Below are 87,591 nucleotides of genomic sequence, written 5' to 3'. Positions count from 1 at the left end.
AGCAATTGCTGCTGAATGGGCATAAAAAATCCGATGCCAGAGGTCTGACATCGGATTCTCTATAAAGCCCGGCCTGGACTCAAATGCTTAAGTGAACAGCATTACGCTCATGAGCGGGCTTTATTTTACGTCCTGAAAATGAACTCAACGAGGCACGTTCTATGGTTCCAACGCTGTAAACGCCCAGTGGACGCTCAGGCCAACGATTGGCTGCGTGCGCCTTTTGCTCTGTCCACTACAACCGCGCCCAGGAGGGTGATCACTGAGGGCACCAGCCATGCCAGGCCCTGATCACTCAATGGCAAGTTGCTCAGCGCATGCGGCAAATAGTCGGTGAGCCCTGCCCCTTTGATCGCATCGATGAGACCGAACACCAGTGACACCAGCATGACCGGCGCAACCACCCGCCCCTGACTCCGCCAGAACCCTTTCAGAAAGCTCAATGCAACCAGCACAATGCAAGGCGGGTAGATCGCTGTCAGTACAGGAATGGAGAACAGGATCAGCTTGGTCAGGCCCAGGTTTGACACGAGTAACGAGAACACCGCGAGCATCACCACCAGCACCCTGTAAGAAAGCGGCAATACCTTGGCGAAATATTCAGCGCAAGCGCAGGTCAGGCCCACTGAGGTCACCAGGCAGGCCAGCGAGATCAGTACAGCGAGAAAACCGCTGCCCAGCGAACCGAACGTATGCTGCACATAGGCGTGCAGAACGGCCGCGCCATTACTGGCCCCTGCCGCAACCGCGTGGCTGCCTGAACCCAGGCGAAACAGGCTGACATACACCAGCGCCAGCCCCACACCGGCGATAAGCCCGGCAATGATTGCGTAGCGGGTAATCAACCTGGGGGATTCAACGCCACGTGAGCGAATGGCATTGACAATAACGATGCCAAACACCAGAGCGCCCAGAGTGTCCATGGTCAGATAACCACTGATGAAACCTTGAGAAAAAGGCGCGACAGCGTAAGCAGGCTCTGCGGTTCCAACCTCACCCGCCGGCAATGCAAAGGCAGCAATCCCCAGCACGGCCAGCGCAAGAATCTTCAGTGGCGCGAGAAAGCGCCCAACGGTGTCCAGCAGACGTCCGGGGTAAAGCGATACCCAGAACACCACCAGAAAATACACAAAACTGTAGAGCAGCAATGCGAGTGGGCTATCGCCTGTCAGCGGCGCCAGACCGACCTCGAACGAGACAGTGGCAGTGCGCGGAGTCGCGAACAGCGGACCGACCGCCAGATAGCAGACCGCTGCGAGAAGACCACCAGCAATTTTGCCGATCGGACTGCTGAGCGCGTCCATTGCCCCGCCGACCTTGGCCAGGGCAATAACCGTAATGACCGGCAAGCCAACGGCGGTAACGAGAAAGCCCAGCGCCGCAATCCACACATGCGGCCCGGCCTGCAAACCTACAATCGGGGGAAAGATGATGTTGCCAGCCCCGACGAACAGGGCAAACGTCATAAAACCAAGCGCCAGGATGTCCTGACCTTTCAACACTTTCATTGCGAGGGACCACACAAATTCGAGATAAGGGAAAGGGCGTTACCTGTGAATGGGGTGAACGCAGCCCGTCGTCGTAGGACGTGGCAGTACCTTGCAGGCGACCCCTTGTGAGGGCACCGCAAAAACGGCGAACAGGGTAGCTAACTCAGATCAGAAATGCACTATCACGGGGCGACTATCCGATGCATGCCCTCTATAAGCGCAGCGGCCGTTGTCAAGCTGGAAAGTGCGGGATCGTCTTGTAAGGCGCTCAATTCCCGCTGAACACACCTCTCTCTTGGGGTTGAGCCGGGACATGCGGTCTTGCTCGCGAAGACTTGGCCCCAGGCAACGCATCTCTTTCGGCAAGCACCACTTGTCATGGAAGGTCATACCCCTGAACGCACAAAGGCCACCCGAAGGTGGCCTTTGTCGATTGCTCGAAAAAGTAAGCGAAGCTTACTTGGTCGGCCAACCAGTCAGCTCGGCCAAAGCCTTGCCGATGTCTGCCAGGGAGCGCACGGTTTTGACACCTGCGTCCTGCAGTGCAGCGAACTTCTCGTCTGCAGTGCCCTTGCCGCCAGAGATGATTGCGCCAGCATGGCCCATGCGCTTGCCCGGAGGAGCAGTCACACCAGCGATGTAGGAAACAACCGGCTTGGTCACGTGTGCCTTGATGTAGGCAGCCGCTTCTTCTTCAGCCGAACCGCCGATCTCGCCGATCATGACGATCGCTTCGGTCTTCGGGTCTTCCTGGAACAGCTTCAGGATGTCGATGAAGTTGGAACCCGGGATCGGGTCACCACCGATACCGACGCAGGTGGACTGACCGAAACCAGCGTCAGTAGTCTGCTTCACAGCTTCGTAAGTCAGGGTGCCGGAACGCGACACGATGCCTACTTTGCCTGGCAAGTGAATGTGACCTGGCATGATGCCGATCTTGCATTCGCCTGGAGTGATAACGCCTGGGCAGTTAGGGCCGATCAGGACCACACCCAGCTCGTCACACTTGACCTTGGCTTCCAGCATGTCGATGGTCGGAATGCCTTCGGTGATGCAGACGATCAACTTGATGCCAGCGAACGCGGCTTCCAGGATCGAATCCTTACAGAAAGGAGCCGGAACGTAGATGACCGAAGCGTCAGCGCCAGTGGTCGCAACCGCTTCAGCAACGGTGTTGAACACAGGCAGGTTCAGGTGCGTGGTGCCGCCTTTGCCTGGAGTCACGCCGCCAACCATCTTGGTGCCGTAGGCAATGGCTTGTTCGGAGTGGAAAGTACCTTGCGAACCAGTGAAACCCTGGCAGATGACTTTGGTGTCTTTATTGATCAGGACGCTCATTACTTGCCCTCCGCAGCTTTGACAACTTGTTGAGCAGCGTCGGTCAGGCTGGTAGCCGCGATGATATTCAAACCGCTTTCTGCCAGTACTTTAGCGCCCAGTTCAGCGTTGTTACCTTCAAGGCGAACAACAACCGGGATTTTAACGCCGACTTCTTTCACTGCACCGATGATGCCTTCGGCAATCATGTCGCAACGAACGATGCCGCCGAAGATGTTGACCAGAACTGCAGCGACGTTGGTGTCGGACAGGATGATCTTGAACGCTTCGGTAACGCGCTCCTTGGTGGCACCGCCGCCAACGTCAAGGAAGTTTGCAGGCTTGCCGCCATGCAGATTGACGATGTCCATGGTACCCATGGCCAGGCCAGCACCGTTGACCATGCAGCCGATGTTGCCTTCCAGCGCTACGTAGTTCAGTTCGAACTTGGCAGCGTGAGCTTCGCGCGGGTCATCTTGCGAAGGATCATGGAATTCCTTCAGCTTTGGCTGACGGTACATGGCGTTGGCGTCGATGTTGATCTTCGCGTCCAGGCAATGCAGATCGCCGTCGGCCTTGATCACCAGCGGGTTCACTTCCAGCAGAGCCAGATCGTGGTCCTGGAACAGCTTGGCCAGACCGGTGAAGATCTTGGCGAACTGAGCAACCTGCTTGCCTTCCAGACCCAGCTGGAAAGCCAGATCGCGACCCTGGAATGGCTGAGCGCCAACCAGTGGATCGATGGTTGCTTTGAGAATCTTCTCAGGCGTGTCGTGAGCAATCTTCTCGATGTCCACGCCACCTTCGGTGGAAGCCATGAACACGATACGACGGCTCGAACGATCAACTACAGCGCCCAGATACAGCTCTTTGGCGATGTCGGTGCAGGACTCAACCAGGATCTTGGTCACTGGCTGGCCGTTGGCGTCGGTCTGGTAAGTTACCAGACGCTTGCCCAGCCACTGCTGAGCGAACGCTGCTGCGTCTTCTTTGCTGCGAACCAGCTTGACGCCGCCCGCTTTACCGCGACCACCTGCGTGAACCTGGGCTTTGACGACCCACTCGGTTCCGCCGATCTTGTCGCAAGCTTCTGCGGCTGCTTCCGGGGTGTCTACTGCGTAGCCTTTGGATACTGGCAGGCCGTATTCAGCGAACAGCTGCTTACCCTGATACTCGTGAAGATTCATGCTTATTACCGTCTTCGTTTAGGTACTGCGCATTCGGTGCTGCACGTCAGCGTGCCGCACCACCTGTGACCGCTACTCCTGGTTGACGCCAGCAATGCCTGAGCAATGCCGGGGCCGCCTGAGAGGTCGAGTCCGACGCAGATTCCGCGGTAAGCCTGTTTGCCGGGCCTACGACGGGCACTGCGTCGTGGTTTCTCTTGTTGTCTTAGCGTTTCTTGCGGTTCTGGATGTGGATGGCGCCGCCATTCACAGCCAAGGCCGCTTCGTGCAGCGCTTCGGACAGAGTCGGGTGTGAGAAGACCATCATGCCGATGTCTTCTGCGCTGCTGCCGAACTCCATTGCGATTGCACCCTGCTGCACCAGTTCGGCTGCGCTTGGGCCAATCACGTGGACGCCCAGTACGCGGTCGGTCTTGGCGTCAGCGATGATCTTGACGAAACCGCCGGTGTCGTTTGCTGCCATGGCACGGCCACTGGCGGCGAACGGGAAGGTGCCGACGTTGACTTCAACGCCTTCATTCTTCAGGGTCTGCTCGGTCTTGCCTACCCACGCGATTTCCGGGTGAGTGTAGATTACCGACGGGATCAGATTGTAGTTCATCTGAGCCTTGTGGCCCTTGATGCGTTCAACAACCATGATGCCCTCTTCCGAGGCCTTGTGCGCCAGCATCAGACCGCGAACCACGTCGCCGATGGCATAGACGCCAGGAACGCTGGTGGTGCAGTAGTCATCGACGTAGATGAAGCCGCGCTCATCCAGATCAACACCGCTGTCGGCAGCCAGCAGGTCGGTGGTGACCGGACGGCGGCCAACCGCAACAATCAGGCGATCAAATGTGATCGACTGCTCGCCAGCAGCGTCGGTGTAGCTGACAACCACTTCTTCGCCGTTGACCTTGGAGCCAGTCACGCGAGCGCCGAGCTTGATGTCCAGGCCCTGCTTGGTGAAGGTTTTCAGGGCTTCCTTGGAAACCGCTTCGTCAGCTGCCGGGATGAACTTGTCCAGCGCTTCCAGCACAGTGACCTGCGCGCCCAGACGAGCCCATACAGAACCCAGCTCCAGACCGATTACGCCTGCGCCGATAACGCCCAGACGCTGAGGAACCTGTTGGAATTCCAGTGCACCGGTAGAATCGACGATGACTTTCTGGTCAACCGGAGCAGGCGGGATGTCGATCGGGCGCGAACCCGAAGCGAGGATCACGTGGTCCGCTTCGATGATTTCGACAGTACCGTCAGCGCCGGTCAGTTCGACCTTCTTGCCAGCCAGCAGCTTGCCGTGGCCTTGCAGAGTGGTCACACCGTTGGCTTTGAACAGGCTGGCAACGCCGCCGGTCAGGCCTTTTACGATGGTGGATTTACGGCCAACCATGGCAGGTACGTCGATGGTGACTTCAGAAGTTGAAATACCGTGGACGCCAAAGCCATTCTTGGCTTCGTAGAATTTCCAGGAGCTGTCCAGCAGCGCTTTGGAAGGAATGCAACCGACGTTCAGGCAAGTACCGCCCAGTGCCAGTTTGCCTTCCTTGTCCTGATATTTCTCGATGCAGGCAGTCTTGAGACCAAGTTGCGCAGCCTTGATGGCGGCAACATAGCCGCCAGGGCCTGCGCCAATCACTACCACGTCGAATTTCTGGGACATAAAAAAGAATTCCTCTTTAGCTGCGAGCTTTAAGCCGCAGGCTGCTGACAGGCCTGTGATGTATTACAGACCTGCCCGCAACCTGTTCATTAGATGTCATTTGCAAGACCCGAACTGCGCACCGCGCTGCCTTTGTCTGGCAGCCTCCGGTTTGCAGCAGGGTCTGCTTCATCAGATATCCAGCAGCAGACGAGCCGGATCTTCCAGCAGGTTCTTGATGGTAACGAGGAAGGTTACCGCTTCTTTACCGTCGATCAAACGGTGATCGTACGACAGAGCCAGATACATCATCGGACGGATCACGACCTGACCGTTGATCGCCATAGGACGCTGCAGAATGTTGTGCATACCCAGAATCGCGGCCTGCGGCGGGTTGACGATAGGCGTCGACATCATCGAACCGAAAGTACCACCGTTGGTGATCGTGAACGTACCGCCAGTCATCTCGTCGATGGACAGTTTGCCATCACGGGCTTTCTTGCCGAAAGTGGCGATGCCGCCTTCGATTTCAGCCAGGCTCATGTGTTCGGCGTTACGCAGAACCGGTACGACCAGACCACGGTCGCTGGACACTGCAACACCAACGTCTGCATAGCCGTGGTACACGATGTCGGAACCGTCGATCGACGCGTTGACAGCCGGGAAGCGTTTCAGCGCTTCGGTGGCAGCCTTGACGAAGAACGACATGAAGCCCAGACGTACGCCGTTGTGCGACTTCTCGAACAGGTCCTTGTACTTGGAACGCAGTGCCATGACTTCGGTCATGTCGACTTCGTTAAACGTGGTCAGCATCGCCATGTTCGACTGTGCTTCAACCAGACGCTTGGCGACGGTTGCACGCACACGGGTCATTGGCACGCGCTTCTCGGTACGGTCGCCCGCAGCGAAAACAGGGGCCGACGCAGCTGCGGCAGGCTTTGCGGCCGGAGCAGCGGCTGGAGCGGATTTCTTCGCTTCAACAGCGGCAACAACGTCTTCCTTGGTCACACGACCATCTTTACCAGTACCTTTCAGGCTGGCAAGGTTGATGCCGTTTTCTTCAGCCAGCTTGCGAGCAGCAGGAGCTGCAATTGCGTCTTCGTCCTCAGCAGCCGGTGCAGCAGCAGGTGCCGAACCCGCAGCCGGTGCGGCCGCGGCAGCTGGAGCAGCCGACGCGGTAGCGCCCGCGTCCAGAGTTGCAATCAGCTCGTTGGACAGGACGGTTTCGCCCTCGCCTTTCACGATCGATGCCAGTACGCCGTCAGCTTCGGCCAGGACTTCAAGGACGACCTTGTCAGTCTCGATGTCGACCAGCAGCTCGTCACGTTTTACCGCCTCGCCCGGCTGTTTGTGCCACTTGGAAATGGTGCCATCGGCAACGGATTCCGGGAAAGAGGGGGCTTTGATCTCGATAGCCATTATCTGTAATTCCTTAATTCGGTTTCTAATGCTCGAAGGCGTTAAACAGTGAAGGCATCTTGCAGGAGTTTTTCCTGCTGCTCGGCGTGCATCGAAGCATAGCCACATGCTGGAGCGGCAGAAGCATCACGACCGGCGTACTCGAGAACGAGTTCGCGTTTGTGGTTGCCAATGCTGCGACGCAAGTGATGCTGACTGCTGTACCAGGCGCCCTGGTTCATCGGTTCTTCCTGACACCAGACCGCGTGCTGCAGATTGGTGTAAGGCGCAATCGTTTCCATCAGGTCATCTTCAGGGAACGGATACAGCTGCTCGATACGAACGATGGCGATGTCTTCACGACCTTCGGCACGGCGTTTTTCCAGCAGGTCGTAGTAGACCTTGCCGCTGCACAGCACCAGACGTGTGACCTTGGCCGGATCGAGCGTGTCGATTTCCGGGATCACGGTCTGGAACGAACCTTCGGCCAGTTCTTCGAGGGTCGAGACCGCCAGCTTGTGACGCAACAGCGACTTCGGCGTCAGCACAACCAGAGGCTTGCGCAACGGACGAATCACCTGGCGGCGCAGCAAGTGGTAGATCTGAGCTGGAGTGGTTGGCACGCACACTTGAATGTTGTGCTCGGCACACAGCTGCAGATAACGCTCGAGACGTGCAGACGAGTGCTCCGGGCCCTGACCTTCATAACCGTGAGGCAACAGCATGGTCAGACCGCACAGACGGCCCCACTTGTGTTCGCCGCTGGTGATGAACTGGTCGACAACCACCTGGGCACCGTTGGCAAAGTCGCCGAACTGGGCTTCCCAGATAACCAGCGCGTTAGGCTCGGTGGTCGAGTAACCGTATTCGAATGCAAGCACGGCCTCTTCCGACAGGAACGAGTCATACAGGTCAAAACGCGGCTGACCGGCGTACAGGTTCTGCAACGGAATGTAGGTGCCGGCATCTTTCTGGTTGTGCAACACAGCGTGACGGTGCGAGAACGTACCGCGACCAATATCCTGACCCGTCATGCGGATCGGGTGGCCTTCGAACGCCAGCGTGGCATACGCCATGGTCTCGGCGTAACCCCAGTTGATCGGCAAGCCACCGGCCTGCATCTTCTGGCGGTCTTCGTAGATCTTCTGGACCTGACGCTGCACGACGAAGCCTTCAGGCAGCTCCATCAGTTTGGCGGACAGCTCCTGCAGAGTCTTGAGATCGAAGCGGGTGTCATGACGCGCAGTCCAGGCATGGCCCAGATAAGGACGCCAATCGACGAACAGCTCCTTGTTAGGCTCTTTGACCAGACTTTTCACAACATGCAGACCGTTGTCCAGCGCGTTGCGGTAGTCGTCGACCTTGGCCTGGACGCGGGCTTCGTCGAGGATGCCGGTCTTGATCAAATGCTCGGCGTACAGCTCGCGAGTGGTGCGCTGCTTGCTGATCTGCTGGTACATCAAAGGCTGCGTGCCGCTAGGCTCGTCAGCTTCGTTGTGACCACGACGACGGTAGCAGACCAGGTCGATGACGATGTCACGCTTGAACTGCATGCGGTAGTCGATCGCCAGCTGGGTCACGAACATCACGGCTTCCGGATCATCACCATTCACATGGAGGATCGGCGCCTGGATCATCTTGGCAACGTCGGTCGCGTACTCGGTAGAGCGCGAGTCCAGCGCGTTGCTGATGGTGAAACCTACCTGGTTGTTGATGACGATGTGGATCGTGCCACCGGTCTTGAAGCCGCGAGTCTGCGACATCTGGAACGTTTCCATGACCACGCCCTGACCTGCAAAGGCCGCGTCGCCGTGGAGGGAGATTGGCAGAACCTTGTCGCCAGTCGGATCGTTACGACGATCCTGACGCGCACGTACCGAACCTTCGACCACCGGAGACACGATCTCCAGGTGAGACGGGTTGAAGGCCATGGCGAGGTGAACTTCGCCGCCTGCGGTCATGACGTTGGAAGAGAAGCCCTGGTGATACTTGACGTCACCGGAACCCAGCTCGACCTTTTTCTTGCCTTCGAACTCGTCGAACAGGTCACGCGGGTTTTTACCAAAGGTATTGACCAGCACGTTCAGACGACCACGGTGGGCCATGCCGATAACGACTTCCTTGGTGCCGTAGGAACCGGAACGCTGGATCAGCTCGTCCAGCATCGGGATCAGGCTTTCGCCACCTTCCAGACCGAAACGCTTGGTGCCTGGGTATTTGGTGCCCAGGTACTTTTCCAGACCCTCTGCGGCAGTGACACGCTCAAGCAGATGGCTCTGGATATCAGCTGAAAAGGCAGGACGGCCGCGGACGCTTTCAAGACGCTGCATGAACCAGTTGCGCTGCTCGGAATCCACGATGTGAGTGAACTCGGAGCCGATGGTGCGACAATATGTCTGCTGCAACGCTTCGTGAATTTCGCGTAGGCTCGCTTCCTCTTTGCCGATGAACAAGTCGCCGGCACGGAAAGTCGTGTCCAGATCGGCATTGGTCAAGCCGTAATGATTGATCGACAGATCAGCTGGCGCAGGACGCTGCCACAGACCCAGCGGATCGAGCTGGGCAGCCTGATGGCCACGCATACGATAAGCCTGGATAAGCCGCAGCACTTCAACCTGCTTCTTCTCGTGCTCGCTGCTCACGCTCCCGGCAGATACCGGTTGAGCGCGGCGCTGGTTTTTGGCCAGCAACACGAAATGATCGCGAATCGTTGAGTGCGATACATCGGTGGCAGAGCTGCCGTCTGCTGGCAACTTCTGAAAGTAGGTGCGCCATTCTTCTGGCACAGCGTTAGGGTCGTGCAGGTAGAGCTCATAGAGCTCTTCCACATAGGCAGCGTTACCACCGGATAGGTGGGCACTGTTCCACATGCGCTGCATCACGCTTTCTTGCATGCTTGGTCACCCTCGGTAAGGGGACACCACCGGCGAAGACGCCAAAGCAATCCTGAGATAGTCGTGTGCAGCGACTGTATCAAGTCACCATGGATCACGCAGATAGTCCGGGTACCAGCCCGGATGCCCCTGCTGGTCTCATTTCTTCAAAATAAGAGCGGCAGCTTTGCGAGCTACTGCTCAGGTTAAAACCACGGCGCCGGTTGAAGCCTGCGCCGCGGTCATTTCATTGCAACGATGTAACAGGTAAAGCGATGAATCAGACGCCGTTTTGCAGAAGCATGTTGCGTACGTGACCGATAGCCTTGGTAGGGTTAAGGCCTTTCGGGCAAACGTTTACGCAGTTCATGATCCCGCGGCAGCGGAACACGCTGAACGGATCATCCAGTGAAGCCAGACGCTCGGTGGTCCGGGTGTCACGGCTGTCAGCCAGGAAACGGTAGGCTTGCAGCAGTGCAGCAGGGCCCAGGAACTTGTCAGGGTTCCACCAGAAGGACGGGCAGGAAGTCGAGCAGCAAGCGCACAGGATGCACTCGTACAGACCGTCCAGCTTCTCGCGCTCTTCAGGGGTCTGCAGACGCTCGATGGCCGGGGCCGGAGTATCGTTCTGCAGGAACGGCTTCACCTTCTCGTATTGCTTGTAGAAGATGCTCATATCGACGACCAGGTCTCGGATGACTGGCAAACCAGGCAGCGGACGTACGATCAGCTTGCCCTTCTTCACCACGTCAGACAGCGGCGTAATGCATGCCAGGCCGTTCTTGCCGTTGATGTTCATGCCGTCAGAACCGCACACACCTTCGCGGCATGAGCGACGGTATGAGAAACCTTCGTCCTGTTCTTTGACCAGAGCCAGCACGTCCAGCACCATCAAGTCTTTACCACCGGTATCGACCTGGAAGTCCTGCATGAACGGCGCTGCGTCCTGATCAGGGTTGTAACGATAAACACTGACTTGCAACATATCGGTCACCCCTTAATAAGTCCGAATCTTAGGTTCAAAAGTCGGAACAGTTTTCGGCGAGAAGTTCACGGCACGCTTGGTTACACGCTTGTCACCCGGGAAGTACAGGGTGTGGCACAGCCAGTTTTCGTCGTCGCGATCTTCGAAGTCCTCACGGGCGTGAGCGCCGCGAGATTCTTTACGATGCTCTGCTGCAATCGCGGTTGCTTCGGCCACTTCCAGCAGGTTCTGCAATTCGAGTGCTTCGATACGGGCAGTGTTGAACGCCTGGCTCTTGTCGTTGATCTTGACGTTGGCGATGCGGGTGCGCAGATCTGCCAACTGGGCAATACCCTTCTGCATGTATTCACCAGTACGGAATACACCGAAGTAGTTCTGCATGCAGCTTTGCAGTTCTTTACGCAGCGTAGCCACGTCTTCGCCAGTCGTGCGCTCGTTCAGGCCGGCAAGACGCGCCAGAGCGGCGTCGATGTCGGACTGCGAGGCGCGGGCGTAATCGACGCCTTCACGCAGAGCCTGCTCCAGGTGGATACCCGCAGCACGACCGAAGACCACCAGGTCGAGCAGCGAGTTGCCACCCAGACGGTTGGCGCCGTGAACCGATACGCAGGCTACTTCACCTACAGCGAACAGACCTGGAATGATCTGGTCGGTGCCAGCAGCGTCCTGAGTGATCGCCTGACCGTGAATGTTGGTGGCAACGCCGCCCATCATGTAGTGGCAGGTCGGTACGACAGGAATCGGTGCAGACGCAGGGTCGACGTGTGCAAACGTCTTGGACAGCTCCATGATGCCAGGCAGACGGCTGTGCAAGACTTCTTCGCCCAGGTGATCGAGCTTGAGCATCACGTGGTCGCCGTCCGGACCGCAACCGTTGCCGGCAATGATCTCTTTGACCATCGAGCGAGCAACCACGTCACGACCAGCAAGGTCTTTGGCGTTGGGCGCATAGCGCTCCATGAAACGCTCGCCGTGCTTGTTGATGAGGTAACCACCTTCACCGCGGCAACCTTCAGTGACCAGTACACCTGCGCCAGCAATGCCGGTCGGGTGGAACTGCCACATTTCGATGTCCTGAACCGGAACACCGGCACGCAGTGCCATGCCAATGCCGTCACCGGTATTGATCAGGGCATTGGTGGTAGACGAGTAGATACGACCTGCGCCACCGGTAGCCAGTACCGTTGCATTGGCACGGATGTACGAGGTTTCGCCTGTTTCGATGCAGATAGCGATGATGCCGACGAACGCGCCGTCCTGGTTTTTTACCAGATCCACTGCATAGTATTCGTTCAGGAATACAGTGCCAGCCTTGAGGTTGGCCTGATACAGCGTGTGCAGCAGTGCGTGACCGGTACGGTCGGCTGCAGCGCAGGTACGAGCAGCCTGACCGCCCTTGCCGAAGTCCTTGGACTGACCACCGAACGGACGCTGATAGATGCGGCCCTGCTCGGTACGGGAGAACGGCAGGCCCATGTGCTCGAGCTCGAATACCGCCTCAGGACCCACGGAACACATGTACTCGATAGCGTCCTGATCACCGATGTAGTCGGAACCCTTGACGGTATCGTACATGTGCCAACGCCAGTCATCGTTCGGGTCGGCCGAAGCGATGGCACAGGTGATGCCACCCTGAGCGGAAACGGTGTGCGAGCGAGTCGGGAACACCTTGGTGACCACGGCAGTCTTGTGACCGCCCTGAGCCAGTTGCAGTGCAGCACGCATGCCTGCACCGCCGCCACCGATAATGATGGCATCGAACGAAAGCGTATTTGTGTTAGCCATGGATCAGATACCCCAAAGAATCTGCACGCCCCAGACGAAGTAGGCGAACATCAGAACGCCGCATACCGCCTGGAACAGAAAACGTACTGCAGTGGCCGACTTGCCCAGCGCCATCGGCGTCAGGTAGTCGGTCGCGATGGTCCACATGCCTACCCAGGCATGAGCGCCCAGGGCAACGAGGGCCAGCAGACTGAAGATACGCATCCAGTTGTTTGCGAACAGATCGTGCCATTGGGCATAGCTCAGACCCGGGTGTACGACGATGTATCCGATCAGGAAGATGAAATAAGCCGCCAGCACGACTGCCGATACACGCTGCGCCATCCAGTCATAGAGGCCCGAACGTGAAAGGTTGGTGACGTTGGTTACCATATCCATACTCCCGCCAGAAGAATCAGAACCACGGAAACCGCGATAACGATTTTGGAACCCAGCTTGCCGCCTTCCAGCGTCTCGCCAACCCCCGTGTCCATGATCAGGTGGCGAACGCCGGCCACCAGGTGATACAGCAGGGCTGACAGCAGCCCCCAGATAACAAGCTTGGCCAGCGGGCTGGTCAGACACGCCTTGACTTCACCAAAGCCTTCTTCGGACGCCAGCGACTTGTCCATTGCATACAGCATGATTGCAATACCGACAAAGAGGATGACACCGGAGATGCGGTGAAGGATGGACGTGTAAGCGGTGACTGGGAGCTTGATGGTCCTTAGGTCTAGATTTACAGGTCGTTGGCTATTCACGGCTTTTTTCACACTTGAAGAGCCCCTAACAATCAGGGCAAGTTGTTGGGAAGTGCACTGGTCAGGTACCCACCACCCAGGAAGTGACGACCCCCTTGGAACGGGCCAAAAGCCCTTGGCGGTCGGACGCCGAGTATAGACAGTTAGGCTACTAATGACAACGCACAGACTTACCGCCAATAGCGGATTGCTTTGCTGGGATAAAAGGCGTAAACGGCGGGAAACGGTCTGTAAAAAGCCACCCAAAGGCCTTACGGAACACGACTTTAGGCAAATTGACTTTAGAATTTATCTCACTATAGTGATGCGGGCCCTGCGTGGGGGGCCTGTCTGATGATTTGAAGCATAAATAGGAGGCCACATGGCTGACAAAAAAGCGCAGTTGATCATCGAGGGTGCTGCCCCCGTCGAGCTGCCAATTCTGACCGGTACAGTGGGTCCGGACGTGATCGACGTACGCGGTCTGACCGCCACCGGCCGCTTCACATTCGACCCGGGCTTCATGTCGACCGCCTCTTGCGAGTCGAAGATCACCTACATCGATGGTGACAACGGAATTCTGCTTCACCGCGGCTACCCTATCGAACAACTGGCCCAGCAGTCCGATTACCTGGAAACCTGCTACCTGCTGCTCAACGGCGAACTGCCGACCGCCGAGCAGAAAGCCCAGTTCGTAGCCGTGGTCAAGAACCACACGATGGTCCACGAACAGCTCAAGACCTTCTTCAACGGCTTCCGCCGTGATGCGCACCCGATGGCGGTCATGTGCGGCGTAGTCGGCGCCCTGTCGGCGTTTTACCACGACTCGCTGGACATCAATAACCCGCAGCATCGTGAAATCTCGGCCGTGCGCCTGGTTGCCAAGATGCCGACGCTGGCAGCCATGGTTTACAAGTACTCCATGGGCCAGCCCATGATGTACCCGCGCAACGACCTGAGCTACGCTGAAAACTTCCTGCACATGATGTTCAACACACCGTGCGAGATCAAACCCATCAGCCCGGTGCTTGCCAAGGCCATGGACAAGATTTTTATCCTCCACGCCGACCACGAGCAAAATGCTTCGACGTCGACCGTACGGATGGCAGGCTCTTCGGGTGCAAACCCGTTTGCCTGTATCGCAGCTGGCATCGCAGCACTCTGGGGCCCGGCCCACGGTGGTGCCAACGAAGCCGTACTGACCATGCTCGACGAAATTGGCGATGTCTCGAACATCGACACCTTCATCGCCAAGGCCAAGGACAAGAACGATCCGTTCAAGCTTATGGGCTTCGGTCACCGGGTCTACAAGAACCGTGACCCGCGCGCGACTGTGATGAAACAGACTTGCGACGAAGTACTGAAAGAACTGGGCATCAAGAACGATCCTCAGCTTGAGCTGGCCATGCGCCTCGAAGAGATCGCCCTGACCGATCCGTACTTCATCGAGCGCTCGCTGTACCCGAACGTTGACTTCTACTCGGGCATCATCCTGAAGGCTATCGGCATTCCAACCAGCATGTTCACCGTGATCTTCGCTCTGGCGCGGACTGTCGGCTGGATCTCGCACTGGAAAGAAATGCTCTCCAGCCCTTACAAGATCGGTCGCCCGCGCCAGCTCTACACCGGCAATGTGCAACGCGACATCGTGGAACTCAAGGACCGCAAATAAGCGGGACAACGAGTACAAAAAAGGGCTGCCATTGGCAGCCCTTTTTCATGATCGCTGAGTATTAAATTTACTTGGCAGCCCTCTCCCTCAGTGCCTTGAGGGTATTGAACGGCGCATCGACTACAAACTTGTTGGCGATCATCGAAGGCACACTTCCGCCTGGCTCGGTATGCACCTGGTAGGTCACTTCGGTCTGATTCGGCCCCTTGGGTACCAGCTTCCAGAACCCCTTTACCTCTGTAACGCGCACATAACCCTTTTCTTCCGGTATGTAGTTAGGCTGCTCTTCGAGATTGCGCGTGATACTGCCATCCGCCCCTTCAACGGTGGTGATCAACAGCACTGAATCCCGGGGCGTCACAGGCCATGGTGTATTGAAACGCGTATAGGTCCAGGCCTTGTCACCCTCGAATTTGAGCACTTTCTGCAATTGACACTCATGGATCCATGCACAAGCGCCTGCGACGTCCTCCTGAAGAGCCCGAAGCTTGCTGACACTGGCATTAATCACCGTGATGCCTTGGTAGGCCTTGTATTTGGAACCCGGTACATCACTGAGTGATACCTTGATGCCATCCTCATTTTTAGCCACCTGCCAATCGTCGGCCTGCGCCACGCCGACCAGCATTACAGCCAAACCACAAGCAGCAGCCATGCGATACAGCGAACCCATTGTTTTATTCCTTATTGTTGAAATGTCGATAAAACAATTGCACTCAAATATGAATTTCAGGCGACTGTAGTTGCCTTTTCCCACCAGCCTATCAGTCGAATCGCATCATCCCGGTCACTACCGCACACGTCTTCGGCCGCCTTGAACTGGCTGCATACCGCAGGCCGCTCAGGCTTGCCAAACAGATCACACAAAAACCTCACTGACAGGTGCAGGCAGCGCTCACCTGCAGGCTTGCCTTCCGGCATGCCGGGTATAGGGGATGTAATGGAGGGAGCGATGCAGCATGCACCGCACCCGGAGCGGCAGTCCATGACTCGACACCTAGGCTGACTGATTGGGGAAAGCAGAGAGTACCCGGTAAAACGACCGTATGAAAATGACGTACTGGACCAAGGACAGGGCCTTACTGCTTGAATTTGAAGTCCAGCGCAGCACCCTCTACATCTCGACGGCTTTCGTTGCGCATCTGAAGCTGCATCTCATTGGAGAGGAGACGCCCGTTCAGTTCAAATGCACTAGGGTCCGAAGCAGCATCCTTGGTACTGAACATGGGCGGCAGCAACGGCTTGCGCTTGGCAGTGATCACGTTGGAAGGCGGTTCGAGCTCCTTGACCAGTTCGGGCGGCAGGCTCAGATCGAGTTTGGGACGACGCAAATCCTTGGAATTGGTCGCTTTGGCAGACTTTCCATTGTTTTTCGCCAACTCGCGCTTGCCTGCGGGAGCCTTGGCTGCACCCTCTTTTGACGCACCACCCTTCGCCGCCGCCTTGGATGAGGACACATCGCCAGCGCCGGATGCAGATTTGGCCTGCGCCATGACGGGTGCAGTCTTCTCCTTGCCCACCACGACGGGCACCACAGGCACACCGGGCATCAGCTCATGCACATTCGCGGGCGTTTTGACCTGCGAGGTATCCAGAACCGTATCCGGCGGTGGCGTTACCGCCGCATCACGCGCTTCTACAGAAGCGGGCGCAGCAGCAGGTGCCGGAGTCGGTGCGGGGAACGAAGCTTCAGTCTTTGGCTTGGGCACCGGGGTTTCCTGAGCATCACAGGCGCCCAGCAAAACAATGATCGATAATCCCAGACAGCGAAAAACATTCATAGGCAGAAATCAGACAGGACAGTGGCAATGCCAGAAAGGCTTATATGCTGTCCTTTTGAGGCCAGCAAGACAAGCCGAGAGTTCCATGCATTTGACGAAAAGCAGCCGCCTGTCAGTAGGCCAGGGCTGTTTCTTGGCATAACTGTTTCGCGAGCATCCCCAAGGTCATCAGCGCCCGCTCCGCCTCCTTGTTCCAGGGCATACCGCAATTAAGGCGGATGCAGTGGTTGAACTGCTCGGTATTACTGAAAATCAGGCCCGGCGCGATGCTGATCCCCTGCTCCAGCGCTCGCACATGCAGCTCTTGCGTGTTGACGCGCCCAGGCAGGCTGACCCACAAAATGAAGCCGCCCGCAGGCCGACTCATCTGCGTGCCCTCGGGAAAGAATTGCTGCACAGCCAACTGATACGCACTGAGATTCTTGCGGTATTCAAGACGGATATACCGTAAGTGCCGATCATAGCCGCCATTTTCCAGATAAGCCGCCACCCCCATTTGCGTCACGCTGCAAGCAGAATGGGTACTGAATGTCTGCAAACGCTGGATCTCGGCCTGATACTTGCCAGCAATCATCCAGCCAATTCGCACACCGGGTGACAGCGTCTTGGAAAAGCTTGAGCAATAAAGCACCCTACCCAACCGGTCGAACGCCTTTAGCGCCTTGGTACGACCGACTTCAAACATCAGCTCGCCGTACACGTCATCCTCGACCACCTGGATATCAAAATCAGAGGCAAGGCGCAGCAGGTTCTTCTGCCGCTCTTCAGGCATTGTGCCACCCAAGGGGTTGCTCAAGCGCGAGGTCAGTACCAGCGCTTTGATCGACCACTGATTGGCAGCCAGTTGCAGCGCTTCCAGGCTGATTCCGGTAGCTGGGTCGCTGGGAATCTCGATGACCTTCAAGCCCAACAGATCAGCCAGCTGCAACAATCCGTAATAGGCCGGGGACTCCGCGGCGATGAGGTCGCCCGGACGGGTCAGTACTCGCAACGCCATCTGCAGGGCATCCACACACCCGTGCGTGATTACCACCTCGGACGGATCGACCACCACACCGGCGTCACGCATCCGGATAGCCACCTGCCTGCGCAAAGGCTCGAAACCGGGGCTGAACATATAGCTGAATGCACGGGGGCTGTGAAAGCGCGTTACTTTGGCCAACTGCTGGTGCAGTGCACGCACGGGCAGGTAGTCCACGTGTGGCACCGCCGCTCCCAGGGCGAAGACACCCTCGCGACGCGATTCTTCCAATACTTGCTGGATGATGCTGCTGCGCGTGACCAGCCCAGGACGCTCGACCCGAGCGATGTCCGGCGTTGAAGCCGTCAGCGCTGGCGTCTGGTGAACATAGTAACCGGACTGCGGCCGGGCACGGATCAACCCCTGATCTTCAAGATTCGCATACGCCTGCAGCACGGTCGCATGACTGACATTGAGCTGTGAGCTCATTTTGCGAACCGACGGCACACGCTCACCCGGCTGATATACACCGCGCCGGATGTCTTCGGCCAGTTGCTGGGCTATACGTTGATAAAGCAGAAGATTGGTCATGACACAGCCTCAGCGGACAGGCGATTTATTGTTGTACACCTTGATGCCTGATTACCGGCACAGTTATGAAGTGTACGGGAACAGTTTGAGCCCAAGCCAGCAATTGCTGTGTCTGAAAAAAAATAATCAAGGGCGTATCTGCCAAGCGCCCTTTTGTTTCAGCCAAAAAAAACCCGACACCTGGAGGCATCGGTTTTTTTCCAAGCAAGTTTTCTATCGAGGAGCCCCCAGCTGACCTTTCTCATCAGAAAAAACAATTTCGACACGACGATTTTGCGCTCTTCCACGGCCTGACGCGTTGGCATCGACGGGAAACTGCTGACCATAGCCTTCGACCTGGATCCGTTTTTCGTCGATACCCAGATCCATCAGAACATCCGCCACCGCTTGCGCGCGGTCTTTGGACAGGGTCAGATTTTCCTGGCGGTCACCGGTGCTGTCGGTATAGCCCTCGATCCGCACGATGCGGCGCGGATTGATCTGCAGGAATTGCACGACCTTGAGAATGGTTCGACTGGCGGAGTTTTTAAGCTCGGCATGCCCGGCATCGAACAGAACATCCCCCAGAGTCATGACCAGTCCACGATCAGTCTGCGTGGTGGCGAGGCTTAGAATCTGGTCTTCGAGCCAACGCCCCTGCTGCTGAGCGCTGGCCAGCTTGGCCTCCCGCAAGCCCAACTGCAGACGCTGGCGCTCCATGTCCATTTTCGCAAGGCGCTCCTTGTTCAGCATCAGGTTGCTGTGCTCGCGGGCAATCTCACTGTATCGGCTGCTCAAGTAGGCGTAATGACTGACGTCGGCACCACTGCCCAGATAGCTAGAAAGACGCTCCGCGCGCGCGAGCGACTCACCGGCGCGAATCACATCCTTGGGAGCGCTGCGCAATACATCGGTATCTTCCTTGACCTTCTGGAAGTCGGTACTGGCCTGCTGCAAGGCCTGGCCGCTGTCCTGATGGTTCGCACAGCCATACAGACCTGCTGCAGCCAACAACAGGCCAACGCTCAATGCGCGAGGGATACGGTTCATTGGACCTCTCCCAGCTGCTTGCGCAAACGATTGAGCCGGGTGTTGAGTTGATTGATCTGCTCCTGGCTTTTCAGGGTCAAGACGCGTGCCTCTGCAAGCCGGGCATCCAGCTCGGCCTGTTCGGCTTTCATGCGGGCGTCCTTGTAAGACTTGTCAGCCATATCAGCACGGGCATCGGCGAACTTGGCTTCGGCTGTTTCCAGCTCGGGCTGCTCATCAGCACCGACAGCCTTGGCCTGCTCCAGCGCCTGCTCCGTCAGTTTGATTTGTTCGGTCGGTACAGGATCGCTGGCACAGCCGACCAGCGTGGCGATGGCCATAACAGCCATTGAAAAGCGAATACTCACAAAAACATTCCTACTTGTTTGGGGCGCTGGCACTGGCAGGTTGCAACAATTGGGTTTTCCACAATTCCAGGTTGTGCGTGATGACATCACCTGCGAGGCCGGAGGCGGCCGATTCTGTCATCTTTTTCGCCAACTGTCCGCGCAACCATGGATCGTTGCAGGCAGAGTTGAAGGACAGCGCAAGGTAAAAACCCGGCACATCAACCCGCTCGGGCTGAGCGACAAGGTCCGATGACAACCCCAGGGTCTGCACCATGACCATGCCCGCATAGCGCCCTGCCAGCACATAATCCACTTCAGCCAATGCAAGCTTCTGGAAAGCAGACGTCAGGCTGGGAGCGCGCACCAGTGTCAGGTGCTGCCTGGCAGTTTCTTCAAACGCCTGGGTCAGCCGGGTCTTCTCTGACACTGCGCCCTTCTGCCCACCAAGCTCACTGACAGTGGTGAAAGGCACAGCGTGATCGCGACGAGTCCAGACCATGATGTCGTTCTGCACAACCGGTGGATGGATATAATCGAGCGAGTCCAGTTGCGCAGCATTGAGCGGCGCATCGGCCAGCAGATCCATTCGTCCGGTGCGGACTTCCTCCAGCGCCTGGCTGCGCTTGCCTGCGTAGAGAAATTCGACCTTCAAGCCCAGTTGGTCAGCGGCGTTGCGCAGCAAGTCGGCATTGGCCCCCATCAGATGCCGAGGGTCCTGCGGGTCGCGCCACAGATAAGGTGGTGCGTCCGGGCTGCCAGTTACGATCAACCGCTCGCATTTGCCCGCCGCCAATGACAGCGAAGGCAGCAGTACCAGCCCTAGAAGAAGCGAAGACAACAGCTTGGGCTGGTCCATGAATAGTCCCTTCACGAGTCAATAAAAAACCCGTTCGTCTGGCCCCGCGCACCTCAAGCAAGCTTGACGGTTCGCACGGCCCGAATCGAACGGGCTCTCTTTATAGTGGAAGAGCGTGGCTTAGACCAGCTTCTCCAGCTCCGGGATGGCTTCGAACAGATCAGCCACCAGACCGTAGTCTGCCACCTGGAAGATCGGAGCGTCCTCGTCCTTGTTGATCGCAACGATCACCTTGGAATCTTTCATGCCTGCCAGATGCTGGATCGCGCCGGAGATACCGACCGCTATATACAGCTGGGGCGCGACGATCTTGCCGGTCTGACCGACCTGCATGTCGTTGGGTACAAAGCCTGCGTCGACCGCAGCCCGCGAAGCACCAACCGCAGCGCCCAGCTTGTCTGCCAACGCATACAGATGCTTGAAGTTGTCGCCGTTCTGCATACCGCGACCGCCAGAAACGACGATTTTCGCCGCTGTCAGCTCAGGACGGTCGGACTTGGCCAGCTCTTCGCCGACGAAGCTGGACTTGCCCGCATCGTGAGCAGCCGAAACCGCTTCGATCGAAGCCGAACCACCCTCTGCAGCCACCGGGTCGAAACCGGTGGCACGAACGGTGATGACCTTGACCGACGCCTTGGACTGTACGGTAGCAATGGCGTTACCGGCGTAGATCGGACGAGTGAACGTATCAGCGGATTCCACCGAGACGATCTCAGAGATCTGATCCACGTCCAGTTGCGCCGCAACGCGAGGCAGGATGTTTTTGCCGTTGGAAGTGGCGGCAGCCAGGATATGGCTATGGCCTGCACTCAATTCGACGACCAGTGGCGCAACGTTCTCAGGCAACTGGTGGGCGTAAGCAGCGTTGTCGGCCACCAGGACTTTTGCCACGCCAGCAATCTTCGCAGCGGCTTCGGCCACAGCGCTCACGCCAGAACCGGCGACCAGCAGGTGGATATCACCGCCGATCTTCTGAGCTGCAGCAAGGGTATTGAGCGTAGCCGGAGCTACGGTTGCATTGTCATGCTCAGCGATAACCAGGATCGTCATTTAGATTACCTTCGCTTCGGTTTTCAGTTTTTCGACCAGTTCGGCCACCGACTTGACCTTGATGCCGGCGCTGCGTGCAGCCGGCGCTTCAACCTTGAGCGTCTTGTTGGTAGATGCCGTGGAAACACCCAGTGCGTCAGGCGTCAGCACTTCGAGCGGCTTCTTCTTGGCCTTCATGATGTTGGGTAGCGAGGCGTAACGTGGCTCGTTCAGACGCAGGTCTGTGGTCACGATAGCCGGCAGGCTCAGGGAAACGGTTTGCAGACCGCCGTCGATCTCGCGGGTAACGGCAACCTTGTCGCCTGCCACTTCAACCCTGGAGGCGAACGTGCCCTGCGGATAGCCACTCAGCGCAGCCAGCATCTGACCGGTCTGGTTGTTGTCGCTGTCGATGGCCTGTTTGCCCAGGATCACCAACTGTGGCTGCTCCTTGTCGACCACGGCCTTGAGCAGTTTGGCGACCGCAAGGGAGGTCAGTTCTTCAGCGGATTCGACCAGCACGGCACGATCGGCGCCCAGCGCCAGTGCAGTACGCAACTGCTCCTGAGCGGTGGTCGGGCCGATGGTCACGACGACGATCTCGGTCGCGATACCTTTTTCCTTCAGGCGAACGGCCTCTTCCACAGCGATTTCGCAGAAGGGGTTCATGGACATTTTGACGTTGGCAAGATCGACGCCGGAGTTGTCCGCCTTGACGCGAACCTTGACGTTGTAGTCGACCACTCGTTTGACAGCTACAAGAACCTTCATGGATTCCTCACTCTCCGGTGAAAAGAAGTCGCCTGGCAACACCAGGCGATCGATATGTGTCCTCAACAAGCAATCGTATTCGTGCAGGCGGGCGACCGGGTAAAAACAATCGCCAAAACCCTGGATTAAAGCCAGGTGTCACCCGTCAATCACCGGCAGGGTGTGTAAAATGCGCCGGGCGACATTGATCTGACTGCCTGCACCGCATTCGCCTGATGCCTTTTGAGAGATCCTGCCGGACCTCGTTTCAGCCTACGGCAAACGCAAAACCGACCGTATCTTGACCGCAACGCCTTTTCTGGTCAATACGCCAAATCGGCCAGTGGTGGGTCTCTGGTCTTTGATTTATCTGGCCTGCGGCCGATTCAAACAAACGTTTGTATTGGACCCGCGCAGTGGTGTAGATATAATGCACGCCATTAAAAGACGGGCGGTGTCCGACACATCCATTACGTCGGTCCATAGCGCCCCTGAAAAATACCGTGAGCCTTGAGAGTAGGAGATAGCCTGTGGAACGCGAATACATGGAATTCGACGTCGTCATCGTCGGAGCCGGCCCTTCCGGGCTGTCTGCTGCCTGCCGCCTGAAACAGAAGGCTGCCGAGGCCGGACAGGAAATCAGCGTCTGCGTGGTGGAAAAAGGCTCCGAAGTCGGCGCGCACATTCTGTCGGGTGCGGTGTTCGAACCGCGCGCACTCAATGAACTGTTCCCGAACTGGCAGGAACTGGGCGCTCCGCTCAATACGCCGGTCAAACGTGACGATATTTATGTACTGAGCGATGCGGAAAAGTCGCGCAAGGTGCCTGACTTCTTCGTGCCCAAGACAATGCACAACCAGGGTAACTATATTATTTCCCTGGGCAACCTGTGCCGCTGGCTCGCGCAGCAGGCCGAAAACCTGGGCGTGGAAATCTACCCGGGCTTCGCCGCTCAAGAGGCGCTGTTCGATGAAAATGGCGTGATCAAGGGCATCGTGACCGGTGATCTGGGCGTTGATCGCGAAGGCAACCCCAAGGAAGGTCTGTACACCCCTGGCATGGAGCTGCGCGCCAAGTACACGCTCTTTGCCGAGGGCAGCCGTGGCCATATCGGCAAACAACTGCTCAAGCGCTTCAATCTAGACAATGACGTCGATGTGCAGCACTACGCCATCGGCCTGAAGGAAATCTGGGAAGTCGATCCAGCCAAACATGAGCAGGGTCTGGTCGTGCACACGGCTGGCTGGCCACTGGACGACGCCAATCCGGGCGGTTCTTTTCTTTATCACCTGGAAAACAACCAGGTGGTGGTCGGCCTGATCGTCGACCTTTCGTACTCGAACCCGTACCTGTCACCGTTCGACGAGTTCCAGCGCTACAAGCATCACCCGGTCATCAAGCAGTATCTGGAAGGCGGCAAGCGCATCAGCTATGGTGCCCGCGCTATCACCAAAGGCGGCCTGAATTCGCTGCCCCGGATGGTCTTCCCCGGTGGCGCACTGATCGGTTGCGACCTGGGCACTCTCAATTTCGCCAAGATCAAGGGCAGCCACACTGCGATGAAGTCCGGGATGCTGGCGGCCGAATCGGTGGCCGATGCTTTGTTCGCAGGCAACGAAGGCGGCGACACGCTGAACACTTACGTCGATGCGTTCAAGGCCAGCTGGTTGCATGAAGAGCTGTTCACCAGCCGTAACTTCGGCGTAGCGATTCATAAATACGGCGCAATCAAAGGTGGCGCATTCAACTTCATCGACCAGAACATCTTCGGTGGCAAGCTGCCGTTCACGCTGCATGACACCAAGCCGGATTACGCCTGCCTCAAGCTGGCCGCTGACTCGACGAAAATCAGTTACCCGAAACCGGACGGCAAGCTCAGCTTCGACAAGCTCAGCTCGGTATTCCTCTCCAGTACCAACCATGAAGAGGAACAACCCTGCCACCTGAAGCTGACCGACCCAAGCATCCCGATCGGCAAGAACCTGCCTTTGTATGACGAACCGGCACAGCGTTATTGCCCGGCTGGCGTGTACGAAGTCATCACCAAGGAAGATGGCGAGAAGCGTTTCCAGATCAACGCGCAGAACTGTGTCCATTGCAAGACCTGCGACATCAAGGACCCTTCCCAGAACATCACCTGGGTAGCACCTGAAGGTGCTGGCGGACCGACTTACCCGAATATGTAGGTCGCGACAACGGGCAGCAAGACAAGCAAGACCGCAGAAGGCTCCTGATCAGGGGCCTTCTGCGTTTTACACCTGAAAGGACGTGCTCAGGCCGGGACGCCCAGGTAAGCCCCCTCCTCGCCCGGGCTGCGTTCAAAGTAGCGCTTGTACTCGCGACTGAACTGCGAGGCACTCTGATACCCGACCTTCAGTGCTACCTGCGCGACGCCCAGCCCGTCGGCAACCAGCAACTGCTGGGCCTTGAGCAGACGCAGGCGCTTGAGGTACTGCACAGGCGACAACAACGTGCTGCGCTTGAAATGCTCATGAAAGGTCGATGCGCTCATGTTTGCGCAACGTGCCAGCGTGTCGACATTCAACGCATCGGCGTAATGCTCGTGCAGGTAGGTGACCGCTGCAGCAATCCGCGCAAACTGCCCCTGCTGCTCGACCAACGCACGCAACACGCCTGCCTGCGGGCCACGCAGCGCGCTGTACACCACATCGCGAATACGCGACTCCCCCATCGCCTGACACTCCAGCGGATCGTGCAGGCAGCGCAGCAACCGCTCGACGCTGTCACGCATCCCGTCGCCAATCAGCACCGATGTCATGGACTCCGGGGTCTGCACTTCGCTGTCATGGCCAGCCAGCGGCCCCATGGTCTGCACCAGTTCGCCCAGCAATACCCGGTCAATGGCAACAGACACACCGTACAGCGGCTTGTCCGGTGTGGCGAAGGTTTCACATTTGAACGGCACAGAAAGCGCCTGAATCAGGTAGTGCCCGGTACCGTACTCAAAGGTCCGGGTGCCCAGACAGGCGACCTTGCTGCCTTGCACCACGATCATGAGGCTCGGCTCGTACATCTGCGGGCTGCTGGCCACATAACTGAACGCCGACAACACACGCACTTCAGGCAAAGCGGTGGCGACAAAACCGGGACGCACCGCGAGAGGCTGGATCAACGAGACCAGCGTGGCATTGCCATCAATAGAATCAGAGAGCGACATTAAAACCGACCGACAGAGGATTAGACAGCTGCATGATCGCAGATTTGCGCGCCAAAGCGATCTTCAGATGGCGTCGCCGGAGGAATAGGCATGAATGACGGAGGAATGTCCCTAGCCGCAAAGCATCGCCATCAGGAAAATGGTCCGCATCTTTTCAGTAACATCTTGCGAGGTTCACAATGTACACAGCCATCGGTTACGCCGCCCAATCAGCCACCGCGCCCCTCGCCCCCATGACCTTCGAGCGTCGCGCCCCGCGTGCTGACGACGTTGCCATCGAGATTCTGTACTGCGGCGTTTGTCACTCCGACATCCACCAGGCGCGCAACGAGTGGGGTATAGCTGTCTACCCGTTGATGCCAGGCCATGAAATTGTGGGTCGTGTCACAGCCACCGGCACCAATGCCACCCAGTACAAGGTTGGCGATCTGGTCGGTGTCGGTTGCATGGTCGACTCCTGCCGCGAATGCGCAGCGTGCCAGTCAGACCTTGAGCAGTATTGCCTCGAAGGCCCGACCATGACGTACGCCACGCCGGACCGCGTGGATGGCAGCAACACCATGGGCGGCTACTCCAACAGCATCGTGGTCAGCGAACACTTCGTGGTACGTATACCGGAGAAGCTGGACCTGGCCGCTGCCGCACCTATTCTGTGTGCCGGTATCACCACTTACTCGCCGCTCAAGCACTATGGCGTCAAGGCGGGCGACAAGGTCGGCATTCTGGGGATGGGCGGCCTGGGCCATATGGGTATCAAGTTCGCCAAGGCCATGGGCGCTGAAGTCACCTTGTTCACCCGCTCCGCGGCCAAGGCCCAGGAAGCGCGTCGTCAGGGCGCCGACCATGTGATCGTCTCCACCGACGCCGAACAGATGAAAGCCGCTGCGGGCCGTTTCGACTTCCTGCTCGACACCATTCCGGTGCAGCACGACCTGAACCCCTACCTGCAAACCCTGCGGTTTGACGGTGTACACATTCTGGTTGGCCTGATCGAACCGGTAGAGCCCCCTGTGCATGCTGCCAACCTTGTGATGGGCCGCCGCGTACTGGCAGGTTCGCTGATTGGTGGCATTGCCGAAACTCAGGAAGTGCTCGAGTTCTGCGCCGAAAACGACATCACCTGCGACATCGAAATGCTCGACATCCGCAACATCAACGAAGCCTACGAGCGCATGCTTGCCGGTGACGTGAAGTACCGCTTCGTGATCGACATGGCAACGCTGAAAGCCTGATCCGGCTCAGCAGGCTCCCAGATCGGCCGACAGTTGCGCTGCAATCTCCTTGATCAGCGGAACCAGCTCGGCCATCTTCTCGAGCGGCATGTAGGGCACCGTACTGGCGACACTGATGCCGGCAACAATCTGTTTGCTGGCATCACGCACCGGCGCCGCGACACAACGAATCGACGGTTCGTTGTCTTCCAGATCGAACGCATAACCACCCTGAACATACTCTTCCCTGCGTGCCTTCAACTGCACCCAGGTCTGTTGCTCGTGCGCAGGCCACAACGGGTTCTTGCCGTTGACCGGCACACTGATTTCATACAGCCGTTGCCATTCCGGCTCGGCACTGTCCAGCAACAATGCCTTGCCAATGCCCGTGCGCACCAACGGCATGCGATGACCAACCCGGGAACGCATTTCCGGGCCGTTGCGGCCGGGGTTCTTGTGCAGATACAGCACGTCATCACCTTCACGAACCGCCAGATGTACGGTGTCGCCGGTCAGTTCTGACAAGCGGTCCAGATAAGGTCGCGCCAGAATCGCCAGCGGCACTTCTTCACGTGCCTGAAAACCCAGCTCGATCAGTTTGGGACCCAGCAGGTAACCCACCTGCGGGACGATCCGAAGATAGCGCTCGTCGACCAGACAACTGGCCAGGCGATGAGTGGTGCTGCGCGTCGTGCCGATCAGCCGGGCGATTTCCTTCAGGTCGCGAGCACCACCGGCCACAGCCTGAACAACGCCCAGGCCACGCAACAAGGTTTGTGTGCCGGTAGGAACCGAGACTTTGTCCGTCGGGGTTTCGAGAGTGAGTGAGTCGTTGTGCATGACAAGCCTTGATCAGTTCGGAACGCTGGCGACATTATCGTCGCCAGCGTCAGGACGCGTCGACCTCAGAGTTCGATGCGCTCGACTTTACCCACCAGCAGGATGTACGACAGCGCACCCAGCAGCGCCAGCACCGAGATGTAGGTAATGGCTGGGGCGAACGAGTCGCCAGAGGCCAGAAAACCGATCACGATAGGTGTGGCGATGGCCGCCAGATTGCCGATGAAGTTGAACGTACCGCCAGTCAGTCCCAGCAGACGTGCCGGTGCCAGGGTCGACACCAGCGACCAGGTGATCGACGCCAGACCATTACCGAAGAACGCCAGTGCGAGGAAGGCAATGACCAGTGGCGTGGATTCGACGAAGTTCGCGCCAATGATCGAGGTCGAGATCAGCAGACCGGCAATGATCGGCAATTTACGGGCGAAGCCGACGGTATGACCGCGGCGGATCAGCCAGTCCGAGAAGAAGCCGGAACACAGCACGCCAACGAACGCAGCGAGAAACGGCAGCGACGCCAACAGGCCGGACTTGATGAAATCCATGCCCCGGTATTTCACCAGGTACGTCGGGAACCAGGTCAGGAAAAACCAAAGCGTGGAGTTCAGGCAGAACTGCCCCAGGTAGATCCCCCACAGCTTGCGCTTGCTCAGCACAATGCCCAGGTCCAGCCAACTGAAACCCTGCTTCTGTTTATCGGCATCCTTCTGAATGTCGACCAGACCACCGCCTTCGCGAATCAGGTCGATTTCCTGCTGATTGACACCCTTGAAGTCACGCGGCTCGCGGTACACCGCGTACCAGATGACCGCCCACACTACGCCCACGCCGCCGGTTGCCACGAACACCATGTGCCAGCCGTAATGCGCTTGCAGCCAGGCCAGTACCGGCGTCAGGAATGCCAGCCCGACAAACTGCCCGGAGGTATAAAAGCCGATGGCCGTGGCGCGTTCGCGTTCCGGAAACCAGGTGGTGACCACTCGGCTGTTGATCGGGTAGGCAGGCGCCTCCAGCGCACCGACTGCCATGCGCAGCACGAACAACGCAATGAAGCTGGCGGCAAAACCCAGCATGATGGTGGCGATCGACCAGAGCATCAGCGCCACGGTGTAGAGGATGCGCGGCGGAACACGGTCCACCAGCCAGCCGCCGGGCAGTTGCATGGCAGCATAAGTCCAGCCGAAAGCCGAAAAGATCAGACCGACGTGTACCGGATCAATACCCAGTTCAGACGTCAGCGCCGGTGCGGCGATCGACAGGTTGCTGCGGTCCAGGTAGTTGATCACCACCGTGATGAACAACAGCACCATGATGAAGAAACGTTTGCGGGACGGCGTCACCAGTGATGCCGCGCCCTCTATCGTACGAGTGCGCATGAAAATATTGCCTCTTTTTGGATTTATTGAGGACTGTCTGTGGCGTATTTCAGCGGCCAACAGGTATTGGCCTGATCAGATCACCACTCGGCAAAGCTGCCATCAGCATGACGCCAGATCGGGTTGCGCCAGCGGTGACCAATGGCGGCACGTTCCTTGACGTATTCCTCGTTGATCTCGATGCCCAGGCCGGGGCCGTTGGGGATCTTGACCATGCCTTTGTCGTAGTCGAAGACTTCCGGATGCTTGACGTAATCGAGCAGGTCGTTGCTTTCGTTGTAGTGGATGCCCAGGCTCTGCTCCTGGATGAAAGCGTTGTAACAAACCGCATCAAGCTGCAGGCAAGCAGCCAGCGCAATCGGCCCCAGCGGGCAATGCAGCGCCAACGCAACGTCGTAGGCCTCAGCCATGTTGGCGATCTTGCGTGTCTCGGTGATACCGCCTGCGTGGGATGCATCGGGCTGGATGATGTCGACGTAACCTTCACTCAACACACGCTTGAAATCCCAACGCGAGAACAGTCGCTCACCCAGCGCAATTGGCGTGCTGGTCAGGGGCGCCAGCTCCTTCAATGCTTCGTAGTTCTCGCTGAGCACCGGCTCTTCGATGAACATCAGCTTGTAAGGATCCAGCTCTTTCATCAGGACCTTGGCCATTGGCTTGTGCACCCGGCCATGGAAGTCCACGCCGATGCCGACGTTCGGCCCGACTGCGTCACGCACGGCAGCCACGTTGGCCAGTGCCAGATCGACCTTGTCGAAGGTATCGAGAAATTGCAGCTCTTCGGTGCCATTCATTTTGACTGCGGTGAAGCCGCGCTCGACCGCTTCTCTTGCAGCCCGCGCGGTGTCCGCAGGGCGATCGCCGCCGATCCACGAATAGACGCGAATCTTGTCACGAACCTGGCCACCCAGCAGGTCGCTGACCGAAACGCCCAGTGCCTTGCCTTTGATGTCCCACAATGCCTGGTCGATGCCGGCCAGTGCGCTCATGTGGATCGCGCCGCCGCGATAGAAACCGCCGCGGTACAGCACCGTCCAGATATCCTCGATGTTGCGCGGGTCTTTACCGATCAAGTAATCGGCAAGTTCTTCCACAGCCGCCGCCACGGTGTGAGCGCGACCTTCGACCACGGGCTCACCCCAGCCAACGACTCCTTCGTCGGTCTCGACTTTCAGAAAGCACCAACGTGGCGGAACGATGAACGTCGTGAGTTTTGTAATTTTCATGGGGACGGTATCTCTTGTTGAATTCTTGTATTGAGGTCTTGAGACTTTTACAGAACGACGGCTTTTGCCGTGCGTCAGTCTGAGCGCGACGCTGTCTGACGCTTCCAGGCCGCCACATAAGCCTGGGCGCGCTCCGCGACGTCGGCGGCGGTCATGCCTGGCTTGAACAGCCCCGAGCCCAGACCAAAACCTTTGACGCCTGCGTCGAGAAACACCTTCATGTTGTCCGGGGTAATGCCACCGACTGGCAGCAGGACAGTACCCGCCGGGAGCACCGCCAGCCAGGCCTTGACCACTGCTGGCGACATCTGCTCGGCCGGAAACAGCTTGAGCACGTCAGCACCTTCAGCGAGTGCGGCGAAGGCTTCGGTTGGCGTAGCGACGCCAGGCGACAGAAACATGTCGGCCGCCTTGGCCGCGCGCAACACCTTGGCGTCGCTGTGCGGCATGACAATCACCTGTCCACCGGCATCCTTCACCTGCGTCACCTGCTCTGGCGTCAGCACGGTCCCGGCGCCGATCAGGCAATCGGCAGGCAGAAGCTGGCGCAACAGACGAATACTGTCGAACGGCTGGGGAGAGTTCAGCGGTACTTCGATGACCCGAAAGCCGGCCTCGTAAAGTACGTCGCCAATGGCTGGCGCTTCCTCTGGGCGCAGGCCACGGAGAATCGCGACCAGACCGTTTTCCTTCAAAGCTTGTTTGAGCATGTCACACCTCTTGAGCGTAATGGGGAGCCGGGGACGCGAGCAGCCCCGCCTGGGCGGCGACCTGCCAGAGGCCGCGTTCGGTGGCCTGCTCGGCCAGGGTCACCCGAGGGAAGCCGCTGGCTGTCAGGCCACGTGCGTAGCGAGCGCACAGGGATTCGCTGCCAATCAGGATCACGGCAGGCAGTTGTTGATGTGCATCGCGCTGCAGCGCAGCAAGCGACGCCAGCTCGTGGCCGATCAACACACCTGACAGGTAGTCCGGTTGGGCGCTCGCCGCCAACTGGCCGGTAAGGCCCAGCGTGCGGCAGCTGAAGATGGTGGAAAGCGGACCGGCCTTGCCAGCGTCCGACCGGGCGACGGCCAGCCCCGAATCGAATGCCTCGGTATCGAATGTTTCGTTCGGCTGCATGGTGCGGCCCAGAATGGTGTGAGCGCACAGCGTGGCGTACACCTCACCAGTCATGAAGGTATCGAAATGGACGATTCGACCTTTAACCACCTGCACCCATTTCGAATGGCTGCCGGGCAGACCGATGAGCAGTGGCTCGCTGGCGAGTTGCGCATCGAGTGTGGCCAGAATGCCCAGCACCTGGGTTTCTTCGCCGCGCATGACATTGGGCAGTGCGGAGCGCTGCAGGACACCGGGAATGATATGCACCGTGACGCCGCGCAGGCTGCGCACGGTCTGTAGGGCAGCACTGAGCCCGCCGACGCTGGCCGGGGTTTCCCGGTACGCGGCCTCGCGCCAACCCTGGGCACTGCCGACCATGCCGCAGGCAATGACTGGAAGGTCAGGCTGCGCGTCGAGCCAATCGCCGCACGCCTGCTCGAAAGCCAGTTCAAACCCGTCGCTGCACAGCTCGCCCGCGATGAGGCGTGGTGTGGTGGGTAACTGCATGATGCCCGCGCTCAAGGCACGTTGTTCCAGAACCTGGCCGTTATTGCCAAGTCGATAGGCACGAAGTGAGGTGGTCCCCCAATCGAGCGCGATCAATTGCGCCTGCTGCATTGCTTCACCTGTTGTTTTTTTGAAAGTGAGTGCAGGCAGACTATAAACCCGAATTCTGATTTATCTCAATATGTAAATTTAAGTCCCATATATAGGGATTGAAATATGTGCCAAATCGCACACAAAAAAAGCCCGCTTCTCTTTCAAGAAGCGGGCTTGATGTACAGCGAAAAGCCTGCGGATCAACGCTCCAACAGGATTCTCAGCATGCGACGCAACGGTTCAGCCGCGCCCCACAGCAGCTGGTCACCTACGGTGAACGCGCCGAGGTACTGCGAACCCATGTTCAGCTTGCGCAGACGCCCGACTGGAACGCTCATGGTACCGGTCACCGCTGTCGGGCTCAGTTCCTGCGCGCTCGCTTCGCGGGTGTTAGGCACCAGCTTGACCCAAGGGTTGTGCTGGCTGATCAAGCCTTCTATGTCCGCAATCGGTACATCCTTGTTCAGCTTGATGGTCAACGCCTGGCTGTGGCAGCGCATGGCGCCGATCCGCACACAGATACCATCGACCGGGATCGGGCTTTTGAAGCGACCGAGAATCTTGTTGGTCTCGGCCTGCCCTTTCCACTCTTCGCGGCTCTGACCGTTAGGCAGCGCCTTGTCGATCCAGGGGATCAGGCTGCCAGCCAGTGGCACACCGAAGTTCTCGGTCGGAAACGCTTCGCCGCGCATGGCTTCTGCCACTTTGCGGTCGATGTCCAGAATGGCACTGGACGGGTTGGCCAGCTCATCGGCAACCGACGCATGGACCGCGCCCATCTGCTTGATCAGCTCACGCATGTTCTGCGCACCGGCGCCAGAGGCCGCCTGATACGTCATGACGTTCATCCACTCGACCAGACCGGCGTCGAACAGACCGCCCAGGCCCATCAGCATCAGGCTGACGGTGCAGTTGCCACCAATATAGTTCTTGGTGCCTGCATCCAGTTGCTGGTCAATGACCTTGCGGTTCACCGGGTCCAGGACAATCACGGCATCATCCTGCATGCGCAGGCTCGAAGCCGCGTCGATCCAGTAACCCTGCCAGCCCGCTTCGCGCAACTTCGGGAACACCTCGTTGGTATAGTCGCCGCCCTGACAGGTCAGGACCACGTCCAGGGTTTTCAGCTCGTCAATGCTGTACGCATCTTTCAGGGGCGCAACGTCCTTGCCCACCGAAGGAGCCTGGCCACCGACATTGGAGGTAGTGAAGAACACAGGCTCGATCAGATCGAAATCCTGCTCTTCGCGCATCCGCTGCATGAGCACGGAACCGACCATGCCACGCCAACCGATCAGACCTACACGTTTCATCGCAACTACACCTTGAATAAAAGTGGGACCGCTGCTCTGCGTCTACACAGCAGGCAGCGGGCCAGAGAGATTACAGATTCCGCAGCGCGGCGACTACTGCGTCGCCCATTTCCTGAGTACCGACTTTGGTGTTGCCCGTCGACCAGATGTCGCCAGTGCGCAACCCTTGATCCAGCACCACGCTGACAGCCTTTTCAATGGCGTCGGCAGCGTCGGTCAGGTTGAAGCTGTAACGCAGCATCATCGAGACCGAAAGAATGGTCGCCAACGGATTGGCAATGCCTTTGCCAGCGATGTCCGGCGCCGAACCGTGGCACGGCTCATACATACCCTTGTTGGCAGTATCGAGCGACGCCGACGGCAGCATGCCGATGGAGCCGGTGAGCATCGAAGCCTGGTCGGACAGGATGTCGCCGAACATGTTGTCGGTCACGATCACGTCGAACTGCTTGGGCGCACGCACCAGTTGCATGGCGGCGTTGTCAACGTACAGATGGCTCAATTCGACCTCAGGGTAATCCTGGGCGACCTGCTCAACGATTTCGCGCCACAACTGGCTGGACGCCAGTACGTTGGCCTTGTCCACCGAGCACAGCTTCTTGCCGCGGACCATGGCCATGTCGAAACCGACACGGGCAATACGGCGGATTTCGCTTTCGCTGTAAGGCAGCGTGTCGTACGACTGACGCTCGCCATTTTCCAACACTCGGGTGCCACGTGGCGCGCCGAAATAGATACCGCCGGTCAGTTCGCGGACGATCAGAATGTCCAGACCCGCGACAATTTCCGGCTTGAGGCTCGAAGCGTCAGCCAACTGCGGGTAAAGGATCGCCGGACGCAGATTGCCGAACAGGCCCAGCTGCGAACGAATTTTCAGCAGACCGCGCTCAGGACGGATGTCACGATCAATGGCGTCCCATTTCGGGCCGCCCACGGCGCCAAGCAACACTGCATCGGCAGCGCGGGCACGGTCCAGGGTTTCGTCGGCCAGCGGCACGCCGTGCTTGTCGATGGCTGCGCCGCCGATAACGTCATGGGTCAATTCAAAGCCCAGTTGATATTTCTCATTGGCCAACTCCAGCACCTTGACCGCTTCGGTCATGATTTCCGGGCCAATACCGTCACCTGGGAGAATCAGAATCTGCTTGCTCATAACATCCTCAATTTTGTGCATCGGCGCCTCGAACAGCGCCTGTCTATAACGCTTGATATGGCAAAAAACTCATCGCTCGGCCCACAGCACCAACACATCGGTACTGAATGAACCCTGCGCATCAATCTCGAAATACTCACGGACTTCGTCACCCATCGCCTGCTGCAGCTCACGAATGGCGACCTGCAACGAGAGCGGCGTGCGCATACGCTCGACCCACGAGGTGAATTCAAGGCGCAGGCGCTGCCGGGTGTGGCTGCGCGTGAACAGACCGGCGCCGCTGACCTGATGCAGCCATTCGGCGGCGGAATAATCCCGCACATGGCTGGTATCACGCAGCACTTCGGCCGTTTGCAGATAAGTGTCCAGCAATGGGCTGCCCGGCGACATCACATCGATGAAGGCGGCCACGCCGCCCGGCTTCAAGACCCGGCGAACTTCGCGAAGTGCCAGCGCCAGATCGCTCCAGTGGTGCGCCGAATAACGGCTGAACACGAAATCGAACTCGCCGTCAGCAAACGGCAGAAGTTCGGCCGACCCGCACACGGTACTGATATTGCCCAACCCTTTCTCAGCCGCAGCAGCGCTGACCACATCGAGCATTTGCTGCGAAAGATCGTACGCTACCACTTCGCCCACCGATGGGGCGACATTGAAGCTCACATGACCGGCGCCACAGCCCAGATCCAGCACCTTCGCATCGCTGTGCCCGGCCACTTCAGCCTGTAGCAGCGCAAATTCAGTCCCTTGGGCGTGCACAGCACTGCTCAGGTAGGCCGAAGCCTGTTCACCAAATTGACGCCGCACGACTTGAGTGTGGACGGTGGAGCTCATGGCAGTCTTCCTTCAAAAGGTATTTCAGTGATGGATACAAATCTGCTGGCTGTCAGGGCACTTCGCCGTTTCAGTCGCGAAACAGCCACGGCTGGCTGGCGCGATGCTTGCCCTCGAAGGTAGCAATGGCCTCAGCGTCCATCAAAGTCAGGCCGATATCGTCCAGACCATTGAGCAGGCAGTGTTTGCGGAACGCGTCGATTTCAAAGTGGTAGACCTGCCCGTCGGGACGGGTCACGGTCTGAGCCTGCAAATCGACGTTCAATTGATAACCGGGGCTGGCTTCAACCTGCTTGAACAACTGATCGACTTCGTCTTCAGCCAGAATGATTGGCAACAGGCCGTTCTTGAAGCTGTTGTTGAAGAAGATGTCGGCATAACTCGGCGCGATGATTGCGCAGAAACCGTATTCTTCCAGTGCCCAAGGTGCGTGCTCACGGCTGGAGCCGCAACCGAAGTTCTCGCGGGCCAACAACACGCTCGCCCCCTGGTAACGCTCGTGGTTGAGCACGAACTCATGGTTGAGCGGACGCCTGGAATTGTCCTGATACGGCTGACCTACATCCAGATAGCGCCATTCGTCGAACAGGTTCGGGCCAAAGCCCGTGCGCTTGATCGATTTCAAGAACTGCTTGGGGATGATCTGATCGGTGTCGACGTTGGCGCGGTCCAGAGGAGCAACCAGGCCGTTGTGCTGGGTAAACGCTTTCATGCTGGGTTCCTCAGTGCTGGATCAAGTCACGGACATCGATGAAGCGGCCATTGACTGCAGCAGCAGCTGCCATCGCCGGGCTCACCAGATGCGTACGACCACCAGCACCCTGACGACCTTCGAAGTTACGGTTGGAGGTGGATGCGCAATGCTCACCGGAACCCAGGCGATCCGGGTTCATCGCCAGGCACATGGAACAGCCCGGCTCACGCCACTCAAAGCCTGCCTCGATGAAGATCTTGTCCAGGCCTTCCAGTTCGGCCTGTTCCTTGATCAGACCAGAGCCCGGCACGACGATAGCCTGCTTGATGGTCGACGCTACCTTGCGGCCCTTGGCGATGTCGGCAGCAGCGCGCAGGTCTTCGATACGCGAGTTGGTGCACGAGCCAATGAATACGCGATCCAGCTGGATTTCGGTAATCGGCTGATTGGCCTTCAAGCCCATGTATTTCAATGCACGTTCTATGGAGCCACGCTTGACCAGATCCGGCTCCTGCGCCGGGTCCGGCACGTTCTGATCCACGGCCAGGACCATTTCAGGCGAGGTGCCCCAGCTGACTTGCGGCTTGATCTGTGCTGCGTCGAGCTTGACCACCGTATCGAACACCGCGTCGTCGTCGGAGACCAGATCTTTCCAGGCCTCGACGGCCAAGTCCCACTCGGCGCCCTTGGGGGCGAACGGACGACCTTTGACGTATTCGACGGTCTTCTCGTCAGTCGCGACCATGCCGACGCGAGCGCCTGCTTCGATAGACATGTTGCAGATCGTCATGCGGCCTTCGATCGACAGATCGCGAATCGCGCTGCCAGCGAACTCGATGGCGTAACCGTTACCGCCTGCGGTGCCGATCTTGCCGATGACTGCCAGCACGATGTCCTTGGCGGTCACGCCGAACGGCAGTTGCCCTTCGACCGATACCAGCATGTTCTTCATTTTCTTGGCGACCAGGCACTGTGTCGCCAGTACATGCTCGACCTCGGACGTGCCGATACCGTGCGCCAGTGCGCCAAAGGCGCCATGGGTCGACGTGTGCGAGTCGCCACACACTACGCTCATGCCAGGCAAGGTTGCGCCCTGCTCCGGGCCAATGACATGAACGATGCCTTGGCGCGGATCGTTCATCTTGAATTCGGTGATGCCATATTCGTCGCAGTTGTCATCCAGGGTCTGGACCTGCAGACGCGAAACCTGATCTTCGATGGCACCGATACCGCCCTTGCGCTCCGACGTGGTCGGCACGTTGTGGTCAGGGGTCGCGATGATCGAGTCGATGCGCCATGGCTTGCGCTTGGCCAGACGCAGACCTTCGAAGGCTTGCGGCGAGGTCACTTCGTGAATGATATGGCGGTCAATGTAGATCAGCGCCGAACCATCGTCGCGCTGTTTGACCAAGTGTGAATCCCAGAGCTTGTCGTAGAGCGTTTTGCCGGCCATCGGACGTACTTCCTCATCAGCTTCTTTCTATGCCTTGGGCAATCGAACCTCGATGACCCCTTGGCTTGTGCGGTCATGCTATGGAATATGCTTAAATAACTCAAATTCATAATTTTCATGCTTTGGATAACCAACTGGAATACGACCATGGACCTGGCCAATCTCAACGCATTTATAGCCATTGCTGAAACCGGCAGCTTCTCCGGTGCGGGTGAGCGCCTGTATCTGACCCAACCCGCCATCAGCAAGCGGATTGCTGGCCTGGAGCAGCAACTCAACGTGCGTCTGTTCGATCGCCTTGGCCGAGAGGTCAGCCTGACGGAGGCCGGACGAGCGCTACTGCCGCGCGCCTACCAGATCCTCAACGTGCTGGACGACACGCGTCGCGCCCTGACCAACCTGACCGGTGAAGTGACCGGCCGCCTGACGTTGGCCACCAGTCATCACATCGGCCTGCATCGTCTGCCTTCTTTATTACGCGAGTACACACGCACCTACCCTGCCGTCGCGCTGGACATTCAGTTTCTGGATTCGGAAGTGGCGTATGAAGAAATCCTGCATGGACGCGCCGAGCTGGCAGTCATCACCCTCGCGCCCGAGCCTCACGCCTTGATCAAAGCGGTTCCGGTATGGGACGACCCTCTGGACTTTGTCGCGGCACCCGAGCACCCATTGGCCAACAGCGGCCCGATGAAGCTCGAAGACATCGTGCGTTATCCCGCCGTGTTTCCCGGCAGCAATACCTTTACTCATCACATCGTCAGCGGGCTGTGTGAAGCACAGGGCCTCAAGCCCAATATCGCCATGAGCACCAACTACATGGAAACTATCAAAATGATGGTCTCCATTGGCCTTGCCTGGAGCGTACTGCCGCGCACGATGCTCGACGAACAGGTTGCACGCATTCCGTTGCCGGGCGTACAGCTCAATCGCCAGCTAGGCTATATCGTGCATACCGAAAGAACGCTCTCCAATGCCGCGCGGGCATTCATGAAATTGCTGGATGCGCAGATATAACGTGTAGAGCGCAATTGCAGAACGCAGAACGCAGAACGCAGAACGCAGAACGCAGAACGATCGTCTTACTGGCTTTATTTATAAAGGCTCGTGATCAATGCCCAATCAGCTGGACAACCCTACCCTGCCGGTGGCCGGAAAACCGCCATCTGCGCAGCCGACATCTGCCTCCCTGGAACAGACGCTGAGGGAAACTCAGGCCCGTCTGGACCTGGCGTTGAGCTCAGCGCAGATAGGGACCTGGGAATGGGACATTGTCAGCGACACGCTGCACACCTCGGCACGCGCCGCCCAATTGCACGGTGCTCCTGCGCTGTCGGATGCCATTCGCTTTACCGCGTTTCTCGCCAGCGTGCCCAATGGCGAACGCACCCGCATGCGCCGCGCCTACCGCGCAGTCTGTGACGGCAAGCAGGACACCTTTCAACTGACCTACCGGTTTACGCTGAGGGACGGTGTCTATCGACTGCTGGAAAGCCGCGCCCATTTGTACCGCGACGCCAGCGGTACGCCGGTCAGACTGGTCGGTACGGTACTCGACATCACTCAGCAGCAGGCCCAGAGCGCGCTTGAAGCCAGTGAGCAGAAGTTCGCCAAGGCATTTCACTCAAGCCCCGACTCCATCACCATTACCGAACTGGGCACCGGACGGTACGTCGAGGTCAACGATGGCTTCTGCCGTCTGACCGGCTACAGCGCTCACGAAGTGCTGGGGCGCACGGTGCAGGATATTGGCATCTGGACAGACCCTACTCAACGCCAACACATGATTGATCAGTTGCATCAGGCCGGCCGCGTGCATCACCGGGAAATGGCCGGTCGCAACAAGAACGGCGACCCGCTCATTCTTGATGTGTCGGTGGAATTCATCACCCTGAACGAAACGCCGTGCCTGCTGATGAACGCCCGAGACATCGGCCTGCTGAAAAGTGCTCAGGCGCAGATCCAGCACCTGGCCTATCACGACCCGCTGACCGGCCTGCCGAACCGTGCCCTGCTCATGGATCGCCTGAGCCAGCAACTGTCGTTGCTCCAACATCATGGGCTGCGAGGCGCGCTGCTGTTTCTGGACCTGGACCACTTCAAGCACATCAATGACTCGCTCGGCCATCCGGTGGGCGACTCTGTGCTCAACATTGTGGCAGCACGGCTTGAAGCCAGCGTCCGCCTTGAGGACACCGTCGCCCGCCTGGGCGGTGACGAGTTCGTCGTGCTGATCTGTGGCCTCGACGGTTCTCGTCAGCAAGTCACTCAGCAAGTGCAGGAACTGTCCGATAGCCTGCGAGAGTTGCTTGCCGAGCCCATGTTCCTCGACGGCCATCGCCTCCAGGTAACGCCGAGCATCGGTATGGTACTGATTCCGGACGACGGTCTGAACCCTGCCGACCTACTCAAGCGAGCCGACATTGCACTGTACCGAGCCAAGGATTCGGGCCGTAACTCCACGCAGTTCTTCCACAGCTCCATGCAAAAAGTCGTCAGCGAACGCCTGCGCATGGAAAACGACCTGCGCCTGGCACTGACCCGCAACGAATTTCACCTGCACTTCCAGGCCCAGGTCGACTGCCGCAACGACAGCATCAGCGGTGCAGAAGCACTGCTGCGCTGGCAGCACCCTGAGTACGGGCTGCTGCCGCCCACTCAGTTTGTCCAGATACTCGAAGAAAGCGGCATGATTCTGGAAGTCGGCAGCTGGATACTCGATGAAGCCTGCAAAGCCGGGGGCCGCCTGCTCAAGCAAAAGCTGATCGCTGAGGGCTCATTCCTCATGGCGGTCAATATCAGCCCACGCCAGTTCCGCCAGAACGACTTTGTGGAACGCGTGAAACACAGCCTCAAAGTGCACGGTTTGCCCGCCAGCATGCTCAAGCTGGAAATCACCGAAGGCATCGTGATTCAAAACCTGGACGACACCATCAGCAAAATGCGCAACCTCAAGGCACTCGGGGTCAGTTTTGCAATGGACGACTTTGGCACCGGCTACTCATCGCTCACCTATCTCAAGCGCCTGCCGGTGGACACCCTGAAGATCGACCAGTCGTTCGTCCAGGACGCCACCACCGACCCCAACGACGCCGAGATCATCCGCGCCATCGTCGCCATGGCCCAAAGCCTGAACCTGAACGTCATCGCCGAAGGCGTAGAAACCCCCGAACAACTCGCCTTCCTCAAACAACTGGGCTGTTACCTCTATCAAGGCTACCTGTTCAGCGAACCGCTGAAAGACTCCGTCTTCGAGACGCTGCTGCGGCTGAAGCAGCATTTGGAGCAGACGTCGCTTTAGACACTGTTCCATTCCTTGTCGGTGTAATAACCCAGCGCCTGTGCCAGACACAGGCTGAGCAGTGATGAAGGCAAAAAGCACAGCCTGTCTCGCCTGCCAGATGCAAAAAAAACGCCCCGAAACAGTCGGGGCGTTTTTTATTCAGATGTTTCAGATAACCCTGATCATCACTTTAATTCTCCAGCGCTTTCTGGGTGTTGAGCGGGATACGCTTTGGCTTGGCTTCTTCAGGCACGTTACGCACCAGGTCGATGTTCAACAGACCGTGCGACAGGTCAGCACCCTTGACTTCGATATTGTCTGCCAGCCTGAACGACAGCTTGAACTCGCGCCGCGCAATCCCCTGGTGCAGGTAGGTGACGTTTTCAGCTTCATGCTCGCGCTTGCTGCCGGTCACGGTCAGCACGCCTTTCTCGACTTGTAGTTCGAGGTCCTGCTCCTGCATGCCAGCCGCAGCGATCACGATCCGATAATGATCTTCGCTGTAGCGCTCCACATTGTAGGGAGGGTAGCCGCTGGCCGAATCGTTGCGTGCTGCCGACTCAAAGAGGTCGTTGAAACGATCAAAGCCCACTGAGTGACGAAACAGCGGAGCCAGAGAAAATGCAGTCGTCATGATAATTCTCCTGTTAATCAGCGAGTGGTTGGCGCGACCCGAATTCGGCATCGCGTAATCCCCAAACTAGGGGCTGCCACTCGGTTTTCAAGAGCCTTCATTTGACGAAACAATGACCGTTCGTCGGCTCAGGCTTCGACTGGGCCATCCGGCTTGTAGCCGAGCATGACGCTGATGCGGTCACAGTCGGTCTCGCGGCGCAGCGCGTCGAACATCAAGGTCGCCTCGGGGTAGCTCTTGGTGAGCAGCACCACCCATTGCTTCAGGCGACCGGGCGCCTGGATGAGGGTCATTTTAGCGAGGCAGTCTTTCCAGAACGTACGCAGCATTGGTTGCAGCTCGGCCCAGGTCATGGCAACCACCTCCTCGCCCGCATTGGCAGCGGCGATCTGGCGGGCCAGATCGGGGCGCGCAACCAGGCCACGACCGATCATGATGTCGCGCGCGCCACAGATTTCTCTGCAACGCAGCCAGTCGTCCACCGTCCAGATCTCGCCGTTGGCAACAACTGGCACCTTGACCACTTCCTGAATGCGCGCGATCCATTCCCAGTGAGCGGGCGGCTTGTAGCCGTCGACCTTGGTTCGGGCGTGCACCACAATCCGCTCTGCCCCGCCGTCCGCCAATGCACGGGCACAGTCCAGCGCAGCGTCGGTATTTTCATAACCGAGGCGCATCTTGGCCGTGACCGGGATCTCCTTGGGCACCGCTCGGCGCACGTGCCCGACAATCGAATGCAGCAGGTCGGGCTCTCTGAGCAGAATGGCGCCACCGCGTGAGCGATTGACGGTCTTCGCCGGACAACCGAAATTCAAGTCCATCACCGGCGCACCCAGCTCACAGGCAAAGGCCGCGTTTTCCGCCAGACACACCGGATCGGAGCCCAGCAACTGCAAATGCAGTGGCACACCCGCAGCGGTTTTGGCGTCGGTGTGCAGCTCGGAAGCCATTTTATAAAAATAGGTAGCAGGCATGACTCGCTCGGTCACCCGGATGAATTCGGTCACACACCAGTCGATGCCGCCGACGCGGGTCAGCACATTACGCAGGATGTCGTCGACCAACCCCTCCATGGGCGCCAGAGCAATTTGCATGGGTCACACTCGAAAAAAAGTCCGGCAGTTTACTGCCCGCTGTCGAGATTGGGAACGCTGTCTTCGAACATGGCAGCACCATAACCGTCGATGAACTCGATGGGCATGCGCTTGGGCCGACCGCTGGACAGCTCGATGCAGACAAACGTAGTTTGCGCACGCAGCAGCGTCAGGTTATCGGAGGGGCGCTTGAGCTGAAAACGCCGGGTCATTTTCAGGCGCTTGTCCCAATCGACGATCCATGTCGCCAACTGCAAGTCATCGCCTTCATAAGCGCTGGCCAGATAATCGATCTCGTGCCGCACCACCGCCATTGCGCGGTCCAGCCGGCGATACTCTGTGAGGTCCAGCCCGAGATACTGCGAGTGTCGCCACGCACTGCGTTCAAGCCACGTGACGTACACCGCATTATTGGCGTGCCCCAACCCGTCGATATCCTCGGCGGCAACGTTCAGGTCGATCACGAAAGGCGTTGCCAGATCCCAGCCCATGCTTGCTCCTGCTCAGGTAAGTTTGTTCGCGGGCAGTGTAGCGAAGCCTGAGCAGGTTAGCGCACTGATGGAACGGCCATATCCAGAAGGAAGATCAGAGCAGGCAAGGGGCAGGAAGCAAAGGCGGGAGGGAAAATGAAACTCTGAAAAAACAAAAGGGCCATTCAATAATCGAATGACCCTTGGTCCCGCAGAGCGGGAAATCGTGGCGTCCCCTAGGGGACTCGAACCCCTGTTACCGCCGTGAAAGGGCGGTGTCCTAGGCCACTAGACGAAGGGGACGCAAAACCTTCAATCAGGCTCATCTACCGATGAACCCTGGCAAAAATTGGTGGAGCTTAGCGGGATCGAACCGCTGACCTCCTGCATGCCATGCAGGCGCTCTCCCAGCTGAGCTAAAGCCCCGGATTTATCGCCTCGCGGCGGAGCTGACCTTGCGGTATCACTCGGTGAAGCTGGCGTCCCCTAGGGGACTCGAACCCCTGTTACCGCCGTGAAAGGGCGGTGTCCTAGGCCACTAGACGAAGGGGACAAAACCTTCTTTCCGATCAGGCCTGGGATGGCTGACCGTGATTCAACGCAGGTGAAACAACGCTTTGAATCTGAAATTTGGTGGAGCTTAGCGGGATCGAACCGCTGACCTCCTGCATGCCATGCAGGCGCTCTCCCAGCTGAGCTAAAGCCCCACATCAGTGGACGGGGCGCATGTTAAGCGTGAGTCGCATGACTGTCAAATTTATTTTCGATAAGTTTGAAAGTTTTTCGTCGGCATAACAAACACTTACCGTTTAACCCCTATAAAACCGAGGCTAACGCCGACCACTGCGCGTTCTGTCGTGCGAGCCCGCAGTGGCCTCTTCACATCACCGCATGGATCAAGCAATCGCGCCCAGCAGTTTTTCCCACTCTTTGTTTTCTTTCTTGGAAACGCCGCCCAGCAGATCAATCGCCTGACGCAGACGGAAACGCGTCAGATCCGGCCCAAGAATCTCCATTGCGTCCAGCACCGACACCGAACTGGCCTGCCCTGTGATCGAAGCAAACATCAGCGGCATCGCATCACGCAGCTTGAGGCCCAGATGCTCGACGACCGACTGTATGCAGGCGGTGATCGGGTCCTTCTCCCACTGACGCAGCGACTCCAGCTTCCACAGGATCAACTGCATCAGTTGACGCACCTGGTCAGCCGAGAGCTTCTTGTGCTCGAACAGCTTGACGTCCGGCGTCACGCCACCCGCGAAAAAGAAACTGGCCAACGGGGCGATCTGGCTGAAGGTTTCAACCCGGCCTTGCACGTGCGGGGCGATCTTCATCATGTATTCCGGGTTCAACGCCCAGTGCTGCACGCGGCTGGCGAACTCCTCGACCGGCAACTCGCGCAACCACTGGCCGTTAAGCCAGGACAGCTTCTCGATGTCGAAGATAGGCCCGCCCAGCGATACGCGGGACAGATCGAAATGGTCGACCATTTCCTGCAGGGAGAACTTCTCGCGCTCGTCCGGCATCGACCAGCCCATGCGACCCAGATAGTTGAGCATCGCTTCAGGCATGAAGCCCATGCGCTCGTAGAAGGTCACCGAAGTCGGGTTCTTGCGCTTGGACAGCTTGCTCTTGTCCGGGTTACGCAACAGCGGCATGTAGCACAGCTGCGGCTTTTCCCAGCCGAAGTATTCATAGAGCAGGATCAGCTTGGGGGCGGACGGCAGCCATTCTTCGCCGCGCAATACATGAGTAATGCCCATCAGATGGTCGTCGACCACATTGGCGAGGAAATAGGTCGGCAGACCGTCGGTCTTCATCAGGACCTGCATGTCCATGCGGTCCCACGGAATTTCGACTTCACCGCGCAACAGGTCAGGCACTACGCAAACGCCCTCGGTCGGCACTTTCATGCGGATGACGTGTGGTTCGCCTGCGTCCAGACGGCGCTGGACCTCTTCTCTGGACAGCAGCAACGCGCGGCCGTCATAGCGCGGCGTCTCGCCCCTGGCCATTTGCTCGGCGCGCATTTCGTCCAGCTCTTCTGCGGTGCAGAAGCACGGAAACGCATGGCCCATCTCGACCAGTTGCTTGGCGTACTTCTGATAAATGTCACCCCGCTCGCTCTGCCGGTAAGGGCCGTGCGGACCACCAACATCCGGGCCTTCGCTCCATTCGATACCCAACCAGCGCAACGCATCGAAAATCTGCTGTTCGGACTCGCGGGTCGAACGCAGCTGATCGGTGTCTTCAATACGCAGGATGAACTCGCCACCATGCTGCTTGGCAAAGCAGTAGTTGAAAAGCGCGATGTAAGCCGTGCCAACGTGAGGGTCGCCGGTAGGCGATGGCGCGATGCGGGTACGAACGGTGGTCATGGAAAATCCCGAAATAGGTCAATCAAGCACGGAATGTTAACAGGCTGGAGGCACACGGCTCCAGCGAGGTTGTGTTGGTGCGCCTCCATAACCGAGACGCGTGAAATATTGCCCTGCCTGGCAAGCGCCGCCGAACGACAGCGGCGATGCCTGATCAGACGGCCAGCAGTCGCTCGCGCAGCTTGCCGATCTCGTCGCGCATCTGCGCAGCGGCTTCGAACTCCAGATCACGGGCCAATTGGTACATCTTCTCTTCCAACTGACGAATGCGCTTGTTGATCTCGCTCGGCGAGCGCAACTCGTTCTCGTAGCGGGCATTTTCTTCGGCAGCCTTGGCCATGCCTTTGCGCTTCTTGCTGCGCGAGCCTGGCACCGTGGCGCCTTCCATGATGTCAGCCACGTCCTTGAACACGCCCTTGGGAGTGATGCCGTGTTCAAGGTTGAAGGCGATTTGCTTTTCGCGACGTCGCTCGGTCTCGCCGATGGCACGCTCCATGGACCCGGTAATCCGGTCGGCGTACAGAATCGCCCGTCCGTTGAGGTTACGAGCCGCACGACCGATGGTCTGGATCAGCGAGCGGTCAGAACGCAGAAAGCCTTCCTTGTCAGCATCGAGAATTGCCACCAGCGAGACTTCCGGCATATCCAGACCTTCGCGCAGCAGGTTGATGCCGACCAGCACATCAAAGGTGCCCAGACGCAGGTCACGGATAATCTCGACCCGCTCCACCGTGTCGATGTCCGAGTGCAGATAACGCACGCGCACGCCGTGGTCGCTGAGGTAGTCCGTCAGGTCTTCTGCCATGCGCTTGGTCAGCGTGGTGACCAGCACCCGCTCTTCAATCGCCACACGCTTGTTGATTTCCGACAGCAGGTCGTCGACCTGAGTCAGCGCCGGACGGATTTCGATCTGCGGGTCCACCAGACCGGTCGGGCGAACCACCTGTTCGACCACGCGACCGGCATGCTCGGCTTCGTAATTGCCGGGCGTGGCCGAAACGAAAATAGTCTGCGGGCTGACCGCTTCCCACTCATCGAACCGCATGGGCCGGTTGTCCAGCGCAGACGGCAAACGGAAACCATATTCGACCAGGGTTTCCTTGCGAGAGCGGTCGCCTTTGTACATGCCACCGACCTGCGGCACGCTGACGTGGGATTCGTCGATGACCAGCAGCGCATCCGGCGGCAGGTAATCGTAAAGCGTTGGCGGTGGCGCGCCGGATGGACGGCCCGACAGATAGCGTGAGTAGTTTTCGATGCCGTTGCAGTAGCCCAGCTCCAGAATCATCTCCAGATCGAACCGGGTGCGTTGTTCCAGGCGCTGCGCCTCGACCAGTTTGTTCTGGCTGCGCAGGTACTCCAGACGATCCTGAAGTTCGACCTTGATACCTTCCATCGCCTCGACCAGCGTTTCGCGCGGGGTGACGTAGTGGCTCTTGGGGTAGAACGTGAAGCGCGGCAGCTTGCGGATGACCTCACCGGTCAACGGATCGAACGCCGACAGGCTCTCGACCTCGTCGTCGAACAGCTCGACACGGATCGCTTCCAGGTCCGATTCGGCCGGGTAGATATCGATGACATCGCCACGCACGCGGAAGGTCGCGCGGGCGAAGTCCATGTCATTGCGGGTGTATTGCAAGTCCGCCAGCCGTCGCAACAGGGCACGCTGATCGAGTTTGTCGCCGCGGTCGATGTGCAGAACCATGCGCAGATAGGTTTCAGGGCTGCCCAGACCATAAATGCACGACACGGTCGTGACAATGATCGCGTCCTTGCGCTCCAACAGCGCTTTGGTCGCGGACAGGCGCATTTGCTCGATGTGATCGTTGATCGACGCATCCTTCTCGATGAAGGTGTCCGACGACGGCACGTAGGCTTCTGGCTGGTAATAGTCGTAGTAAGAGACGAAATACTCGACCGCATTGTTCGGGAAAAACGCCTTGAACTCGCCATACAGCTGGGCGGCAAGGGTCTTGTTGGGCGCCAGCACCAGCGTCGGGCGCTGCACCTGGGAAATCACGTTGGCGATGCTGAAGGTCTTGCCCGATCCAGTCACACCCAGCAGGGTCTGGTGAGCGAGCCCGGCATCGATCCCTTCAACCAGTTGGCGAATGGCCTCGGGCTGATCGCCAGCGGGTTCAAAACGGGTGACGAGCTGGAACTCGGACATGACCTACCTCTTGATTCGAAAGCACACTGGACCTGCCTGCGCATGGCACACATCGACCGATCCGATCGGATACACCCACCTGATGACAAAGCCACCGCCAACGACCATTCCCGCCGGGAACAGACGTGCAGTGTTTGAAGTGATGCATTGTAAATGGAGCCATATGAGCAGCTTTCAAGGCGCTCATTTTATCAGGGGTTAAACCATTGAGGTTTCAACTGGACGAACGTTCTGCAAATATCCGGAAAAACCTCGAAAAAACCCGCCCTGCCCTGTCGCCCCGCGGGGGGATGCTCTCTATACTAGAACGCGTTTGTGCACCGCTTTGGCGCATTCGGCTATCGCGTGCATACCCCTCCACTCTCCATTCAGAGCTGCCGCAAAAATGAGCCTGTTCTCCGCTGTCGAAATGGCGCCCCGCGATCCTATCCTGGGTATCAACGAAGCATTCAACGCCGACACCCGCACTACCAAGGTCAACCTTGGCGTGGGCGTCTACTGTGACGAAGACGGGCGCATTCCTCTGCTGCGCGCAGTGGCTGAAGCCGAGAAAATCCGTGTAGCGCAACACGCTCCGCGTGGGTATCTGCCCATCGATGGCATCGCGGCCTACGACCAGGCCGTGCAAAAACTGCTGCTCGGCGCCGACTCGCCGCTGATCGCCTCAGGTCGTGTGCTGACCACTCAATCGGTGGGCGGCACTGGCGCCTTGAAAATCGGCGCTGACTTCCTCAAGCAGTTGCTGCCTGACGCAGTCGTGGCCATCAGTGATCCAAGCTGGGAAAACCACCGCGCGCTGTTCGAAACCGCTGGTTTCCCGGTGCGTAATTATCGCTACTACGACGCGTCGACACATGATGTGAACCGCGCCGGCATGCTGGAAGACCTGCAGAACCTGCCGGACAAATCGGTCGTGGTGCTGCACGCCTGCTGCCATAACCCTACCGGCGTCGACCTGAGCGTCGATGACTGGAAAAAAGTCCTGGACGTGGTCAAGGCCAAAGGTCACGTACCATTTCTCGACATGGCGTATCAGGGTTTCGGCCAGGGCATCCAGGAAGACGCAGTTGCCGTACGCCTGTTCGCCGAATCCGGTCTGACTTTCTTCGCGTCCAGCTCGTTCTCCAAGTCGCTGTCGTTGTACGGCGAACGCGTCGGTGCATTGTCGATCATCACCGAATCGAAAGAAGAAACCGCGCGCGTTCTGTCTCAGGTCAAACGTGTGATTCGCACCAACTATTCCAACCCACCGACCCACGGCGCGATCATCTCCGCTGCCGTGCTCAACGACCCGTCGTTGCGCGCCCTGTGGGAAGAAGAGCTGGGTGAAATGCGCGTGCGCATCCAGAGCATGCGCAAGGCGATGGTCGAGCGTCTGGCGGATAACCCGGCTGGTCAGGATTTCAGCTTCGTCGGCCGTCAGTGCGGCATGTTCTCGTACTCGGGCCTGACTGCAGAACAGGCACAGCGCCTGCGCAGCGAGTTCGGCATCTATGCGCTGGACACCGGCCGTATCTGCGTTGCAGCACTGAACCAGAAGAACATCGACGTGGTCTGCGACGCGATCAAGAAAGTACTCTGATCCCGGCAGCACAACCTCTGCAGGCAGCTTCAGGCAACAGCGGAATCGCTCTTGCCTGAAGCTCTCGGTCTACCGCCGGAGGTTCCCCGCCCTTCCCCGCTCGGCATTTGCATCGAACGATTCCCGCCAACCGCACCTCGAATATCTGTCGGTACTGTTCAGAACAGTACTTTTTTAAAACAGGCTATCGAGGTCCATATGTCTACCGAACCGCAACGGCAAAAAGAACAGGCGCCCGGTCAGCACACGCCCGATCAAGGCACGGACCGCAATGATCCGGCTGTCGATCCGCAACCGCCCGAGGCTGCTCCCGGCAACAACCCGACAGCCGACCAACGCCAGGATCAACATCAAAGCCAAAATCAGAGCCAAGGCCAGAGCCAGTCGCAAGGTAATTCAGACGAGAGTGAGCCTGAAAACAACAGCGCTTTTGTGCCTGACTACGAGCCGCAGGAAAAGCCTCAGACCCAACGCAACCATCAGCCAACCCAAGGCGTCGATGCCGACATCGACACGCAGGGCGGTTGATACAGCTGATCTGGCCGGTTGGGCCTCAAGGCCCAATCGCTGACCCATGTGAACCCTCAAAAACCATCTTTCATCCGAGACCGAGTTAACGTGAGCCTGGCTTTGGTGTTTTCTGAAACCGTTTTCAGAACCCGCCAATAATTTCAAAAGGGTGTCGCTTTGAGCAGTTTTCCGCAGTCGATGCGTCCACGCGTCACCATGAATGACGTGGCCGATCTTGCTGGCGTCTCCAAGGCCAGCGTTTCGCGCTTCATCGGTGAAGACCGGCAACTGCTGTCCGACGCCATCGCCTTGCGCATCGAACAGGCCATCGAAACACTCGGCTATCGTCCCAACCAGATGGCACGCGGCCTCAAGCGTGGCAGAACGCGGCTGATCGGCATGCTGGTGGCCGATATCCGTAACCCCTATTCCATTGCGGTCATGCACGGTGTCGAAACCGCCTGCCGACGTCACGGCTACAGCCTGGTGGTGTGCAATACCGATCGCGATGACGAGCAGGAGCGCCTTCATCTGGCCGCGTTGCGCTCGTACAACATTGAAGGTCTGATCGTGAATACCCTCGGCCACCATTTGGACGAGTTGCGCGATCTGCACCGCGAACTGCCCATGGTGCTGGTCGACCGCAAGGTCGATCAGCTCGACAGTGATCTGGTCGGGCTCGACAACCCCGCTGCCGTAAGGCAGGCCATCGATCATCTGCGGTCCAGCGGTTACCGCGACATTATGCTCGTCACCGAACAGCAGGACGGCACCAGCTCACGACAGGAACGGATGAGCGCCTTCAAGACTGAGACAGCTCGACACGCCGATCTGCGTGGCCAGGTGTTGCAGATCGACGAGCAACTGCCGGCGAATCTCAAGGCGTTTCTCTCAGCACCTGGCCCAGGTCCGAAAGCACTGTTCACCGCCAATGGTGTCGCCACGCTGACCTGCACGCGCCTGCTGCACGAATCGGGTTGTGCGTTGTTTGAAGACATCGGCCTGATTGCCCTCGACGAACTGGAGTGGTACCCGCTGGTGGGTAGCGGCATCACCTCGCTGGCGCAACCGACCCACGACATCGGCGTCACTGCCTTCGAATGCTTGCTGGGACGCCTGCGAGGCGATCAGGCGCCATCAAAGCTGTTCGACTTTCCGGCAAAACTGATCGTGCGCGGCTCGACCCGACCGCGTTCCTGACTCAAAAAATCCAGAGTTCCGGACACCCGGATTTTTCACCGCTAAAAATGAAACCGGTTTCAGAGGACAATAACAATGCACATGAACCCCGTCTCCATCAGCCTTTCCAGCTTCGGCGCCGACCTGGTTCGCCAGCGAGGGCAGGCCGCTTTCGTCCCGCTGCTGGCCGCCTGCAATGTGGCGCGCATCGAGTTACGAGAAGAGCTGCTCACCGACGAGGACCTCCCTGCCCTCGCCAGCACGATCAGAACTCAAGGGCTGGAATGCCTGTATTCATCGCCAATGGAGCTATGGCTCACCGGCCAGCCGCAGCCCAACCCCGAACTTGAGGCGACTCTGCAACGTGCCCAGTCATCCGGCGCCCGTTGGCTGAAGGTTTCTCTGGGGAATTTTACTGAGCACAGCGATCTTTCAGCGCTCGGCGCTCTGTTGTCTGGCCAGACGGTAAAACTGCTGGTGGAAAACGATCAGACCTCCCATGGCGGAATCATCGCGCCTTTCTGCGACTTCCTGGCGCAGGCGCAGTCATTGAAGATGGACATCGGCATGACCTTCGATGTCGGCAATTGGCAATGGCAGGACCAGAACGTGATCAGCGCAGCTCAGCAACTGGGACGCTACGTGCGCTATGTGCATTTCAAGGCCGTGACTCACAATGCCAACGGCAAGCCGACTGCGATTCCACCTGCTGAAGCTGATCTGCCAGCGTGGCGGGAATTGCTGGCCTACATGCCTGACGCGGTCCCGCGCGCTATCGAGTATCCGCTGCAGGGTGATGACCTGCTTGAAGTCACCCGCCATCAAGTGAACCTCCTCGCCAGCCTTGTCCCAGCGACGCCTGCCCGAACCCCGGAGGTCGAGCGCCATGTCTGATATCGACATCCTTTCGTTCGGCGAGACCATGACGATGCTCGTTGCCGAGAAACCAGGCGATCTCGCACAGGTCCGCCATTTTGAAAAGCGCATTGCGGGTGCCGACAGCAACGTTGCCATTGGTCTGGCCCGGCTGGGTTTCAACGTTGCCTGGCTCAGCCGTGTCGGCGATGACTCGATGGGTCGCTTTGTCGTCGACAGCCTGCGAAGCGAAGGCGTGAATTGCGAACACGTGGGCATTGACCCGCTTCACCCCACAGGTTTCCAGTTCAAATCCCTCGAACTGGAAGGCGAAGATCCGACCGTGGAGTATTTCCGCAAAGGTTCGGCCGCCAGCCATCTCGCCATCAGCAATATCGACGCACGTTTGCTCGCAGCCCGCCACCTGCACGCCACCGGCATCCCGGCAGCGCTGTCCGGCAGCTGCCGCGACTTGTCGCACGAACTGATGACCCGCATGCGTAGCGCCGGACGCAGTGTGTCGTTCGATCCCAACCTGCGTCCGTCACTGTGGCCAAACAAGACCCGCATGATTGAGGAAATCAACGCCCTGGCGGTGCTGGCTCACTGGGTGTTTCCGGGGCTGGCCGAGGGCACGATTCTCACGGGCCATAAAAACCCCGCCGATATTGCAGCTTTTTACCTGGATCAGGGTGTCGAGGCCGTCGTGATCAAACTCGGACCAGAAGGCGCGTATTACCGCAACCAAACCAATGCGGGTTTTGTAGCCGGTGTGCCGGTCCGCCAGGTCGTTGACACCGTCGGCGCTGGCGACGGCTTCGCTGTCGGGGTGATCAGCGCGCTGCTGGAAAACCAAAGCCTTGCCGAAGCCGTGGCGCGCGGCAACTGGATTGGCAGCCAGGCCGTGCAAAGCCGCGGTGACATGGAAGGTTTGCCATTGCGTGCAGCACTGGATGCAGCGTTGCCCGCGAAACAACCGCTGGAACCGGTCTGACCCGACCGTGCCCAAGCCAATAACCGTACCTGCTGCGACAACAACAAAAAGCTCAGGAGATCGAAATGGAAAAGTTACTCGATAGCGTAAAAACCGGAGGCCTGAAACGTCGCTGGTTGCTGATCATGCCCATCGTGTTCATCACTTACAGCCTGGCCTATCTGGACCGGGCCAACTATGGTTTCGCCGCGGCTTCTGGCATGGCAGAAGACTTGAATATCACGCCGGGCATGTCGTCCTTGTTGGGTGCGCTGTTCTTCCTCGGTTACTTCTTTTTTCAGGTGCCGGGCGCGATCTACGCGCAGCGCAAGAGCGTCAAGAAACTGATTTTTGTCAGCCTGATCCTGTGGGGCAGCCTTGCCACGCTGACCGGCATTGTCTCCAACGCTTACATGCTGATCGGCATTCGCTTCATGCTCGGCGTCGTCGAAGCCGCGGTCATGCCCGCGATGCTGGTGTACCTCTGCTATTGGTTCACACGTGCCGAACGCTCGCGGGCCAATACGGTGCTGATTCTCGGCAATCCGGTGACCATGCTGTGGATGTCGGTGGTGTCGGGCTATCTGGTGGCTCATTACAGCTGGCGCTGGATGTTCATCGTCGAAGGGCTGCCCGCCGTCGTCTGGGCGTTTATCTGGTGGCGCTTGGTGGATGAGCGCCCTGCCCAGGCAAAATGGCTCAGCGAAGCCGAGAAAACCGAACTGCAGGCACGTCTCGATGCCGAGCAAGTGGGTATCAAACCGGTCAAGAACTACGCCGAGGCGTTTCGCTCGCCCAAAGTGCTGTTGCTGGCAGCCCAGTATTTCTGCTGGAGCATCGGCGTGTACGGCTTCGTGCTGTGGCTGCCGACCATCCTGAAAAAAGGCATGCAGATGGACATGGTCGAAGCTGGCTGGCTGTCCGCGCTGCCATATCTGGCGGCCGTGATCGGTATGGTTTTAGTGTCCTGGGCGTCGGACAAACTGCAAAAGCGCAAAGTGTTCGTCTGGCCGCCGCTGCTGATCGCCGCCATGGCTTTCTATGGCTCTTACGTGCTCGGCACCGAGCACTTCTGGTGGTCCTATTCGCTGCTGGTCATCGCCGGAGCCTGTATGTACGCCCCCTACGGACCGTTCTTCGCCATCGTTCCGGAAATTCTGCCATCCAACGTTGCCGGTGGCGCCATGGCCTTGATCAACAGCCTGGGTGCGCTCGGCTCGTTCGCGGGTTCGTATCTGGTGGGTTACCTGAACGGCATCACCGGAACCCTGAGCGCTTCGTACCTGTTCATGAGCAGCGCATTACTGGTTTCGGTATTGCTGACACTGATGCTCAAGCCGGATAACAAAGCGAGGCCTGCGGATGACCAGCACCGTACTCATCGCGCCACCGCCCACTCCTGATTCGGGAACCTCGACCATGAAAAAGCACGTCGTACTGTACAAGACACTGTCCGCCCCGCTGATGGAGCGATTGCAGGCTCACGCTGACGTCACCCTGATTGAAGACCCCAAGCGGGATGGCCTGGCTGGACTTCGCGACGCCCTGCCCCATGCGCAAGGCTTACTGGGTGCAAGCATCAAGCTGGATGCATCCTTGCTGGACCTCGCGCCGCATCTGGAGGCCGTGTCTACCGTCTCGGTGGGCGTGGACAACTATGACATCGAATATCTCGACCGACGTGGCATCGCCCTGACCAATACCCCGGACGTATTGACCGAGACCACGGCCGATACCGGTTTTTCGTTGATCATGGCCACCGCACGCCGGGTGGTGGAGCTGGCCAATCTGGTGAGCAGCGGTGGCTGGCAGGCCAACATCGGCCCAGAGCACTTTGGCAGCGATGTTCATGGCAAGACGCTGGGCATCGTCGGCATGGGACGGATCGGCGAGGCGCTGGCTCAGCGCGGCCATTTCGGGTTTGGCATGCCGGTGCTGTATCACAGCCATACGCCAAAACCGGCGGTTGAATCACGTTTCAACGCAGGCTATCGCAGCCTCGAAGCGCTGCTGCGCGAAGCCGACTTTGTCTGCCTGACCGTTCCGCTCACCGCAGAGACGGAAAAGATGATCGGCAAGGAGCAACTTGCCCTGATGCGCCCCGGGAGCATCCTCATCAACATCGCGCGTGGCAAGGTCATCGACGAACAGGCACTGATCGCCGCATTGCAGGATGGGCACCTGCGCGGCGCCGGTCTGGATGTGTTCGAACGCGAACCGCTGGACCCGGACTCGCCATTGCTGAAAATGAAAAACGTCGTGGCCACGCCACATATGGGCTCGGCCACCCATGAAACTCGCGAAGCCATGGCGCGTTGTGCGGTGGACAACCTGATCAGCGCGCTGGCAGGCGAAAAGCCGGCCAATCTGGTCAATCCCAATGGCTGGGAAGCGCGGCGCAACAGCCAGAACGCCTGACAGCACAATTGGCCACGGGAAGCGCCCAGCGCAGTCCCTTGGCTGGAAGGTCGCTGCACCGTCGCGGCGACCTGTTTTGCAGCGTTCAACCGATACCGGCCGCAAAAAGCCCTCACTACCTGACTGGCAGTCAGCCAGGCCATCCGCTCGACGTCCCTCCGTGCACCGTCGGAATACTCCTTGGCTTTGAGCCCGGAATGCCAAAGGGCATGAAGTCAAAAACCCCGAAAGTCTCTGATTCGAAAGCTTTTTTCACCTTTCGACGAAATGTGAAAAATTCGTTAAATAACTTTATTCGACGTTCGTTCTCTTTACCGACACGGGGGACCTCGCACCCAGCATTGATTCCCGGTCTGCCCAACACGACGGACCAGCCCGGTCGCTGGACGTGATCAGGTTCGTCAACCGCGTGCCTGCAGTGACACGTCATTCGTTTACAGCCACTTATCAGTACAAGAGCTTCAGCCAATGCAGACACTGCAGCGACTCACCCCATTCAGCAAAGCATTGCTGGTGAGCCATACCTTGCGAATAACACCAACCGTCGCCGCCATCGGCATCGCCGTGGGCTTCAACTGCAGCGCTCAAGGCGATGACGCTGCTCAAGGCGGTACGCAAGATTCATCTTCCGTACTGAACCTGGCACCCACCACCATTGATTCGCAATATCTCGGCACGACTACCGAAGGAAGCGGCTCCTACACGACGGGTGCCGTCACCATTGGTAAGTCCACGCAAACATTGCGCGAGACTCCACAGTCCGTGACGGTCATGACCCGCCAGGTAATGGACGACCGAAACCTCAACAGCCTCGACAAAGTCATGGCGCAAACCCCCGGCATTTCGTTCAGCCAGCGCAATTTCGGCTCTCACGTGTATCAGTCACGAGGATTCGTTCTGGGCGAGGAAAGCTACCTGCTGGATGGTGTTTCCGGACAGAGCTACAGCATGACCGGCTGGATGCCCCCGGACATGGCGATTTATGATCGCGTGGAAGTGCTGCGCGGCGCAGCGGGCCTTCTGGTAGGCGCAGGCAACCCTGGCGGCGCGGTCAATCTGGTGCGCAAACGCCCGACCGCAGCGCCGCAATTCTCGATCACGACGCGTGCCGGCTCCTGGGACAACTACCGCCTGGATCTGGACGGCAGCGGCAAACTCAACGACGAAGGAACGCTTCGCGGCCGCGTGGTGGCGGCCTATGAAGACAAAGGCTCCTACATCGATTTGCTGAAATCCGAAACACCCCCTCCTGTATGGCATCGTCGAAGCAGATGTTTCCCAAGCCACCACACTGACCTTGAGCGCCCGTCGCCAGACCAGCAGGATCAAGGGCTACTCGATCTTCAGCTTGCCACGTTACAGCGACGGCTCGGCGCTGAACGTTTCGCGCTCCACTGCCTTGGCTCAGGACTGGAATACCCATGAAACCGAGACGGATGAGGTATTCACCGAAATAGCTCATCGCTTCAACGAAGACTGGACCAGCAAGACCTCGGTAACCCACTCTGAAGGCGGTTTTGAGCAGTCGCTGGCCTATGCAAGAGGTGCCGTCAACCCCGCTACCCAGGCAGGGTCATCCTTCAGAAACGTAGAGTTCCGTCACACCAGCGTCAACAGCACCGGGCTGGACAGCCATGTGGAGGGTAATTTCGATGCTTTTGGTCTGACCCACCAAGTGACTGTCGGGGCCAATTGGTCGAAACAGACTGTGACCGAAAAACGCGCACCAGTGACAATCGCCGCCAGTGCCATCGACCTGAATGACGTCAATCACGAGGCCTTCGCCAAACCGGCTCGCCCAGCATGGTCATCGATCAACGAATACGTCGATGAGCGCTCTGGCATTTATGCCAACACACGCCTGCGTCTGTCCGAGCCGCTGAGTCTGGTGCTGGGCGCACGGATGAGCTGGTACAAATACGACTTCGATTACAAGCTCGGCGGCGCACCGGACTATGTCTCGCAGCAGAATCAGGAAATCACGCCGTTTGCCGGACTGATCTATGACATCGACGAAAACTGGTCGTGGTACGCCAGTTACGCAGACATTTTCAACCCGCAGGGCAACTACCGGGACGTCAGCGGTTCGCCGCTCGACCCGGCGATCGGCACCAATTACGAAACAGGTATCAAGGGCGAGCTGTTCGACAAAAGGCTCAACCTGTCCATGGCGCTGTTCTACATCAAACAAGAAGACGTCTACGCCGAAGACACTGCCAACAGCGGCAACTGCCCAAGCAACGACGCTTTTGGTACCTGCTACGCCAACGGCACGATCCAGCGCAGCAAAGGCTTTGATATCGAAGCCAGCGGCGAAGTGCTGCCCGGTCTGCAGGTGCTGGCTGGCTACACCTACAACACCACCCGCAGCAGCGCAGGCACTGTGGTGTCGAGCGATACCCCCAAACACATCGTGCGTATCAACACGGCATACACCTTGCCAGGTGTATGGAACCGTCTGACTCTGGGCGGCGGTGTTTCTGCACAGTCGTACTATGAAAACGAAACCGCTGAGGGCGTCAAATACGGAGCCCCAGGCCGAGCCATCTGGGACGCCAGGGCGACATGGAAGCTCGACGAGCATTGGAGAGTCAGCCTGAGCGGCGAGAACCTGTTTGATCGCAAATATTTCTCCACTGTCGCAGCACTGGATCGGGGCAATATTTACGGTGAGCCTCGCAATTACATGCTGACTCTGCGTGGCGATTTTTAACGGTGATAGCTGAATGGCATGCAGCGACACGCGTCGAGCAAGGATAGCTACGCTGAATATGAAGGCCGTCAGCACTTTGACTGGCCTTCTTTTATGTTCACAGGACCCTCGCTTAAGCAGCCAGCCCATGCCGCCAGCGATGACAAACAACATTTAGAAACATCTTCTTTCATTTCTTCGTAAAAGAAATCTGTACGGTTTTCATTCTCATTCGTCCTTAACTGAATGCAGGCATTTTGTCGGTAAAGGCGCGCCTGCATTTCAGCCGCAAACAGAGCGTCAGAGCCTCAAGGCCGCTCCATACCGTGAATCGAGACTGTTTATCCATGTCGAAGAAATCCCGTTCAAAAATCTGGTTTCTCGTCCACAGCTGGCTGGCCCTGCCCATCTGGTTCTTCGTGCTGATCGTCTGTGTCACCGGCACTCTGGCGGTGATCAGCAAGGAAATCATGTGGCTGGCCAACCCGGAAATGCGCGACAACCGGCCGTCTGATGAAGCACCACGGATGAGCTTCGAGCAGATCCGCGCGACCATCGAGCGCAACGAGCCAGATCTGATCGTCGGCACGATCATGCAGCCGGACGGCGAATATTTTGCGCTGAGTGTGTTCGTCACCTATCCCGACGGGCGTTCGGTCCCGGCCTACGTCAACCCCTACACTGGCGTGATTCAGGGGCTGACGCCGTCGTTCGATTTCCGCCGTTTCACCCGCGCCCTGCATGGTTGGTGGCTGGTCCCGTTCACCAATGGATACTCCTGGGGCTGGTACATGGTGTCGATCCTCGGCCTGCCTTTGCTGGCCTCGCTGGTGACCGGGCTGGTGGTCTATAAGAAATTCTGGAAAGGCTTCTTCAAGCCCGTGCGTTTGAACCAGGGCCCACGCATTCTATGGGGCGATGTGCACCGACTGAGTGGCGTCTGGTCGATCTGGTTCATCGCGGTGATTTCCATCACCGGTACCTGGTTTCTGATTCAGGCAATTCTCGGTGATAACCAGATCAGTATTTCCAGCCGCTCGCAGGCGTCCGCGATCATCCCGCACAGCGCGGTGCCGTTGACCGCTGACGGTAGCCCCGCGCCCACCATCAGCCTGGAGAAGGCGGTAGAGATCGCCAGACAACGGATTCCCGGTCTGGAAGCCAGCTTCATCACACCGCCGTTCAACGCATACAGCAACCTGCAGGTGGGCGGCCGAAGCTGGTACCCCCTGATGTACCAGACTGCTGAAATCAACCCGTACAGCGGTGAAATCACCTCATCGCACCTGTTGTCGGACCGCAGCAAGCTGGAGTTCGTGACCGAGTCCATGCGCCCGCTGCACACCGGTGACTTCGGTGGCATCTGGATCAAACTGATCTGGGCCTTCTTCGGCCTGATCCTGAGCCTGATGGTCCTCAGCGGGCTGCTGATCTGGAGCAAGCGTACTGCGCTGGCGACGTTCAACGCCCTCAAACGAGACGCCAGAAGCAACCCGGTTATCGCTCGACAACCCTCACGGCCGCCACTGGCGACCGGTACGCCGGAGAACAACCTGTGAGCAAGGCTGCTGTCGCCCCCGCCACCTCGTCGCTGAGTCGCCTTTGGCACAAATGGCGCTTCCATATCAACATCCTGCTGGTACTCATCCCGCTGGGCTTCATGCCCAAATACTTCGCCGACGACGCGCTGGACCGAGGCGAAAAAGGTCTCGGGCAACGCGAGGTGGGTGAAGTCCAGGTCGGCCCCTGGAGCCTGCGGCTGGCAGAGGATCGCAGCGAAGCGCCGCGCCAGTCCGGCCCATCCGGCTACATGAAAAGCTTCAATGCTGCGCTGTGCGATGCCTGCATCGATCGTGTCAAAGCCACCTATCTGCGCATCGGCAAACCGCGCAGCCTGCGCACTGCCGGGGTGATTTTCTTTGGCGGCGGCTACCGCATGAGCGCCTTCATGCAGATCCCGGAAACCACCCCGCCTGATTCCGAACTATGGATCACCATGGAGGGCTGGGACGGTTCTGTTCATCAGTCCTCCATCCCCCTGCAACAGGCTTCGCCCACCACCGTGGCGTGGCTGAAAAAACAAGGAGCCAAACCATGAGCGTCCGCCCTTACCTGCGTCGGCTGACGGGCTGCGCCCTGTGCATGCTCGGCCTGAGCAGCACCGTTCTGGCGCATAACCCCATGTGCGAGTGCAAACAGATCGACAACGAACAGATCCGCTGTACCGGCGGTTTTTCCGACGGCAGCGGCGCGCCCGGCGTGACCCTGGACGTGATTGGCTACGACGAAACCATACTGGTACCCGGCAAGCTGGGTGAAGACTCGACGGTAACGTTCAAACGTCCCGCCTCGGAGTTTTATGTGTTGTTCGACGCAGGCCCTGGCCACGTCGTGGAAATCGACCAGGCGGATATCCAGGCCCCATGAGTGCACCAACCCGACACATCGTTCGTCCGGCCGGTGCCGGGCATGAAACGCTCTACGTTCTGCTACTGTGCCTGCTCATTCTGGCTATTGCTGCGGGCGTCGTCAGCCTGCACGGCGAAACCCACGAAGTGCAGAATGTTGCCAGCCACCAACTGGATGCGCGCCGCGACCTGACCGCCGCCGAGCAAGGAATCTACGCTGACCTGCGGGTGACACTGGATGAAGTGCACCTGCTGATTCAGGAACAGCAAACGCCTGTTACGCCCGAGCAACTGGCCGAAGAAGGCTTTGCGCCGTTTGCTCAGGATGCCAGCTCGGTCAGCCGTGGCGGTCATGTCTGGAAGATGCTTGACCAGGCTTATCTGGGTATCAGTCAGGCGCCGACCGTCGCAGGATCGTTTCTGATGCGCGTCGATGCAGGACAGGACAGTCAGCCTGACATCTGGATCAGCCGCAGCGCATCAGCGGCACCGCCTGGCGAGCTCAGCGACAGCAGCCTGATCACTGCGGGCTGGCAGAAGGTCGTTGCGCAATACGATGCCGGTGTCACGCGCCAGCATCAGCACTGATTCCCTGGTGCAGAACTCACGCATTCATTTGAAAGAAGACTTTTCGCCCATGCCTATTTCGTTCAAACGCCGCCCCTTGTTGCGCGTCCTGCTGGTCGGTCTGCTGGCCAGCCTGCTGGCGCCGTCGAGCTACGCTGCCGACCCGGCCAAACGCCTGCGCATTGGCATCACGCTACATCCGTATTACAGCTACGTGAGCAACATTGTTGGTGACAAGGCCGAAGTGGTACCGCTGATTCCGGCAGGTTTCAACCCGCACGCTTACGAGCCGCGCGCCGAAGACATCAAACGGATTGGTGCGCTGGACGTGGTCGTGCTGAACGGTGTCGGCCACGACGACTTTGCTGACCGCATGATTGCCGCCAGTGAAACCCCGAACATCAAGACCATTGAGGCCAACGCCGACGTGCCGCTGCTCGCTGCGACCGGCGTGGCGGCACGTGGCGCGGGCAAGGTCGTCAACCCGCACACCTTCCTGTCGATCAGCGCGTCCATTGCGCAGGTCAATAATATCGCGAGAGAGCTGGGCAAGATCGATCCGGACAATGCCAAAACGTACACCGCCAACGCACGCGCCTACGGCAAGCGCCTGCGGCAGATGCGCGCCGACGCGCTGGCCAAATTGACCAAGGCACCCAACGCCGATCTGCGGGTAGCCACCGTACATGCTGCCTACGATTACCTGCTGCGCGAATTCGGCCTGGAAGTCACGGCTGTCGTGGAACCGGCGCACGGCATCGAGCCCAGCCCGAGCCAGTTGAAAAAGACCATCGACCAGTTACGCGAACTGGACGTGAAAGTGATCTTCTCCGAGATGGATTTCCCGTCCTCCTACGTCGACACCATTCAGCGTGAATCCGGCGTCAAGCTGTACCCGCTCTCGCACATTTCCTACGGCGAATACACCGCAGACAAGTACGAGAAGGAAATGGCCGGCAACCTGAGCACGGTGGTGCGGGCCATTCAGGAGTCGGGGGCATGACGGTTGCGCAAAACCTCAGCCTTGAACATCAAGGTCCAAGCCTCGAATTCAACGACGTGAGCCTGACACTGGGCCGCACCACGATTCTTGACAATGTCTGCTTCAACGTAAGGGCCGGCAGCGTGCACGCGCTGGTCGGTCCCAACGGTGGCGGCAAGAGTTCGTTGATCAAAACACTGCTGGGGCAGACACCCCATGCTGGCCAACTCAGTCTGCAATGGCCCGCCGCGCCCGGCTTGATCGGCTACGTGCCGCAGGCGCTGGAGTTCGATCGTGGTCTGCCCATGACAGTCGATGATTTCATGGCCGCCATGTGTCAGCGCCGTCCGGCGTTCATGGGCCTGTCCAGGCATTACGCGGGACCGATTGGTGAAGCGCTGGAGCGAGTTGGCATGCAGGACAAACGCAAGCGCCGTATGGGTGCGTTGTCCGGAGGCGAACGGCAACGGGTGCTGCTCGCACAGGGCCTGATTCCCGCACCACAACTGCTGGTGCTCGACGAGCCGATGTCGGCGCTCGACGAGGCCGGTATCCAGGTGTTCGAGCGCCTGCTGGGGGATTGGCGCCGTGCCGGTATCACGGTGCTGTGGATAGAGCACGATCTGCAGGCCGTCAAGCGGCTGGCCGACCACGTGACCGGATTGAACCGTCGCGTGCTGTTCGATGAGCCGGCGGCCACGGCGCTGACACCCGAGCGTCTGCTGACGCTGTTTTCTGCTCATCCTCGTGCGGCAGATGCGTTGGCAGGGAGTGTTGTGTAATGGATTACGAAAGTTTTCGCCTATTCATCCAGGGCCTGGCCTCATCAGGTTACCTGCCCGAAGCATTGGCTTACGGCTTCGTGGTCAATGCCCTGCTCGCCGGGCTGCTGATCGGCCCGGTGCTGGGTGGCCTGGGCACGCTGGTGGTGGTCAAGCGCTTCGCGTTCTTCTCCGAGGCGGTGGGCCATGCGGCACTGACCGGGGTAGCCATCGGCATTCTGCTCGGCGAACCCTACACCGGTCCGTACGGCAGTCTGTTCGGTTACTGCCTGCTGTTCGGCATTGTCCTCAACTACCTTCGCAACCGCACAGGCCTGGCGCCCGACACCCTGATCGGCGTTTTTCTTTCAGTGTCTCTGGCGCTGGGCGCCAGCCTTTTGCTGATCCTGGCCGGCAAGATCAACGTGCACATCCTGGAAAACGTCCTGTTCGGCTCGGTACTGACCGTCAATGGCAATGACCTGCTGGTGTTGCTGATTGTTGGAGCTCTGGTCATGGGCCTGAGCCTTCCACTGTACAACCGCATCATGCTGGCCAGTTTCAACCCGCAACTGGCGGCTGTTCGTGGTGTGGCGGTCAAGACGCTGGACTACCTGTTCGTGATTCTGGTGACGCTGATTACCGTGGCCGCCGTGAAAGTGATCGGCGCCATTCTGGTGGGTGCTCTGCTGGTGATTCCGGCAGCAGCAGCACGCCTGCTGAGTCAGTCCCTGAAGGGTTTCTTCTGGATTTCAGTCGTCATTGCCACGGTCAGCACCCTGTGCGGGATCCTCCTGCCTATCGTCTTCGACCTGCCTGTACCGTCCGGCGCTGCGATCATTCTGGTGGCTGGCATTGCTTTCGCCCTTGCGGCCATCGCTCGCGGCACGCTGCCCAGTCTGAAAGGGAATATTGGATAAATGCCTACTCTGCGCAACTTGACTCTGGCCTTGGCCGTTGCCGGCCTGTTCAGCCCTACCCTGCACGCGGCCGACACCAAGGCCGAAAATCCACAACACGTCCGTGTATTGGCCAGCCTGCCCATCACCTTCGGGCTTGCGCAGATTCTGCTCAAGGACAGCGGCGTTGTGCTGGAACGTGCCGCTGCGGCCAACCTCCCCGGCTCACGGCAGACGGCGTACTTCACCGGCCGCGGCGCCGAGGCCCTGCGCGGGCTGGCAATCAACGCCGATGCGGTGATTGGCTTGCGCTCAATCTGGGCCGATGACCCGCTTTACCCGAATGCCCGCCGCAGCAACATCCGCATCGTCGAAATCGACGCCTCGCGGCCGGTCGATGGCGGCTTGCCCGGCATCGCCATACAGCCCGGACAAGGCCCTGACGGGCTGAACAGCCAACCCTGGTTGGCGAGCAACAACATGGGACGCATGGCCGACGTGCTGGCAGCGGATCTGGTGCGTCTGGCACCTGCGGCAAAACCTGAAATCGACAGCAACCTGGCGGCGCTCAAGCAACAGCTTCTCAAGCTCAGCGCCAGCAGCGAAGCCAGCCTGGCCAGCGCTGACAACCTGAGCGTGGTGAGCCTGTCGGATCGCTTCGGCTACCTGATCAGCGGACTCAATCTGGAACTGATCGACAGTCAGGTGCTGACTGATGATCAATGGACGCCCGAAGCCGTGCAAAAGCTGATATCCGTGCTCAAGGACAACGACGTCGCCATCGTGCTCGACCATCGCCAGCCTCCCGAAACCGTCAAGGCTGCAATCACCGCAGCGGGCAGCAACCTGCTGGTACTGGAAGTCGACAGCGCCGACCCGCTGGCCGAACTGCAGGGAGATATCCAGCGGATTACCGAGGCACTGACCAAAAAGAGATAGTGCCAACAGGCGGTACATCCATTCGAGATGTGCCGCCCACCCATCAACCCATCGCCAGCCAGCCACATTTACAGAGTTCAAATCGAGATCTTTCGTGGAAGTCAGCTCGCTGACAGAGAGGCCGGCTGAACCCTGTCTCTCACCCGGGGCAATAGGAATGGATGCCGATTGAGCCACGCCGGACCATGGTCCATACAGCGCATCAGAACTCCCTCTTGCGCCTGTGTACCGGGCGCTGAAAGACCTGTCATCAATGCAAAACGTATCGCGTGTAGAACCCACTATTGGCGTTGCAGGTCACGCACACAACCGGAGCGGCCAGACATCACGCGCACTTTCAATGTGCACTGATGCGTTTTCGCATTTGACAATAATTATCATTAAGACTAATTTATCGCCCCAACGTGATGGCGTTGCTCACGAGGCAGCCCCCCTTCAATGGCTTTGTAGCAAGGTGAATTTCATGACGGAACACGTATTCACAAGCAAGTACGACTCACCCTTACTCAAGGTTTTTGTCGATAACTACCTGTTGCTGATCAAAATCGCAGCCCGCATCGTTGGCTGTCGGTCGCGTGCCGAAGACGTCGTACAGGACGCTTTCTTCAGGCTGCGTTCCGCGCCTCAGGCCTCGCTGACGTTCAAGGCCCAGCTCAGTTATCTGTTCCAGATCGTGCGCAACCTGGCTATAGATCACTATCGCAAGCAGGCATTGGAACAGAAATACACAGGACCTGAAGCCGAGGGTTTGAATGTGGTCATCCAGGGTGCTTCGCCAGAGACATCACACATCAACTTCGCAAGCCTCGAGAAAATCGCCGACGCGCTGTCGCAACTGCCGCCTCGCACACGCTACGCATTCGAGATGTACCGGTTGCACGGCGTTCCGCAGAAGGACATCGCCAAGGAACTGGGCGTTTCACCGACACTGGTGAACTTCATGATTCGCGACGCATTGATCCATTGCCGCAAGGTCAATGGCGCGCAAGGCGAATCCTGAAAGCTTTTTCTTCAGACGAAAAAAATCCGGAGCCATGGCTCCGGATTTTCGTTTTAGCCGGCTCGATCGTTGATCAGCGGCTGACCTGATACTGCGGTTGTACTTCCGGCATGGCCGAGGAGTGGTGATTGAGGATCTTCCACTCATTGCCGACCCGGTGGTAAAGGAACGTGTAGCGTGCCTGTACCGTGCTTTTCTTGCCATCGGCCGCTGTCAGGGTGAAGGTATAGACCCCGCTGTCCACTGCCGCATCGGTACCAAGGCGACGGATTTCGCGGTAGTTGATCTCACCAACCGGCTTGAGCGCAAGGAAGTGATCGAAGTAATCCTTGATCTCCGCCGGCGTCGCACGAACCTTGTTGGACACTGTCGGCTGGAGCACAGCGTCAGTTGTGTACAGCGAAACCACAGTGTCTGAATTACCGGTTTTCAGCGCCTTGTTCCAACGATCGAACAGGCCTGCGATTTCCTTGTCATTCACGTTGCTGGGCTGATCGGCGACCATGCGGTAGCTATAGCCACTCGGCTCGGCAGCGGCCTGGGCAACCATTGGTGCACTTACAGCAAACATCAGGGCCAGCGCGGTCAATTTCATGTTCATCACAACTCTCCTACGGGGATCTGTTCAGGGATTCAGTGAGTGCCACTTTGCCCTGCCCGCTTTTGTGCGCCATCGGCCAACCGGGGTTATTTGCGTATGCCAACCGGCAGATAGGCACCGTCTCCTGATAAAGGCTTTAATAGCGCCATTGCCGTAGCGCCCGCACGGGCATCCAACCTCGCTGGAGCCACACCATGCAAAGCCCACCCCACGATCCGGCGAGCGCGCTGGCGATCCGCACCCAATACCGGCAGTCGCAAAGTCGTGCAGCCCGCCTGCGTCTGCTGGTGGACACTGGCCAGGAATTGACTCAACTGCCACCTGAAGCAATGCGACAGCGCGTCCTGCAAAGAGCCTGCGCATTTGTCGCCATGGACCATGGTTTGCTATTGGAGTGGAACAGCGAAAACGTCGTGTTGATTACCGCAAGCCATGGCAGTCAGGAGCGATTGAATTCACTGGAAACTGTCGCCGACGCGCTGGCCGTAGGCCCGCAATGGCTGGATTTTCACAACACCTTGCTGCCCAGCGTGCTGCTGTTGCCGCTTCGCGGGGCTGACGACGGGGCATTCGGTACGCTACTGCTGGCCAACAGCGTCGGCATCAGCGCACCGGACGGCGAAGACATCGAGTCGCTGCAACTACTGGCCACGCTGCTGGCGGCACACCTGGAAAACAACCGTTTGCTCGAGGCGCTGGTCGCCCGTGAACGCACCATGTCAGAACTGGTTCGCCAACTGTTTACCGCTCAGGAAGACGAACGAAAGCGCATGGCCTATGACCTGCACGATGGCCTGGCGCAAACCATGGCAGGGCTGCATCAACGTCTCCAGGGTTTTGCCGGGCGCTGCCCCGAACTGCCCGAGCCACTGGACCATGATCTGCGGTCGATCCTTACCCTCGCCCAGCACTGCGTCGGCGAAGGACGCCAGTTGATCAGCGGCTTGCGACCGGTTGTTCTGGATGATTTCGGCCTGTTGCAGGCAGTCGACAAGGAAGCCGATCGGCTGCGCGAAGCAGGACTTGCTGTCCACTGGGTTTCACGTTCCATGACGCGCCTGCCCAGCCATCTGGAGATCGCGCTGTTTCGCATCGCCCAGGAAGGTATCAACAACGTGCTCAAACACGCCAACGCTGGCAGTGTTCAGTTGGCTCTTGAGTCAAATGGCACACACATATCGCTGCTGCTGGAAGATAATGGCCGCGGCTTCGTCACCGATCAGCCGTTTGACAACAACGGCGTCCAGAAAATGGGGTTGATCGCGATGCAGGAGCGCGCCAGCCTGCTCGGTGGTCGATTGACCTGCGTGAGTCGTCCCGACTGCGGCACCCGACTGCGCGCCACCGTCCCCTTTACTGCAGACAAGGCAATAACATGACTGGAACCTTGCGCCTGGTCCTAGCGGACGATCACGAAGTGACCCGTACCGGATTCGTATCACTGCTGGCCGGTCACCCTGAATTCGAGGTGGTGGGTCAGGCCTCCAATGGTCAGCAAGCGGTCGACCTGTGCGTCGAGCTGCAACCGGACATTGCCATTCTCGATATCCGTATGCCCGTGCTTAACGGCCTGGGTGCCGCACGCATCCTGCAACAGCGGATGCCGGGTCTCAAAGTCGTGATATTCACCATGGACGACAGCACCGATCACCTGGAGGCCGCAATCAGCGCGGGGGCCGTGGGTTATCTGCTCAAGGACGCCAGCCGTGACGAAGTGATCGCCGGCCTGCAGCGCGTCGCGGCGGGTGAAGAGGCGCTCAACAGCGCCGTCAGCGCCCGACTGTTGCGGCGTATGACCGAGCGCAATGTCAGTGGCGCAGCCCTGCCGGAACCCCTGACTCCTCGTGAGCGCCAGGTGCTCGGCCTGGTGGCCGGTGGTTTAAGCAATCGGGAGATCGGCGAAAAACTCGGTATCACCACCGGCACCGCCAAGGCCCATGTGGAAAAAGTCATCGGCAAACTGGGCGCTTCGGACCGCACCCAGGCTGCCGTTCGGGGTGTGGCACTCGGTCTGGTAACACAGGCCTCAGGCGACTGGCGATGAACAGTCGCGGCAGCAGCCGCTGGGAAGATCTCCCGCTGCGCGGCAAGGCACTGGTCGCCATTTCACTGCCGCTGGCAATTCTGATGTCGTCGCTGCTGCTCATCTACATTGTCGAGCGTCAGACCGCGCAAGCCGAGGAAGACGTACGTCGCGTGCTGCTGGTACAGGGCGATATCCAGACGGTGCACACCCAGGTTGCAGAAGCGGCGGCCAGCGTGCGCGGTTACCTGCTGACTCGCCAGCCGGACTTTCTGCCCGGCTATCTGAATGCCCAACCCTTGATCGAGGCAGCGTTGGCCAGGCTGGACATGAATGTGCGCGACGAGCAGATCCGCGAACATCTCAAGGCCATCGACCCGCTGATCCATACCAAAGTGGACGGCCTTGAAAGGCTGCGCTCGCTGAGTGAACAAGGTCAGGATTCGATCTCAGCGATCCTGGTCGAAAACAAGTACATCCTCGATCTGCTGCGAGAGCGGATCAGTCAGATGCGCGAACGCGAGGATGCCCTGCTCGCCGAGCGAACCGAGGATGCGGCGAGAATCCGTGAGCGACTGATGTTGTCTACCCTGCTGGCGGCAGCCTGCGGAATCTTCGGTGCCATTTTTGCGGTACTGATGCTGTCACGAGGCATCGTGGCCCGCGTCCATCAGGTGCAGCGCAATGCCCAGCGTCTCGCACTCGGGCACCCGCTACTGCCGCAGCCGCCTGAAAAGGACGAGATCGGCCAACTCGGCACACGACTGGTTGAGGCTGGACAACTGCTGGCCGAACGCGAACGTGCCTTGCGTGAAAACGAAGAGCGGCTGAGGCTTATCATTGAAGGTGTGAAGGACTACGGTATTTTTGCACTGGACCGCAATGGTTATGTCACCACATGGAACATGGGTGCGGAACGCATCAAGGGCTACACCGAACAGGAGATAATCGGTCAGCACTTTTCAGTGTTCTACCAACCGCAAGAATGCCCGCAACATCCCGAGATGGCATTGCGAGAGGCGATCGAGAATGGCCGCTACACCGAGGAAGGCTGGCGCCAGCGCAAAGATGGGACTCGCTTCTGGGCGAGCGTCGTCATCACTGCTCAGTACGACAGCAACGACGAGCTGCGCGGATTTTCCAAGATTACCCGCGATATTTCAGATCGACGCGCAGCGGAGATCGCCCTGGGCACAGCCCGGGAAGTCGCCGAAAGCGCCAGCCGCGCAAAGAGTGAATTTCTCTCTCGCATGAGCCATGAGCTGCGCACGCCGTTGAACTCGATTCTCGGCTTCGCCCAGATACTGGACATGGACTCGCCTGCCAGTCAGCGCCCTCAGATCGGCCACATCCTGCGCGGGGGTCAACACCTGCTGAAACTGATCAACGAGGTGTTGGACATTGCCCGGATCGAAGCCGGGCATCTGTCCTTGAGCCTGGAGCCCGTGCCATTGTCGACTGTTCTCGAAGAGGCGCTGGTACTGGTTTCGCCGATGGCCGCCGACGGTAATATCCAACTGGTCGATTTGCCTGGGGTGCCCGAAGGTCTGGGGGTGGTCGCCGACCGCCAGCGACTGATTCAGGTGCTGCTGAACCTGCTGTCCAATGCCATCAAATACAACCGTCCCAACGGACGGGTACACATTGAAATCGGACATCAGAACGATCAGGTTACCGTGAGCGTCGTCGACACCGGGTATGGCATAGCGCCCGAGCGTATCGAGCAATTGTTCAAGCCATTCGAACGCCTGGATGCAGACCCAAAGATTGAAGGCACTGGCCTGGGACTGGCACTCAGCAAAAGCATGCTGGAAATGATGCACGGCACACTTTCGGTCGACAGCCTTCGCGGGCATGGCAGCCGTTTCACTCTGCAGTTACCGCGTGTGCGAGTACTCACTCCCGTTTTGTCGGCGACTCGTCAAAGCAGTCTGTTGCCTGCGGTTCAGCGCACCGCACTGCCCAGACACCGCGGCAAAGTACTGTGTATCGAAGACAATCTGTCGAGTATGGCCCTGATTGAAACATTGATGCAGCGCAGACCGGGCGTGCAATTGCTGTCGAGCATGCAAGGCCAGCTGGGGCTCGACCTCGCCAGGCAACACGCCCCACAATTGATCCTGCTGGACCTCAACTTGCCGGACCTGAAAGGCCTGGAAGTCCTCCAACGTCTGCGAGGCCTGACGGCGACAGCCCTGACGCCTGTGCTGATGATCACCGCCGACGCCAGCGAAAGCACACAGCGAGAGCTGATACAGGCCGGAGCAACTGCGGTCCTCACCAAACCCATCCAGGTGCCGGTCTTCCTCGCCCACCTTGACCGTTATTTACCGGAGCCGCCATGACCGGAGATTTTCGTATTCTGATCATCGACGATCAGTTGCCCAACCTGGAGCTGATGGAGCAATTGCTGGCCCGGGAAGGCCTGACCAACGTGCTGAGCAGCACTGAACCGTTGCGCACGCTGGACCTGTTCAACAGCTTTGAACCCGACCTGGTAGTACTGGACCTGCACATGCCCGAGTTCGACGGTTTTGCCGTGCTTGAGCAACTCAATCGGCGCATCCCCGCCAATGATTACTTGCCCATCATGGTCCTGACCGCAGATGCGACGCGTGATACCCGCTTGCGCGCCCTGGCGTTGGGCGCGCGGGATTTCATCAGCAAACCCCTGGATGCTCTGGAGACCATGTTGCGGATCTGGAATCTGCTGGAAACTCGCGCGTTGTACAAGTCACTGCGCAAGCTGGTGCCACCAGAAAACATCGAATTGCTGCGCCAGTCACGTTCACTGGCACAGCCCTGAAGATGGCAACTTTTACTTGATGAGCGTGACTGGAACCGACACTTCATGGATCACACGAGTGGCCACTGAGCCCAACAGCAGGCCGCCGAAGTTACCCAGGCCACGAGTACCCATGACAACCGCGTCACACTTCAGACGATTGACCGCCACTTCGACCTGCTCGGCGACGTTGCCCAGATCCACATGGGCTTCATGGGCCACACCGGCGGCCTTGAGCAGCTCAACCGCGTCTTCCAGCACTGCCAGCCCTTCATTGCGCAGACCGAGTTCCACGCCTTTGATCATGTCCTGTGTCAGGTAACCGCTATAGGCAATCGGGCTGGCTTGTATGTTGATGACATGCACTTCAAGTGATTTTTTCAGATCGCCGCACAGCTCAATGACATAGCCCAGCGCGCGCATGGCGTGCTCAGAGCCGTCGAAGGGAACCAGTACTTTATGCATGTCAGCTTTCCTCGGGTAGGTATGCCGTCAACATAGCCTGAGTCAACCGACGTAGCCAGCTGGAAAAACGATAGTTTTGATCTAAAAGGAACCAAAGATCCGCACAGCGTCAGGGCGCGCTTTGACGCTGCCCGACGCTCGTCGCTCAATCAATGCCCTTCCAGAAACAGCGCCGCCTGGTCCAGCAACAGCATGGGGTTTTCAGCCTTGTGAATATCGACGGAAAGCAATTGGCGAAAACGTCGAGCGCCTGGGAAACCTTGCGCCAGACCGAGCGCATGGCGGGTAACGTGATGCATGTTGCCGCCGCTGGCGATATGCGCCGCAATGTAAGGCCGCAACGCCTCAAGCGCGTCCGCACGACTGATGGCTGGCGCCGTGTCGCCGAACAGCTGGCTGTCGACTTGCGACAACAGATAAGGGTTGTGGTACGCCTCGCGCCCCAGCATCACGCCGTCGAATGTCTGCAAGTGCTCGGCACACTGCTCCAACGTCTTGATACCGCCGTTGAGGATGATTTCCAGGTCTGGGAAGTCGGATTTCAATTGAGCGACGACGTCGTAGCGAAGTGGCGGAATGTCCCGATTCTCCTTGGGCGACAAACCTTCAAGAATCGCGATGCGCGCATGCACAGTGAAGCTGTCGCAGCCCGCCTCATGCACCTTGCCGACGAAATCGCACAACTGCGCATAGCTGTCGCGCCCGTTGATGCCAATACGGTGCTTCACCGTTACCGGGATGCTGACGGCGTCGCGCATGGCCTTCACACAATCGGCCACCAACTCCGGATGCGCCATCAGGCACGCACCGATCATGTTGTTCTGCACCCGATCGCTCGGGCAGCCGACATTCAGATTGACCTCGTCATAGCCTACGTCCTGCGCCATGCGCGCACACGCCGCCAGATCCGCCGCCGTACTCCCGCCCAACTGCAGGGCCAGCGGATGCTCAGTGTCGTCATGACGCAGAAAACGCTCCCGGTCACCATGCAACAACGCACCCGTGGTCACCATCTCCGTGTACAGAAGCGCGTTCTTCGACAGCAGACGCAGGAAGTACCGGCAATGACGATCGGTCCAATCCATCATCGGCGCAACGGAGAAGCGGCGCGACAGTGCAGGCCTTGTGATATGGGGGTTTGGGGCGGTATCTGGTTGCATTTTAGCGGGCCTGTTTGTAGCCATTCTGGGTCGTTTCAGCTTTTTTGGAGCGGTTGCTACCGGGCAGTCGCCGTACTGAGGAATGTAGTGGGCCTGAGTGACGGCGATCACTCACAAAACCCCAGGAGCAACTCGGTGAGCCGCGCAGCTCGGACTAGCCTGGCCGGGACGGCCGCACAGTTTATCAGGAAAGCCGGACTTTCGAACGCAGGCATGTCGCCACCCGCCGTTGCCGAAATCAGATCTTGCGCCACCACACGCGGCGTTCACAGACAGGTTATGAAGAAAATGCCGACTCCCGTCCAAATGAGCTGCTGATTCCCAGGTCGTGCTGCGGGCAGTACACTTCTCAAGCCCGCGCTCACGGGCCAATCCTGACTGGTTTAAACACCAGCAGTGGTCTGTAGGTTGAAGGCGATTGATGGAGACGCAGAGCAGATGTTTCTGAACCTAGAAGTACGCAGCTACAGCGGTGAAAACCCGCATCATGACCATGATTTTGCTCAGTGGGTGCTGCCTGTTCATGGGCGGATGGAAATTGATGTCAATGGCCATGGCGGCTATATCGACCATTCACTTGCAGCCCTCGTTGCGCCTGGCTCCGTGCACTCGCAACTCACCGACGCAAGCAGTCGGTTCCTGGTTCTGGACTGTTCCTCGACTCTGCTTGAAAGCGTTCAGATGGAGCGTCTGGCCAAACGCATCTATGTGCCAATACCTGCGGCAACCAGACGATTGATAGAGTTTGCGGATCTCATCGGCAATGAACAGCTTGCAGCAGGCACGACGCCGCTGGCGACGCTGCTTGTCTCGTCGTTCGGGGCCGAAAGTTCAGCCGAGTCGTCGATACTGCAACCACTGATTGCACGGGTCCGCGCATATCCAGCGGGCGACTGGAACAATCAGGCCATGGCTCGCGTCGCGAACATGAGCCTGAGTCAGTTGCATCAGCGTTTTCGCCACGCGTTTGCCAAGTCTCCACAGGCGTGGCTGACCGAGTTGCGAATCAACGATGCGCAACAATGGCTGCGCAGTACTGCATTGCCGATTTCAGACATTGCACTACGCAGCGGCTTTTCTGACCAGGCGGCGCTGACGCGCGCCATGCAACGTGTGTGTGCAGCACGACCCCGGCCGTTTACCGAAAAACCCATCGACAGTCTCGGTAAAAAAACACACAGCCCGCGACAATATCTCTGCCAGGACAGTCTTCAAACTGCACGCTTTGACGGATGAAGCGTGAATGACCATGTTGGCTGATCGATCTCTTTTAAAGGGCGCTGGCTACGGTGTCAGTGCCGGCATGTGCTGGGGTGTGATATTCCTCGGCCCGCAGTTGGCTCCAGGACTGAACGGATTGCAGTTCGCTGTTCTGCGCTTCCTTTGCTATGGCCTTTTTTCATTCATCCTGTTGCTGCCTCGATGGCGGCGAGTGTGCGCGTGTCTGAACGCAGCCGATTGGCGGTCGCTTTTCTGGCTCAGCCTGATAGGCAACCTGCTCTACTACTCGCTGGTAGGCAGCGGCGTGCAATTGGTCGGCATAGCTACGACGTCGTTGATCGTTGGACTCATCCCGGTTCTCGTCACGCTGGCAGGCCGCAATGATGCACATGCCGTTTCTCTGGGCAGGTTGCTACCGTCGCTGTGTTGCGCTGTCGCAGGGGTCGTGCTGATCAGTTTTCACGCTTTGAACAACGGAGACTCCACTATTCCGCCAACCAGTCAGATCGCCGGTATTGTGTGTGCGACAGGCGCGCTGATCAGTTGGAGCTGGTTCGCCGTCAGCAACGCTCGCAGGCTGGCCCTTGTGCCCAAGGTGTCGTCCCATGACTGGGCACTGTTGACTGGCGTCATGACCGGAGCCCAATCGCTGCTCCTGGCGGTGCCGGTCCTGGGATTTGATACTCAAACGCACAGCGCTAGCGCCTGGTTGCATTTTTTGGCGGTGGCAAGCGGCGTGGCTCTGCTGTCATCGGTGATTGGCGGGGCCTGCTGGAATCAGGCGAGTCGATTTCTGCCACTGGCACTGAGTGGGCAGGTGCTTGTAATAGAAACACTGGCTGCGCTTCTGCTCGGTTTTTTATGGGAGCAGCGCGCACCGGATGAGGCTGAATTCGCAGCGATCATGCTATTGGTCGTCGGTGTGGTCTGGTGCTTGAATTGCCACCGTAAGGCGCCAGCGAGGCTGGCTGCTTCACACTCTGGTGATACTTGAGGGCAGACACCAGCGGCCCTGCCCTCCTTGTACCCAGTGCTTATTGACTCAAAACTTGTATCGCGCAGTGAGAGAGTAACTCCGTGGGTTACCGTACGTGTCGGTGGCGCCCCAGACGGTGTCTGTACCAATCGCTGAGTAGTACACGCGGTCGAAGACGTTGTTGGCGTTCAATTGCAGGTCAAGGTGCTTGTTCACTTCGTAACCAGCCATCAGATCGGCCACTGCGTAGCTGCCCTGCTCGAGACGGTAGTTGCCGTCAGTGAGCGCGATGTCGTTGTACATGCGGCTCTGCCAGTAAACGTTGCCGCCCACACGGAATTTCTCCAGCGGGCCCTGCAAGCGATAAACAGTCGAGACCTTGAACAGGTGTTCAGGCGTGTCCGTGTCGAACTGCTGGTTGTTGTTGGCAGGGTTTTCGTCCTTGATGTAATGCGCACGCGTGTAGGTGTAGCCCGCGCCAACCTGCCAGTTTTCAGTCAGCGCGCCTTGCAGTTCAACATCGATGCCCTGACTGCGGACTTTTCCGGAAGACTCGTAGCAGGTCAGCACCGGGCAACCCAATTGAGTGGTTGCCATGGTTGCGCGGTTGGTCTGATCCATCTGGAACAGGGCCAGGCTGGCATTGAGGGCAGCGTCGAAATACTCACCCTTGATACCGATCTCGTAGTTTTCGCCGACGATGGGTTCCAGCACTTTGCCGGAAAGGTCTTTCGAGGACTGCGGTGTGAAAATGTCGGTATAGCTGGCGTAGACCGAATGGTGGTCATCGAGTTTGTAAATCAGGCCTGCGTAGCGTGTCAGGTTGCGGGTGACCTTGTAGTCGCCGTCGCCTGAGCGATCGTCGTAGTCATACCAGTCCAGTCGACCGCCCAGAATCAGGGTCAACGGGTCCGCCAGACTCAGACGCGTGGTCAGGTACACCGCATCCTGAGTCGTGACCGAATGGGTTTTGCCGTTGCGCACGAAGTCCGGTTTTGGCGCGCCAATTGGCCACGCGGTGGTGTAAGGCGAGAATTCCTTGCTGGTAGCGTCGTAGGTACGACTGCTGGCGCCGATCACTACTTCATGAGTGCGGCCAAAGGCTTCGACCGGGCCGCTGGCATAGGTGTCGAATGCGGTCTGCTTGTCGACGCTTTTCGATTGATAAGCAGTGGTTTCCAACGGTCCGTTATAGCGCGACAGGTAGGTGCCGGAAAACACACCATCCAGCGAAGACGCCATACCGGCCGCGTGCAGCTTCCAGTCGTTGTCGAAGCGATGTTCTATGTCGCCGAATACCGTGTCGACCGTGAGCTTCTTGTTTTCCCAGTCGGTGCCCGGATATGTAGAACGTGGCAGGTCCAGATGATGACCGTTGGTGCCCAGCGGCAGGCCACCCCAGAACAGGTTGCTCTGGTCTTCCTGACGCGAAAAACCAAGACTTGCGGTGGTGGCGTCGCTCAGATCGGCCTCGCCAATCGCGTAGAACAGACCATGATCCTGCTCTTCCTTGTCGCGAAAGCTGTTGCCGTCGCGGTACGAACCCACCACCCGCCCTCTGAGCGTACCGCTGTCGTTGAGTGGGCTCGACGCATCGAACTCGCCTCGGTAGTCGTCCCAACTGCCCACAGCGCCGGTTACCGTTACTTGCTGATCAGCCGTGGGCCGTTTGCGAACCATGTTGATGGCTGCCGACGGATTGCCAGCGCCGGTGACGAGGCCGGTCGCGCCACGGATCACTTCGACCCGGTCGAACATCGCCAGATTGGGCTGAACGCCAAGGTTGTAGGGCGTATAGGTGCTGGGCAGCCCGTCATACAGGATGTTGTCGATCTGGAAGCCGCGCGACATGTACCTCTCCCGACCAGGACCACCATCCTGACTGAAGAACAGGCCCGGCGTGGCCTTCACCACATCGTTGACGCTGGTCATGGCCTGATCGTCCATGCGCTGGCGCGTTACGACGGTCACAGCCTGCGGCGTCTCCCGAATGCTCAGCGGCAATTTGGTGGCCGTACTCATCGAGCCGGTTGTGTAAGAACCTGAACCCTCAGAGGTCGCACCCAGCGTATTGGAGCTGATGTCGACAGCGCCAAGCATCATCGCCTGCTCTTCTGCGGATTGAACGCCCAGCGAACCATCAGCCGCAACCACCAGACGCAAGCCACTGCCTGCCAATGCACGCGAAGCCGCTTCCTGAGCGCTGAGGTTACCGCTCACGCTCGGTGCCTGGCGTCCCTGAACCAGCGAGGCGTCGAGGGAAACAGGCCTTGCGCTCTGACGGGAGATAGTTTGCAGCGTTTGCGCCAACGGACCTGCTGGCACATCAAAACGGTAACGGGTTGCAGCTGAGTTCGCATCCTGGGCCAGGACGAACGTGGCACTGCTGGACAAGGCAATTGCAACGGCAAGGGTGCGGGGCCAGAAAAATTGCACGCAGGTGTCTCCTTACAAGGTGAATATCGCAGTCATCAAGGGGGCAGTTGTTGCAAGGGTCGAGCACACTTCGCGGCCGGTCTTCAGGACACGCCAGCACGTCAGCCTCAATGCTCGCTATCCTTCGCAAGGATGGATAACGAGCGTCAGATTTATTGCAGAACAATCGAAAAACCAGGCCTTATTGCGAAGCAAAAGCACTTGCTATTGGTAACTATTCTCAACAGTTTGTCAGATTGTTTACCCGTAAAAAAGCCATAGCCCTCAAATAGATAACAAAATTTTCACATTCTTCACGCGTGCCTGGCGCCCGGGCACACCACGTGAGGCCAGAAAGAATGTAGCCAAACAGATATAAAACCTGCAAAAAAGCCCGCAAATGCGGGCTGTTTGTCGGTGGCGCAGCGTCCGGGCAGGAGGCAGAACCCAGTGATTATTCGAAAGCATTCAGCAGGATCTTTTTGCTGAGCAATCGGATTTCTCCACTACCGTCTTTCGAGGCCGTTGTGGGCTTGGTGTTTATCCAGGCTCTTCACATTGTGGGTCACCACGCCCAGGATGATCAGATCACCATGATCGGTCACATGCAGCGGTGGATACGCTGAGTTCTCGGACGTCAGAATGACCACGTCACCTCGCATGTGCAGGCGCCTGCACAACTGTCGAGAATTGAGCGACGCCACCACGACATCGCCATGCTCGGCATATCGGCTGCGGTCGACAACCAGCATGTCGCCTGTGCACATACCGACACGCTGCATACTCTCGCTCTCCACCCTAGCCAGGTATGCGTGCGGTTCCCGCACATCACACACCTGCGCGATCGAAAGATGCCTTTCCACAACCGGTGATTGAGAGCCTGCGGATGACAGGGATATGAACGGGAGCCTGGTGCCCCCTTCTGACAACGGACGAGGAAAGTAACACTCATGACGTAAGCCTTTTTCTTTTTTACTGTATTTATATACAGTAAAACCTACGCCGGCCTCTAGGTCAATCGCAAGCGCAGCTCACTGATCAGTGGACCAGTCTACCGCGCTCGCACGTCGTCGCGAGGCTAAGGCGCTGCGTCTGCGCCGGACAGCTGCCTGATCAATGCCACCGTCAGATAGAGCCTGGGAGCGATGCTCGACAGCTCGATGTATTCGTCGTCGGCATGCAGCCCGGCCCCGACGACGCCCATGGTTTCCAGTACCGCAGGTTTCGCGCTGCCAGGTACATAAGCGTAGCCGGCATCAGTACCAAAACGCATGGCGATGGGTTCGATGGAGCGCCCGATCTTGCCGTAGAGCCCCTGAGCGGTTTTCGCCAGTTGTTCGGAGCCGGGATTCTTCGCCAGCGGCGGACGGCCTTTCTCAAGACGCACAGTGACCTCAGTGCCGTCGATGAGCTTTTTCTCGATGATCCGCTTGGCATCGGCGAGCACCCGGTCACTCTCATCCAGATCGGAATAGCGCATGTCGGCTTCGGCCGCTGCACTGGACGGGATGATGTTGCGCTTCTCGCCGCCTTTGATCAGCGTCCAGTTGACCGTCGTGCCCTTGGCCGCATCGCCCAGGTCCTTTAACTGCAAAAGCTGGTGCGAAAGCTCAATGGCCGCGTTGCGCCCCGCTTCTGGCGCAGAGCCTGCGTGGGATGACTTGCCTTTCACGTCCAGCAGCAGCCCATTGATCCCGTTGGTTGCAACGGTGACGGCGTCTTTATCTGGTGGTTCGTACGAGAACACGTAATCATGCTGACGAGCGAGTTCGGCAATGATCTTCCTGGAGCCGCTCGAGCCGGTTTCCTCATCAGGGTTGAACAATACCGTCAGCGTACCGAAACCCTTGAAGTTCTCCTCTTTCAGCAACTGCAACGAATGCAGGATCATGGCCACACCGCCCTTGGCATCAGCAACACCAGGCCCGTAGGCCCGCTCCCCTTCGACCTTGAACGGACGCCTGGCGGCAGTGCCAGGGCCAAATACAGTGTCGTAATGAACCATCAGCAGAAATTTTTTGGTGCCGGTGCCCTTCAGGACGCCGACGATATTGTCACCCGCAGACGGCTCAGCTGGCGTTGTGGTGACTTCTGCACCCAACGCTTTCAATCGCTCGACCAGCGCAGCGCTGATGACTTTCAAACCCGGCGCCTGCCCCGTGCCGGTGTCGACATCCACGAGTTGCTTGACCGTCGCAAGATAGGACTGTTGTTCTGCTTCGGCTTTTTTCAGCAGTTGATCAGGCGACAGCTCCGAAGCAATCGCGGCACAAGACAGAAATGAAAAGGCAATTGCGCCCGCAATGGATGTGCGTCGAAAATGCATGCTGGTTCCCTCAGATTGTTGCAACTGGAAACACCATCTTTGCGCATTGATCCCCCGCGCGCCACATTCGACTGACATGACCGGTTTGTCACGACCCGCATGAACCGCCAAAAATACTCAAATGCATTTTCAGGGAACAAGCAGTTCGAGACAGGCTCCAAATCAATCTCGACAAGGTATTCACGACAATGCCGACCCTCAATGCCCGACATCCGCAAACGTTATGCGCTGCGGCCTTGAGTGGGCGGCAACGCTCGGGTAATGTCATCCAACCGCACAGGACAGAGCACGCTCATGACTTCCAAGCTGGATCAACTCAAGCAATTCACTACCGTTGTTGCTGACACCGGTGACTTCGGCGCCATCAAAAGCCTCAAGCCACAGGATGCGACCACCAACCCTTCTCTGCTGCTCAAGGCAGCATCAAGCGAAAGCAACTCTCAATTGCTCGCTGACGCATTCAGCGGCAGCAAGGGTGACATCGGCCTCGCCTGCGATCGCTTTGCCGTTGCTATAGGCCAGGAGATTCTGAAGGTCGTGCCGGGCCGTGTTTCTACCGAGGTCGACGCCCGCCTTTCGTTTGACACCAATGCCCTGATCGAACGCAGTGAGCGCATCATCAGCCTCTACGACGCCGCCGGCATCAGCCGTGACCGTGTCCTGGTCAAGCTGGCGTCGACCTGGGAAGGTATCCGTGCCGCCGAGAAGCTCGAGAAAGACGGCATCCAGACCAACCTCACGCTGCTGTTCTCCTTCGCTCAGGCTATCGCTTGTGCAGAAGCAGGCGTGTTCCTGATTTCGCCGTTCGTGGGCCGCATCTACGACTGGTACAAAAAGTCGTCAGGCCAGGATTACACCGGGGCTGAAGACCCGGGTGTTCAATCGGTAACGCGTATTTACGACTACTACAAGGCCAACGGCTACAAGACCGTGGTAATGGGTGCGAGCTTCCGCAACCTGAACCAGATCGAGCAGTTGGCTGGCTGTGACCGTCTGACCATCAGCCCGGACCTGCTCAAGCAACTGGCTGAGGACAACGGCACGCTGGAACAGAAACTCAAGCCGGGCAATGGCAATGAACAGCGCCAGAGCCTGACCGAGGCTCAATTCCGCTGGGCGTCCAATGAAGACGCGATGGCAACCGAGAAATTGGCCGAAGGTATTCGCCAGTTCGCTCGCGATCAGGAAAAGCTCGAGGCTCTGCTTTCCGCCAAAGCCTGAATGTACTAAAGGGCGACACCCTCACGGGTGTCGCCCTTTTTTGTGCGTGGCGTTCAGCCAGGCAAACGCCACCTGCGGCTTAACGCTGCCCTTCGAGCGCGTTGACCAGATCGTGGAACGCTTCGCGGTTGGAGTCGTTCAAGCCCATGAGAATCTTGTGTGCTTCGAGCACCTTGGCCTTGACCACCTCTTCGCATTGGTCCTGCGAAGGCAGATCAGTCAGACATTCAGGACGCGGCAACGGCTTGTCGACGATGTTGAATACCTGATCGAAGCCCATTGACTGCAGCAGTCGCGTGATGTCTTCATGAGTGGTTACCAGCGTCGGCAACAGGCCCACTTTCTGGCGGGACAGGATCGAAAGCTTCGCCAACAGGCCAAGCGTCGTACTGTCGATGCTGCGCGTCTCGGTCAGATCGATAACCACCGCCGAAAAATTCAAGGCAGTGAAAATCCGCTCTATCGTTGCATCCAAAGCCGAACACAGCGTCAACCGCACCTCACCCACGAACTTGAGAACGAAGGTGCCTTCCTGCTCGGCGAACTGGATTCTACCGGTACTCATTAAAGATTCCTGCTTAACACTAACAAGGCGATATCATCCGGCATCTCCCCTAGTGTTGCCAATTCAAAAACCTGCCGCAAGCCATCCAGGCTGCCGCCAGCCGTCTTCACCAACTCGGGCAAAATGGCTTCTTTCTCCTTGAGTGTATCACCGGGCAAAAGATCAAGTATGCCATCAGACAACATGGTCAGACTGAAGGAGCCCGGCAGGTCCACTTCATGATCCTGATAGGTCGCCTCGTTGAACAGACCGACCGGCAGCCCGCGGCCTTGCAGATAACGTGTCTGGCCTTCGGTGTACAGCACCGGAAGCGGCAAATGACCGCCAACGGCGTAGGTCAGCTTGCCAGAATCCTCGTCTATCACACCACCCACCATGGTCACGTGCTTGCCCAGCTTGCAGCTGATCAGACCGCGATTGATATGCCCCAGCACGTCCGACGGCTTGAACTCCGGCAAGGAACCGCCCCGCTTTGATTCGAACAGCAGACGGGTAGTCATGAACTTCAGCAGTACAGTAATGAATGCCGAGGATGCGCCATGACCCGAAACATCGGCCAGATAAAACGCAACACGCCGTTCGTCGACACGGAAGTAATCGACGAAGTCGCCTGACAAGTACAGGGACGGGATGATCTCGTGGGCAAACTGGAACTCGTCGATCGACCACGGAGTGATCGGCAACATGTTCATCTGTACCTGCCGGCCAGCATCCTGGTCTTCCTGCAACAGATGAACGCTGGCTTCGAGCTCGCGATTGGCGGTTTCCAGCTTCTCGCGATAGACCAGATTCTCACTCAGCAGACGGGCACGGTCCAACGCACGGCGTACCGAGTGTTCAAGTACAGCCAGGTCTTCAAGCGGCTTGATCAGGTAATCGGCAGCGCCCAGACGCAACGCTTCGACCGCGTCGCTCATCACGCCCGCGCCGGACACAACGATGACCGGCGTCTGCGAGGCGATACTGGTCACCTGACGAATCAGTTCAAGCCCGCCCATCTGAGGCATGCGCAAGTCGCAGACCACAAGATCGGGCTTTTCCTGCTCGAATATTTGTATGCCTTGCTGGCCATTACTGGCTTGCAAGACGCTGAAGCCACTGTCTTCCAAGTAGGCGGCAAGACTTGCGCGCACTACTTCGTCGTCATCGATTATCAGCAGCGTGGTACTGGTTTTTGGCATGTGGGCAAACGGCGCCAGATCAGGTTGGCGTAGGCGCTCGGTGGTACCGGAGCGCTTACTGGATTCGCTACTAGCCTCTCTGCAACGATGGGTACGCAGGCAAGCGTGCGCATCGTGTTTCAAAGGTGCCCTTCAAGGCGCAGACGGTACTCCCATCCGACTGGCGTTTCAAGCATGCTCCGGCCCTCACTTTGCGCTCTTTACATCGCAAATCGCCGGGAGTTATAAGAACCGACAAATCAGCAACCAAAACGAAGGGCCGCACATGAGTCGAAACGATCGCGACTACGAGGAGAAACGAGATTACATACGCATGCGCGTCGATGCGGACGTCAACCTGATTCACGCTGGTCAGGTCATTCCCGCCGTATGCATTGACCTTTCCAGCTCTGGCATGCAGGTGCAGGCACCTCGCTCGTTCAAGGTGGGAGACCGCCTGATGGTGCAGATCGACTCTGATCACCCGGCGCTGAAAGGTCTGGAAGCCGATACCGAGGTCGTCTGGGTTACTGATGAGGGCGGCGACGCACAGAAACTGGGCCTGTCGATCGTGTCCATGAGTTGACGACCGGTTCACAGTTCTGAAAACAAAAAGGCGACCTGAGGTCGCCTTTATTCATTCAGAACACGGTGGTGAGGCGACGATTAAAAATCGTCCTCGACCTGACCATCCTTGACCTTGAACTCGCGGTTCTGCAGATAGGCATTGCGGACAAACGTGTAACGGTCGCCACTAATCATGCGCTCGGCGGACAGCAGGCTGGCTCGCGTATCGACCAGGTTGATGCCCCAGGCGGTGTTGCGTGTAGGCACGTGATCAATATAAGTGTAAGGCGATGTGTAGGTATCAGGGAATATCGCGACGGCATCACGCACGGTGCTTGGACCCAGCAACGGCAGTACAACAAACGGACCGCTGCCGACACCCCAGTGGCCCAGCGTCTGACCGAAGTCTTCATCGTTGCGCTGCAGGCCCATGTGAGTGCCGACGTCAATGAAGCCCAGCAGGCCGAACGTAGTGTTGAAGATCAGACGGGCGGTATCCACGCCTGCTGCAGCAGGTTTGGCCTGCAACACATCGTTGGCAAGGTTGCGCACATCACCAATGTTACTGAAGAAATTGTGCACGCCGTCCTCGACGAACTGCGGCGCAATGTATTGATAACCCTTTGCCAGCGGCTTGAGCGTGTAGGTATCCACCACATCGTTGAAGCGGAAGATCGCGCGGTTCACACCTTCCCAAGGGTCGTCTTCAGCGGCCTGGACGGCAACTGGAACCAGCGCCACACCGGCACAGACAGAAAGCTGAGCCAGACGTTTTATAAAGCCTGCACCAGTCACGGGCATAGCTGACACTCCTGATCGAAATAATGACGCGGGCGCTACGCCCCCACACGCAAGCACAGCAGTATAAAGCGTTCTGGCGGGAATAAGGCAGGTCTGTCAGCAAAGCGCAGCGGATAAACTTCGTCACGCGCCCTTCATCCAATTGTCATACAAGCCCAGTAGCGTTCATGAGTATTTCAGAGATATCACCATGTTCGCGCCGGCCATTACCCCTCTGCCCACCTTCCCCGCCCTGCTCTTCGGTCTCAGCGGCTGCCTGGTAGACTTTGGCGCACAGGCCGGACGCAAAGCGCACGACCTGACCGAACTTGTGGCCCAGGACAGCGATCATGCGCAAGTCACACCTGGCGCACTGGCCATTCTGAAAGCACTCCACCGTCAGGGCCAACCTTGTGCGTGGCTGGATGAACTGCCCGAAACGCTCAGCCGGGACCTCGCAGCGCCGCTGAGCGGCTGGATCCACCCTGCCCCTCGCCCGGTTGCCAAATGGCCTGCTCCAGATGCCTGCTGGCTGGCGCTGATGGCCCTGAAAGTCAGCCAACTGGACGGCTGCGTGTTGATCAGTGGCGACCCGCGCCTTTTGCAGTCAGGCCTGAATGCAGGTCTGTGGACCATTGGCCTGGCCTCATGTGGTCCGCTCTGCGGTCAATCCCCTTCACAATGGCAAGCGCTGAGCGATGCCGAGCGCGAGCAGCGACGCACTCATGCCACGCTGAAGCTCTACGCACTGGGGGTGCACTCGGTGATAGATCACCTTGGTGAACTGGAGTCTTGCCTCGCCGACATCGCCCTGCGGCGCAGCAAAAGCGAAAAACCCTGATACACAGGCAGCCTGCCCCAGAGTGGATTAGTCTTGAGCCATCACGGACCTTTAGCCCAGCGGCGGAGTCCATGAAACAGACTTATCAATGAAGGAGCACGTCATGCCTGCCCGCGAACTGCAAGAACAACTCAATACACTGCGCGAGCAACTGGAGCAGAACCCACCGCTTTCCGAGTCCGAGCGTGAAAACCTGCGTGAGCTCATGCAACAAATTGAAACGAAACTTCAGCTGGAAGAATCCACTCACGAAGACCCAAGCCTGGCTGACGGAGTCAATCTGGCCGTCGAACGCTTCGAACTGGAACATCCCGCCATCGCTGGCACATTGCGCAATATCGTTCAGACACTGGGCAACATCGGCATCTGAAGCGGGTGCTCCCACCCTTGGGGCGGGAGCACAACGTTACTGCCGGGCCAGCCGACGATTGTCTACGTTCAGCGCTTCAGTGCTGCGGTAGGGGTTGATGTCCAGACCGCCACGTCGCACGTAACGCGCGTAAACGGTCAATTTCTCTGGCTTGAGCAAGCGCTGCAGGTCGAGGAAAATCCGCTCCACGCACTGCTCGTGGAAGTCCGAATGCTGACGGAAGCTGACGATGTAGGCCAACAGGCTTGCAGGGTCCAGTGCAGCGCCACGGTACTCGACCACCACACTGCCCCAGTCCGGCTGGCTGGTCACCGGGCAATTGGATTTCAGCAAATGGCTGTGCACGCTTTCTTCGACAATGCGCGAATCGTCGCAGCGCAACAGTTCTGGCTGCGGCCGATCATAGCTGCTGACGCTGATATCCAGCTCGTCGATACAGACGCCGGGCAACGCTGCAACACCCTCGTTCTCGATCTCGGTCAAACTGCGAATACGCACACCCACCGGTTTGCCTGCTGCTGCAGACAAATCGGTCACAAGCGTCGTCTGAACCTGCGCCTGCGTATCGAAGGCAGTCTGATTCAACGAGTTGAGGTACAGCTTGAAAGACTTCGACTCGATGATGTTCGGCGAGTTGGCCGGGATGCTGAATTCGGCAATCGCAACCACCGGCTTGCCGGACGGCAACAGCCAGGACAGCTCGTAGCAATTCCAGAAATCGACACCGGTGTAAGGCAGCGTCTGCGCTGTCAACCCCAGTTCCGCCCACTTCGCAGCGCGCGGAATAGGGAACAACAAAGACGGCGTGTAGGTGGCAATGTACTCACTGGACTTGCCCAGCGGCGAGTGTTCGGCTGCGGGATGCATGGCGATACCTGGATCGTGAATTAACGCGGCAAGTTTATAGGGTTTGCGCCGGGCTTTCAGCGTCATTCTTGGACAGTTCTGAACCGGACGGTCAGATTACAGTGCTGTCAGCTTCACCCCACATCTGAACGTGTGAGTTATAAAGCCTGCATTGCAATCGCAGAGTGGCATCCATGAAATTACTGATCGTCGAAGATCAACCCAAAACCGGTCAGTTTTTATCACAGGGCCTGAACGAAGCAGGGTTTGACGCGCATTGGGTCGCCGACGGCCAGACAGGGCAGCAACACGCAATGAGTGGCGATTACGCGCTCTTGATTCTCGACGTGATGCTGCCTGACCGTAACGGATGGCAGATTCTCGAATCGGTGCGTGCAGCGGGCCTGGACACTCCGGTTCTGTTTCTGACCGCGCGTGACGCTGTAGAAGACCGCGTGCATGGCCTGGAACTGGGCGCTGATGATTATCTGGTCAAACCCTTTGCGTTTTCCGAGCTGCTGGCCAGGGTTCGTACCCTGTTGCGCCGAAGCAGCGTCGCTGTCACAGACACTCATCTGCATATCGCCGACTTGCGTCTGGATCTGATGCGCCGTCAGGTTGAACGCAACGGTCGGCATATCGTTCTGACCGCCAAGGAATTCACGCTACTGGAGCTGTTGCTCAGGCGTCAGGGCGAGGTACTGCCTAAATCGCTGCTCGCCTCACAGGTATGGGGCATGAACTTCGACAGTGAAACCAACGTGATCGAGGTCGCTATTCGCCGCCTGCGTCGAAAGATCGACGACGACTTTTCCGACAAGCTGATTCACACGGTACGCGGCATGGGTTATGTGATTGAGGAACGTGCTTCGTGAAGACTACTGGCTGGCTGGACCGTCTCTCGCTGCGCAATCGCCTGGCACTGCTTTTCTCGATCTGCACGGCAGTAGTGTCGCTGAGTGCTGGCGTACTGTTCACCCACGCCAGCGCCACGCACTTCATCGAGCTGGACCAGCAGTTGCTCAACGCCAGGCTTGCCAACCTGCGCAGCACCCTGAACGGCGTCGAGACGCGACAGGCCTTCGATGAGCGCAAAGCCCATTTACTGGCTGACCTGGGCCATCAGCCCGACCTGACGCTAAGACTGACGGGCGCAGACGGTCAGATCTGGTTCGACAACACCCCAACAGCTTCACCTGCCGATCCAGGCCTGCACACCGTGGACAACGACCAGGCCTCCTACCGCAGTTTCAGCGCCCTGGTGCAACCGGAGTCGCTACGCTCACCGCGGGCCACGCTGTTGCTGGACATCACACATCACCAGCATTTTTTGCAACGCATGCAGCACTTGATCTGGCTCACCGTGGGGTTGTCGGCGCTGGCAACAGCATTGCTGGGCGCATGGGCAACACGCAGCGGGCTAAGGCCGCTGAACAGGATGAGCCACGTCGCGGCCAGCGTCTCGGCCAGCTCGCTGACCACGCGCCTGCCGGAACAGGACATGCCCGCTGAGCTTGCGCAATTGACGCGGGCTTTCAACGCTATGCTGGGCAGACTGGATGAAGGTTTTCAGCGCTTGTCCGCGTTTTCCGCCGACATTGCTCATGAACTGCGCACACCCTTGTCCAATCTGCTGACGCAGACTCAAGTCACCCTTACCCGACCGCGCACGCTGGAAACCTACTGCGATGCGCTGGCGGGCAATCTCGAAGAGCTGCAAGGCATGTCGCAGATGGTCAATGACATGCTGTTTCTCGCCAAGGCCGAGCACGGGCTTCTCAACCCCGCTCGTGAACCCTTGCAGCTGGAAGATGAGGTCGATGCGGTACTGGAATATTTTTCGCCAATGGCGGAAGACGCAGGCATCAGCTTGTCTCGCATAGGCGAGGCCTGTATTCAAGGCGACCGGTTGCTGCTGCGTCGGGTGCTGTCCAACCTGCTGGACAACGCCTTGCGGTTCGCCGGGTCGGGTGGCTACGTGGCATTCGAAATACAGACGTCGCCCACCGGCATCGCACTGAGCGTGGAAAACAACGGGACAGCCATTGCGCCCGACGCACTGCCCCGACTGTTCGACCGCTTCTATCGGGCTGATCCCGTGCGCCAGGAGAGTAATGAGC

75 protein-coding genes, 4 tRNA genes and 5 pseudogenes (1 of these 84 cut by a window edge) are annotated in these 87,591 nt (G+C 58.5%); 35 read left to right on the top strand and 49 right to left on the bottom strand.

Going from position 1 to position 87,591, the window contains the following annotated elements:
• Positions 1-194 precede the first annotated feature (194 nt).
• The 10 genes from brnQ to sdhC form a co-directional block, all read right to left on the bottom strand.
• The gene (brnQ, locus tag KDX37_RS06250; protein ID WP_231651806.1) at positions 195-1,508 is read right to left on the bottom strand and encodes a branched-chain amino acid transport system II carrier protein; all 1,314 of its coding nucleotides are present in this window, start codon (positions 1,506-1,508) and stop codon (positions 195-197) included.
• 438 nt (positions 1,509-1,946) lie between these two features.
• Positions 1,947-2,828 (bottom strand): succinate--CoA ligase subunit alpha, encoded by an 882-nt coding sequence (sucD, locus tag KDX37_RS06245; protein WP_024688213.1) that lies wholly within the window; start codon positions 2,826-2,828, stop codon positions 1,947-1,949.
• Positions 2,828-3,994 (bottom strand): ADP-forming succinate--CoA ligase subunit beta, encoded by a 1,167-nt coding sequence (sucC, locus tag KDX37_RS06240; RefSeq protein ID WP_231651805.1) that lies wholly within the window; start codon positions 3,992-3,994, stop codon positions 2,828-2,830. Before sucC ends, sucD begins: the two co-directional genes overlap by 1 nt.
• A 205-nt stretch (positions 3,995-4,199) precedes the next feature.
• Positions 4,200-5,636 carry a dihydrolipoyl dehydrogenase gene (gene lpdA, locus KDX37_RS06235; RefSeq protein WP_231651804.1) on the bottom strand — a complete coding sequence of 479 codons (1,437 nt, stop codon included), beginning with the start codon at positions 5,634-5,636 and terminating at the stop codon, positions 4,200-4,202.
• Between the two features lie 171 nt (positions 5,637-5,807).
• The gene (gene odhB / locus KDX37_RS06230; RefSeq protein ID WP_231651803.1) at positions 5,808-7,034 is read right to left on the bottom strand and encodes a 2-oxoglutarate dehydrogenase complex dihydrolipoyllysine-residue succinyltransferase; all 1,227 of its coding nucleotides are present in this window, start codon (positions 7,032-7,034) and stop codon (positions 5,808-5,810) included.
• 41 nt (positions 7,035-7,075) lie between these two features.
• A complete protein-coding gene (locus KDX37_RS06225) occupies positions 7,076-9,907 on the bottom strand; it encodes a 2-oxoglutarate dehydrogenase E1 component (RefSeq protein ID WP_231651802.1) in 2,832 nt (943 codons plus the stop codon).
• A gap of 259 nt (positions 9,908-10,166) precedes the next feature.
• Entirely contained in the window at positions 10,167-10,871 is a 705-nt protein-coding gene (locus KDX37_RS06220; RefSeq protein ID WP_231651801.1) for a succinate dehydrogenase iron-sulfur subunit, read from the bottom strand.
• 12 nt (positions 10,872-10,883) lie between these two features.
• A complete protein-coding gene (gene sdhA / locus KDX37_RS06215; RefSeq protein WP_231651800.1) occupies positions 10,884-12,656 on the bottom strand; it encodes a succinate dehydrogenase flavoprotein subunit in 1,773 nt (590 codons plus the stop codon).
• A 3-nt stretch (positions 12,657-12,659) separates the two neighbouring features.
• Positions 12,660-13,028 carry a succinate dehydrogenase, hydrophobic membrane anchor protein gene (sdhD, locus tag KDX37_RS06210; RefSeq protein ID WP_231651799.1) on the bottom strand — a complete coding sequence of 123 codons (369 nt, stop codon included), beginning with the start codon at positions 13,026-13,028 and terminating at the stop codon, positions 12,660-12,662.
• On the bottom strand, positions 13,022-13,408 hold the full coding sequence (sdhC, locus tag KDX37_RS06205; RefSeq protein ID WP_231651798.1) for a succinate dehydrogenase, cytochrome b556 subunit: 387 nt from the start codon (positions 13,406-13,408) through the stop codon (positions 13,022-13,024). Before sdhC ends, sdhD begins: the two co-directional genes overlap by 7 nt.
• Positions 13,409-13,757: 349 nt before the next feature.
• On the opposite strand from sdhC, the gene gltA reads away from it, so the two are divergent.
• Positions 13,758-15,047, top strand: coding sequence for a citrate synthase (gene gltA / locus KDX37_RS06200; protein WP_231651797.1), 1,290 nt, complete (start codon positions 13,758-13,760; stop codon positions 15,045-15,047).
• A 67-nt stretch (positions 15,048-15,114) separates the two neighbouring features.
• Here the strand turns inward: gltA and KDX37_RS06195 are convergent, their stop codons facing one another.
• The 9 genes from KDX37_RS06195 to KDX37_RS06155 form a co-directional block, all read right to left on the bottom strand.
• A complete protein-coding gene (locus KDX37_RS06195; RefSeq protein WP_231651796.1) occupies positions 15,115-15,720 on the bottom strand; it encodes an START domain-containing protein in 606 nt (201 codons plus the stop codon).
• A 56-nt stretch (positions 15,721-15,776) separates the two neighbouring features.
• Entirely contained in the window at positions 15,777-16,034 is a 258-nt protein-coding gene (locus tag KDX37_RS06190) for a YkgJ family cysteine cluster protein (protein ID WP_231651795.1), read from the bottom strand.
• A gap of 92 nt (positions 16,035-16,126) precedes the next feature.
• Positions 16,127-16,828, bottom strand: coding sequence for a translation initiation factor 2 (locus KDX37_RS06185; RefSeq protein ID WP_231651794.1), 702 nt, complete (start codon positions 16,826-16,828; stop codon positions 16,127-16,129).
• 112 nt (positions 16,829-16,940) lie between these two features.
• On the bottom strand, positions 16,941-18,380 hold the full coding sequence (locus tag KDX37_RS06180; protein ID WP_231651793.1) for an aminotransferase-like domain-containing protein: 1,440 nt from the start codon (positions 18,378-18,380) through the stop codon (positions 16,941-16,943).
• A 213-nt stretch (positions 18,381-18,593) separates the two neighbouring features.
• Positions 18,594-19,409, bottom strand: coding sequence for an OmpA family protein (locus KDX37_RS06175; protein WP_231651792.1), 816 nt, complete (start codon positions 19,407-19,409; stop codon positions 18,594-18,596).
• Positions 19,406-19,756, bottom strand: coding sequence for a DUF4398 domain-containing protein (locus KDX37_RS06170; protein ID WP_231651791.1), 351 nt, complete (start codon positions 19,754-19,756; stop codon positions 19,406-19,408). The genes KDX37_RS06175 and KDX37_RS06170 overlap by 4 nt, the downstream gene beginning before the upstream one ends.
• 10 nt (positions 19,757-19,766) lie before the next feature.
• On the bottom strand, positions 19,767-20,594 hold the full coding sequence (locus tag KDX37_RS06165) for a substrate-binding periplasmic protein (protein WP_231651790.1): 828 nt from the start codon (positions 20,592-20,594) through the stop codon (positions 19,767-19,769).
• A gap of 120 nt (positions 20,595-20,714) precedes the next feature.
• Entirely contained in the window at positions 20,715-21,644 is a 930-nt protein-coding gene (locus tag KDX37_RS06160) for an electron transfer flavoprotein subunit alpha/FixB family protein (protein ID WP_231651789.1), read from the bottom strand.
• Positions 21,645-22,394, bottom strand: a complete 750-nt coding sequence (locus KDX37_RS06155; protein ID WP_231651788.1) for an electron transfer flavoprotein subunit beta/FixA family protein — start codon at positions 22,392-22,394, stop codon at positions 21,645-21,647.
• 509 nt (positions 22,395-22,903) lie between these two features.
• On the opposite strand from KDX37_RS06155, the gene KDX37_RS06150 reads away from it, so the two are divergent.
• Positions 22,904-24,559 carry an electron transfer flavoprotein-ubiquinone oxidoreductase gene (locus tag KDX37_RS06150; protein ID WP_231651787.1) on the top strand — a complete coding sequence of 552 codons (1,656 nt, stop codon included), beginning with the start codon at positions 22,904-22,906 and terminating at the stop codon, positions 24,557-24,559.
• Between the two features lie 86 nt (positions 24,560-24,645).
• On the opposite strand, the gene KDX37_RS06145 is transcribed toward KDX37_RS06150, so the two are convergent.
• Positions 24,646-25,551, bottom strand: a complete 906-nt coding sequence (locus KDX37_RS06145; protein WP_231651786.1) for an AraC family transcriptional regulator — start codon at positions 25,549-25,551, stop codon at positions 24,646-24,648.
• Positions 25,552-25,730: 179 nt separating this feature from the next.
• Here KDX37_RS06145 and KDX37_RS06140 point away from each other — a divergent pair, with 179 nt between their 5' ends.
• Positions 25,731-26,783 (top strand): NAD(P)-dependent alcohol dehydrogenase, encoded by a 1,053-nt coding sequence (locus KDX37_RS06140; protein WP_231651785.1) that lies wholly within the window; start codon positions 25,731-25,733, stop codon positions 26,781-26,783.
• A 6-nt stretch (positions 26,784-26,789) separates the two neighbouring features.
• Here KDX37_RS06140 and KDX37_RS06135 read toward each other — a convergent pair whose 3' ends face one another.
• From KDX37_RS06135 to leuC, 10 genes are all read right to left on the bottom strand, one after another.
• Positions 26,790-27,602, bottom strand: a complete 813-nt coding sequence (locus tag KDX37_RS06135; protein WP_231651784.1) for an IclR family transcriptional regulator — start codon at positions 27,600-27,602, stop codon at positions 26,790-26,792.
• 65 nt (positions 27,603-27,667) lie between these two features.
• Positions 27,668-28,978, bottom strand: a complete 1,311-nt coding sequence (locus KDX37_RS06130) for an MFS transporter (protein WP_231651783.1) — start codon at positions 28,976-28,978, stop codon at positions 27,668-27,670.
• 80 nt (positions 28,979-29,058) lie between these two features.
• Positions 29,059-30,207, bottom strand: a complete 1,149-nt coding sequence (gene dgoD, locus KDX37_RS06125) for a galactonate dehydratase (protein ID WP_231651782.1) — start codon at positions 30,205-30,207, stop codon at positions 29,059-29,061.
• Between the two features lie 74 nt (positions 30,208-30,281).
• Entirely contained in the window at positions 30,282-30,917 is a 636-nt protein-coding gene (locus tag KDX37_RS06120; protein WP_231651781.1) for a 2-dehydro-3-deoxy-6-phosphogalactonate aldolase, read from the bottom strand.
• A gap of 1 nt (position 30,918) precedes the next feature.
• Positions 30,919-31,926: a 2-dehydro-3-deoxygalactonokinase gene (locus KDX37_RS06115; protein WP_231651780.1), complete on the bottom strand. Its 1,008-nt coding sequence runs from the start codon at positions 31,924-31,926 to the stop codon at positions 30,919-30,921.
• A gap of 182 nt (positions 31,927-32,108) precedes the next feature.
• Complete coding sequence (asd, locus tag KDX37_RS06110; RefSeq protein WP_231651779.1) at positions 32,109-33,221, bottom strand: aspartate-semialdehyde dehydrogenase; 1,113 nt, start codon at positions 33,219-33,221, stop codon at positions 32,109-32,111.
• 70 nt (positions 33,222-33,291) lie between these two features.
• Complete coding sequence (gene leuB / locus KDX37_RS06105; protein WP_231651778.1) at positions 33,292-34,374, bottom strand: 3-isopropylmalate dehydrogenase; 1,083 nt, start codon at positions 34,372-34,374, stop codon at positions 33,292-33,294.
• 69 nt (positions 34,375-34,443) lie between these two features.
• Positions 34,444-35,208: a class I SAM-dependent methyltransferase gene (locus KDX37_RS06100; protein WP_231651777.1), complete on the bottom strand. Its 765-nt coding sequence runs from the start codon at positions 35,206-35,208 to the stop codon at positions 34,444-34,446.
• A gap of 70 nt (positions 35,209-35,278) precedes the next feature.
• Entirely contained in the window at positions 35,279-35,920 is a 642-nt protein-coding gene (gene leuD, locus KDX37_RS06095; RefSeq protein ID WP_231651776.1) for a 3-isopropylmalate dehydratase small subunit, read from the bottom strand.
• A gap of 10 nt (positions 35,921-35,930) precedes the next feature.
• Positions 35,931-37,355, bottom strand: a complete 1,425-nt coding sequence (leuC, locus tag KDX37_RS06090) for a 3-isopropylmalate dehydratase large subunit (protein ID WP_231651775.1) — start codon at positions 37,353-37,355, stop codon at positions 35,931-35,933.
• A gap of 147 nt (positions 37,356-37,502) precedes the next feature.
• Between leuC and KDX37_RS06085 the strand changes: the two genes are divergently transcribed.
• Entirely contained in the window at positions 37,503-38,372 is an 870-nt protein-coding gene (locus KDX37_RS06085; protein ID WP_231651774.1) for a LysR family transcriptional regulator, read from the top strand.
• 97 nt (positions 38,373-38,469) lie between these two features.
• Positions 38,470-40,656, top strand: coding sequence for a putative bifunctional diguanylate cyclase/phosphodiesterase (locus KDX37_RS06080; RefSeq protein ID WP_231651773.1), 2,187 nt, complete (start codon positions 38,470-38,472; stop codon positions 40,654-40,656).
• Positions 40,657-40,828: 172 nt separating this feature from the next.
• Here the strand turns inward: KDX37_RS06080 and KDX37_RS06075 are convergent, their stop codons facing one another.
• The 9 genes from KDX37_RS06075 to uvrB form a co-directional block, all read right to left on the bottom strand.
• The gene (locus KDX37_RS06075) at positions 40,829-41,272 is read right to left on the bottom strand and encodes an Hsp20 family protein (RefSeq protein WP_231651772.1); all 444 of its coding nucleotides are present in this window, start codon (positions 41,270-41,272) and stop codon (positions 40,829-40,831) included.
• A 128-nt stretch (positions 41,273-41,400) separates the two neighbouring features.
• Positions 41,401-42,366 (bottom strand): tRNA dihydrouridine synthase, encoded by a 966-nt coding sequence (locus KDX37_RS06070; RefSeq protein ID WP_231651771.1) that lies wholly within the window; start codon positions 42,364-42,366, stop codon positions 41,401-41,403.
• 29 nt (positions 42,367-42,395) lie between these two features.
• Positions 42,396-42,857: an acyl-CoA thioesterase gene (locus KDX37_RS06065; RefSeq protein ID WP_231651770.1), complete on the bottom strand. Its 462-nt coding sequence runs from the start codon at positions 42,855-42,857 to the stop codon at positions 42,396-42,398.
• 206 nt (positions 42,858-43,063) lie between these two features.
• Positions 43,064-43,139, bottom strand: a tRNA-Glu gene (locus KDX37_RS06060).
• 47 nt (positions 43,140-43,186) lie between these two features.
• Positions 43,187-43,262: transfer RNA gene (locus KDX37_RS06055), tRNA-Ala, on the bottom strand.
• 51 nt (positions 43,263-43,313) lie between these two features.
• Positions 43,314-43,389, bottom strand: a tRNA-Glu gene (locus tag KDX37_RS06050).
• A 78-nt stretch (positions 43,390-43,467) separates the two neighbouring features.
• Positions 43,468-43,543 (bottom strand) — tRNA-Ala (locus KDX37_RS06045).
• 189 nt (positions 43,544-43,732) lie between these two features.
• The gene (gene gltX / locus KDX37_RS06040; protein WP_231651769.1) at positions 43,733-45,214 is read right to left on the bottom strand and encodes a glutamate--tRNA ligase; all 1,482 of its coding nucleotides are present in this window, start codon (positions 45,212-45,214) and stop codon (positions 43,733-43,735) included.
• Positions 45,215-45,368: 154 nt separating this feature from the next.
• Positions 45,369-47,384: an excinuclease ABC subunit UvrB gene (gene uvrB, locus KDX37_RS06035; protein ID WP_231651768.1), complete on the bottom strand. Its 2,016-nt coding sequence runs from the start codon at positions 47,382-47,384 to the stop codon at positions 45,369-45,371.
• Between the two features lie 385 nt (positions 47,385-47,769).
• Between uvrB and KDX37_RS06030 the strand changes: the two genes are divergently transcribed.
• The 17 genes and pseudogenes from KDX37_RS06030 to KDX37_RS05950 all read left to right on the top strand — a co-directional run bounded on the left by KDX37_RS06030 (position 47,770) and on the right by KDX37_RS05950 (position 65,149).
• Positions 47,770-48,966, top strand: a complete 1,197-nt coding sequence (locus KDX37_RS06030) for an amino acid aminotransferase (RefSeq protein WP_231651767.1) — start codon at positions 47,770-47,772, stop codon at positions 48,964-48,966.
• Between the two features lie 198 nt (positions 48,967-49,164).
• On the top strand, positions 49,165-49,494 hold the full coding sequence (locus KDX37_RS06025) for a hypothetical protein (RefSeq protein WP_231651766.1): 330 nt from the start codon (positions 49,165-49,167) through the stop codon (positions 49,492-49,494).
• Positions 49,495-49,653: 159 nt separating this feature from the next.
• Positions 49,654-50,676 carry a LacI family DNA-binding transcriptional regulator gene (locus tag KDX37_RS06020; protein WP_319941660.1) on the top strand — a complete coding sequence of 341 codons (1,023 nt, stop codon included), beginning with the start codon at positions 49,654-49,656 and terminating at the stop codon, positions 50,674-50,676.
• 75 nt (positions 50,677-50,751) lie between these two features.
• The gene (locus KDX37_RS06015; protein WP_231651765.1) at positions 50,752-51,549 is read left to right on the top strand and encodes a sugar phosphate isomerase/epimerase family protein; all 798 of its coding nucleotides are present in this window, start codon (positions 50,752-50,754) and stop codon (positions 51,547-51,549) included.
• The gene (locus tag KDX37_RS06010; RefSeq protein WP_231651764.1) at positions 51,542-52,504 is read left to right on the top strand and encodes a sugar kinase; all 963 of its coding nucleotides are present in this window, start codon (positions 51,542-51,544) and stop codon (positions 52,502-52,504) included. The genes KDX37_RS06015 and KDX37_RS06010 overlap by 8 nt, the downstream gene beginning before the upstream one ends.
• 65 nt (positions 52,505-52,569) lie before the next feature.
• Positions 52,570-53,886 (top strand): MFS transporter, encoded by a 1,317-nt coding sequence (locus tag KDX37_RS06005; protein WP_231651763.1) that lies wholly within the window; start codon positions 52,570-52,572, stop codon positions 53,884-53,886.
• A 16-nt stretch (positions 53,887-53,902) separates the two neighbouring features.
• Positions 53,903-54,901 (top strand): 2-hydroxyacid dehydrogenase, encoded by a 999-nt coding sequence (locus KDX37_RS06000; RefSeq protein ID WP_231651762.1) that lies wholly within the window; start codon positions 53,903-53,905, stop codon positions 54,899-54,901.
• A gap of 468 nt (positions 54,902-55,369) precedes the next feature.
• Positions 55,370-57,614: pseudogene (locus KDX37_RS05995) on the top strand (TonB-dependent siderophore receptor).
• Positions 57,615-57,940: 326 nt separating this feature from the next.
• Complete coding sequence (locus KDX37_RS05990) at positions 57,941-59,152, top strand: PepSY-associated TM helix domain-containing protein (protein WP_231651761.1); 1,212 nt, start codon at positions 57,941-57,943, stop codon at positions 59,150-59,152.
• Positions 59,149-59,691 carry a thiamine pyrophosphate-binding protein gene (locus tag KDX37_RS05985; protein WP_231651760.1) on the top strand — a complete coding sequence of 181 codons (543 nt, stop codon included), beginning with the start codon at positions 59,149-59,151 and terminating at the stop codon, positions 59,689-59,691. Before KDX37_RS05990 ends, KDX37_RS05985 begins: the two co-directional genes overlap by 4 nt.
• Positions 59,688-60,020, top strand: a complete 333-nt coding sequence (locus tag KDX37_RS05980) for a hypothetical protein (protein WP_231651759.1) — start codon at positions 59,688-59,690, stop codon at positions 60,018-60,020. Before KDX37_RS05985 ends, KDX37_RS05980 begins: the two co-directional genes overlap by 4 nt.
• On the top strand, positions 60,017-60,589 hold the full coding sequence (locus KDX37_RS05975) for a DUF6162 family protein (protein ID WP_231651758.1): 573 nt from the start codon (positions 60,017-60,019) through the stop codon (positions 60,587-60,589). Before KDX37_RS05980 ends, KDX37_RS05975 begins: the two co-directional genes overlap by 4 nt.
• Before the next feature lie 49 nt (positions 60,590-60,638).
• Positions 60,639-61,571, top strand: coding sequence for a metal ABC transporter substrate-binding protein (locus tag KDX37_RS05970; protein WP_231651757.1), 933 nt, complete (start codon positions 60,639-60,641; stop codon positions 61,569-61,571).
• A complete protein-coding gene (locus KDX37_RS05965; RefSeq protein WP_231651756.1) occupies positions 61,568-62,332 on the top strand; it encodes a metal ABC transporter ATP-binding protein in 765 nt (254 codons plus the stop codon). The genes KDX37_RS05970 and KDX37_RS05965 overlap by 4 nt, the downstream gene beginning before the upstream one ends.
• A complete protein-coding gene (locus KDX37_RS05960; RefSeq protein ID WP_231651755.1) occupies positions 62,332-63,231 on the top strand; it encodes a metal ABC transporter permease in 900 nt (299 codons plus the stop codon). The genes KDX37_RS05965 and KDX37_RS05960 overlap by 1 nt, the downstream gene beginning before the upstream one ends.
• The gene (locus KDX37_RS05955; RefSeq protein WP_231651754.1) at positions 63,232-64,149 is read left to right on the top strand and encodes a metal ABC transporter solute-binding protein, Zn/Mn family; all 918 of its coding nucleotides are present in this window, start codon (positions 63,232-63,234) and stop codon (positions 64,147-64,149) included.
• A 463-nt stretch (positions 64,150-64,612) separates the two neighbouring features.
• On the top strand, positions 64,613-65,149 hold the full coding sequence (locus tag KDX37_RS05950) for an RNA polymerase factor sigma-70 (RefSeq protein WP_231651753.1): 537 nt from the start codon (positions 64,613-64,615) through the stop codon (positions 65,147-65,149).
• A gap of 73 nt (positions 65,150-65,222) precedes the next feature.
• Here the strand turns inward: KDX37_RS05950 and KDX37_RS05945 are convergent, their stop codons facing one another.
• Positions 65,223-65,750 carry an SgcJ/EcaC family oxidoreductase gene (locus KDX37_RS05945; protein ID WP_231651752.1) on the bottom strand — a complete coding sequence of 176 codons (528 nt, stop codon included), beginning with the start codon at positions 65,748-65,750 and terminating at the stop codon, positions 65,223-65,225.
• Between the two features lie 194 nt (positions 65,751-65,944).
• On the opposite strand from KDX37_RS05945, the gene KDX37_RS05940 reads away from it, so the two are divergent.
• The 5 genes and pseudogenes from KDX37_RS05940 to KDX37_RS05925 all read left to right on the top strand — a co-directional run bounded on the left by KDX37_RS05940 (position 65,945) and on the right by KDX37_RS05925 (position 70,579).
• The gene (locus KDX37_RS05940; RefSeq protein WP_231651751.1) at positions 65,945-67,129 is read left to right on the top strand and encodes a sensor histidine kinase; all 1,185 of its coding nucleotides are present in this window, start codon (positions 65,945-65,947) and stop codon (positions 67,127-67,129) included.
• Positions 67,126-67,794, top strand: a complete 669-nt coding sequence (locus KDX37_RS05935; RefSeq protein WP_231651750.1) for a response regulator — start codon at positions 67,126-67,128, stop codon at positions 67,792-67,794. The genes KDX37_RS05940 and KDX37_RS05935 overlap by 4 nt, the downstream gene beginning before the upstream one ends.
• Positions 67,791-68,900, top strand: a pseudogene (locus KDX37_RS29695) (CHASE3 domain-containing protein); the annotation flags it as partial. The gene KDX37_RS05935 and the pseudogene KDX37_RS29695, both read left to right, overlap by 4 nt.
• Positions 68,901-68,942: 42 nt before the next feature.
• Positions 68,943-70,118, top strand: a pseudogene (locus KDX37_RS29690) (ATP-binding response regulator); the annotation flags it as partial.
• Positions 70,115-70,579 carry a response regulator gene (locus tag KDX37_RS05925; protein ID WP_231651748.1) on the top strand — a complete coding sequence of 155 codons (465 nt, stop codon included), beginning with the start codon at positions 70,115-70,117 and terminating at the stop codon, positions 70,577-70,579. The pseudogene KDX37_RS29690 and the gene KDX37_RS05925, both read left to right, overlap by 4 nt.
• Positions 70,580-70,591: 12 nt before the next feature.
• Here the strand turns inward: KDX37_RS05925 and KDX37_RS05920 are convergent, their stop codons facing one another.
• Both KDX37_RS05920 and dusA read right to left on the bottom strand, forming a co-directional pair.
• Complete coding sequence (locus tag KDX37_RS05920; protein ID WP_231651747.1) at positions 70,592-71,023, bottom strand: universal stress protein; 432 nt, start codon at positions 71,021-71,023, stop codon at positions 70,592-70,594.
• Between the two features lie 149 nt (positions 71,024-71,172).
• The gene (gene dusA, locus KDX37_RS05915; RefSeq protein ID WP_231651746.1) at positions 71,173-72,183 is read right to left on the bottom strand and encodes a tRNA dihydrouridine(20/20a) synthase DusA; all 1,011 of its coding nucleotides are present in this window, start codon (positions 72,181-72,183) and stop codon (positions 71,173-71,175) included.
• A gap of 438 nt (positions 72,184-72,621) precedes the next feature.
• Here dusA and KDX37_RS05910 point away from each other — a divergent pair.
• Positions 72,622-73,352: pseudogene (locus KDX37_RS05910) on the top strand (helix-turn-helix domain-containing protein).
• 80 nt (positions 73,353-73,432) lie between these two features.
• Positions 73,433-74,398, top strand: coding sequence for a DMT family transporter (locus KDX37_RS05905; protein WP_231651816.1), 966 nt, complete (start codon positions 73,433-73,435; stop codon positions 74,396-74,398).
• Positions 74,399-74,446: 48 nt separating this feature from the next.
• Here KDX37_RS05905 and KDX37_RS05900 read toward each other — a convergent pair whose 3' ends face one another.
• The 3 genes and pseudogenes from KDX37_RS05900 to KDX37_RS05890 all read right to left on the bottom strand — a co-directional run bounded on the left by KDX37_RS05900 (position 74,447) and on the right by KDX37_RS05890 (position 79,121).
• Positions 74,447-76,534 (bottom strand): TonB-dependent siderophore receptor, encoded by a 2,088-nt coding sequence (locus KDX37_RS05900; protein ID WP_231651815.1) that lies wholly within the window; start codon positions 76,532-76,534, stop codon positions 74,447-74,449.
• A gap of 767 nt (positions 76,535-77,301) precedes the next feature.
• Positions 77,302-77,747: pseudogene (locus KDX37_RS05895) on the bottom strand (S24 family peptidase).
• Positions 77,748-77,873: 126 nt separating this feature from the next.
• Complete coding sequence (locus tag KDX37_RS05890; protein WP_231651744.1) at positions 77,874-79,121, bottom strand: M20/M25/M40 family metallo-hydrolase; 1,248 nt, start codon at positions 79,119-79,121, stop codon at positions 77,874-77,876.
• Positions 79,122-79,415: 294 nt separating this feature from the next.
• Here KDX37_RS05890 and tal point away from each other — a divergent pair, with 294 nt between their 5' ends.
• A complete protein-coding gene (gene tal / locus KDX37_RS05885; protein ID WP_231651743.1) occupies positions 79,416-80,342 on the top strand; it encodes a transaldolase in 927 nt (308 codons plus the stop codon).
• Positions 80,343-80,421: 79 nt separating this feature from the next.
• Here the strand turns inward: tal and rssC are convergent, their stop codons facing one another.
• Both rssC and rssB read right to left on the bottom strand, forming a co-directional pair.
• Positions 80,422-80,907, bottom strand: coding sequence for an anti-sigma factor antagonist RssC (gene rssC, locus KDX37_RS05880; protein ID WP_231651742.1), 486 nt, complete (start codon positions 80,905-80,907; stop codon positions 80,422-80,424).
• A complete protein-coding gene (gene rssB / locus KDX37_RS05875; protein WP_231651741.1) occupies positions 80,907-82,088 on the bottom strand; it encodes a two-component system response regulator RssB in 1,182 nt (393 codons plus the stop codon). Before rssB ends, rssC begins: the two co-directional genes overlap by 1 nt.
• Positions 82,089-82,353: 265 nt before the next feature.
• Between rssB and KDX37_RS05870 the strand changes: the two genes are divergently transcribed.
• On the top strand, positions 82,354-82,653 hold the full coding sequence (locus KDX37_RS05870) for a PilZ domain-containing protein (RefSeq protein ID WP_231651740.1): 300 nt from the start codon (positions 82,354-82,356) through the stop codon (positions 82,651-82,653).
• 80 nt (positions 82,654-82,733) lie between these two features.
• Here the strand turns inward: KDX37_RS05870 and KDX37_RS05865 are convergent, their stop codons facing one another.
• Positions 82,734-83,435 carry an MlaA family lipoprotein gene (locus KDX37_RS05865; RefSeq protein ID WP_231651739.1) on the bottom strand — a complete coding sequence of 234 codons (702 nt, stop codon included), beginning with the start codon at positions 83,433-83,435 and terminating at the stop codon, positions 82,734-82,736.
• A 190-nt stretch (positions 83,436-83,625) separates the two neighbouring features.
• Between KDX37_RS05865 and KDX37_RS05860 the strand changes: the two genes are divergently transcribed.
• Together KDX37_RS05860 and KDX37_RS05855 are read left to right on the top strand one after the other, a co-directional pair.
• A complete protein-coding gene (locus tag KDX37_RS05860; RefSeq protein WP_231651738.1) occupies positions 83,626-84,255 on the top strand; it encodes an HAD family phosphatase in 630 nt (209 codons plus the stop codon).
• Positions 84,256-84,358: 103 nt separating this feature from the next.
• Positions 84,359-84,625: a DUF4404 family protein gene (locus KDX37_RS05855; RefSeq protein ID WP_231651737.1), complete on the top strand. Its 267-nt coding sequence runs from the start codon at positions 84,359-84,361 to the stop codon at positions 84,623-84,625.
• Positions 84,626-84,661: 36 nt separating this feature from the next.
• Here KDX37_RS05855 and queF read toward each other — a convergent pair whose 3' ends face one another.
• Entirely contained in the window at positions 84,662-85,492 is an 831-nt protein-coding gene (gene queF, locus KDX37_RS05850) for an NADPH-dependent 7-cyano-7-deazaguanine reductase QueF (protein WP_231651814.1), read from the bottom strand.
• Positions 85,493-85,665: 173 nt separating this feature from the next.
• Between queF and KDX37_RS05845 the strand changes: the two genes are divergently transcribed.
• Positions 85,666-86,346 (top strand): heavy metal response regulator transcription factor, encoded by a 681-nt coding sequence (locus KDX37_RS05845; RefSeq protein ID WP_231651736.1) that lies wholly within the window; start codon positions 85,666-85,668, stop codon positions 86,344-86,346.
• 14 nt (positions 86,347-86,360) lie between these two features.
• Positions 86,361-87,591 carry the 5' portion of a heavy metal sensor histidine kinase gene (locus tag KDX37_RS05840; protein ID WP_231651813.1) on the top strand. 113 nt of this gene lie beyond the right edge of the window, so the window shows 1,231 of its 1,344 coding nt (coding positions 1-1,231); its start codon is at positions 86,361-86,363; the stop codon falls past the right edge of the window.

Origin of the sequence: Pseudomonas californiensis, from assembly GCF_021147775.1 — a bacterium.
Classification (GTDB): domain Bacteria; phylum Pseudomonadota; class Gammaproteobacteria; order Pseudomonadales; family Pseudomonadaceae; genus Aquipseudomonas; species Aquipseudomonas californiensis.
The sequence above is the reverse complement of the archived record's forward strand: the minus strand, read 5'-3'. Positions and strand labels throughout refer to the sequence as shown.

Bases quoted from the DNA above. Each gene is read 5' to 3' on its own strand.
- KDX37_RS06100 (WP_231651777.1), bottom strand. From the start codon at position 35,208: ATGAGCTCCACCGTCCACACTCAAGTCGTGCGGCGTCAATTTGGTGAA.
- KDX37_RS05990 (WP_231651761.1), top strand. From the start codon at position 57,941: ATGTCGAAGAAATCCCGTTCAAAAATCTGGTTTCTCGTCCACAGCTGG.
- KDX37_RS05860 (WP_231651738.1), top strand. From the start codon at position 83,626: ATGTTCGCGCCGGCCATTACCCCTCTGCCCACCTTCCCCGCCCTGCTC.
- uvrB (WP_231651768.1), bottom strand. From the start codon at position 47,384: ATGTCCGAGTTCCAGCTCGTCACCCGTTTTGAACCCGCTGGCGATCAG.
- sucC (WP_231651805.1), bottom strand. From the start codon at position 3,994: ATGAATCTTCACGAGTATCAGGGTAAGCAGCTGTTCGCTGAATACGGC.
- KDX37_RS05855 (WP_231651737.1), top strand. From the start codon at position 84,359: ATGCCTGCCCGCGAACTGCAAGAACAACTCAATACACTGCGCGAGCAA.
- odhB (WP_231651803.1), bottom strand. From the start codon at position 7,034: ATGGCTATCGAGATCAAAGCCCCCTCTTTCCCGGAATCCGTTGCCGAT.
- sdhA (WP_231651800.1), bottom strand. From the start codon at position 12,656: ATGGCTAACACAAATACGCTTTCGTTCGATGCCATCATTATCGGTGGC.
- KDX37_RS06225 (WP_231651802.1), bottom strand. From the start codon at position 9,907: ATGCAAGAAAGCGTGATGCAGCGCATGTGGAACAGTGCCCACCTATCC.
- KDX37_RS06165 (WP_231651790.1), bottom strand. From the start codon at position 20,594: ATGGACCAGCCCAAGCTGTTGTCTTCGCTTCTTCTAGGGCTGGTACTG.
- KDX37_RS06075 (WP_231651772.1), bottom strand. From the start codon at position 41,272: ATGACGACTGCATTTTCTCTGGCTCCGCTGTTTCGTCACTCAGTGGGC.
- KDX37_RS05905 (WP_231651816.1), top strand. From the start codon at position 73,433: ATGTTGGCTGATCGATCTCTTTTAAAGGGCGCTGGCTACGGTGTCAGT.
- KDX37_RS06120 (WP_231651781.1), bottom strand. From the start codon at position 30,917: ATGCTCAAACAAGCTTTGAAGGAAAACGGTCTGGTCGCGATTCTCCGT.
- KDX37_RS06220 (WP_231651801.1), bottom strand. From the start codon at position 10,871: ATGTTGCAAGTCAGTGTTTATCGTTACAACCCTGATCAGGACGCAGCG.
- rssC (WP_231651742.1), bottom strand. From the start codon at position 80,907: ATGAGTACCGGTAGAATCCAGTTCGCCGAGCAGGAAGGCACCTTCGTT.
- sdhD (WP_231651799.1), bottom strand. From the start codon at position 13,028: ATGGTAACCAACGTCACCAACCTTTCACGTTCGGGCCTCTATGACTGG.
- queF (WP_231651814.1), bottom strand. From the start codon at position 85,492: ATGCATCCCGCAGCCGAACACTCGCCGCTGGGCAAGTCCAGTGAGTAC.
- KDX37_RS06175 (WP_231651792.1), bottom strand. From the start codon at position 19,409: ATGAACCGTATCCCTCGCGCATTGAGCGTTGGCCTGTTGTTGGCTGCA.
- brnQ (WP_231651806.1), bottom strand. From the start codon at position 1,508: ATGAAAGTGTTGAAAGGTCAGGACATCCTGGCGCTTGGTTTTATGACG.
- tal (WP_231651743.1), top strand. From the start codon at position 79,416: ATGACTTCCAAGCTGGATCAACTCAAGCAATTCACTACCGTTGTTGCT.
- KDX37_RS05940 (WP_231651751.1), top strand. From the start codon at position 65,945: ATGCAAAGCCCACCCCACGATCCGGCGAGCGCGCTGGCGATCCGCACC.
- KDX37_RS06070 (WP_231651771.1), bottom strand. From the start codon at position 42,366: ATGCAAATTGCTCTGGCGCCCATGGAGGGGTTGGTCGACGACATCCTG.
- KDX37_RS05925 (WP_231651748.1), top strand. From the start codon at position 70,115: ATGACCGGAGATTTTCGTATTCTGATCATCGACGATCAGTTGCCCAAC.
- asd (WP_231651779.1), bottom strand. From the start codon at position 33,221: ATGAAACGTGTAGGTCTGATCGGTTGGCGTGGCATGGTCGGTTCCGTG.
- leuD (WP_231651776.1), bottom strand. From the start codon at position 35,920: ATGAAAGCGTTTACCCAGCACAACGGCCTGGTTGCTCCTCTGGACCGC.
- KDX37_RS06085 (WP_231651774.1), top strand. From the start codon at position 37,503: ATGGACCTGGCCAATCTCAACGCATTTATAGCCATTGCTGAAACCGGC.
- KDX37_RS06190 (WP_231651795.1), bottom strand. From the start codon at position 16,034: ATGGACTGCCGCTCCGGGTGCGGTGCATGCTGCATCGCTCCCTCCATT.
- sucD (WP_024688213.1), bottom strand. From the start codon at position 2,828: ATGAGCGTCCTGATCAATAAAGACACCAAAGTCATCTGCCAGGGTTTC.
- KDX37_RS05950 (WP_231651753.1), top strand. From the start codon at position 64,613: ATGACGGAACACGTATTCACAAGCAAGTACGACTCACCCTTACTCAAG.
- KDX37_RS05870 (WP_231651740.1), top strand. From the start codon at position 82,354: ATGAGTCGAAACGATCGCGACTACGAGGAGAAACGAGATTACATACGC.
- dusA (WP_231651746.1), bottom strand. From the start codon at position 72,183: ATGCAACCAGATACCGCCCCAAACCCCCATATCACAAGGCCTGCACTG.
- KDX37_RS05960 (WP_231651755.1), top strand. From the start codon at position 62,332: ATGGATTACGAAAGTTTTCGCCTATTCATCCAGGGCCTGGCCTCATCA.
- KDX37_RS06005 (WP_231651763.1), top strand. From the start codon at position 52,570: ATGGAAAAGTTACTCGATAGCGTAAAAACCGGAGGCCTGAAACGTCGC.
- KDX37_RS06115 (WP_231651780.1), bottom strand. From the start codon at position 31,926: ATGCAGCAGGCGCAATTGATCGCGCTCGATTGGGGGACCACCTCACTT.
- leuB (WP_231651778.1), bottom strand. From the start codon at position 34,374: ATGAGCAAGCAGATTCTGATTCTCCCAGGTGACGGTATTGGCCCGGAA.
- KDX37_RS06155 (WP_231651788.1), bottom strand. From the start codon at position 22,394: ATGAAGGTTCTTGTAGCTGTCAAACGAGTGGTCGACTACAACGTCAAG.
- rssB (WP_231651741.1), bottom strand. From the start codon at position 82,088: ATGCCAAAAACCAGTACCACGCTGCTGATAATCGATGACGACGAAGTA.
- gltA (WP_231651797.1), top strand. From the start codon at position 13,758: ATGGCTGACAAAAAAGCGCAGTTGATCATCGAGGGTGCTGCCCCCGTC.
- KDX37_RS06030 (WP_231651767.1), top strand. From the start codon at position 47,770: ATGAGCCTGTTCTCCGCTGTCGAAATGGCGCCCCGCGATCCTATCCTG.
- lpdA (WP_231651804.1), bottom strand. From the start codon at position 5,636: ATGTCCCAGAAATTCGACGTGGTAGTGATTGGCGCAGGCCCTGGCGGC.
- dgoD (WP_231651782.1), bottom strand. From the start codon at position 30,207: ATGAAAATTACAAAACTCACGACGTTCATCGTTCCGCCACGTTGGTGC.
- KDX37_RS05865 (WP_231651739.1), bottom strand. From the start codon at position 83,435: ATGCCCGTGACTGGTGCAGGCTTTATAAAACGTCTGGCTCAGCTTTCT.
- KDX37_RS06180 (WP_231651793.1), bottom strand. From the start codon at position 18,380: ATGACCAATCTTCTGCTTTATCAACGTATAGCCCAGCAACTGGCCGAA.
- KDX37_RS05945 (WP_231651752.1), bottom strand. From the start codon at position 65,750: ATGAACATGAAATTGACCGCGCTGGCCCTGATGTTTGCTGTAAGTGCA.
- gltX (WP_231651769.1), bottom strand. From the start codon at position 45,214: ATGACCACCGTTCGTACCCGCATCGCGCCATCGCCTACCGGCGACCCT.
- KDX37_RS05970 (WP_231651757.1), top strand. From the start codon at position 60,639: ATGCCTATTTCGTTCAAACGCCGCCCCTTGTTGCGCGTCCTGCTGGTC.
- KDX37_RS05965 (WP_231651756.1), top strand. From the start codon at position 61,568: ATGACGGTTGCGCAAAACCTCAGCCTTGAACATCAAGGTCCAAGCCTC.
- KDX37_RS05980 (WP_231651759.1), top strand. From the start codon at position 59,688: ATGAGCGTCCGCCCTTACCTGCGTCGGCTGACGGGCTGCGCCCTGTGC.
- KDX37_RS06185 (WP_231651794.1), bottom strand. From the start codon at position 16,828: ATGAATGTTTTTCGCTGTCTGGGATTATCGATCATTGTTTTGCTGGGC.
- KDX37_RS06065 (WP_231651770.1), bottom strand. From the start codon at position 42,857: ATGGGCTGGGATCTGGCAACGCCTTTCGTGATCGACCTGAACGTTGCC.
- KDX37_RS05975 (WP_231651758.1), top strand. From the start codon at position 60,017: ATGAGTGCACCAACCCGACACATCGTTCGTCCGGCCGGTGCCGGGCAT.
- KDX37_RS06130 (WP_231651783.1), bottom strand. From the start codon at position 28,978: ATGCGCACTCGTACGATAGAGGGCGCGGCATCACTGGTGACGCCGTCC.
- KDX37_RS06160 (WP_231651789.1), bottom strand. From the start codon at position 21,644: ATGACGATCCTGGTTATCGCTGAGCATGACAATGCAACCGTAGCTCCG.
- KDX37_RS06145 (WP_231651786.1), bottom strand. From the start codon at position 25,551: ATGTCGCTCTCTGATTCTATTGATGGCAATGCCACGCTGGTCTCGTTG.
- KDX37_RS06010 (WP_231651764.1), top strand. From the start codon at position 51,542: ATGTCTGATATCGACATCCTTTCGTTCGGCGAGACCATGACGATGCTC.
- KDX37_RS05935 (WP_231651750.1), top strand. From the start codon at position 67,126: ATGACTGGAACCTTGCGCCTGGTCCTAGCGGACGATCACGAAGTGACC.
- KDX37_RS06015 (WP_231651765.1), top strand. From the start codon at position 50,752: ATGCACATGAACCCCGTCTCCATCAGCCTTTCCAGCTTCGGCGCCGAC.
- KDX37_RS05920 (WP_231651747.1), bottom strand. From the start codon at position 71,023: ATGCATAAAGTACTGGTTCCCTTCGACGGCTCTGAGCACGCCATGCGC.
- KDX37_RS06025 (WP_231651766.1), top strand. From the start codon at position 49,165: ATGTCTACCGAACCGCAACGGCAAAAAGAACAGGCGCCCGGTCAGCAC.
- KDX37_RS06080 (WP_231651773.1), top strand. From the start codon at position 38,470: ATGCCCAATCAGCTGGACAACCCTACCCTGCCGGTGGCCGGAAAACCG.
- leuC (WP_231651775.1), bottom strand. From the start codon at position 37,355: ATGGCCGGCAAAACGCTCTACGACAAGCTCTGGGATTCACACTTGGTC.
- KDX37_RS05845 (WP_231651736.1), top strand. From the start codon at position 85,666: ATGAAATTACTGATCGTCGAAGATCAACCCAAAACCGGTCAGTTTTTA.
- KDX37_RS06140 (WP_231651785.1), top strand. From the start codon at position 25,731: ATGTACACAGCCATCGGTTACGCCGCCCAATCAGCCACCGCGCCCCTC.
- KDX37_RS06195 (WP_231651796.1), bottom strand. From the start codon at position 15,720: ATGGGTTCGCTGTATCGCATGGCTGCTGCTTGTGGTTTGGCTGTAATG.
- KDX37_RS05890 (WP_231651744.1), bottom strand. From the start codon at position 79,121: ATGCATTTTCGACGCACATCCATTGCGGGCGCAATTGCCTTTTCATTT.
- KDX37_RS06135 (WP_231651784.1), bottom strand. From the start codon at position 27,602: ATGCACAACGACTCACTCACTCTCGAAACCCCGACGGACAAAGTCTCG.
- KDX37_RS05955 (WP_231651754.1), top strand. From the start codon at position 63,232: ATGCCTACTCTGCGCAACTTGACTCTGGCCTTGGCCGTTGCCGGCCTG.
- KDX37_RS06000 (WP_231651762.1), top strand. From the start codon at position 53,903: ATGAAAAAGCACGTCGTACTGTACAAGACACTGTCCGCCCCGCTGATG.